120 protein-coding genes and 4 riboswitches are annotated in these 115,343 nt (G+C 36.3%); of the genes, 36 read left to right on the top strand and 84 right to left on the bottom strand.

What is annotated here, in order from left to right; genetic code table 11:
- Positions 1-22 precede the first annotated feature (22 nt).
- The 3 genes from LC095_RS16240 (at position 23) to LC095_RS16230 (ending at position 2,799) form a co-directional block, all read left to right on the top strand.
- Positions 23-1,255 (top strand): PucR family transcriptional regulator, encoded by a 1,233-nt coding sequence (locus tag LC095_RS16240; RefSeq protein WP_226529133.1) that lies wholly within the window; start codon positions 23-25, stop codon positions 1,253-1,255.
- Between the two features lie 126 nt (positions 1,256-1,381).
- Positions 1,382-2,515, top strand: a complete 1,134-nt coding sequence (gene ald / locus LC095_RS16235) for an alanine dehydrogenase (protein ID WP_226529132.1) — start codon at positions 1,382-1,384, stop codon at positions 2,513-2,515.
- 110 nt (positions 2,516-2,625) lie between these two features.
- Entirely contained in the window at positions 2,626-2,799 is a 174-nt protein-coding gene (locus tag LC095_RS16230; RefSeq protein ID WP_226529131.1) for a YjfB family protein, read from the top strand.
- 410 nt (positions 2,800-3,209) lie between these two features.
- Here LC095_RS16230 and LC095_RS16225 read toward each other — a convergent pair whose 3' ends face one another.
- Positions 3,210-3,809, bottom strand: coding sequence for a sulfite oxidase-like oxidoreductase (locus tag LC095_RS16225; RefSeq protein WP_226529130.1), 600 nt, complete (start codon positions 3,807-3,809; stop codon positions 3,210-3,212).
- A 111-nt stretch (positions 3,810-3,920) separates the two neighbouring features.
- Between LC095_RS16225 and LC095_RS16220 the strand changes: the two genes are divergently transcribed.
- Complete coding sequence (locus tag LC095_RS16220) at positions 3,921-4,508, top strand: biotin transporter BioY (protein WP_226529129.1); 588 nt, start codon at positions 3,921-3,923, stop codon at positions 4,506-4,508.
- A gap of 177 nt (positions 4,509-4,685) precedes the next feature.
- Here the strand turns inward: LC095_RS16220 and LC095_RS27120 are convergent, their stop codons facing one another.
- Positions 4,686-5,231, bottom strand: coding sequence for a DUF6241 domain-containing protein (locus tag LC095_RS27120; protein ID WP_226529128.1), 546 nt, complete (start codon positions 5,229-5,231; stop codon positions 4,686-4,688).
- A 246-nt stretch (positions 5,232-5,477) separates the two neighbouring features.
- On the opposite strand from LC095_RS27120, the gene LC095_RS16210 reads away from it, so the two are divergent.
- Positions 5,478-5,645: a hypothetical protein gene (locus LC095_RS16210; RefSeq protein WP_226529127.1), complete on the top strand. Its 168-nt coding sequence runs from the start codon at positions 5,478-5,480 to the stop codon at positions 5,643-5,645.
- Between the two features lie 25 nt (positions 5,646-5,670).
- Here LC095_RS16210 and LC095_RS16205 read toward each other — a convergent pair whose 3' ends face one another.
- Positions 5,671-7,005, bottom strand: coding sequence for a Na+/H+ antiporter family protein (locus LC095_RS16205; RefSeq protein ID WP_226529126.1), 1,335 nt, complete (start codon positions 7,003-7,005; stop codon positions 5,671-5,673).
- 257 nt (positions 7,006-7,262) lie between these two features.
- A riboswitch (cyclic di-GMP riboswitch) is annotated at positions 7,263-7,345 on the top strand.
- A gap of 65 nt (positions 7,346-7,410) precedes the next feature.
- Here LC095_RS16205 and LC095_RS16200 point away from each other — a divergent pair.
- The gene (locus LC095_RS16200; protein WP_226529125.1) at positions 7,411-7,758 is read left to right on the top strand and encodes a hypothetical protein; all 348 of its coding nucleotides are present in this window, start codon (positions 7,411-7,413) and stop codon (positions 7,756-7,758) included.
- A gap of 77 nt (positions 7,759-7,835) precedes the next feature.
- Complete coding sequence (locus LC095_RS16195) at positions 7,836-8,822, top strand: ketoacyl-ACP synthase III (protein WP_226529124.1); 987 nt, start codon at positions 7,836-7,838, stop codon at positions 8,820-8,822.
- 90 nt (positions 8,823-8,912) lie between these two features.
- Here LC095_RS16195 and LC095_RS16190 read toward each other — a convergent pair whose 3' ends face one another.
- A complete protein-coding gene (locus LC095_RS16190; RefSeq protein ID WP_413467497.1) occupies positions 8,913-10,418 on the bottom strand; it encodes a leucyl aminopeptidase in 1,506 nt (501 codons plus the stop codon).
- A gap of 305 nt (positions 10,419-10,723) precedes the next feature.
- On the opposite strand from LC095_RS16190, the gene LC095_RS16185 reads away from it, so the two are divergent.
- Positions 10,724-11,203: a divergent PAP2 family protein gene (locus LC095_RS16185; protein WP_216776432.1), complete on the top strand. Its 480-nt coding sequence runs from the start codon at positions 10,724-10,726 to the stop codon at positions 11,201-11,203.
- 56 nt (positions 11,204-11,259) lie between these two features.
- Here LC095_RS16185 and LC095_RS16180 read toward each other — a convergent pair whose 3' ends face one another.
- From LC095_RS16180 to LC095_RS16160, 5 genes are all read right to left on the bottom strand, one after another.
- Entirely contained in the window at positions 11,260-11,958 is a 699-nt protein-coding gene (locus tag LC095_RS16180; protein WP_226529181.1) for a 3D domain-containing protein, read from the bottom strand.
- A gap of 176 nt (positions 11,959-12,134) precedes the next feature.
- Complete coding sequence (locus LC095_RS16175; RefSeq protein ID WP_078431289.1) at positions 12,135-12,455, bottom strand: YuiB family protein; 321 nt, start codon at positions 12,453-12,455, stop codon at positions 12,135-12,137.
- A 75-nt stretch (positions 12,456-12,530) separates the two neighbouring features.
- On the bottom strand, positions 12,531-12,656 hold the full coding sequence (locus LC095_RS16170; protein WP_169908055.1) for a YuiA family protein: 126 nt from the start codon (positions 12,654-12,656) through the stop codon (positions 12,531-12,533).
- A 153-nt stretch (positions 12,657-12,809) separates the two neighbouring features.
- Positions 12,810-13,295 (bottom strand): NUDIX domain-containing protein, encoded by a 486-nt coding sequence (locus tag LC095_RS16165; RefSeq protein ID WP_226529122.1) that lies wholly within the window; start codon positions 13,293-13,295, stop codon positions 12,810-12,812.
- A 59-nt stretch (positions 13,296-13,354) separates the two neighbouring features.
- On the bottom strand, positions 13,355-14,569 hold the full coding sequence (locus LC095_RS16160; protein ID WP_226529121.1) for an NAD(P)/FAD-dependent oxidoreductase: 1,215 nt from the start codon (positions 14,567-14,569) through the stop codon (positions 13,355-13,357).
- Between the two features lie 378 nt (positions 14,570-14,947).
- Here LC095_RS16160 and yumC point away from each other — a divergent pair, with 378 nt between their 5' ends.
- Positions 14,948-15,940, top strand: coding sequence for a ferredoxin--NADP reductase 2 (yumC, locus tag LC095_RS16155; RefSeq protein WP_226529120.1), 993 nt, complete (start codon positions 14,948-14,950; stop codon positions 15,938-15,940).
- 49 nt (positions 15,941-15,989) lie between these two features.
- Here yumC and LC095_RS16150 read toward each other — a convergent pair whose 3' ends face one another.
- Together LC095_RS16150 and dapF are read right to left on the bottom strand one after the other, a co-directional pair.
- A complete protein-coding gene (locus LC095_RS16150) occupies positions 15,990-16,352 on the bottom strand; it encodes a HesB/IscA family protein (protein WP_026559023.1) in 363 nt (120 codons plus the stop codon).
- A gap of 96 nt (positions 16,353-16,448) precedes the next feature.
- On the bottom strand, positions 16,449-17,309 hold the full coding sequence (gene dapF, locus LC095_RS16145; RefSeq protein WP_226529119.1) for a diaminopimelate epimerase: 861 nt from the start codon (positions 17,307-17,309) through the stop codon (positions 16,449-16,451).
- A gap of 226 nt (positions 17,310-17,535) precedes the next feature.
- Between dapF and LC095_RS16140 the strand changes: the two genes are divergently transcribed.
- The gene (locus LC095_RS16140) at positions 17,536-18,231 is read left to right on the top strand and encodes a DUF2225 domain-containing protein (protein ID WP_226529118.1); all 696 of its coding nucleotides are present in this window, start codon (positions 17,536-17,538) and stop codon (positions 18,229-18,231) included.
- Between the two features lie 20 nt (positions 18,232-18,251).
- Here LC095_RS16140 and LC095_RS16135 read toward each other — a convergent pair whose 3' ends face one another.
- Entirely contained in the window at positions 18,252-18,488 is a 237-nt protein-coding gene (locus tag LC095_RS16135) for a YuzB family protein (protein WP_226529117.1), read from the bottom strand.
- Between the two features lie 417 nt (positions 18,489-18,905).
- On the opposite strand from LC095_RS16135, the gene LC095_RS16130 reads away from it, so the two are divergent.
- A complete protein-coding gene (locus LC095_RS16130) occupies positions 18,906-19,973 on the top strand; it encodes an NAD(P)/FAD-dependent oxidoreductase (protein ID WP_226529116.1) in 1,068 nt (355 codons plus the stop codon).
- A gap of 42 nt (positions 19,974-20,015) precedes the next feature.
- Here LC095_RS16130 and LC095_RS16125 read toward each other — a convergent pair whose 3' ends face one another.
- Positions 20,016-20,336 carry a YuzD family protein gene (locus LC095_RS16125; protein WP_226529115.1) on the bottom strand — a complete coding sequence of 107 codons (321 nt, stop codon included), beginning with the start codon at positions 20,334-20,336 and terminating at the stop codon, positions 20,016-20,018.
- Positions 20,337-20,558: 222 nt separating this feature from the next.
- On the opposite strand from LC095_RS16125, the gene LC095_RS16120 reads away from it, so the two are divergent.
- A complete protein-coding gene (locus tag LC095_RS16120; RefSeq protein WP_026559029.1) occupies positions 20,559-20,798 on the top strand; it encodes a NifU family protein in 240 nt (79 codons plus the stop codon).
- 362 nt (positions 20,799-21,160) lie between these two features.
- Here LC095_RS16120 and thrB read toward each other — a convergent pair whose 3' ends face one another.
- From thrB to yutH, 5 genes are all read right to left on the bottom strand, one after another.
- Positions 21,161-22,081 (bottom strand): homoserine kinase, encoded by a 921-nt coding sequence (gene thrB, locus LC095_RS16115; protein WP_226529114.1) that lies wholly within the window; start codon positions 22,079-22,081, stop codon positions 21,161-21,163.
- Positions 22,078-23,136, bottom strand: a complete 1,059-nt coding sequence (gene thrC / locus LC095_RS16110; RefSeq protein ID WP_226529113.1) for a threonine synthase — start codon at positions 23,134-23,136, stop codon at positions 22,078-22,080. Before thrC ends, thrB begins: the two co-directional genes overlap by 4 nt.
- A complete protein-coding gene (locus tag LC095_RS16105) occupies positions 23,136-24,434 on the bottom strand; it encodes a homoserine dehydrogenase (RefSeq protein ID WP_078431300.1) in 1,299 nt (432 codons plus the stop codon). The genes thrC and LC095_RS16105 overlap by 1 nt, the downstream gene beginning before the upstream one ends.
- 173 nt (positions 24,435-24,607) lie before the next feature.
- Complete coding sequence (locus tag LC095_RS16100) at positions 24,608-25,576, bottom strand: 2-hydroxyacid dehydrogenase (RefSeq protein WP_226529112.1); 969 nt, start codon at positions 25,574-25,576, stop codon at positions 24,608-24,610.
- A 91-nt stretch (positions 25,577-25,667) separates the two neighbouring features.
- Positions 25,668-26,678 carry a spore coat putative kinase YutH gene (gene yutH / locus LC095_RS16095; protein ID WP_226529111.1) on the bottom strand — a complete coding sequence of 337 codons (1,011 nt, stop codon included), beginning with the start codon at positions 26,676-26,678 and terminating at the stop codon, positions 25,668-25,670.
- 268 nt (positions 26,679-26,946) lie between these two features.
- Between yutH and LC095_RS16090 the strand changes: the two genes are divergently transcribed.
- Positions 26,947-27,447 carry a phosphatidylglycerophosphatase A gene (locus LC095_RS16090; RefSeq protein ID WP_026559035.1) on the top strand — a complete coding sequence of 167 codons (501 nt, stop codon included), beginning with the start codon at positions 26,947-26,949 and terminating at the stop codon, positions 27,445-27,447.
- An 81-nt stretch (positions 27,448-27,528) separates the two neighbouring features.
- Here the strand turns inward: LC095_RS16090 and LC095_RS16085 are convergent, their stop codons facing one another.
- The 3 genes from LC095_RS16085 to LC095_RS16075 form a co-directional block, all read right to left on the bottom strand.
- Positions 27,529-28,305 carry a TIGR01457 family HAD-type hydrolase gene (locus LC095_RS16085; RefSeq protein WP_226529110.1) on the bottom strand — a complete coding sequence of 259 codons (777 nt, stop codon included), beginning with the start codon at positions 28,303-28,305 and terminating at the stop codon, positions 27,529-27,531.
- A 69-nt stretch (positions 28,306-28,374) separates the two neighbouring features.
- Positions 28,375-28,818: a DUF86 domain-containing protein gene (locus tag LC095_RS16080; protein WP_226529109.1), complete on the bottom strand. Its 444-nt coding sequence runs from the start codon at positions 28,816-28,818 to the stop codon at positions 28,375-28,377.
- 12 nt (positions 28,819-28,830) lie between these two features.
- Complete coding sequence (locus tag LC095_RS16075; protein ID WP_226529108.1) at positions 28,831-30,003, bottom strand: EAL domain-containing protein; 1,173 nt, start codon at positions 30,001-30,003, stop codon at positions 28,831-28,833.
- Positions 30,004-30,308: 305 nt separating this feature from the next.
- Between LC095_RS16075 and LC095_RS16070 the strand changes: the two genes are divergently transcribed.
- On the top strand, positions 30,309-30,575 hold the full coding sequence (locus tag LC095_RS16070; protein WP_226529107.1) for a DUF3055 domain-containing protein: 267 nt from the start codon (positions 30,309-30,311) through the stop codon (positions 30,573-30,575).
- 69 nt (positions 30,576-30,644) lie between these two features.
- Here the strand turns inward: LC095_RS16070 and LC095_RS16065 are convergent, their stop codons facing one another.
- Positions 30,645-30,920: a YutD family protein gene (locus LC095_RS16065; RefSeq protein ID WP_226529180.1), complete on the bottom strand. Its 276-nt coding sequence runs from the start codon at positions 30,918-30,920 to the stop codon at positions 30,645-30,647.
- Between the two features lie 119 nt (positions 30,921-31,039).
- On the opposite strand from LC095_RS16065, the gene LC095_RS16060 reads away from it, so the two are divergent.
- A complete protein-coding gene (locus tag LC095_RS16060; protein ID WP_413467496.1) occupies positions 31,040-31,723 on the top strand; it encodes a YhcN/YlaJ family sporulation lipoprotein in 684 nt (227 codons plus the stop codon).
- 147 nt (positions 31,724-31,870) lie between these two features.
- Here the strand turns inward: LC095_RS16060 and lipA are convergent, their stop codons facing one another.
- On the bottom strand, positions 31,871-32,767 hold the full coding sequence (lipA, locus tag LC095_RS16055) for a lipoyl synthase (RefSeq protein ID WP_026559041.1): 897 nt from the start codon (positions 32,765-32,767) through the stop codon (positions 31,871-31,873).
- A gap of 278 nt (positions 32,768-33,045) precedes the next feature.
- Between lipA and LC095_RS16050 the strand changes: the two genes are divergently transcribed.
- The gene (locus tag LC095_RS16050; RefSeq protein WP_226529105.1) at positions 33,046-34,047 is read left to right on the top strand and encodes a M23 family metallopeptidase; all 1,002 of its coding nucleotides are present in this window, start codon (positions 33,046-33,048) and stop codon (positions 34,045-34,047) included.
- A 34-nt stretch (positions 34,048-34,081) separates the two neighbouring features.
- Here the strand turns inward: LC095_RS16050 and LC095_RS16045 are convergent, their stop codons facing one another.
- The 28 genes from LC095_RS16045 to LC095_RS15915 all read right to left on the bottom strand — a co-directional run bounded on the left by LC095_RS16045 (position 34,082) and on the right by LC095_RS15915 (position 60,919).
- Positions 34,082-34,186 (bottom strand): methionine/alanine import family NSS transporter small subunit, encoded by a 105-nt coding sequence (locus LC095_RS16045; protein WP_216776414.1) that lies wholly within the window; start codon positions 34,184-34,186, stop codon positions 34,082-34,084.
- Positions 34,187-34,191: 5 nt separating this feature from the next.
- Entirely contained in the window at positions 34,192-35,706 is a 1,515-nt protein-coding gene (locus LC095_RS16040; protein WP_226529104.1) for a sodium-dependent transporter, read from the bottom strand.
- 385 nt (positions 35,707-36,091) lie between these two features.
- Positions 36,092-37,645 (bottom strand): Na+/H+ antiporter NhaC family protein, encoded by a 1,554-nt coding sequence (locus tag LC095_RS16035; protein ID WP_226529103.1) that lies wholly within the window; start codon positions 37,643-37,645, stop codon positions 36,092-36,094.
- 125 nt (positions 37,646-37,770) lie between these two features.
- Positions 37,771-37,949, bottom strand: a riboswitch (Lysine riboswitch).
- A gap of 72 nt (positions 37,950-38,021) precedes the next feature.
- Positions 38,022-38,759 (bottom strand): sporulation protein YunB, encoded by a 738-nt coding sequence (gene yunB / locus LC095_RS16030; RefSeq protein ID WP_226529102.1) that lies wholly within the window; start codon positions 38,757-38,759, stop codon positions 38,022-38,024.
- 87 nt (positions 38,760-38,846) lie between these two features.
- Positions 38,847-39,149: a YunC family protein gene (locus tag LC095_RS16025; protein WP_026559046.1), complete on the bottom strand. Its 303-nt coding sequence runs from the start codon at positions 39,147-39,149 to the stop codon at positions 38,847-38,849.
- Between the two features lie 66 nt (positions 39,150-39,215).
- Positions 39,216-40,619 (bottom strand): bifunctional metallophosphatase/5'-nucleotidase, encoded by a 1,404-nt coding sequence (locus LC095_RS16020; protein WP_226529101.1) that lies wholly within the window; start codon positions 40,617-40,619, stop codon positions 39,216-39,218.
- A gap of 53 nt (positions 40,620-40,672) precedes the next feature.
- Positions 40,673-41,536 (bottom strand): DUF72 domain-containing protein, encoded by an 864-nt coding sequence (locus LC095_RS16015; protein WP_226529100.1) that lies wholly within the window; start codon positions 41,534-41,536, stop codon positions 40,673-40,675.
- Positions 41,537-41,655: 119 nt separating this feature from the next.
- Positions 41,656-43,053 (bottom strand): Fe-S cluster assembly protein SufB, encoded by a 1,398-nt coding sequence (gene sufB, locus LC095_RS16010; RefSeq protein ID WP_226529099.1) that lies wholly within the window; start codon positions 43,051-43,053, stop codon positions 41,656-41,658.
- Positions 43,054-43,092: 39 nt separating this feature from the next.
- Positions 43,093-43,530, bottom strand: a complete 438-nt coding sequence (gene sufU, locus LC095_RS16005) for a Fe-S cluster assembly sulfur transfer protein SufU (protein WP_226529098.1) — start codon at positions 43,528-43,530, stop codon at positions 43,093-43,095.
- The gene (locus LC095_RS16000) at positions 43,523-44,740 is read right to left on the bottom strand and encodes a cysteine desulfurase (protein ID WP_226529097.1); all 1,218 of its coding nucleotides are present in this window, start codon (positions 44,738-44,740) and stop codon (positions 43,523-43,525) included. The genes sufU and LC095_RS16000 overlap by 8 nt, the downstream gene beginning before the upstream one ends.
- Positions 44,740-46,050: a Fe-S cluster assembly protein SufD gene (gene sufD / locus LC095_RS15995; RefSeq protein ID WP_226529096.1), complete on the bottom strand. Its 1,311-nt coding sequence runs from the start codon at positions 46,048-46,050 to the stop codon at positions 44,740-44,742. The genes LC095_RS16000 and sufD overlap by 1 nt, the downstream gene beginning before the upstream one ends.
- Positions 46,051-46,064: 14 nt before the next feature.
- Positions 46,065-46,850 carry a Fe-S cluster assembly ATPase SufC gene (gene sufC / locus LC095_RS15990; RefSeq protein WP_026559053.1) on the bottom strand — a complete coding sequence of 262 codons (786 nt, stop codon included), beginning with the start codon at positions 46,848-46,850 and terminating at the stop codon, positions 46,065-46,067.
- A gap of 544 nt (positions 46,851-47,394) precedes the next feature.
- Complete coding sequence (locus LC095_RS26860) at positions 47,395-47,517, bottom strand: hypothetical protein (RefSeq protein ID WP_264196077.1); 123 nt, start codon at positions 47,515-47,517, stop codon at positions 47,395-47,397.
- A gap of 250 nt (positions 47,518-47,767) precedes the next feature.
- A complete protein-coding gene (locus tag LC095_RS15985) occupies positions 47,768-48,139 on the bottom strand; it encodes a carboxymuconolactone decarboxylase family protein (RefSeq protein WP_226529095.1) in 372 nt (123 codons plus the stop codon).
- Between the two features lie 117 nt (positions 48,140-48,256).
- A complete protein-coding gene (locus LC095_RS15980) occupies positions 48,257-49,111 on the bottom strand; it encodes a MetQ/NlpA family ABC transporter substrate-binding protein (protein ID WP_226529094.1) in 855 nt (284 codons plus the stop codon).
- Positions 49,112-49,123: 12 nt separating this feature from the next.
- Positions 49,124-49,792 carry a methionine ABC transporter permease gene (locus LC095_RS15975; protein WP_226529093.1) on the bottom strand — a complete coding sequence of 223 codons (669 nt, stop codon included), beginning with the start codon at positions 49,790-49,792 and terminating at the stop codon, positions 49,124-49,126.
- A complete protein-coding gene (locus LC095_RS15970; protein WP_226529092.1) occupies positions 49,785-50,810 on the bottom strand; it encodes a methionine ABC transporter ATP-binding protein in 1,026 nt (341 codons plus the stop codon). Before LC095_RS15970 ends, LC095_RS15975 begins: the two co-directional genes overlap by 8 nt.
- Positions 50,811-50,904: 94 nt before the next feature.
- Positions 50,905-51,011: riboswitch (SAM riboswitch) on the bottom strand.
- A gap of 195 nt (positions 51,012-51,206) precedes the next feature.
- Positions 51,207-52,520 (bottom strand): O-acetylhomoserine aminocarboxypropyltransferase/cysteine synthase family protein, encoded by a 1,314-nt coding sequence (locus LC095_RS15965; RefSeq protein WP_226529091.1) that lies wholly within the window; start codon positions 52,518-52,520, stop codon positions 51,207-51,209.
- A 135-nt stretch (positions 52,521-52,655) separates the two neighbouring features.
- Positions 52,656-52,973, bottom strand: coding sequence for an SCP2 sterol-binding domain-containing protein (locus tag LC095_RS15960; RefSeq protein WP_226529090.1), 318 nt, complete (start codon positions 52,971-52,973; stop codon positions 52,656-52,658).
- Between the two features lie 107 nt (positions 52,974-53,080).
- Positions 53,081-53,410, bottom strand: coding sequence for a thioredoxin family protein (locus LC095_RS15955; RefSeq protein WP_226529089.1), 330 nt, complete (start codon positions 53,408-53,410; stop codon positions 53,081-53,083).
- Between the two features lie 23 nt (positions 53,411-53,433).
- A complete protein-coding gene (locus tag LC095_RS15950) occupies positions 53,434-53,781 on the bottom strand; it encodes a toprim domain-containing protein (RefSeq protein ID WP_026559061.1) in 348 nt (115 codons plus the stop codon).
- 150 nt (positions 53,782-53,931) lie between these two features.
- Positions 53,932-54,081 (bottom strand): hypothetical protein, encoded by a 150-nt coding sequence (locus tag LC095_RS15945; RefSeq protein ID WP_226529088.1) that lies wholly within the window; start codon positions 54,079-54,081, stop codon positions 53,932-53,934.
- On the bottom strand, positions 54,062-54,298 hold the full coding sequence (locus LC095_RS15940; RefSeq protein ID WP_026559062.1) for a YusG family protein: 237 nt from the start codon (positions 54,296-54,298) through the stop codon (positions 54,062-54,064). Before LC095_RS15940 ends, LC095_RS15945 begins: the two co-directional genes overlap by 20 nt.
- A 58-nt stretch (positions 54,299-54,356) precedes the next feature.
- The gene (gcvH, locus tag LC095_RS15935) at positions 54,357-54,740 is read right to left on the bottom strand and encodes a glycine cleavage system protein GcvH (protein ID WP_078431325.1); all 384 of its coding nucleotides are present in this window, start codon (positions 54,738-54,740) and stop codon (positions 54,357-54,359) included.
- Positions 54,741-54,863: 123 nt separating this feature from the next.
- Positions 54,864-55,223: an arsenate reductase family protein gene (locus LC095_RS15930; protein ID WP_226529087.1), complete on the bottom strand. Its 360-nt coding sequence runs from the start codon at positions 55,221-55,223 to the stop codon at positions 54,864-54,866.
- Positions 55,224-55,491: 268 nt separating this feature from the next.
- Entirely contained in the window at positions 55,492-57,276 is a 1,785-nt protein-coding gene (locus LC095_RS15925) for an acyl-CoA dehydrogenase family protein (RefSeq protein WP_226529086.1), read from the bottom strand.
- 62 nt (positions 57,277-57,338) lie between these two features.
- Positions 57,339-58,514 carry an acetyl-CoA C-acetyltransferase gene (locus LC095_RS15920; RefSeq protein WP_078431328.1) on the bottom strand — a complete coding sequence of 392 codons (1,176 nt, stop codon included), beginning with the start codon at positions 58,512-58,514 and terminating at the stop codon, positions 57,339-57,341.
- A 20-nt stretch (positions 58,515-58,534) separates the two neighbouring features.
- A complete protein-coding gene (locus tag LC095_RS15915; protein WP_226529085.1) occupies positions 58,535-60,919 on the bottom strand; it encodes a 3-hydroxyacyl-CoA dehydrogenase/enoyl-CoA hydratase family protein in 2,385 nt (794 codons plus the stop codon).
- Between the two features lie 187 nt (positions 60,920-61,106).
- On the opposite strand from LC095_RS15915, the gene LC095_RS15910 reads away from it, so the two are divergent.
- On the top strand, positions 61,107-61,262 hold the full coding sequence (locus tag LC095_RS15910; RefSeq protein ID WP_078431330.1) for a YuzL family protein: 156 nt from the start codon (positions 61,107-61,109) through the stop codon (positions 61,260-61,262).
- A gap of 134 nt (positions 61,263-61,396) precedes the next feature.
- Here the strand turns inward: LC095_RS15910 and LC095_RS15905 are convergent, their stop codons facing one another.
- Positions 61,397-62,314, bottom strand: coding sequence for a proline dehydrogenase family protein (locus LC095_RS15905; RefSeq protein WP_226529084.1), 918 nt, complete (start codon positions 62,312-62,314; stop codon positions 61,397-61,399).
- A gap of 205 nt (positions 62,315-62,519) precedes the next feature.
- Between LC095_RS15905 and LC095_RS15900 the strand changes: the two genes are divergently transcribed.
- Positions 62,520-62,795 (top strand): hypothetical protein, encoded by a 276-nt coding sequence (locus tag LC095_RS15900; RefSeq protein ID WP_078431332.1) that lies wholly within the window; start codon positions 62,520-62,522, stop codon positions 62,793-62,795.
- Positions 62,796-62,810: 15 nt separating this feature from the next.
- Positions 62,811-63,140, top strand: a complete 330-nt coding sequence (locus tag LC095_RS15895) for a spore coat protein (RefSeq protein WP_226529083.1) — start codon at positions 62,811-62,813, stop codon at positions 63,138-63,140.
- A 37-nt stretch (positions 63,141-63,177) separates the two neighbouring features.
- Here LC095_RS15895 and LC095_RS15890 read toward each other — a convergent pair whose 3' ends face one another.
- The 5 genes from LC095_RS15890 to LC095_RS15870 are packed head-to-tail and all read right to left on the bottom strand — an operon-like array spanning position 63,178 to position 67,092.
- The gene (locus LC095_RS15890) at positions 63,178-63,429 is read right to left on the bottom strand and encodes a YusU family protein (RefSeq protein ID WP_226529082.1); all 252 of its coding nucleotides are present in this window, start codon (positions 63,427-63,429) and stop codon (positions 63,178-63,180) included.
- Between the two features lie 13 nt (positions 63,430-63,442).
- The gene (locus LC095_RS15885; RefSeq protein WP_226529081.1) at positions 63,443-64,192 is read right to left on the bottom strand and encodes a (2Fe-2S)-binding protein; all 750 of its coding nucleotides are present in this window, start codon (positions 64,190-64,192) and stop codon (positions 63,443-63,445) included.
- Positions 64,185-65,003, bottom strand: coding sequence for an ABC transporter ATP-binding protein (locus LC095_RS15880; RefSeq protein WP_226529080.1), 819 nt, complete (start codon positions 65,001-65,003; stop codon positions 64,185-64,187). Before LC095_RS15880 ends, LC095_RS15885 begins: the two co-directional genes overlap by 8 nt.
- Before the next feature lie 32 nt (positions 65,004-65,035).
- Positions 65,036-66,091, bottom strand: coding sequence for a FecCD family ABC transporter permease (locus LC095_RS15875; RefSeq protein ID WP_226529079.1), 1,056 nt, complete (start codon positions 66,089-66,091; stop codon positions 65,036-65,038).
- Entirely contained in the window at positions 66,088-67,092 is a 1,005-nt protein-coding gene (locus tag LC095_RS15870) for a FecCD family ABC transporter permease (protein ID WP_226529078.1), read from the bottom strand. Before LC095_RS15870 ends, LC095_RS15875 begins: the two co-directional genes overlap by 4 nt.
- 153 nt (positions 67,093-67,245) lie before the next feature.
- Here LC095_RS15870 and LC095_RS15865 point away from each other — a divergent pair, with 153 nt between their 5' ends.
- Together LC095_RS15865 and LC095_RS15860 are read left to right on the top strand one after the other, a co-directional pair.
- Positions 67,246-68,253, top strand: coding sequence for an ABC transporter substrate-binding protein (locus LC095_RS15865; RefSeq protein ID WP_226529077.1), 1,008 nt, complete (start codon positions 67,246-67,248; stop codon positions 68,251-68,253).
- Positions 68,254-68,371: 118 nt separating this feature from the next.
- Positions 68,372-69,097 carry a ZIP family metal transporter gene (locus tag LC095_RS15860; RefSeq protein WP_226529076.1) on the top strand — a complete coding sequence of 242 codons (726 nt, stop codon included), beginning with the start codon at positions 68,372-68,374 and terminating at the stop codon, positions 69,095-69,097.
- 44 nt (positions 69,098-69,141) lie between these two features.
- Here LC095_RS15860 and LC095_RS15855 read toward each other — a convergent pair whose 3' ends face one another.
- The 4 genes from LC095_RS15855 to LC095_RS15840 form a co-directional block, all read right to left on the bottom strand.
- Complete coding sequence (locus LC095_RS15855; protein ID WP_413467492.1) at positions 69,142-70,482, bottom strand: TrkH family potassium uptake protein; 1,341 nt, start codon at positions 70,480-70,482, stop codon at positions 69,142-69,144.
- Positions 70,463-71,119 (bottom strand): potassium channel family protein, encoded by a 657-nt coding sequence (locus LC095_RS15850; protein ID WP_226529075.1) that lies wholly within the window; start codon positions 71,117-71,119, stop codon positions 70,463-70,465. The genes LC095_RS15855 and LC095_RS15850 overlap by 20 nt, the downstream gene beginning before the upstream one ends.
- A gap of 133 nt (positions 71,120-71,252) precedes the next feature.
- Positions 71,253-71,410, bottom strand: a riboswitch (cyclic di-AMP (ydaO/yuaA leader).
- Between the two features lie 273 nt (positions 71,411-71,683).
- Entirely contained in the window at positions 71,684-71,860 is a 177-nt protein-coding gene (gene tatA, locus LC095_RS15845; protein WP_078431342.1) for a twin-arginine translocase TatA/TatE family subunit, read from the bottom strand.
- An 81-nt stretch (positions 71,861-71,941) separates the two neighbouring features.
- A complete protein-coding gene (locus tag LC095_RS15840; RefSeq protein WP_226529074.1) occupies positions 71,942-73,138 on the bottom strand; it encodes a D-alanyl-D-alanine carboxypeptidase family protein in 1,197 nt (398 codons plus the stop codon).
- 184 nt (positions 73,139-73,322) lie between these two features.
- Between LC095_RS15840 and LC095_RS15835 the strand changes: the two genes are divergently transcribed.
- The 3 genes from LC095_RS15835 to LC095_RS15825 are packed head-to-tail and all read left to right on the top strand — an operon-like array spanning position 73,323 to position 74,572.
- Complete coding sequence (locus LC095_RS15835; protein WP_226529073.1) at positions 73,323-73,916, top strand: TetR/AcrR family transcriptional regulator; 594 nt, start codon at positions 73,323-73,325, stop codon at positions 73,914-73,916.
- A complete protein-coding gene (locus LC095_RS15830; protein ID WP_226529072.1) occupies positions 73,909-74,253 on the top strand; it encodes a DMT family transporter in 345 nt (114 codons plus the stop codon). Before LC095_RS15835 ends, LC095_RS15830 begins: the two co-directional genes overlap by 8 nt.
- 1 nt (position 74,254) lies before the next feature.
- Entirely contained in the window at positions 74,255-74,572 is a 318-nt protein-coding gene (locus LC095_RS15825) for a DMT family transporter (RefSeq protein WP_226529071.1), read from the top strand.
- Between the two features lie 60 nt (positions 74,573-74,632).
- Here the strand turns inward: LC095_RS15825 and LC095_RS15820 are convergent, their stop codons facing one another.
- The gene (locus LC095_RS15820) at positions 74,633-75,424 is read right to left on the bottom strand and encodes a DUF2935 domain-containing protein (protein ID WP_226529070.1); all 792 of its coding nucleotides are present in this window, start codon (positions 75,422-75,424) and stop codon (positions 74,633-74,635) included.
- Positions 75,425-75,569: 145 nt separating this feature from the next.
- Between LC095_RS15820 and LC095_RS15815 the strand changes: the two genes are divergently transcribed.
- Positions 75,570-76,394: a manganese catalase family protein gene (locus LC095_RS15815; RefSeq protein WP_226529069.1), complete on the top strand. Its 825-nt coding sequence runs from the start codon at positions 75,570-75,572 to the stop codon at positions 76,392-76,394.
- 46 nt (positions 76,395-76,440) lie between these two features.
- On the opposite strand, the gene LC095_RS15810 is transcribed toward LC095_RS15815, so the two are convergent.
- The 3 genes from LC095_RS15810 to LC095_RS15800 form a co-directional block, all read right to left on the bottom strand.
- Positions 76,441-76,881: a GNAT family N-acetyltransferase gene (locus LC095_RS15810; protein ID WP_226529068.1), complete on the bottom strand. Its 441-nt coding sequence runs from the start codon at positions 76,879-76,881 to the stop codon at positions 76,441-76,443.
- A gap of 24 nt (positions 76,882-76,905) precedes the next feature.
- Positions 76,906-78,366 (bottom strand): PAS domain S-box protein, encoded by a 1,461-nt coding sequence (locus LC095_RS15805; protein ID WP_226529067.1) that lies wholly within the window; start codon positions 78,364-78,366, stop codon positions 76,906-76,908.
- A 250-nt stretch (positions 78,367-78,616) separates the two neighbouring features.
- Entirely contained in the window at positions 78,617-79,849 is a 1,233-nt protein-coding gene (locus LC095_RS15800) for a S1C family serine protease (RefSeq protein WP_226529066.1), read from the bottom strand.
- Positions 79,850-80,136: 287 nt separating this feature from the next.
- On the opposite strand from LC095_RS15800, the gene LC095_RS15795 reads away from it, so the two are divergent.
- Both LC095_RS15795 and LC095_RS15790 read left to right on the top strand, forming a co-directional pair.
- A complete protein-coding gene (locus tag LC095_RS15795; RefSeq protein WP_226529065.1) occupies positions 80,137-80,811 on the top strand; it encodes a response regulator transcription factor in 675 nt (224 codons plus the stop codon).
- A complete protein-coding gene (locus tag LC095_RS15790; protein WP_226529064.1) occupies positions 80,808-82,142 on the top strand; it encodes a sensor histidine kinase in 1,335 nt (444 codons plus the stop codon). Before LC095_RS15795 ends, LC095_RS15790 begins: the two co-directional genes overlap by 4 nt.
- Positions 82,143-82,170: 28 nt before the next feature.
- On the opposite strand, the gene fumC is transcribed toward LC095_RS15790, so the two are convergent.
- The 5 genes from fumC to LC095_RS15765 all read right to left on the bottom strand — a co-directional run bounded on the left by fumC (position 82,171) and on the right by LC095_RS15765 (position 89,380).
- Positions 82,171-83,556, bottom strand: coding sequence for a class II fumarate hydratase (gene fumC, locus LC095_RS15785; protein WP_226529063.1), 1,386 nt, complete (start codon positions 83,554-83,556; stop codon positions 82,171-82,173).
- 306 nt (positions 83,557-83,862) lie between these two features.
- The gene (locus LC095_RS15780) at positions 83,863-84,369 is read right to left on the bottom strand and encodes a hypothetical protein (protein ID WP_226529062.1); all 507 of its coding nucleotides are present in this window, start codon (positions 84,367-84,369) and stop codon (positions 83,863-83,865) included.
- Positions 84,370-84,537: 168 nt separating this feature from the next.
- Positions 84,538-85,866 (bottom strand): FAD-dependent oxidoreductase, encoded by a 1,329-nt coding sequence (locus LC095_RS15775; RefSeq protein WP_226529061.1) that lies wholly within the window; start codon positions 85,864-85,866, stop codon positions 84,538-84,540.
- A 187-nt stretch (positions 85,867-86,053) separates the two neighbouring features.
- Positions 86,054-87,952 carry an endonuclease MutS2 gene (locus tag LC095_RS15770; RefSeq protein WP_226529060.1) on the bottom strand — a complete coding sequence of 633 codons (1,899 nt, stop codon included), beginning with the start codon at positions 87,950-87,952 and terminating at the stop codon, positions 86,054-86,056.
- A gap of 645 nt (positions 87,953-88,597) precedes the next feature.
- Complete coding sequence (locus LC095_RS15765; RefSeq protein ID WP_226529059.1) at positions 88,598-89,380, bottom strand: GNAT family N-acetyltransferase; 783 nt, start codon at positions 89,378-89,380, stop codon at positions 88,598-88,600.
- Between the two features lie 180 nt (positions 89,381-89,560).
- Here LC095_RS15765 and LC095_RS15760 point away from each other — a divergent pair, with 180 nt between their 5' ends.
- From LC095_RS15760 to LC095_RS15740, 5 genes are all read left to right on the top strand, one after another.
- On the top strand, positions 89,561-90,235 hold the full coding sequence (locus LC095_RS15760; RefSeq protein WP_226529058.1) for a response regulator transcription factor: 675 nt from the start codon (positions 89,561-89,563) through the stop codon (positions 90,233-90,235).
- Entirely contained in the window at positions 90,225-91,586 is a 1,362-nt protein-coding gene (locus LC095_RS15755; protein ID WP_226529057.1) for a sensor histidine kinase, read from the top strand. Before LC095_RS15760 ends, LC095_RS15755 begins: the two co-directional genes overlap by 11 nt.
- A 417-nt stretch (positions 91,587-92,003) precedes the next feature.
- Positions 92,004-92,333, top strand: coding sequence for a hypothetical protein (locus LC095_RS15750; protein WP_226529056.1), 330 nt, complete (start codon positions 92,004-92,006; stop codon positions 92,331-92,333).
- Positions 92,333-93,040 carry a PspA/IM30 family protein gene (locus tag LC095_RS15745; protein WP_226529055.1) on the top strand — a complete coding sequence of 236 codons (708 nt, stop codon included), beginning with the start codon at positions 92,333-92,335 and terminating at the stop codon, positions 93,038-93,040. Before LC095_RS15750 ends, LC095_RS15745 begins: the two co-directional genes overlap by 1 nt.
- A gap of 27 nt (positions 93,041-93,067) precedes the next feature.
- A complete protein-coding gene (locus tag LC095_RS15740) occupies positions 93,068-93,382 on the top strand; it encodes a hypothetical protein (protein WP_226529054.1) in 315 nt (104 codons plus the stop codon).
- 47 nt (positions 93,383-93,429) lie between these two features.
- Here LC095_RS15740 and LC095_RS15735 read toward each other — a convergent pair whose 3' ends face one another.
- Positions 93,430-93,720: a DUF3817 domain-containing protein gene (locus tag LC095_RS15735; protein WP_226529053.1), complete on the bottom strand. Its 291-nt coding sequence runs from the start codon at positions 93,718-93,720 to the stop codon at positions 93,430-93,432.
- 136 nt (positions 93,721-93,856) lie between these two features.
- Here LC095_RS15735 and LC095_RS15730 point away from each other — a divergent pair, with 136 nt between their 5' ends.
- Positions 93,857-94,096 carry a hypothetical protein gene (locus LC095_RS15730; protein WP_226529052.1) on the top strand — a complete coding sequence of 80 codons (240 nt, stop codon included), beginning with the start codon at positions 93,857-93,859 and terminating at the stop codon, positions 94,094-94,096.
- Between the two features lie 20 nt (positions 94,097-94,116).
- Here LC095_RS15730 and LC095_RS15725 read toward each other — a convergent pair whose 3' ends face one another.
- Positions 94,117-94,254, bottom strand: coding sequence for a YjcZ family sporulation protein (locus tag LC095_RS15725; protein ID WP_226529051.1), 138 nt, complete (start codon positions 94,252-94,254; stop codon positions 94,117-94,119).
- Positions 94,255-94,336: 82 nt separating this feature from the next.
- Positions 94,337-96,373 carry a methyl-accepting chemotaxis protein gene (locus LC095_RS15720; RefSeq protein ID WP_226529050.1) on the bottom strand — a complete coding sequence of 679 codons (2,037 nt, stop codon included), beginning with the start codon at positions 96,371-96,373 and terminating at the stop codon, positions 94,337-94,339.
- Positions 96,374-96,656: 283 nt separating this feature from the next.
- On the opposite strand from LC095_RS15720, the gene LC095_RS15715 reads away from it, so the two are divergent.
- Both LC095_RS15715 and LC095_RS15710 read left to right on the top strand, forming a co-directional pair.
- Positions 96,657-98,366 (top strand): methyl-accepting chemotaxis protein, encoded by a 1,710-nt coding sequence (locus LC095_RS15715; protein ID WP_226529049.1) that lies wholly within the window; start codon positions 96,657-96,659, stop codon positions 98,364-98,366.
- Positions 98,367-98,415: 49 nt separating this feature from the next.
- A complete protein-coding gene (locus tag LC095_RS15710; protein WP_264196068.1) occupies positions 98,416-99,456 on the top strand; it encodes a substrate-binding domain-containing protein in 1,041 nt (346 codons plus the stop codon).
- Positions 99,457-99,535: 79 nt separating this feature from the next.
- On the opposite strand, the gene LC095_RS15705 is transcribed toward LC095_RS15710, so the two are convergent.
- Positions 99,536-100,993 carry a vWA domain-containing protein gene (locus LC095_RS15705; protein ID WP_226529047.1) on the bottom strand — a complete coding sequence of 486 codons (1,458 nt, stop codon included), beginning with the start codon at positions 100,991-100,993 and terminating at the stop codon, positions 99,536-99,538.
- A 159-nt stretch (positions 100,994-101,152) separates the two neighbouring features.
- Here LC095_RS15705 and LC095_RS15700 point away from each other — a divergent pair, with 159 nt between their 5' ends.
- A complete protein-coding gene (locus LC095_RS15700) occupies positions 101,153-101,944 on the top strand; it encodes an SDR family oxidoreductase (protein ID WP_226529046.1) in 792 nt (263 codons plus the stop codon).
- 93 nt (positions 101,945-102,037) lie between these two features.
- Here LC095_RS15700 and LC095_RS15695 read toward each other — a convergent pair whose 3' ends face one another.
- From LC095_RS15695 to LC095_RS15650, 10 genes are all read right to left on the bottom strand, one after another.
- A complete protein-coding gene (locus tag LC095_RS15695; protein WP_226529045.1) occupies positions 102,038-105,067 on the bottom strand; it encodes an efflux RND transporter permease subunit in 3,030 nt (1,009 codons plus the stop codon).
- 331 nt (positions 105,068-105,398) lie between these two features.
- On the bottom strand, positions 105,399-105,797 hold the full coding sequence (locus LC095_RS15690) for a GNAT family N-acetyltransferase (protein WP_226529044.1): 399 nt from the start codon (positions 105,795-105,797) through the stop codon (positions 105,399-105,401).
- Between the two features lie 88 nt (positions 105,798-105,885).
- Positions 105,886-106,410, bottom strand: a complete 525-nt coding sequence (locus LC095_RS15685) for a type 1 glutamine amidotransferase domain-containing protein (RefSeq protein WP_226529043.1) — start codon at positions 106,408-106,410, stop codon at positions 105,886-105,888.
- Positions 106,411-106,460: 50 nt separating this feature from the next.
- Positions 106,461-107,405, bottom strand: coding sequence for a sugar-binding transcriptional regulator (locus LC095_RS15680; protein WP_078431372.1), 945 nt, complete (start codon positions 107,403-107,405; stop codon positions 106,461-106,463).
- A gap of 158 nt (positions 107,406-107,563) precedes the next feature.
- Positions 107,564-109,576, bottom strand: a complete 2,013-nt coding sequence (gene tkt, locus LC095_RS15675; protein WP_226529042.1) for a transketolase — start codon at positions 109,574-109,576, stop codon at positions 107,564-107,566.
- Entirely contained in the window at positions 109,576-110,454 is an 879-nt protein-coding gene (locus LC095_RS15670) for a 6-phosphofructokinase (RefSeq protein WP_226529041.1), read from the bottom strand. Before LC095_RS15670 ends, tkt begins: the two co-directional genes overlap by 1 nt.
- Positions 110,455-110,627: 173 nt before the next feature.
- Positions 110,628-111,764 (bottom strand): histidine kinase N-terminal domain-containing protein, encoded by a 1,137-nt coding sequence (locus tag LC095_RS27115; protein WP_226529040.1) that lies wholly within the window; start codon positions 111,762-111,764, stop codon positions 110,628-110,630.
- Positions 111,765-112,059: 295 nt separating this feature from the next.
- Positions 112,060-112,209: a 50S ribosomal protein L33 gene (gene rpmG, locus LC095_RS15660; RefSeq protein ID WP_026559107.1), complete on the bottom strand. Its 150-nt coding sequence runs from the start codon at positions 112,207-112,209 to the stop codon at positions 112,060-112,062.
- Positions 112,210-112,227: 18 nt separating this feature from the next.
- Positions 112,228-113,418 (bottom strand): GTP-binding protein, encoded by a 1,191-nt coding sequence (locus LC095_RS15655; protein ID WP_226529039.1) that lies wholly within the window; start codon positions 113,416-113,418, stop codon positions 112,228-112,230.
- Positions 113,419-113,674: 256 nt separating this feature from the next.
- Complete coding sequence (locus LC095_RS15650) at positions 113,675-114,889, bottom strand: coiled-coil domain-containing protein (protein ID WP_226529038.1); 1,215 nt, start codon at positions 114,887-114,889, stop codon at positions 113,675-113,677.
- Positions 114,890-115,343: the final 454 nt, after the last annotated feature.

Below are 115,343 nucleotides of genomic sequence, written 5' to 3'. Positions count from 1 at the left end.
TGCTAAATAAAGTAGGGATAACATGACAGGATTTTCCAAGGATCCATTTAACTATCATTTTGAACGCCTTGAGGATGTAGCAGAAAAGATTAGTGAAGTCCTTCAATGTCCAATTACAATAGAAGATGTAAATCATCGACTATTAGCATACAGCACCCATGATGACAGAACCGATCCTGCCCGAATCTCCACTATAATAGGTCGAAGAGTTCCTGAAAAAGTCATTAACAGCTTATGGAAAGATGGAACCATTCCAAAACTCCTTCATACAGATGAGCCTATACGAGTTAAAAATATTGATGAGGTTGGTCTTGGAAATCGCATCGCCATTTCTATTTGGAAAAATGATGAGGTACTGGGTTTTATCTGGGCTTTGGAAATTGAAAAGCAGCTCGAGCAATCAGACTTGCTTCTTTTGAAAAAAGCGGCAAGAGCAGTAAAAAATAAAATGCTGAAATTACAAGTTCGTAAAACCAAGAAAGAAGAAAGGAATCAAGAATTTTTTTGGAAGCTCCTCACTGGTCATGTCTCATCAGAGCATGAAATTACTCAAAGTTTCCATGAACTAAATTTACATGTCCCCTCTCCGTTTTCAGTAGTCATTTTTAAGTTTCCTCAGGAAATAAATGAAGAAGCAGAAAAGAAACTTTCTTACCTGCTCCAAACCACTCAGCAGGTAACAATTCTTTTATATACATTTGATTTTGATGAACTCATCATTTTATTATCGGCAAAGAGTTCTGCACCTCTAACGGATATCAAACATTTTACTTATTCTACTATTCGTCAGCTTAACGAAAGATATCAATTAAAAAATGTAACGGCAGGTATGGGTGGCATTTTTTCATCACCGGTCTTTATTGAAAAAAGCTATAAAGAAGCGGTAGCTGTACATTCACTAAAAAAAAGATTTCCTAAAGAAACAACGGAATTAACGAGTTTTTCCGAACTTGGCTTTTATCAGTATTTGGATATTTTATACAAACAACGAAAAGAATCAGGTCATCAGCACTATTCCCTGACAAAATTAAAAGAATACGATCAACGGCATAGTACAAATCTTGTTCACACACTAGAGGTGTTTCTTGACCATGACAGCAACGTCCACGATGCTTCAAAAGCACTTAACATTCATATTAATACACTAAATTATCGACTAAAGAGAATTTCAGAAATCGGTGAACTAAATCTTAAAAATATGAACCAAAAGATCACCATCTACTTACATTTAAAGCTCGATCATATGCCTTTGTGATTTTTCACAAAAGAATTCAAAACCTTTCTCGTTTTTAAACAAAGATATTTATATAATTTTTATTTATACTTGCTTTATTAATTAGAAATTATATAAATATTGCGTTCAAAGGAGGAAGGTTTATTTATGATTATCGGGGTTCCAAAGGAAATAAAAAATAATGAAAACCGGGTAGCCTTAACACCTGGAGGGGTAACACAGTTAGTTACGTTTGGTCATCGAGTCTTAATTGAAGATCAGGCAGGTGTTGGAAGCGGTTTTGAGAATGAGGATTACAAACAAGCAGGTGCTGAAATTGTAGATAACGCTGAAAAAGTATGGGGAAATTCCGAAATGGTTATGAAAGTAAAAGAACCTCTGCCGTCAGAATATGCATACTTTCGAAAGGGATTAATTTTATTCACATATCTACATCTTGCAGCAGAGCCTGAATTAGCCCAAGCATTAAAAGATCGTGGTGTAACAGCAATTGCTTATGAAACAGTTACCGTAAATCATGCATTGCCATTGCTTACCCCAATGAGTGAGGTTGCCGGACGGATGGCAGCACAAATTGGAGCGCAATTTCTTGAAAAACCTAAAGGCGGAAAAGGAATTTTATTAGCAGGTGTTCCCGGAGTGAGTCGTGGGAAAGTTACGATTATCGGGGGTGGTGTAGTCGGTACAAATGCAGCGAAAATGGCGATTGGCTTAGGTGCTGATGTGACGATTATTGATTTAAGTGCAGACCGTTTACGTAAATTGGACGATATATTTGGTACACAAATTAAAACATTAATGTCAAACCCAATGAACATTGCAACATCTGTAGCTGAAGCTGATTTACTTATTTGTGCGGTATTAATTCCAGGGGCTAAGGCACCAACTCTCGTTACGGAAGAAATGGTCCAAGCAATGAAACCGGGTTCGGTCATTGTTGATGTTGCGATCGATCAAGGCGGAATCGTTGAAACCGTAGACCATATTACAACACATGATAACCCAACATATGAAAAACACGGTGTCTTACATTATGCGGTTGCTAATATGCCTGGAGCTGTTCCACGTACCTCAACAATTGCTCTTACAAATGTTACAGTACCATACGCATTACAAATGGCCAATACAGGGGCATACCGGGCGATTAGTGAAAGTCCTGCACTTCAAGCCGGAGTGAATGTTATGGACGGGGAAATCACATATAAAGCTGTTGCTGATGATCTTGGATTTATATATAAGTCAGTTACTGAAGTTTTAAAAAGAGAACATTTAATGAAGTAAATAATAGATCAATTTTAAAAACTGTTAAAAACAGGTTTAATTAGATTTCACTTCACTTTTCCTTCATCATCTGTGTTGTTTGCCGATACAAATGATAAGGGGGTGAAACCTTGGATATTGCAGCCTTATCAATCGGATTAAATCAAGCATCTCTAAATCAAAATGTGAGCATTGCATTAGCTAAAAAAGTAATGGAAACTTCACAGCAAAGTAATGAACAACTGTTGAAAGCTATGGAAGCCCCACACCCCAATTTAGGGAAAAGCATTGACGCAAAAGGTTAAATCAGAAGTCCCTGTATGAATATGGGGACTTTTGAAATCCTATTAATCCTCATTGGAGACAAAAACCTTCCCTAAATGTCGAAATTCCACTAACAATTCCCCTTATAATCCATCCATTCTTTGGAAAAGCTGATGTTATCAGGTAAGACTAGACACAATCATCATCTCAGCATAGTTGCTCTACTATTCATCCACGTCTTGCCTGTAAGTGACTTTTTATCCTACTTCCCCTACTCTTTTTAATAATGATATCGTATATTTTATAAAAGCATTTTTATCATTTCTTGAAAATCAATGAACAATTAATAGAAAAATTAATAGTATAGTACAACCTCCGAATTATTTTTTGACAGTTATCCTTCGATAACTGTCTTTTTTACATCATATATTAACTTCCTTTGCCCTATCCCTCAATCAAAACTGTACCTTTGCTCAAGCCAAGGGTCTCCCTCCATATGATAGCCGTTTCTTTCCCAAAATCCGGGATGATTATGCTCTGTAAACTGTATTCCTCTTATCCATTTTGCGCTCTTCCAAAAATAGAGATGAGGAATAACGGCTCGAAGCGGAAAACCATGCTCCTTAGTTAACAGTTCATTGTTAAAGCTATGAGCTAGTAAAGTTGTTTCTCTCATAAAGTCATCAATTGATAGATTAGTCGTCCATCCTTCTTCTGCATAGAGAATAACGTATCTGGCATGTGAGTGAACAGTAATTCCTTCTAATAAATCTACCGTTTTAACGCCCTGCCAACATGCATCTAATTTCGACCACCCCGTAACACAATGAATATCATTTATTTGTTCTGACTGAGGGTATTCCTCTTTTAGCTCCTTTAACGTAAGAAGCTTAGGATAATCGACTAATCCATAAATTTGTAAATTCCACTTACTAATATCATCATAGTAAGGAACATTTCCCGTATGTAAAACTGGAAATGTCGTTGTAACATTTTGATTTGGTGGAACCCTTCCGGAAGGATGTGTTTTTTTCTGTTTTCCAAAATACATGACAATACCTCCATCACTCCATTATGTTAACTTTCGTTAAAAATAAGTTGACAATCTTTTCTGGATTATATTATTCTTTTTTTAAGGATTTGTTTAGAAGGGGGAAATACAATGACACGAAAATTAACTACATACGATATTTCATTAGTCGGTATGTTTGCAGCACTAATGGCTATTGGTGCTAATATTACTTCTTGGGCGCCATTTCTTCAAGTAGCAGGTGTTCCATTATCAATGCAGCCTTTTTTCTGTATATTAGCAGGGCTTTTATTAGGAAGCAGGCTTGGTGCATTGTCAATGATTATTTACGCATTAGTTGGAATTGCAGGCGCGCCTGTTTTCGCTCAGTTTAGCGGTGGAATTAGTGTGATTTTCCAAAGCACCGGCGGATTTATTTTATCTTATATTATTGCCGCTTATGCAGCCGGTAAAATTCTGGAGGTTAGTAAAGAAAAGAAACTGACTGTTTTCATGGCTGCCTCATTTGTAGGAATTGTTCTTATTTATATTGTCGGGACAACGTATATGTGGCTTGCCTTAAATGTATGGTTGAATGTTCCGATGTCATACGGTGCTGCTTGGGGAGTTATGGCATGGTTTATTGTGAAAGATGTTGCTTTTACAGTTTTAGGCGCACTGCTTGCTCCCCGTATTTATTATGCTGTGACGAAGGCTGTTAATAAAAGAATTGCTGCTTAATTTATAAAAAGCCTTTGTCAATGACGAAGGCTTTTTATAAAACCTTGTGTTTTTAATGCAGTAAAGGTGAAAATTAGTTCGTTCCATTGCGCTCCACTATAGAGTTAAATTATTATTCAAATGCAACAATCTTTATAGAAATCCTTAAGAAAAACAATATAAAGTGCATTGCTCTATTTATTTAATACTTTCATCATATCTTTCTAAGTATTGTTGCTCTTGTTCTTCGGACATGATACCGGTAGCTTTTCCGATTGTTCCTCCTTGAATGTTCCAGATGACATTGTGATCTTCATCAGCTTGTGAGAAATCGCCTTCCTTCCAGCGGGTTAATATGTCCATCATTACTTCCTCATGTTCATATTGACCATTTTCTACAACATTGAATAGAAACAAGATTCGCTCATCTGTCATTTCGTAATGTAGCCACTTTTCATCTGCAATTACCTTTTGATGAGACATTCCGTGCATATAATTAAGAATATCACCTTCAGATAAAGATGCCTGCTCACTTCCAAACGGGTTTTTACTCAATACTACTTCTTCAGATACAACCTCCTCTGGAGTTTTCGCGCTTTCTTCAACGTCTTCTACCTTCTGTGCAGTTGTTGGAGTTGTTTTTTGATTCAACATATCATAAAGAATATACCCTAAAAATCCGAAACAAACAGCAACAACTACTACACTAGCTATTATCCACTTATGCTTTTTTATCCAAGACACGATAACACCCTCCTAAGAAGTACTTTACTTGTTAGCTTAATCAATAGCTTATCTATCAAAAGAATATTGATTCTATAAGATACAGATAGTCTAGTATCATCATACAATGGATAAATTAGGTTAAACAAGAAAAGACTTTGTCGAAATAAATCAGATTCATATTTTTTACTATTCTGTTCTATTATATGTATAATGTTTACTAGTTTTGGTTATAAAAATAGTAGAGTATATGAAAGAGGTGTGAATATGAAAACATTAGTTGTAAAAAAATATTTCTTAGACATAAAAGATAGAGAAGCATTCGAGAGAGAGATACTGGAGCACCATCCCGAATTGATGGAGTCGATACTTGGATGGGATGACGAAGAATTGGTGGAACATTTACATATATTAAAAAAAAACTTGGTAAAGTAAAACCAAGTTTTTTCTTTATGTTCTTCTATAGTATGATAGCTGCGATCCAACCGAAAATAATAAGTGGAATATTATAGTGAACAAAGGTCGGCACACATGTATCCCAAATATGATGATGATTTCCATCTGCAGCTAAACCAGATGTTGGGCCAAGTGTACTGTCAGATGCAGGTGAGCCTGCATCTCCAAGGGCTGCGGCTGTTCCTACTATTGCAATTGTTGCCATTGGGCTAAATCCTAACTCCAGACATAGTGGAACGAAAATAGTCGTGATAATAGGAATTGTTGAAAAGGATGAACCAATCCCCATTGTGATGAGAAGACCAACAATTAACATTAACAATGCACCAAGTGCCTGATTACCATTAATTAGCCCGGCAGCATCTTCTACAAGCTTTTCAACATGTCCAGTTTCTTTTAGCACACTAGCAAATCCTGATGCTGTAATCATAACGAAGCCAATAAAGGCCATCATCTTCATTCCGTTTGTCATCATTGCATCTGCTTCATGACGCTTTAGTACACCACCAATATATAATATACTTAAGCCGGCTAACGCACCAAAAATCATCCCTTCAACCTCAAGCTTTTGAGATAAAAAGAGTTGAACAGAGAGTGATACTAATATGGCGAGAACAGCAATAGTAATACTTCTTTTTGTATACACTTGTGTCACTTGTTGCCCTGATATTTCACGGGTTTCATATTGTCTTTTTTTACGATAAGTAATGAACACTGCAATAAGCAGGCCACACACCATGCCAATAGCCGGGATGGCCATTGCTGTTGGAATAGAAGATAAGGAAACAGTTAATCCACTCTCCTGCATATTCGTTTGCATGATCCCGTGAAAGATGGCTCCAAACCCAACAGGTAAAAACATATATGGCGTAATTAATCCAAATGTCATAACTGCTGCAATTAATCGGCGATCTACTTCAAGCTGATTCAAAACTTTCAAAAGGGGTGGGATAAGCACCGGGATAAATGCAATATGTACCGGTACCAGATTTTGAGAAAAGATTGCCATCATTAAGATTAAAAATACAATAAGTGCCTTAGACAACGTTTTTCTTCTCGTTTCTCCCTCACGACCAACAATTTTTATCACACTAGAAACCATCGCATCAGGTAATCCTGTTTTCGTTAGTGCAACAGCAAATGCTCCTAGTAAGGCATAACTAAGCGCTACAGTAGCATTTCCACCTAATCCGTTTGTAAATGTCTCAATCGTTGCGGATAACCCTAAACCACCTGTTAGACCACCTATTAAAGCTCCAATCACAAGAGCAAAAACAACATTTATTCTTAATAAACTTAAAATCAGCATAACAATTACTGCTATTATGACTGCATTCACCGTCAATACCCCCAAAATCCTTTAGTTTGCTAATATAGTAGAGAAATAAAACATCGGAATTAAACTTAACATATTTGGTTGAAATCTGTCAATTAGTATATCAAGATATTAATTTTAAACCATACAAGTCTCCGGCACCTAATTAAAATAAAAACCCTTACATCTTCTTTATTTAATAAATCTTTACCTTTTTATATTAAAATCCTTCCAGTTTGTCCGATATAAACACTGGTCAAGTTTAACATTAGTAATTTTTGGCTATAAAACGGCAAACTTATTGAAAAATAAGGACGCAAAACTATGGGTCTAAGGCAAACGCTATGACTGCCAAGTTGCAAATGCTAATTTTATTCCCTTCTTGGTTGTTCATCTTAGATCCTCGCTACAAAAGAGAGGAGACATACAATGTCAAAAGGTAGTTATGAAATTAAAGTAAATCATGGTGCAAAAATTGTGGAAATGTATATTGGCGGTACATTTACTCCAACAGATGTGCAAAATTTTGTCAGAGATTATCAAAAAGAGGTTTCAGCTATTAACGCTCCTGTTTTTACTCTAGAGATCGATTGTTCTTATATGGACCTTCTTAAACAAGAAATGATTCCAAGCTTAGAAAATTCCTACAAGATGTATAAGGAAGCCGGATTCAAAAAAGTTATTTTTAAAATTAAACAAAATCCAGTTTTAAAACTTCAATTAAATCGCCTTGCAAAAAATACAGGATTAACCAATGCTGAAATATTAGAGGGTTAATAACTTTCAGGATGAATCAACGTACTATACCTTGACTCATCCTCTTTTTTATTTCACACATATAGGGGGAATACACTTTGCAATACGTAAAAATACATTCTGTTGATATTTATCACCCAACAAAAGTGGTTGATAACACATATTTTATCAATCATTTTCAACAGAGAGAAAAAGATATTACACGGTTTCTTGATCATATGGGAAGAAAAAAACGTTATTTCATTGATAATCCAGATGAGAATAGTTTAACGATGGCAATTGAAGCAGCCAAACGGGTTCTTACTAGAGCTAAAATGAGTGGAAAAGATATTGATTTAATTATGTTCTCATCACAAATTCCTGAATACACATTTCCTACAAATGCAACATATTTACACGATGCTATTGGGGCTGGTTCACAAACCATTCTATTAGATTCAAATGCCAATTGCGCCGGTATGACTGTCGCTGTCGATTATACATCAAGGTATATGTTAACAAGTAAGAATATCAAAACTGCCTTAATAGTTGGGTCAGATTATAACTCTATCATTAGCGATCCTGAAGATGAAATAACATTTTCAAATTATGGTGATGCAGCGGCTGCTGTTATATTAGAAAAAACGGATGTTGAAACAGGGTTTATTGACTCCATTTATTTTACAGACTCGATTAATAAGGATAAAATTTTATATCCCGCAAAAGGCTTAACCAATGTTCTCAAAAACAAGGAACCAGGAAAGTATATCAAGTGGCTCCCTTTTGATGGTAATATCGCCCTGCCTCCTACTTATGAAATGATCCAAAAACTATTGGATCGTCATAATTTACAAGCAAGTGATATCAGTTGTTATTGCTTTTCTCAATTTTCTTTAGCTAATATTTTAAAAATACAAGAGAAATTTGACATACATGATAAACAAATTGTTTATGTTGGTGATCGGTTCGGATATACGGGTACCTCCAGCCCGTTTTTGGCCTTACACGAAGCAATAAATAGGGGAACTGTTAAAAGAGGGGATTATATTTTATTTTGGACAATCGGTTCCGGATACCAATTAGTATCCATGTTATTCAAATATTAATAGACGTGTAAAAATATCACGAGTGACAGATACATCTTGTAAGTAACTGCCACTCGTGTTCGCCACCAAATTATCTATACTTAAATACTGTTATTGACCAACTTCAAACCTCTCAACAAATGTTGCTAATGTTCTCGCCATTACACCTGTTGCCCCTGATGGACCAAGTTCGCTTTCTTTTGACGTTGTTGCTGTCCCCGCAATATCAAGATGTACCCATGGTGTATGTTCAGCAAATTCACCAATAAAAGTTCCTGCCATTATTGCATGCCCTTCTCGACCGGGTGAATTATTCAGATCAGCCATTTTACTATTTCGAACTCTTTTTTTATCGTTTTCCGAAATCGGCAAACGCCAAACAGGCTCATCACATTCATGTGATGCTTGAAGAACTTGTTCAAACATCTCTTCATTATTTGTCATAGCACCAGTCGTTTCAGTTCCTAAAGCAATGATGACTCCCCCTGTTAATGTGGCTACATCAACTAAGTAATTCGCTCCATGGAATTTAGCATATGTAATGCCGTCTGCTAGAGCCAAACGACCTTCTGCATCTGTATTTAGGACCTCAATCGTTTTACCGCTTAAAGAAACAATGACATCATCGGGCTTAAATGCTCCTCCACTAATCATATTGTCTGTTGATGGAATAACAGCTACAACATTTTGCTCAGGCCTTGTTTCACCAATAATCTCCATTGCTCCAAGTACTGCTGCGGCACCACCCATATCTGTTTTCATGCCAACAATTCCATCCTTAGGTTTGATAGAGTAACCACCCGTATCATAAGTAATTCCTTTTCCAACAAGTCCAATAACATCTTTCCATTCTTCTTTTCCTTGATACTTTAACACAATCATTTTTGGAAGCTCTTCTGATCCTTTGTTGACAGCTAACAGAGCCCCCATCCCAAGACGCTCCATATCTTCCTTTTCAAGAATCTCATACTCAAAATTGTATCTCTTCGCAAGCTCTACAGAATACGAGGCTAATTCTGTCGCTGTTAACAGATTAGGTGGCATATTCGTCAGTGTTCTTGCACTGTTTGTACCTGTCCCAAATGCATAGCCAACCTCGAGACTTGATTTTATTTCATCCAGTTTTCCATTCTCTGAAAAGATATAAACCGTTTCAATCTTTTTTTCAGGTTCATTAGATTTTAGCTTATAATCTAAAATTTTATATGTCGCGAGGACAGAAGCCTCTGAAAGAGCGTGGGCAATATCATTTGTGTCATTTTCTTCATTACGAAAAGAATCCAGTGCAATGGCAATACTTTGATGTTTTGCCTTTTGAAGAGTTTGAAATAACTCTCCAAATGCTCTCTTTAATCGATCAAAGGTTAGGTTCTCCTCTTTTCCCAATCCAACAAAGTAAATACGTTTAAAAGAATGCTTCCCCAGGGTATGTAGCTTAGTAATTAATTTGTATTTTGTTTGCAGGTCTCCGTCTTTTAATAACTGAGATAGATCACCTTGGAGTTGTTCATCGATCTCACCAGCTAACCCTATTAGTTTGCTTGTTTTTTGATATAGTCCAATAACAAGTGTTTCTTGATCTTTGATTTGCTCTAATTGATGATGTACTTTAAATATCATCTCTGCACCTCCATATATGTATACAGTTTCATTTTAAAGCACAAAGTTTAAAAAGTATAATAAGGTGTAAAAGAATAAGTGAAAAAGGTTTTCTAAACAAATTCTTTTCATGAGTAGAAGATGCAGGATGGTTATATGCTATAATGAAGAAAATCTTTTTATCCCATTTTTCTATCTATTTACAGTTTAGAGAGGTTTTATGATGTTGAATCTAGGGCATTAGATCAAGGTGAAATGACTCCAATCACTCTGTTTAAATAGATAAATACCTCGTTAGAATGCAGAATGAAAGGAGCATAACATTGGAATTACTATATAATTTTCCCTTACTCGCTTCTCTGGCGGCTATTTTCTTTGCACAATTCGTTAAAGTTCCGATCTACTTTATTGTTTCCAAAAAATTGGATTGGTCTTTAATCACGAGTACAGGAGGAATGCCGAGTTCGCATTCAGCAGCTGTTACTGCCCTTTCAACAGGTGTTGCACTTGATCATGGCCTGGATTCCTCCATCTTTGCTATTTCGGCTGTATTCGCCATTATTACCATGTTTGATGCAACCGGAGTCAGAAGACATGCTGGTGAGCAAGCGACTGTACTTAATCAGCTTGTATTAGATTTCAATAAATTCGTTGAAGAAGCAAAGGTTTGGCCTAAAAAGGCTGAGCAGGATAAACAAAAAAAATTAAAAGAACTGCTTGGTCATCAACCAATTGAAGTATTTTTTGGGGGATTAACAGGTATATTACTTGCATTATTATTACATTATCTTTTTATGATGTAGATTCAGGGCTAAAACGAAATGATTTATACATAAAAAAAGCTAGTGGCTGCGTGCCATTAGCTTTTTGTTTTACTTTTTATATATTTTTGCCTAAATACCTGCATAGATTCTTCTTCATTTAAATTTTTCAATTGTTCTTCTGTTAATGTTCCCTCACCCATTTGTACAACATAAACATCCAATTGTTTTTTTCCCCAGCTATTATATACGTCTTTTACTGTTTCATAATAGAGATCCAATCGGTTCCCTTTAATTGCTCCACCTTTATCAGCTACAACTCCATAGCCATATCCAGGAATGAAGATGATTGTCCCTAAAGGGAATACGTCTAAATCAGCTGCAACCGTTGAATATAGGTCACGTTTTACTTTAACACCTGAATATGTAATTCCATAGCTTGGATGATTAGGGCTTTTACCTGTTGATTCTACACCCGCTGTATATCCTGTAGCCACTACTTTTTTCACCGGGTATTGTGACCAATCAATAGCCTCTTCTAATGACATATCTTGATTTACCGCCTCAACACGTGAAGATATCTTTGTTTGGACAGTTGGTTCACTATTCATTGTCTTAAATGTGAGACCTAAAACACGAAATGTACCACTTTCTTCACCAACTGCATGATCTTTAGCATACCATTTGACCACATCTTTTGCTTCTACTCCGGATATAACTTCAAAAGTTGTAGTTAGTGCACAAAGAAATAATATCGACATGAAAAGCCTTCTACACACTCTTTTTATACTGATCATATCTTCCCTATTCACTCCTCTCACAAATCTATTCGTTCCCAATTTGTTGAGGAAATATTCATTTTTAACAGGAAACATACTTTACCAGTTTGAAAGCCCCTCCCTTATTTTTTTAAAAAAACGCAACAAAAGGGCTGATCTTCACATTGTTGATGATCAGCCCTTTTGTTATGTTATTAAAACATTTGGTAACCTCTTTTTCGAAGCATTTTAATGATTATGCCTGAAAGAATTGCTCCAATTAGTCCTGAAGATAAAATCAGTATGTCAGCTAAAGCTAATGACAGAATTTTATTTCCTAAAGCTGAAAATGAGGCACCGGGTTTTTGAAAATATTCTATAAATCTTACATTATCTATAATAAAAATACAGACAATCGGGTACACAATTGCCATAATCCAAGACATGCGTAAGAGCATATTTAATAAAAATCCAATACCGAAAAATAAAACTAAAAATAATAGCATTGATATAAGTAAAACAGGTAAGCTTAACATGTCTATCACCTCCATTACACCATTTTTAGTGTACTGAACAAAAGATAGACAGTCAATCATAACTAAGTGAACGTTTTATGACTTCTTCCCTGTTCCCTCACAGCTATTACAAGTTTCGGAGCCACCTAAGATCAATTGAAAATATCCTTTTCCATCACAGTACGGACATTCCTTCGTCTCTACCTTAGTTGTTGTACTCATATACTGTCTCTCCTTTAGAAAATAAATGGTTATAATACAATATACCAATTATTCTGACAATAATAAAGGAAGAAAATCTAACACAGATGTTTATGTAAGCGAATACAACATATATTTCCTTTGAATTTCTTTACCTTGCTTATTTTTAGAAAATTACAAAAATAAAGTGTAAGAACTATATCCAAATTGATTCCCCGGATGGAAGTGATCATATTTAATTAATTCCGGCTTTATATTTCTATTTGCCAAATCTTTAATCAAATTCGATGAATCACGATTAAGGACTAATTCTTCTGGTAGCATGAAGATTACTTCCTCCAGCTCTTTATCTTGAATAATAATATCCTTTGTTATGGCAGTTAAAGAAAAAATAATCATGTTATCACTTATGCGGTCTTCAATTACACCTGACCTAATCCCAGCTACTCCATTAACGGTAGCTGTAATTCCTGTCTCTTCTTTAATTTCTCTTAATACTGCTTCATCAATCGTTTCACCCTGCTCGACAAATCCGGCAGGAAGAGACCAAAGTCCTTTTAGTCCACCATACTTTTTTTTAACAACAAGCCACTCACCATTCTCATTCTCCACAATACCTGAAACAGCTAGCCAGACATTTCCCCTTTTAGAGTGACCCACCTTTCACCACTTCTCCTTTTTAAAAAGGACAAGAGCAAAAGCTCTTGTCCCCAACTAAATTATAAAATATTAAATTTACCTTTTTTCAGCACTAATGAAGGTCCACCAACCATATATAATGCACGGTTATCGATCATTTTCTTCATAAATGATGCTTTTGTTCCAACAAGTTTTTTACCAAACACAACACCAACTGCATCATCTTCACCAAGGGAAGCTACAGATCCTTTAATGTCTGGTGTAAAAGTACTCATTTCTCCGCGTCCACGAATGGCAACTGCCAAGTTTTTCGCACAAGTTTCACCTTGTTGCATCGCAATTTGAGCTGTTGGAGGATATGGACGATTAATTTCTTCGTTGATAATTAATGAACAATCTCCGATGATGAATACTTCATCATGTCCTGGAGCACGTAAGTATCCATCAACTTTTACACGGCCACGCATGTTTTCAAATCCGGCTTCTTCCACAACGCTGTTACCACGTACACCTGCAGCCCATACAACCGTACCTGCTTTAATTGTTTCAAGCTCCTCACCTTTTGCAACGATGATTCCATCTTCGATACATTCTTTAATAGCTGTACCGATCATGAATTCTACACCTTTCTTTTGAAGGTGATTTACAGCATAATCAACCAACTCAGGATCAAATCCAGGGAGTGCTGTTGGTGCTGCTTCAACACAAAGGATACGCACTTTCTTGAAATCAATATCATATTCTTTGCAAAGCTCAGGAATTCTGTTTCCAAGTTCACCTAAGAACTCGATACCCGTGAATCCAGCTCCACCTACAACGATAGTTAAACGCTCATCTTTCTTCTCTGCTTCCATATTGTATGTTGCAAATTGGTATTCAAGATGCTCACGTAATTGTCTAGCTGAGTCAATGCTTGTAATTCCAAATGCAAATTCTTTTAATCCTTTAATACCAAATGTTTCAGGATGTGCACCTAATGAGATTACTAAATAGTCATACTCAACCTCACCGTTTTCCAACACAACTTTTTTCGCTTCTTTATCAATAGAAACAACTGTGTCTTTCACAAACTTCACACGATTATTGTCAATAATATCTTTAATTTGATAGCGAGCTCGATCGTGATGTAGCGTACCTGCTGAAGCTTCATGTAACCATGTTGTTTCATAGTGATAATCATTTTTATTCACTAACGTAATTTCTGCTTCATCAATACTGATTTGTTTTTGTAAACGAGTAATTGTAATTAATCCACCATAACCTGCACCTAAAATAACGACTCTTGGCTTTCTCACCGATACATCCACCTTTTCCTTAGAATTGTTGTCAAATTCGAATAATGTTTATTACTATAATCCACCGAATCACAACATTTTATTTAGTTTAAGAGATAAAACTTTGTGAAATGATTCACTTACCAAAACACACGTTGGTTATTTTCTCTTAGAAATACATATAAATATATATAATTACGCCTATACTCCATATTATCTATACTATCATTTTTTTTCAAGTAGTTTTTTCTTACAAGGTAGTATATTTTTTTTTGAAAATATACTATAATTTAGAATATTTCGCCATTTTTAAATTATAAGTGCAAAGTTTGTAGGACATGAAATAACAGAGCTGGATATGATAAGATTCTTGCATAGATAAATAAAGGAGGATGTTTTGTGAAAGAAGATACGAAAGTTTATGATATAACCATTATCGGGGGAGGTCCTGTAGGATTATTTACAGCTTTCTATGGTGGAATGCGACAAGCAAGTGTCAAAATTATTGAGAGCCTTCCACAATTAGGCGGACAGCTTTCTACATTATATCCTGAAAAATACATATATGATGTTGCAGGCTTTCCAAAAGTAAGAGCTCAGGAACTTGTAGACAATTTAAAAGAGCAAATGGGGCAGTTTTCCCCTACAATCGTTCTGGAACAAGCAGTAGAACAACTTGATAAACAAGCAGACGGTGTATTTAAGCTTACCACTAACAGTGAGGTTCATTATACAAAAACAATTATTATTACGGCTGGAAACGGTGCGTTTCAACCTAGAAAACTAGAGCTTGAGCATGCTGAAAAATATGAAAGTGAAAACTTACATTATTTTGTAGATGATTTAAATAAATTTGCTGGTCGAAATGTAGCAATCCTTGGCGGAGGTGATTCTGCTGTTGATTGGGCACTAATGCTAGAACCTATTGCTAAAAATGTAAAATTAATTCATCGACGCGATAAATTCAGAGCTCATGAACATAGTGTTGAGCTTTTAAAAAAATCAAACGTTGATATTGTTACACCATTTGTCCCATCAGAGGTTATCGGTGAAACAGCCATTACCCAACTAGTTTTAGAAGAGGTAAAAGGTGACCGTAAAGAAGTGATTGAAATTGATGACCTTATCGTAAATTACGGCTTTGTTTCTTCGCTTGGTCCAATTAAAAATTGGAGTTTAACTATCGAAAAAAATTCTATTGTGGTTAATTCGAAAATGGAAACAAATATTGAAGGAATTTATGCTGCCGGAGATATTTGTACGTATGACGGTAAAGTGAAGCTAATTGCGAGTGGATTCGGAGAAGCACCAACGGCTGTAAATAATGCAAAAGCCTTTTTGGATCCAAAAGCACGTGTTCAACCTTTACACAGTACCAGCCTTTTTAATTAACTATAAGAAAAAAACGACTACTGAATTTTCAGCTAGTCGTTTTTTGATGTTAACATTCTTCAGGTGTACCAGTATTCGTTGCTGTTCTGAAAGATGAACCACATCCGCATGAAGCAATCGCATTTGGGTTATCGATGGTGAAGCCCCCGCCCATCATGGACTGCTTGAAATCAATAATCGTACCATTTAAAATTGGGGCATCTTCTTTTTTGATAAGTACTGTCATTCCATGCTGTTCTAGAACTTGATCTTCTTCACTAATCTCATGCTCAAAGCCCATACCATAGGAAAGGCCACTGCAGCCTCCACCCTTGACTCCCACACGAAGATAAGCATTTTCTTCCTCATGTTCTTTCATCATATCTTTTATCTGAAAAGCAGCTGCTTCTGTAATTTTTACAATATCGCTCATTTAATATACCTCCTTGCTCTTTATGAAAGGATCTATTTATAGTATACATCTAATAGCACTCATCACTCAAATAATTCACTCAAGAGGTAACAGACATTATCGTCTCAAGAAAAAAGTACCTGTACACACAACTTCTGCAGGACCAGTCATTAAAACTGTACCTGTTTTTGTCCAGTTGATTAGCAGATCTCCTCCCGCAAGATGGACAGTCGTTTCTTCTCCTTGGGAAGTATGTCCATTAAGTACCGACGAAACTACTGCAGCACATGCTCCTGTTCCACACGCTTGTGTAACACCGGAACCTCTTTCCCATACTCTAAAATGAAGCTCATTTTTTGATACAACTTCTACAAACTCTACGTTTACTCCCTCAGGGAAACGTTCATCTTTTTCTACAATAGGACCTAGACTTGTAACAGGGGCTTGATTAATATTATCTACATAAAAGATAAGATGTGGATTTCCCATTGAGACTGCTGTCGCCTGGTAAACTTCACCTGCAAATTCCATCGGTTCATTGATCATTTTTTCTTGATTCTCGCCTGCCATTGGTAGATCTGCCTTAAGTAATCTTGGTTCCCCCATATCAACTGTCACTAATTCGACTAAGTCATTGTTAACATGCACTTTTGCTTCAACAAGCCCTGATAATGTTTCGATTTTGAATGTTTCATTTGTTACTAATTTATGTTCGAATGCATATTTAGCAACACATCTTAAGCCGTTTCCACAATTTTTCCCTTCAGATCCATCATTATTAAAAATCCTCATTTTTACTTCCGCTCGGTCGGAAGGGCAAATGAGAATTAGCCCGTCTGATCCAATACCTGTATAAACACTTGATACTTGCCTTGCAATCTCTGGTAAAGATTCTTCCTTAAGCTGTTCCTCAAAAAGATTCACATATATATAGCTATTACCCAAACCGTGCATTTTTGTAAATTGAAAAGAACTCATCATGCGCCTCCAAAACTCTTTATTTTTACTAGTATAAGACGATAAAAGTATGAAAACAATAAAAATATCCCCCATTTATTAAGTAAAAGCTTCCTGTATAGCGCAGGAAGCTTTTACTCAATGACTTTTTACCTACAAAAACTAAAAAAACTAGTCCGTTTTTCATATGAATCTGATATAATTAGATCGTATATAATCGTTTACAAACCTATTAGGAGTGATTCCTATGAATAAAGAACCAGAATACTTATATGCTCGAAAAGTTGAGTGTCAAATTTGTAAAAATACATATGTGACAAAAAAAGTAAGATCACGTTTTATACGTGCTCATCGACATGATACTGATTTTTGTTCATTCTATACTTCAACAAATATTAACCCTCTGTTGTATTACGTTTCTGTTTGCCCAGTGTGTGGCTTTTCATCTTCAGAAGAATGTACAGACTATTTTCCACCAATGTCAAAGGATCTCATTAAACAGAAGATATGTCATAATTGGAATAGAAAAGATTATGGTCAAGAACGCACATTAGACATGGCCATTAACTCCTACAAATTAGCAATATACTGCGCAACCATAAAAAAGGAAAAACATATTGCACTTGGTGGTCTTTATATACGACTTGCCTGGTTATATAGAACCGAACAGGTAAATCCTCAAGAAGAACAGCGTTTTTTAAGGCTCGCCCTTGATGAGTATATTCTATCCTATTCTGTAGGTGATTTTACCGATACACCTTTCTCTGAGACCAAGCTGCTTTACTTAATTGGAGATTTAAGTAGACGAGTTGGATTAGACGGACAAGCAACACGCTATTTTTCACGTGTCATTGAAAAACAAAAAGAAACGATTGAGAAAGGAATCGTTCAAATGGCGAAGGATCGTTGGAGTGAAATGCGGGAAGCAAAAAAATCAGGGTAAAAAGCCACATAAGTGGCTTTTTAAAACATTGGGTTTTCTTCTAAAAATGTATACACATTCTCGACTAACTCATCTGGCGTGTCACCCATGACCATTTCCCCATTTACTAACGCATATAATGAATGGCCACATTTGCCACAATAGCTTAAACACCCATATTCTATAATATCTAAGTTAGGGTCCCTCTCCAGCTTCTCTAACGCTGCTTGTCCCCCATTAGCTAAATTACTAATACAAAATTCAATAATTGGCTTCATTTATTCCCACCTCTCCACTGTTTATCCTAATAGGATAAGCATCAGTACGTCAAATTTTATTATACTCTATGTTTTCTATCGAAATAAATTATTTCATTTCATAGACTATTATACATCTGGAAACTTTTTTGTATAAAGTATAGAAATAGGATTGTAAACACTATCTAAATAATTCATAATTGTGTTGTACTGTATCTTAGAATAGTTCATTTTACCAAAAAAGAAAACGTTCTTTCAGCATTTATATTGTGAAAAAATGCGAATTTCGTTATACTTTTTATGGCTTTTTTAATCATCTGTAAGAAAAAATATTTATTTTAAGATATAGGGGTATCTCTTTCTTATTCATTCATTTATGTAATACAACATTATTTTCAAAGAATTTTAAAAAAAGTGGGGAAAAAGGAGTATTAAAAAATGAAGAACCTAGTTATCCTTGGTGGCGGGTACGGCGGAATGAGAATTTTACTTCGCTTACTTCCGAATCAGCTACCTGACGATGTGCAAATTACTCTTATTGATAAAAACCCTTATCACTGTCTGAAAACTGAATATTATGCTCTGGCAGCAGGGACTATTTCCGATCATCATATTCGTGTATCCTTTCCGGAGCACCCTAGACTTCAAACTGAATTTGGCACAATTACAAAAGTTGATCCTAACAAAAAGGAAGTTATTCTAAACGAGGATCGTGCTATATCATATGATGATCTTATTATCGGTTTAGGCTGTGAAGATAAATACCACAATGTTCCTGGTGCTGATGAGTATACATATAGCATCCAATCAATCGACCAATCTCGTGAAACATACCAAAAATTAAATAATTTACAAGCTGATGCAACTGTTGCCATAGTTGGGGCAGGATTAAGCGGTGTTGAGCTTGCTAGTGAACTTAGAGAAAGCCGCAAAGATTTAAAAATAAAGTTATTTGACCGAAGCAAACACATTCTTTCCAGCTTCCCGGAAAGATTAAGCACATATGTAGCGAATTGGTTTACTGAACATGGTGTTGAAATTATAAGTGAAGCCAATATTACTAAGGTAGAACCAAATATCGTATTTAATCATGATCAACCATTTGAATGTGATGCGATTGTTTGGACAGCCGGTATACAGCCGAATAAAGTTGTTAGGGATCTTGATGTTGAAAAAGATAATCAAGGAAGAGTTAAATTAACAACCCAGCATTTCATCCCTCAATATGAAGATATATTTGTCGTAGGTGACTGTGCAAGTCTTCCACATGCTCCTAGTGCTCAGCTAGCTGAAGCACAAGCTGAACAAATAGTTCAAGTTTTACTTAAAAAATGGAATAACGAGCCTCTTCCAGAGAATTTCCCACCATTTAAATTAAAGGGAGTTTTGGGATCATTAGGAAAGAAACAAGGCTTCGGACTTGTTAATGACAGACCTTTAATGGGCCGTGTACCGCGATTATTAAAATCCGGAGTTCTTTGGATGTATAAATATCATAACGGATAATAAAAACACACACACTCGTCGAGTGTGTGTGTTTTCTGTTCATCACTGACCTATATACCCGTACCTTTCCATTTCTTCGTAAATGGTCTTCAGTCGCGGGCTTCCTTCACCAACAACCTTGCCTTCAATCACAACTAGTGGATAAAAATATTCATCATCTAAAATCTTTTGAACAAATTCCTGTTTTTCTTCATCTTGTTGAGGTTTATCAATATCAATATAAGTGATATGAAAAGGCTGATTATTAAATTTTCGTTTCAGTGCTGCATCAAGCCATTCATATGTTTCCTTAGCTGATGGCAAATTGACACAGCTTGGACAAAGGACCTCTGCACCATATACACTAATTTCAACTTTTTTCACTCTAACACCACCGCTTTTTTCTACATTGTATTCTATTTCTTACAATCTTTCCATCTTCATCATTTGGGTATACTTACTAATGTAAACAGGTGGTTATCTCTTACGTTTATAAATGAAATATGATAAAATATACTCGATTACTTAATGAAAAAATAAATCATACGATTAGATTTTTCTCGCCATTTCAAATATAATATGGAATAAGGAAAGGAGTCGATAATAATGACAACTGAAACTGCAATGTTTGAACAAGTTCAAGAAGTTCTAGATAAATTACGTCCATTTTTACTTCGTGACGGAGGAGATTGTGAACTTGTAGATGTAGAAGATGGTATTGTAAAACTTCGCCTTTTAGGTGCTTGTGGAAGCTGCCCAAGCTCAACAATCACATTAAAAGCTGGTATAGAACGTGCATTATTAGAAGAAGTACCAGGAGTTGTAGAAGTAGAGCAAGTGTTTTAATATGTGAAAAAACTCGGTAGGCCATTTTGGTATATCGAGTTTTTTTATTGTCATTTTCATTGTTATTACTTGTATAGTATTTATTATTATGCAGGACTTTTCAATTCTTATTTAACTTTAGTTTGTCTTTCATTTGTCGTATGAAAGACTTTTTCTTTCTTTATTTCCTTTGATTTGTTCTTCATCCCACCTATGAAGGACTTTCCTTTCTTTTTTTGTTCTATTTGTCCTTCATCTCCTATGTTTAATGCACTTCCTATACCCAAAAACATTGTAAAAAATAAAAGGCATGCCTCAGATATGAGTACATGCCTAAAAAGCTAATTAGTATTAAATAAGACCCGCTTGTGAGCGTCTTCTCATTATAAACTCTTTATCTCCTGTACTTGCTCTACTCGACAGCCAACTACATCAATTTCCAAGCTTTCAACATTACAATTTACAAAATCTTTTGCAAGTGTTTGAGCAAGTTCTTGTCCCTTTCCTTTTGCTGTGAAACAAATGATAGTTGGACCTGCCCCGCTTAAGGCTGAACCGTAGGCACCAAGATGTTGAATTTTCTCTTGAACAGCTTGGATCTCCGGAATCAGCTTACCGCGATATGGTTGATGAAATAGGTCTTTAACCATCATCTCTCCAACAAGGTTCCAATTATTTGTAAGAAGTCCAGCTACAAGCATATTGCTAATTGCACTAGCTTCTACAGCATTTTTATAGGATAGTTCTTGTGGCAAAACATTTCTTGCGTCACTTGTGAACACTTCGTATTTCGGAATCACAACAACCGTATCTACATCGATATCCTTCACACAAACCAAGTCTGTTTTTTCAGCCTGGTGTAAACCAATAACCAAACCTCCGTATAATGACGCCCCGACATTGTCAGGGTGGCCTTCTTCAAGACTTGCCATTCGAAGTTTTTCATCATCACTCATTTGCAACTGACAAAGCTGATTAGCAAGCTCAATCCCGGCAATAATAGCAGCGGCACTGCTTCCAATTCCTCTTGCCATAGGAATGTCACTCCACACCTTTACCTCACAAGGAGGAAGGGTCTTGTTGTACGTTTCTGCAACTTGTATAGCAACCTTAGCAATTAAATTATCTTCATTTGTAGGTAGGTCCTTTACATGCTCTGTCATCGGCAAAAAAAGCAATTTGTCTGCTTTTTTCACCTCAAGTGTTAAGTACTTACCAAGAGCAAGACCGACAGAATCAAAGCCAGGCCCCAAATTAGCTGTACTTCCAGGAACGATAATTCTTAACATGTCCCCTTCAATCATTGTACCGGCACTCCACTTAATTGCTGTAAGAATGCTTCTTCATCATTAGGAAGAACGATCGGCTTAATTTCAGAAACATCAATCGCTGTGTTAGGATCTTTTAAACCATTACCAGTTAAAACAGCTACAACCTTGCTTCCCTCTGCAATAAGACCTAATTTGCGATGTTTGATAAGACCTGCAATTGAAGCACATGAACCAGGCTCAGCAAATACACCTTCCTCACGGGCAATCAATTGATAAGCCTCTAGAATTTCTTCGTCAGTTACAGAGTCAATTCGACCGTTGGATTCTTCTTTCGCTTTAACTGCTGTTTCCCAGCTGGCTGGATTTCCGATACGGATCGCAGTTGCTACTGTTTCCGGATTCTCAATTGGCTCACCGCGAACAATTGCTGCAGCACCTTCTGCTTGGAAACCGTGAATTTTCGGTAAACCAGTTTGTTTTTTCGCATTGTATTCCTTGAAGCCTTTCCAGTACGCAGTAATATTCCCTGCATTACCTACAGGAATAGCTAAATAATCCGGAGCACTTCCCAATTGCTCACAAACTTCAAATGCCGCTGTTTTTTGACCTTCAATACGGTAAGGATTAACTGAGTTAACCAGTGTAATCGGTAGCTTTTTACTTATATTACGAACCATTGTTAACGCATGATCAAAGTTTCCTTGAATAGCGTAAATATCAGCACCATACATAACTGCTTGAGCTAATTTTCCGAAGGCAATTTTTCCGTCAGGAATAAGAACGATACACTTCATATTCGCTCTGGCTGCATAAGCTGCTGCAGCTGCCGATGTGTTTCCTGTAGAAGCACAGATAACTGTATCACTGCCTTCTTCTTTTGCTTTCGCAACCGCCATAACCATTCCACGGTCTTTAAATGATCCGGTAGGGTTTGTTCCCTCTGTTTTCACATAAAGCTCCACACCCAGCTTTTCAGAAAGCTTTGGAAGATGGATAAGTGGTGTATTTCCTTCTTGAAGCGTTAATTTAGGTGTTTTTTCTGAAACAGGTAAAAACTCTGCAAATTCTTGAATTAAGCCTTTCCACATCATACTAATTCGTTCCCTTCTACACGGTAAGTACTTTTCACTTCTTCTACTACATCTAAATCATTCAGGAGTTGTAATATTTCTTCAAAGTCACTTTGTGCAGCTTTATGTGTGACAATGACAATTTCAGCAAGGTTGCTATTTTTTATTGGTAACTGCAGGATTTTCTCAAAGCTTACGCCTCTCTCAGAGAAAAGTGATGTAATATTTGCAAAAGCTCCAACTTGATCTTTCGCACTAATTCTTAAAAAGTGTTGAGCGTAAATATGCTCAGGACTTTTTAATTGTTTTTCAAATTGAGGTGCTACCGCACTTCTTCCGTTAACATCAAGTCTCATATTTTTCATTACACCAACTAAATCGGACACAACAGCTGTTGCAGTCGGTAAACTTCCTGCTCCGGGACCATAAAACATTGTTTCTCCTACAGCTTCACCATACACATAAACCGCATTATACTCATCATTAACCGATGCTAGCGGATGTGTTTCAGGTAATAATGTTGGCTCAACTGATACTTCGATTTTTCCGTTTTCACGTTCAGCGATTCCGATTAGTTTCATAGTGTAACCTAGACGCTTACTATAACTAATATCATCATCTGTTACACTTGAAATCCCATTTACATTTACATCATCTAAGTCAACATGCATCGAGAAACCAAGTCTAGCAAGGATTGCCATTTTTCTTGCCGCATCCAAGCCTTCTACATCTGATGTAGGATCCGCTTCCGCATAGCCTAAGTCCTGTGCTTCTTTTAGCACTTCATCATAGGCACTACCGAATTTGGACATCTTTGTGAGAATAAAGTTTGTTGTTCCATTCACAATTCCCATCATTTTTGTAATCCGATCAGATGCTAATCCATCTACTAAACTACGTAAAATTGGAATACCTCCTGCAACACTTGCTTCATAAAATAAATCACAGCCGTTTTCTGTCGCAATCGATAATAATTCTGTTCCGTACACTGCCATTAAATCCTTGTTTGCTGTTACAACATGTTTTTTTGCTTTTAACGCTTCAATCAATTGCTTACGTGTTTCTTCGACGCCACCCATTACTTCAATGACAACGTCAATATCAGGGTTATGAATAACGTCTTCTACATTAGTTGTAAGCATTTCTTTATCGATATGAACTTGACGCTCTTTTTCTAAATTTTTCACGACAACTTTCTTTACTTTTACCGGGCATCCTACTTGATGCATAAGTTTATCTTGATGGTCTTCAATAATTTTCACAACACCACTACCAACCGTACCGAGACCTAAAAGTCCAACATGAATTGCCTCCACACTACTCCACTCCTTCTTGTATATCTATAAAGTACAACTGTACTCTCATAAAAGACACTAATAATATACTTGTCATTATAAGATGCTTAGAACTGTTTTACAAGGGTGAATTTTCAGTTTTTTAAATTAAAACGTTTTCACACTAAAAAAAGTATAAATGAACACTTTTTAAATTAAATAACCACCCTTGTTCTTGGCTCATTTCCATTTAGAACTGCTGCTATATTCATTGCGCAAAGCTTCATCATCGCGTACCTGGTTTCATAGCTTGCACTTCCTATGTGCGGGAGAGCCACAACATTATGTAATCCAACAAGAGGATGTTCAGCACCAATCGGTTCATTTAAAAAGACGTCAAGCCCTGCCCCTGATATCTCACCATTTACAAGAGCATCATACAAGTCTTCTTCATTTACAACAGCTCCCCGACTCGCATTGATAAATATGCTAGAGTTTTTCATTTTTTGAAAGGTATCTTTATTAAAAAGTTCTCTTGTTTCCGGAGTTAAAGGTGCGAGACATACAATAAAATCTGAAGCAGTAACCAATTCATCAAATGATCGATAAGTTGCACCTAATGTTTTTTCAGCATTTTCATTTCTTGAACGATTATGATAAAGAATTTCCATCCCAAAACCTGTTGCACGCTTTGCGACAGCCTGCCCTATTTTACCCATCCCGACAATCCCAATCGTTTTATGGTGAACATCATGTCCTGCTAACAATAATGGTCCCCAGCTTTTCCATTGATTTTGTTTAACATATTCAGAAGCTTCCATTAAACGCCTTGCTGTTGAGAGCAATAATCCAAATGTCAGGTCGGCAGTTGTGTCAGTTAGTATATCAGGGGTATTACACACAACAATACCTTTTGAGTTGGCATATTGAACATCAATATTATCAAATCCTACCGCAAGATTAGCAATCACTTTCAATTGACCTGCCTTATCGAGTAATTCCTTATCGATAGAATCTGAAAGCATGGTTAATAAACCATCTGCCTTTTCAGCTTTTTCAAGTAAGATTTCACGGGGACAAGGTATTTCCTCTTCCTTCCACATGTCAACATCAGCCACTTCATATAACGGTTTTAACTGTTCTTCTGAGCATTTTCTCGTAATATAGATGTAAGGTCTTTTCATCTTTTTCACCTCTTCTATTAAATGAACTACCTTTATTTTATCATAATAAAAAAGAATCCTGCCTATAAGTATTGGAGGATTCTTAATCATATTATGAATATGTTGTTAACCACTCTATGTTTGGAAGCATGATTCTTTTTGTCTTCATGGATAACATGCTCGCATAGGCTCGTAAGAAAGCTTCATAGTGTGCAGAATCATTTAGAATACGGTTTAATTCTTCTTCAAATAATGGTTTTACATCTTCTGGTGATAAATAGTAATCTTCCACACATTCAAAGTAATGGATAGGAAATAACAATCGGCTGTAAATTAATCTCCAGGAAAATGGAGATAATGGCGATGCTCTATCATACTCTTCCAGAAATCGAAAGCCTTCCAGCTTTAGCTGTTCTTGTTTTTCAAAGTAAAGATGTCTCATATATTCCGCTAAGTCCCTACTAGCATGGTCAAACACCCAATCAACAGGCGATTTTATCATCAATGCAGGATTCCAAGTTGTTGAATGAAATCTTTGGTGGCAAATGGTTCCTGAGTCATTTGGATGTGGTTCCTCATCTAGTTCTGTGTCAACTAAATATTGAATCGCATTTTCCGCCAGCCCTAAATAATATGGAAATGATTCAACAAACATTTTTTCAAATTGAGTGAGTGGTTGTGTTTGGACTTTTCCTCTCCAAAACATTTCTAATTGATCTAACCGTTTCTCCCATAAGACTTTCCACTGGCCGATACGCTGAGTCTTCGTAACTTGATAAGGATAGACCCTTGCTTTTGCATGGAAACGAGCAAGATCTCTTCCAGGATATGTTGAGCGCCCTTCTGTATAGGCTGAGCATTTCATTACGACATACCTTACTTGATTTTCTTCAAAATAAAGATGATTTTTTTTGGTTAAGACAAAACTTGCAACATATGGTTCTCTTTTTTCAATCATAAATTGACTTAATTGATATAGTTCAAATAATTCCTCTTCTTCTATATGCGAAACTGGTACAATTACAAATTGGGTTTGATGCAAACGAAATGAATCATATCGTCCAACCTTCTCAAACTCTGTTACCTTAACACCATACTCATCATATATTGTTTTTTTCACCACATTTCCCCCCTGCAATGCATTCCCTATTCTATCGTAATCATTTATTGTGAAGTTTATGATTAAATGAGGAAGGGAGAAATCTTTTTTTGGAGAAATATACTATAAGGGTCGGTTTTAATTAACAGCATATACATACGATTACCAATCCTTGATTTCGTTAAGAATGGTAAAAGTTCATTGTTTTTAAAGTTTACATGCATATATCCAAGCACGGCATCATACAATGAATGAATACACCATATGCAAAATAAAAGAATGGGTGATCAAGATGAAAAGCAATGAAAAAATGGATTTTGTGGAAAAAACAGCTAGAGATTGGTTAGTCAAAAGAGGAGTCAAAATAGAAGATATAGCAGACCTCGTTTATTTTCTTCAAGAAAAATATCATCCAAATTTATCAATGGACGATTGCATTGAAAATGTAGACAGAGTCCTGACTAAAAGAGAAGTTCAAAATGCCATTCTTACTGGAATACAGTTTGACATACTTTCTGAAAAAGGCCAATTAGAGGAACCATTACAATCGATCATAGCGACTGATGAGAGCTTGTATGGTGTAGACGAAATTTTAGCCTTTTCGATTGTCAATATATATGGATCAATCGGTTTCACAAATTATGGATATATCGATAAAATGAAACCAGGTATATTACAAGCCCTAAATGATAAGTCATCAGGACAATGCCATACCTTTTTAGATGATATTGTTGGAGCTATTGCAGCTGCTGCTTCAAGTAGACTTGCTCATAGAGCTAAAAATGTGGAATAAGTTTTAGATGTTGAAAAACAGGAAAAGCCATCGGACAGGTTAGAAGATGCTAATCGATGTCCATATGGCTTTTTCTTATGTTTATGATTGAAGCAAGTTTAAATAATCTGTTAATGAATCAACTGAATATGTTGGTTTTTGTTCATATCGCTCTAAATGCACCTTTGTCGTAACCCCTGTATGAACAAGTAATGTATCCAATCCACAGTTCATTCCAGCTTTTATATCTGTATCATAATTATCCCCTACCATGATCACCTTGTCCGGATCCATCCCAAGAACTTGTATTGCCTGTTCAACAATAATTTTTTCCGGCTTCCCAATGAAAATTGGTTTTGTATTGGTCGAAACAGAAACAACTGAGGTTAAAGCTCCATTTCCAGGTAAAAGACCTCTTTCTGTCGGAATCGCAATATCTGCATTTGTTGAGATAAAGGTCGCTCCATTACGTACCGCAATACATGCCTTCGCAAGCTTTTCATAGGTAAGTTCTCTATCAATCCCAGTGACTACAAAATCGGGATTTTCTTCTACGATCTGCAGTCCGCTTGATTGAAGAGCTTGTTTTAACCCTTCTTCTCCTATCATATATACAGAAGCATTTGCCTTTTTTTGAGCTATAAAGTTGGCTGTTGCCTGACTTGTTGTGAACACACGGTCTTCTGTTGCCAAAATATCAAATTCATTTAGCTTCTTCGCAACAAGTTCAGGTGGCTGTGAGGAATTATTTGTAACAAACAAATAAGGAATGTTTTTCTCTGCTAAATAGTGAACAAATCGACTAGCATCTTCAATTCTCTCCGTCCCTCTATACATTGTCCCATCTAAATCTATAAGGTAACCACCATAGGTTTTCATTCTAAATTCCTCCTGTTTCCTCAATAGAAAGAGGATGACTTCATCGTCACCCTTTTGCTCTATTTTTAATTATGTTAATGGTTTAAATGCAGAAACCGGGCCAAGCTCATTTTCTAGATAATTTCTAACGTCGTATGAAAAACTAACTAAACCTTGTTTATGAGAAGAAATAGTCGTCAAAAGTTCCTGATGATCGATCTCAATATAATCTTGTACAAGTTTTTTTCTGAGCATAATAACCTGCTTTAAATCATGGCCATTTCCTTCATTCACTACTTTTTCATCCAGCAGGATGTCAATGATATCCTCATAGCTTCCAGGGTCTCTCATAATAAAGCCATCAATCATCGCATTACCAACATCAATGATCGTTTCAATAAACATATGACAAATACGCTCAAGTGCTGCTTTTTCCAAGTCACTGTCCCATGTGGATTGATGTTCAAACTGGTTAATCTTTTCATTTAAGAAGTCTAGCTTTGCTTCAATTTGTCCCCGATCAACAAAATACAAAATATCACCTTCCTATAATAAAGCAACACGTTCTTTTTCCATATTACCAGGCTTTGCATAGAAATAGCCTTGTGCCAAATCTACCTGGTTCCTCTTCAGAACATCTGCTTCTTCCTTCTTTTCAATTCCTTCTGCTACTACAAGCGAACCTGTTTCTCGAGCAATTAATATAAGGCCTTTTAACATTGATTCCTTTACCTTGCTCGTGTCAATGTCTTGGATAACTGAGCGGTCAATCTTGATAATATCAGGAAGAATTTCACTTATTGTATGTAAGCTGGAATAACCAGCACCTGTATCATCAACCGCAATTCGAAACCCCTTTTTACGCAATTGCTTAATATTATCATGGAAAAAATTTAACCCTTCAATGGAATCTCTTTCTGTTACTTCAAAAATCATCTTATTGGGATCAATATCAGGATGACGTGTTAGCAATTTGTCAAGGCCTGCTATGAATCGTTTATTCCCAAGAGTGATAGGAGTAAAGTTAAGGAATACATCATCCACACATCCAACAGCATCAATTAATTGAAATGATTTTTCCAAAACTAATAACTCAAGGTCATAAATTAAATTGGACTGTCTGGCAAGGGAAAATAGCTGGAGTGGATTTTCAAGTGCGGTCCCTTTAGGACCTCTTGTTAAAAACTCCCATGCTTTAATTTGATTGCTGGATAAATCAATGATGGGCTGAGCCAACAACGATATATCCCGTTTTTGAATAATCTCCCGCATTTCCAGTAGTGTTTCAATATATCGGGATTGTATTCGTTTTTCCGCCATGGCAACTGCTTGTTGCTGGGCTGTATATAAAGCTTCTTGTGTAGTGGAATAAGTTCTTTCGATAAACATATATCCAACTTCAAAGGATTGCTTAAAATATGGATATTTAGTAAACATATACTTTTCTAATTTCGGAAGAAGAATTCTAATTAATTTCTCAATATGTACAACACTTTGTTTGTCATCGTTAATTTTAAAAAAGATCGTAAGACCTTCACTATAATAATCATGCACAACTAGAAGATCCTCACGGAAAGGAGAATGCTCAACTACTTTCCTAAATCCTTCCCTAAGCACGCTTTTATATTCTTTAAGCTGCACTGGTTCAAATTGTTGGGAAAATTCACGTAGGTTTGAAATGGTGATCACAACAACAGCAACCTGATTTTTTTGTGTCATTGCTTGATAGACACCTTCTAAGATTGGGTCCCTTAGTACAAATTTCGGTGGATAATACTTTAATTTATTTTGACGTACAAAAAGTTTACTCCACTTTTTCAACCTGCTTATATGCTTATCACAAGACCCACTCATCATATGTACTCAACCCTTCTGGCATTAACCTATACATACGTCATATTTTATCATATTTTTCTATCCTTCGACTGATTTCCCGGAAAAATTTATTACCTCAGACATTTATCAAAGGAAAAGGATTTGTTATGATAACAATAGTCTTAGCTTAAGATTAAAGGAGTGATACCATGTCTGAACGCTTTTTTTTATATGATGATACTGTTGAAACTAAAACACGTTTCGTCAGTTTTATGGGAGATAACCAGCGATTTGATTTAGCAGTTATTCAAAGTGACCGATATTATGGAAAACAACTTGTATTGGATATACAGAGTAACCGTTTTGCCATTATTGGAGAAGATGATTTAAAGGAACCAGGTTATATAGAACATGCCTTTAACTTAAATGAAGAAAATGCAGAGGAGCTTCGTGAATTCTTATTTGAAATCATTTAATGTATGAATAATTTTATAATGAGAACCCCCCAATTAAACCTTAAAAGGGGGTTTTCATGTCAAGTATACTTATTTCTTTACTTTTTTCAAAACAAAATATGCACAGCCAAAGTTACAATACTCAAAAATGTATTCTTCAAGGGTGCTGATTTTTGTGTCGTATGTAGCTTTTTGGTTTTGATCATCGAAAAAGCCTCTTAGCCTTAACTGATTATATCCCCAATCTCCCACAATAAAATCATATTTATTTAAAATTTCACTATATCTTTCTTTAAATGCTTCTTCATTAAATCCATCTTTTTCTTCTTTGACTAATTCAAAAATTTGATTCTGAACAGTTATCATGATTTTCACCTCATCCATATTCACTATTCTTATCATAATCGAAACAACCTCAACCATCAATTGCTATGCAATTTTCCTCTTCCTTTGGAAACGATAAAGACGAGGAGGTGCTACTGTTGATAAAAACAAAATTAACAGCCACTGTTTTAGGCTTATCATTATTAACTGCTTGTCAATATGGCGCAGAAGAAGATACATCTTTCATGCATGAAAATGGAAACACCATAAACGTTAGTGACCGCACTGACTTGTACAATGAAGAGGGAGTTCCGAACGCAAATGACAAAGGTGCAAGCTTTGGATTTGTTCGTCACCAAAAAAGTGGAATTCCTCAAGATGTTGCCTACACACCAACTCCTGGAATGAACCGTGAGCAGGTGGCTAATACAATTAGTAGTCTAAGCGTTCAGCTTCCGAATGTAAATGATGTTGCGACATTGGTGACTGATGAAGAGGTATTAGTCGCTTATGACACGGACTCGAAGGATCGAAATGAAACAGCCGATCAAGTCAAAAAGACAGCATTATCTGTCGTTCCACGATATTATCACGTGTATGTGTCAGATAATCCCAATATGATTCAACAAATACAAGCATATAGTCCACTCGATTCAACAAGTCGTGACATTGATGAAATCCTGAGCGATACAATTCACAAAATGCTTGAGTCTCCACAAGGCCGTGCTCTTAACAAAGGGGAAAATGCAAACGGTGAGGGTTATGGAGAAATGAATGAGGATATTGATGACGATATGAAAGATGATTACGAAAGAGTCCGATATGAAAAGGATAAAATGCAATAGTATCAATTGGTGAACTGGAACTGCCCTTTGGGTAGTTCATTTTTTCCGCTGAAGATCTTAGTATTCGCTGATAAATTTAGTGTTCTCACCAGGGAAACGAAAAAAGGAGAGAGAAACCAAAATCAGGTTTCACTCCCCTTTTTTCAATTAAGCATGAGCTTGTTTTTGTTTAGCTGCTGAGTTTACTTGCTCATCAGCATGATAGGAAGACCGAACAAGCGGACCTGCTTCACAATGGCTGAATCCCTTACTTAGCGCAATTTCACGTAGTTCTGCAAATTCATCCGGATGGTAGTACTTTTGGACTTTTAAGTGCTTTTTCGTTGGTTGTAAATATTGACCAATTGTCATAATATCAACATCGTGTGCTCTTAAATCATCCATTGTTTCAATAATTTGTTCTTTCGTTTCACCTAACCCGATCATGATACTCGATTTTGTAGGAATGTCCGGTTGCATTTCTTTCGCACGCTTTAAAAATTCCAATGAGCGGTCATATTTTGCACGAGCACGGACCCTTGGAGTAAGTTCACGAACTGTTTCAATATTGTGGTTTAAAATGTCGGGCTTGGCGTCCATTAAAATTTTCAGGTTTTCATATACGCCACCCATATCCGAAGGTAATACCTCAATAGAAGTGAATGGGCTTTTGCGTCTAATGGCACGAACTGTTTCAGCAAACACATTTGCTCCACCGTCTTTTAAATCATCACGGGCAACAGCTGTCACAACTGCATGCTTCAAATTCATAAGTGCCACAGAATCTGCCACGCGTTCTGGTTCTGCTAAATCAAGCTCTGTTGGAAGACCCGTTTTAACCGCACAGAATCTGCAGGCACGTGTACAAACAGCACCTAATATCATAAATGTTGCCGTACGACGAACTGCCCAACATTCATGGATATTCGGGCATTTTGCTTCCTCACAAACGGTGTGAAGATTTTTTTCTCTCATTAGTTTCTTTAGATCTGTATAATTTTCGTTAGTATTTAGTTTTATTTTCAACCATTCTGGCTTACGTAAATATTCTTCCTTCTTCGCCATCTGATTCATCTCCAATATGTATTCTATATTGATTTATTCCTCAAAACATTACCATATACGTTTACCACTTTATCATAAGGTCATGTGTTGGACAAGGAAAAGGAACGTATGTAATTTCTAACATTTTCTATTAATGAAATAGAAAATGAAAACCAAACTATAAAAAGAAACTTAGATATGGGTATTCCTTATACCAGTATTACCTCTCATTTTCCTACTTAACCAATAACAGGATATCGAGCTGTCACCAGAGAATTTAAAGAAAGGAGCTCATTACTGTGAAAAAAGTGGTATCACTCATCATCATCTTTATGGTGATTCAACTTTCAGTCCAGACGAGTGTCTTAGGAGCTGAAAAGACAGATCAACAAAAAGAAAACGAAAAGCTAATGAGCTTATATAGAAAAGTTGAGACAATTACATCTATTCCTTGGTATGTATTAGCTGCTGTTGATCAATATGAAAGAAATGTCCGTCACTCAAGAAAGGATATACCTAAAGCTGATGGATCAATTGAGATATATATTAAACCTGAGGTATGGGCTGGTCCATTGAACCCAAATCCAAATGATAAAAATCCAGCAAGTATAGGGCTTTTTGGTGGAATTGGGGAAGATGGTGATGGTGACAAAATAGCCGATCCAAAAAATGATGAAGATGTTTTGTATTCATTTGCTCACTATCTGCAAACATATGGGTCTGATTTAGAAAATCTAAAGATTGGCTTGTGGGATTATTACCATCGCGATAAGTCTGTGGGACTTATTTTAGGTCATATGAAATTGTATAAACATTATGGCCGCTTAGATTTAGGCAAACACACCTTTCCAGTTCCGCTAGGTCATAATTTTAGCTATAAGAACACCTGGGGTGATGCACGTGGTTGGGGAGGGCGAAGGATCCATGAAGGAACTGATATCTTTGCAAACTATGGTGTGCCTGTTAAGTCAACATGTTATGGAGTCATCGAAATGAAAGGTTGGAACCGTTTTGGTGGATGGAGAGTTGGAATTAGGGACATTGACAACACCTATCATTATTTTGCCCACCTAAATGGTTTTGCAGATGGCCTTAAGATGGGACAGATTGTTGAACCCGGTCAATTAATCGGATCAGTTGGAAGCTCCGGCTATGGTCCTCCAGGAACAGCAGGGAAATTCCCACCACATTTACATTATGGATTATACAAAGATAACGGGCGAACTGAATGGTCATTTGACCCTTTTCCACATCTTAAGTCATGGGAAAGAGCAGATCGAGCGGAAAGAAGAAAAAAATAAGAGGCTGATATCAAGAATATCAGCCTCTTCCTTACTACTTTCGTTTAGCTTTTACAACAGCATTCGCAATACTTGCTGCCATTCCGCCCCAAATAATAACCATACCTATAATCATCATGGCAATTGCGCTTCCACTCATGACGGTTAGACCCCCTTACTCTTACTCTTTGACATTGAAAGTGAATTGTCAGCTGAGTTGCGCTTAATTGTGAATAACACACCCACAAGCATTGCTCCAATTGCTACTGTCCATCCCCAATTAAATAAGAAGCCTAAAGGATAGTCACCGTAAGGAGCAGTTAGGTTATTTCGTAGGTTATCAAACATCATATAACCTAAGACTGCTGGTGTAATAAATCCTAAGCAAATTCTCCACCATGCTCCTACTCGAATATCAGACATTGAATTTGCGTGTGATTGAAGATTCTTAAGCTCTTTTGCAAACCACGCAATAGCAATTACTTCAAATAAACCTGCCATCGCTACTCCGAACTGATTAATAAAGTAATCTACAGAGTCAAGGAAATATAAACCGCCTTTTGTAGCATAAATTAAGGAGATTAATGCAGAAAGTCCACCACCAAATGCAACTGCTTTCGTTCTTGATACATTGAATTTTTCTTGCACACCTGCTACAAATGTTTCAACGATTGAAATTAAAGATGATAAACCTGCCAGCACTAGCGATCCAAAGAATAAGAAACCAAATAATCCATTAAGCGCTGGAAATTCGTTGATAATCTGCGGGAAAACAACGAATGCTAGACCTACTCCCGCTTCTACTACTTCACTAACCGGAACACCTTGTTGTGCTGCCATAAATCCTAATGCACTAAACACTCCAATACCTGCTAACAATTCAAAACCAGAGTTACTAAAGCCTGTAATAAATGCATTGTTTGTAATATCAGATTTCTTCGGTAGGTAGCTTGAATAAGTAATCATAATAGCAAAAGCAATTGATAAACTGAAGAAAATTTGACCATAAGCTGCTACCCATACTTTACCATCAGCAATTTTACTCCAATCAGGTTTAAAGAAAGCATCCAAACCTGCTGCAGCTCCTTCTAGCGTTAATGCACGAATAACGATAATACCGAATAATATAACTAGCGCAGGAATAAAGATCTTGTTCGCCACTTCAATTCCCTTTTTAACACCTGCGAAAAGAACACCTAGAGCTAAAACCCAAACAAGAACTAATGGTATTAATACACCTGGAACTAATCCTCCAAACTGACCTGGTGTTTCAGCCAGTTTTAAGTAATCACCGAATAAGAAATCACCTGGTTCTGATCCCCAAGTTAAGTTAAATGAGAACACCGAATAAGACATTGCCCAAGCAATAATAACTGCGTAATAAGTGGAAATGACAAATGAAATTGCAACTTGCCACCACCCGATCCACTCAGAACCCTTGCTCATTCGTCCCAATGACATAGGAGCCGATCCACGATATTTATGACCTATAGTAAACTCCATAACAAGTAATGGAATACCAGCTGTTAAAAGTGCGAATAAATATGGAATGAAGAAAGCCCCACCTCCATTTTCATACGCTGTTGCTGGAAACCTCCAAATATTACCTAAACCTACTGCAGAACCAATGGCTGCTAGTATAAATCCTGCCCTTGTCCCCCACTGTGGGCGATTATCCATCGTTTTTCCTCCTCTTATGTTTCTCTTTTTAAAAAGTGGAAACAATTAGAAATTATATAATTTTCTGATTATTTATTATAATCTATACATAGTATAAATGGACTTTATTCCTATGTCTATAAAAAATTTCGAAAAAATACTATTTCAAAATGATATTTTCAGAAATATCAAATAGTTAACAAAACATATGGAAATAATTTATACATTCTTTCATTTTTTATTATTTCTTTATTTATTTAGTCCATAAAAGCGAGAAAGAAAAATACGCCAAAAAAATATTATTACAATTTATAATCATTTCATGCTCATTAAATTTTTATTATGAATAAATATTATTTATTCATAATAAATCACAACAAAGAGAGGGATAATAACACCCTCTCCTTTACTCATTCGTTTTGAATTTTTTTGAGAAAACCACAATAAATGCAGCTAATAAAACAATAATACTAACAAAACCAATAATACTGTTTCCTGTTAAACCTAAAACTAAGTAACCAATTGCTGCAATTCCCCCACCTATTAATGCGTAAGGGAGTTGTGTCATAACGTGATCAATATGATGACTTCCTGCACCTGTTGAAGATAGAATTGTTGTATCAGAAATAGGTGAACAATGGTCTCCTAAAACTGAACCTGCTAGGACAGCAGCCATAGCTGGAAGTAACATACTAATATCTGTTGCAGCTGTAATTTCAGCAGCTATTGGTAACATAATACCAAACGTTCCCCATGATGTTCCTGTCGCAAACGCCATAAATGCGCCTAAAACAAACATAACTACAGGTAAATAAGATAAATTAAGATTAGATTTTTCTACTATTCCTGCCAAATATTCACCCGTACTCAATTGGCCGATCAAATCAACAATAACCCATGCAAATAAAAGTATATAAATGGCCGGTAGCATGGATTTAATTCCTTCTTTCAATGCTAAAGGCAAATAACTAACCTTTATTCCTTTTGCTAAAAATAGGATGATGGTAATAGCTAATCCAAAAAGCCCGCCATATAATAGGGATGCAGAAACATCCGTGTTTTCAAAAATCGTAAAAATTGTTACATCCGCTTTATCTTCAATCGCACTATATCCTGTGTACAACATCGATGATACAGTTCCAATAATTAGGGAGATGATTGGCCAAACAAGATTTCCTATTGTGCCTTTGTCACTAGTTGGCAAGTCTTCTTTCACTTCACCAAGTACCTCTTTATTTGGATCAACAACTTGACCTGTCTCAATTGCTCGATTTTCATGGATTTTCATCGGACCGATATTAATATTGAATACAGCAACGGCAAAAACTAAAGCTAATGCTGCGATAACATAATAATTCATCGGTACCATCGCCATAAAAGCACCTAGTGGCGTATACTCTGATACTCCGTGCGTTGTTAGAATTGTTGCAATCATCGCTATAATATAAGCACCCCAGCTTGATACAGGTGAAACAACACAAACTGGTGCTGAAGTGGAATCAATAATATAAGCAAGCTTAGCTCTGGATACTTTTTGGCGATCTGTAATCGGGCGACTAACCTGCCCAACTGCAAGTGCATTAAAATAATCATCGATAAAAATTAAGATTCCGAGCAATGCTGCTGTTAACTGTGCACCAGCACGGGTTTTTACACGTTTTTTTGCCCATTCACCAAAAGCACGGCTTCCTCCTGAAATAGAGATAAGTGCTGTGACAATTCCTAAAATTAGCAGAAATAAAATAATATAAACATTCCAAGTATTCACTTCTCCGTCAGAATAAAAAACACCTTGAATTGCCTTTAATATGACCATTCCTGTACCCGTGATTGAAAATTCTTCAATCAATAACGCCGCTGATATTATCCCTACTCCAAGAGATAATAAAACTCTTCTTGTCAAAATCACCATTAAAATGGCGATAATTGGTGGAATAATAGAAAAAATTGTTCCTGCCATAATGTTAAAAAGCCTCCCATTCGTTAATAATGGAAGGCTCTGAATTGATCATAGGATAATTTGTCTTTTTATTACATCCTAAAGAATAGAAAATAACAATTTTTCATACTATGTTATCCTCCATCTCGATCAGTAGCCCTCCATTATAGATTTCTATAATGACAGTATTACCTTTATTTAAAGTAATACCAGCAAATGTAACCTGACTAGCAAACATTTACTTCGGCAAAAAACCCTTTCCAACATGATCTTCGATGTCATACTCACATATTGTACTTTTGTTTTCTGCGCCTCTACCTCATCATGAGATAAGGTGATGTAGGTCAATATTTAGTATTATAAAAATTATTCTACCAAAATAGTTGAATAAGAACAACTATGGTTTTTTTGGTAATTCAATAGAATGGTCTGCATCTTCCCCACTGTTATAATATTCAGGGACTTCTCCTTGTTCTGTTTGGATGACAACCGGAATAGTATTTACCGCTTTTACTACATCTGTAGCAAACGGAATCACTACCTGTACACTTACTTCTACGAATATAGCAATTTCATGTACAGCATTATTAATTCCATATTCCTCTGTTGTTCTTTTAATATCTGTAAATACATCTCCTATTAGATAGTACTCGATTGGTATTCCCGGTCCGAGTGTACTCAATATTGAGTTGCCTGTAATTTTCCCTAAAGGAATTTCATAAATAATGCCAGTATTACTCCCCTCTTCATTAAGCGTCATTCCATGGAAATTGTTTCTTTCTATTTCCCCAAGCTTTTTTGTTACATTATCAGTCACTCTTTTCTTTGCCATTGTTACAGCTCGTTGATTAAATGTAAATGAATTTACATTTCCATCAGAATCCTTATCAATTGTAACTAAATTCTCTTGTTCTTCATTTGTTAAGATTTCTTCTTCAACTGCATCATGAATGATCGTGGTTGCGACTTTATTGGCTTCTAACCTCGCAATCTTCATCATGGTGGATTCGATCTGAACGTTTACAATCCAAAAGCTTATGGAAGTGATCAATATAAAAATAACACTTGTTAGTAATACAACATAACGAAAAGGTAAAGGCCCTCTACGCGGGCGTCGTCCGCGAAATTTAGCCAAAACAAATCCCTCCTTTACAAGCTATGTTTATGCATGTAAGGAGGGATGTACGCTAATTTTTTATGATATTTTTCTCTCGAAGATGCGCTACATCATTTTAAGTAAAGCATCTCTTCCTTTTGTACCAACCGTAATTCCACGCTTTTCAGCCTCATAAGTGACTGATTCTAAAGGGGCCTCGAGAAGTTGTTCAATGGTGCGGACTCCTACCGCACGCCCTGCAATAATTCCCCTATCTTTAAGCTTTTCATTTAATAATGCGACATCAAGCGCACCGCACATAATATATCCCTTTTCGTTTGTGATTGCCATAAAATTTGTCTTAGGCAACGCAACCGTTATAGCAGTAAATTGGTTTCCATCAATGACGATTGGTGTCATAGTAACCATTATTTCTCTACACTCCTTTCTTGTTATATTTTTATGAACAAAGAAAGGATACGTGTAGATCAATGCCTATAGCTTCGTGGATTTCTTGCCTAATTTCCAGGCTAAAAGATCTCGAAGCAGCTCTGGCATATAGAAGATTTTTTTCTCTGCATGCCCGATTTCCGGATATAATGGGCCAAGTGTAAACATATCAATTGTTGCCACAGCATAAATGCGATCCGCTTGAATCTTTTCACCATTTATAAAGATGTCTGTTACATGCTCCTTACCATCCTGAAAAACTTTCATACGAACATCAATTCCATCAAATACCATTCGTCCCATTACTTTTCCTCTAAATCCTAATCCCTTTAATTTTAATTGTTCCATGTTTTCATCTCTTGACTGGACGATCACTTCTTTTAAAACATCACCTTTTAAGAAAACTTTACATGGATTAATAGGATGAGGGCATATTCGGTGGAGATCCTTTCTCGTAACAGGGCCTTTTTGTAAGGGCTCTAAAATAATTCCGGAATTCACCATTGCTACTTCACCATCACACCACTCTTTAATAGCCTGAACAAGGAGCTTTGGAAAAGTAGAGTCTTGAAACCAATCAAGGGATAAATTTTCTTCTGACGTACCTATAACTTCTGAAAGAATTTGATCACTTTCCAAACTCGTTTGCTGCAACCATTGAATCGTTTCTTCACAAACCTCTTTTTCATCGTCCATCGGATAAACGGTTGCTTTATGAGTCATGATCTTTTTTTCTTCTGTATCGATGGTTAAGGAAATACGACCGATGTAACGCCCATATTTTCCTGCTCCTGCTATGAGAGTTTGGTTGATCTCTTTTCCTTCTGGTAGTACGTGATGGGTATGCCCCCCTATAATAACATCAATTTCTGGAAATTCATTTGCAATGATTTCATCATCACTAATTCCTAAATGGGACATAAGAACAATAATATCAACCTGCTCCTTAACCTGCTGAATGGTTTCTGTTAAGCTTTGAAAAGGATCTTTAACTTTCCAACCTAATAATTCATAAAATTTCTCATAAAAAACAGTTACACCTAATAAGGCGATTTTCGTTCCGTTATGTAATGTTATAATATGAAATGGCACAACCCATTTAGGTCTCTCGCCTAATTCTGTATACAGGTTTGAAAGAATGACCGGAAACTTCGCATCCTCATAAAGCATATCAAGATCATCATGTGAAAACGTAATACCTTCGTTATTTCCAATGGTCACTGCATCATACTGCAAATGATTTAATAAATGAACATTTGCTTTCCCTTTTGTTGCCTCCGTAATTGGATGAAAGCGATCAGCATGGTCACCAATATCGAGTAAAATCATTTGTTCCTGTTGTTCGGCATGATATGTCTTTTTTGTCTTTAGAAACTGAACAATGGATGGCCAGTTTTCGAAATGACTATGTAAATCGTTCGTATGATATAGATGAACCTTCTCTAACATATTCCTCTCTCCTTATTTACTGTGCCAACTACATGAGACCATACAAAAATGACCTAGTCTTCATCTGAAAACAGGCTTAACTGTTTTTCAGCAAGTCCGGAATATTGTATTCCTAATAATGATATCATCATCTTTGCATTATCTGCTGCATCACCACCAGAGTTATTATTAAAAAGCATATAAATTGTTTCTGTGCAGCTTTTAATTTTTGATAGATGTTCTTGCCATTCTTGCAATTCCTGCTCATTATATCTGTATAAATATCGTACATCCCGCCAATTATCACCGTTCGCAGGCTTGCTCCATCCATATACATTACGGCCATGAAGTCGAATCAAGGTTTTATCGGGATTTGTAGGATGCAATACAGTAGGTACCGATCTCTCACCAGCCTGCGGTTCATCAACGATACTATGAATCCACCCCTCAGACTCCATAAAACTTAATGTTTTTTCATAGTAAGTTGGTGAAAACCAGGAACGATTACGAAATTCAAGGGCAACCTCTGTATCTCCCATTATTTCTCGACACCATTTTAAATAAGCGACATTCTCCTTCGTACAAGAAAACCATGGTGGAAATTGAAACAGCACCATTGCAAGTTTATTGGATGCCTTTAACGGTTCGAGTGACTTGAGGTAAGCATTGAACATATCAATTTTATTGTCAAAAGGAATTTCCCCCCGAAGATGGCCTGTCATTCCTTGATAGGCTTTTGCAATAAATTGAAAGGTTTCAGGTGTTTCTCTGACCCACTTCTCCATATTACGCTCTGGTTGAATGGCATAAAATGAAGAATCAATTTCGACCGTTGGAAAATGAGCAGAGTATTCCTGTAATTTACTTTTTGTATTTGAGTTCACGTAGAGAGAATCATGATCTCCCCAACCGGTTAATCCTAATTGAATGGTTGACATTCAGAATCACCCTGGAATATAGTTTTAGATTTTTTCTACCCATACTATACCACGTTCATAGATAGAAAGTTAAAAAAAAGGAACCGACATAATTGTCAGTCCCGTTTTGTTTCATTATATTACCCGATAGAACCTTCCATCTCGAACTTGATTAGACGGTTCATTTCTACTGCATATTCCATTGGAAGCTCTTTTGTAAATGGCTCGATAAAGCCCATTACGATCATTTCAGTTGCTTCTTCTTCGGAAATACCACGGCTCATGAGATAGAATAATTGCTCTTCTGATACTTTTGATACTTTTGCTTCGTGCTCCAGTGAGATATTGTCGTTTAAAATCTCATTGTATGGAATTGTATCAGATGTTGATTGGTTATCCATAATTAGTGTATCACATTCAATATTTGATCTTGCTCCTTCAGCTTTACGTCCAAAGTGAACAATACCACGGTATGTTACTTTACCACCTTGTTTTGAGATGGATTTAGACACGATGGTTGATGATGTGTTTGGAGCAAGGTGAATCATTTTTGCCCCTGCATCCTGGTGTTGTCCTTTACCAGCTAAAGCAATTGATAATGTCATACCTCTTGCACCTTCACCTCTAAGGATAACTGCAGGATATTTCATTGTTAATTTCGAACCAATGTTACCATCAATCCATTCCATTGTTGCATTCGCATCACAAACCGCACGCTTTGTTACAAGGTTAAATACGTTGTTCGCCCAGTTTTGGATTGTTGTATAACGGCAGTATCCGCCATCTTTTACAATGATTTCAACAACAGCACTGTGAAGTGAGTTTGTTGTATAAACTGGAGCTGTACACCCTTCAACATAATGTACATGTGCGCCTTCATCAACAATGATTAATGTACGCTCGAATTGACCCATGTTTTCAGAGTTAATACGGAAGTATGCTTGTAATGGAGTATCTACTTTTACACCTTTTGGTACATAAATAAATGATCCACCAGACCATACAGCTGAGTTAAGGGCAGAGAACTTATTGTCCGCGGCCGGAATAACCTTACCAAAGTGCTCACGGAAAATATCTTCGTTTTCTTTTAACGCTGTATCTGTATCTTTGAAGACAATTCCAAGCTCTTCAAGGTCTTCTTTCATGTTATGGTAAACAACCTCTGATTCATACTGAGCTGATACACCAGCCAAATACTTTTGTTCTGCTTCAGGAATACCTAATTTATCAAATGTAGCTTTGATCTCCTCAGGTACCTCATCCCATGAACGTTCTGATTTCTCAGATGGTTTTACATAATACGTAATTTCATCGAAATTAAGTGAAGCCAAATCTCCACCCCATTGTGGCATTGGCATATTATAAAAATGCTCTAAAGATTTCAAACGGAAATCAAGCATCCATTGTGGCTCATCTTTCATACGAGAGATTTCTTCCACTATCTCTTTCGTTAATCCTCGTTTAGAACGGAAGATGGAAACATCCTTGTCAGCAAAGCCATACTTGTAATCGCCGATTTCAGGTGCTTTTTTTGCCATCTACATTCACTCCAATCCAGTTAGATTTATAAGCGTAAATTATTCGTTGCCTTCTTTCACGCCTTTTTCCATTGCCTTCCAAGCAAGTGTCGCACATTTAATACGTGCAGGGAACTTTGCAACACCCTGTAATGCTTCAATATCACCTAAGTCGATATCATCATCATATTCTTTACCAAGCATCATATTCGAAAAGATTTCAGAAAGCTTTAATGCTTCCTCTAATTTTTTTCCTTTAATTGCTTGTGTCATCATAGAAGCTGATGACATAGAGATGGAACATCCTTCTCCTTCGAATTTTGCATCCTTTACCACATCATCCTTAAGATCAAGTGTTAAACGAATGCGATCTCCACAAGTAGGGTTGTTCATATCGACCGTTAGGCTATTATCAAGAACCCCTTTATTACGCGGGTTTTTATAATGATCCATAATTACCTGACGATAAAGTGTATCAAGGTTTACATGATTAGACATTACTGAAGTACTCCTTTGTCTTTTTAATACCTGCAACTAACTTATCTACTTCTTCTTCTTTGTTGTACAGGTAAAAACTAGCTCTTGCTGTTGCAGATACCTTAAGCCATTTCATTAACGGCTGTGCACAATGGTGTCCTGCACGGACAGCAATTCCCTCAGCATCTAAAACTGTTGCAACATCATGTGGATGAACATCATCGATATTAAATGTTACTAATCCGGCACGATGTTTAGGTCCGTAGATGGTCATTCCATCAATCTGACTTAATTGGTCTAAAGCATACTGAGCAAGTTTATGCTCATGTGCTTCAATTGCTTCTAAGCCAATATCCTCAAGAAAATCAATCGCAGCACCGAGTCCGATAGCTCCGGCAATAATAGGTGTACCAGCTTCAAACTTCCAAGGAAGCTCTTTCCATGTTGATTCTTGCAGTCCAACAAAATCAATCATTTCTCCACCAAATTCGACTGGTTCCATGTTTTCTAATAACTGCTTTTTCCCATAGAGTACACCGATTCCTGTCGGTCCACACATTTTATGTCCAGAAAATGCATAGAAATCACAATCTAAATCCCGTACATCAATTTTCATATGAGGGGTACTTTGAGCACCATCCACAACCATAATAGCTCCATTTTTATGAGCAATTTCAGTTATTTCCTTAATGGGATTTATTGTTCCAAGCACATTTGAAACAAGCATAACTGAAACGATTTTTGTATTTGAAGTGACTGTTTCTTCAACATCCTTAAGAGCAATCGTTCCATCTTCCTGTAAAGGAATGTATTTTAATGTTGCACCCGTAATCTTAGCTACTTGCTGCCAAGGAATGACATTTGCATGGTGCTCCATATACGTAATGACGATTTCGTCGCCTTCTTTTACATTGGTAAGACCGTAGCTTTGGGCAACAATGTTTAACGCTGTTGTCGCACCACGAGTAAAGATGATCTCCTGCATTGATTTTGCATTTATGAATCGTCTTACCTTTTCACGAGCTCCTTCATATCCGTCAGTTGCCTTTGTTCCTAACGTATGAACTCCACGGTGAACATTTGAATTGTATTCCTTATAATAAGTCGATAAAGCCTCAATAACAGCTAATGGTTTCTGGGATGTTGCGGCGCTATCTAAATAAACGAGATCATTGCCGTTTACTTGTTGATTTAGGATCGGAAAGTGGGCACGAATATCCTGGATATTCATTACTTAACTTTCCTTTCAATAACCTCAACTAACTGCTTCTTTACGCCTTCAATAGGAAGCTCTTTAACAACCGGAGCCAAGAATCCATGAATAACTAAGCGCTCAGCTTCAACTTGAGGAATACCTCGACTCATTAAGTAATAAAGCTGAATTGGATCTACACGTCCAACAGAAGCAGCATGACCTGCTGTTACATCATCTTCATCAATTAATAATATTGGGTTTGCATCTCCACGTGCTTTTTCACTCAACATAAGAACACGTGATTCTTGTTCTGCATTTGATTTTGTCGCACCATGTTCGATTTTACCGATACCATTAAAGATAGAAGAAGCACTGTCTTTCATAACACCGTGTTTTAAGATATATCCTTCAGAGTGCTTTCCAAAGTGAACAACCTTTGTAGTAAAGTTTTGCTTTTGCTCTCCACGACCTACGACAACTGTTTTTGTATCACCGAAAGATCCGTCACCCATTAGATTTGTTACATTCTCAGAGATTGTATCTCCATCGTTCATTAAACCTAATGCCCACTCTATACGTGAATCACGGCCAGCAACTCCTCGACGGTTAACATAAGTTGTCACACCATTAGCTATTGTATCAACTGCACCGTAAGTTACACGGGCATTTGTATTAGCAAATACCTCTGAAATAATATTGAAAACACCTTCAACCTTTTCAACAGTAGAAATATAGTTTTCTACATAAGTAACAGAACTGTTATCATCAGCTACAACAATAACGTGGTTGAATAATGTTGTATTCGGGTTATCATGTACAAACACCGCTTGAATTGGTTCTGCGACTTCTACATTTTTAGGAACATAGACAAACACTCCACCATTAACAAGAGCAGCATGCAAGGCTGTTAGACGATGCTCGTCAACTTTTACGCCATCTGACATAAAGTATTTTTGAAGTAATTCAGAATGTTCTTTAGCTGCTGTGTGAATATCCGTTAAGATCACACCTTGATCTTTTAATTCACTAGATACTGAAGTAAAGGCAGCTGTGTTGTTTATTTGAACATACAGATTTTTGTTTGTTGATTCAAGATCGATTAAAGATTTCACATCTTCATGTAATTCATTAAGAGAAGATAACTTTTGACTCTCAACAATATGTTCTTTAAAGTTTGTAAAATTCCATTTATCAATTTTCGTTTTATCTGGTTTTGGCATCGGAAGATCCTCTAGTTTTGCAAGAGCTTGTAAGCGAAGATCTTTTAGCCAATCCGGTTCACCAAGCTTACTAGAAAAGCTTGCGACATAATCCTGATTGATCGTTAATGTTTCCATACGTCTCATAATCCCCCTTACAATTATGCTTCTTGTCCAACAGTTTCGTCTTCAATACCTAATTCTTGCTTAATCCAGTCATATCCTTCTGCTTCCAGACGTTGAGCTAATTCAGGACCACCTGACTTTACTACACGTCCTTGCATCATAACATGTACTTTATCTGGAGTAATATAGTTTAATAAGCGTTGGTAGTGAGTAATCATTAAGCAGCCGAATTCCTCACTGCGCATTTTGTTGATTCCTTTTGCTACAACTTTTAATGCATCGATATCAAGACCAGAATCGATTTCATCTAAGATCGCAATTTTTGGTTCAATCATCATTAACTGAAGAATTTCGTTACGTTTCTTCTCTCCACCAGAAAATCCTTCATTTAAATAACGTTGAGCCATATCTTGATCCATTTCAAGCTCTTCCATATTCGCATCCATTTTGCGGATAAATTTCATTAATGAAATCTCGTCTCCTTCTTCGCGACGAGCATTAATTGAAGAACGTAAGAAGTCAGCATTTGTAACCCCGCTGATTTCACTTGGGTATTGCATTGCTAAGAATAGACCTGCACGAGCACGCTCGTCAACTTCCATTTCAAGTACATCTTCACCATCCAATGTGATACTGCCTTTTGTCACTTCATATTTAGGGTGACCCATAATTGCTGAAGACAAAGTTGATTTACCCGTTCCATTTGGTCCCATGATTGCGTGGAACTCTCCGCCTTTTATTTCAAGATTTACACCTTTAAGAATTTCTTTTCCATCAATTTCTACGTGTAAATCCTTAATGATTAATGTAGAACCTGCCATATTGAAAACCCTCCATGTTATATAAAGTTTACTAATTCTCATTTTATTCTCATTCTAATATTATAACAAATGAAAAGTGAACACAACCTTTATGAGTTCTGGTCGAAAATTGTCGTGTGATAAAATCCAGTCTTTCATACATTTACACTACAATGATATGTAGATAGAGAAATTAGCCAGTTTCTACTATATAACACATTTCTCTGTGAATCTACCCTTTAGGTACCTTGATTATTTTCGTCCTTTCTCCTAGAAAACATTCTCTCGGGGATGAAATTTATTCTGCTTATATTATATTGTTCATAAGAAAAGCGCAAGCACATTGATCAGCCTTATGACCTCGAAGGCTAAGCGCTGGAGCTAGACACCACACTAAGTACAAACATGTATACTTACTTGTTTAGAAAAACACGACTTACCGCCAAGAATGGCGGAAGTCGATGTCTTTTCTTATACTTTAATCTTTTAGTATAGTTAAACTTTCTAAAAGTAAAATAAAAGAAGAATCAGTGTCTCCCACTGATTCCCCGCTCATCTATAAATCCTACTTTTTCATTTTTCGTTCAAGATCTGCATAAATCAACTGACTTTTTCGGTATTCTTCTTCCCGACTCATTTCAACATCCATGCGTTTATCATGCTTTCTAGCATACTCTGCATATCCCATTCCGTGAGACTGATGCATCGCCTTTTCCATTTCCGGAGTAAATTTCAGGTCGAGTGAAGCTTGATTCGAGTGAATAATGAATCAATCCTTTCAGCTTATTATTTATTACATAATAAGCATAGCAAGAATTTTCACTCAACTCAAAGTTCGTAAGATAATCTCACAAACCATACTGTCTGATTACGAATCATTCTGTCAGTTTAGATACATTATCTGTTGTTTTTCTTCATGATTCTCTATTTTACTCAACTTATTGCTTTAATTGATTCAATTCTTGAATACATTCCTGAACAAGTGTAACAGCTTGGCTCATCGCAGCTCCTCCACCAAAAGCTGCTGTAACACCAACCGCTTCCAGGATTTCCTCTTCACTTGCCCCGTTATCAAGACATCCTTTTGCATGGTAGATAATACAGTATTCGTCTTGAGTATTAATCGCAATTCCTAAAGCAATTAAATGCTTTTCCTTCTTAGAAAGATTTCCTTCCTTAAAACACGCCTCTGTAAATGCATTATAATGTGTTGCAATGTCCGGCATTTTTTGAGTGAACATTCCTAAACCCATTTTATATTCATGTAAAGCAGCTTCAGTAGAGGTCATAAGTTCTTCATTCTGTTCCATTTTACACAGCTCCATTCTAATTTCATCATCAGGTTTAGTATGCATATTTCCTTTAATTGTATTCAAAAGAAGCACGAAAAAAGAGACCTGCTGTTAGACAGATCTCCCGTTCTTTGATTAATCATTCACTGGTAAAACAGAACCAGGATATTTTGTGTTGATGAATTCTTTAATCTCTTCAGATTTTAATACTTCTACTAGAGTTTTAATTTCTTCTTTATCTTTGTCTTCGCTTCGGATAGCGATGATATTTGCATAAGGATTATTTTCTCCTGCTTCTAGAGCAACTGCATCTTCCGCCGGATTCAGCCCAGCTGCTAATGCATAGTTTCCATTAATAATAACAGCAGCACCCTCATCATTTTCATAAGCACTTGCCAACATTTCAGGTGCAACACTATCATCAATTTCTAGATTTTTTTCATTTTCTACAATATCATCTTTTGTTGCGTTAATTTTTTCAACATCCGGATTAAGCTTAATTAACCCTTTTTCTTCAAGTAGAGCTAATACGCGACCCATTTCCGCAACGTTATTGCTCATGATAATTTTTGCACCTTCCGGTAAGTCCTCAAGATCTTTATATTCTTTTGAGTAAATACCAAATGGCTCAATATGGATTGCTCCGGCATTTTCAATTTCAAAACCATTCTCTTTCACAGCATTATCTAGATACGGAACATGTTGGAAGTAGTTTGCATCAAGATCACCATTGGCTAGCGCAGGGTTAATTAATGGATAATCAGAAAACTCTTCAATTTTTAATTCAATCCCTTTTTCTTCTAATAGCGGCTTTGCTTCTTCCAGGATTTCAGCATGCGGAACTGTAGTAGCTCCAACTGTTAGAACTTTTGTTTCTTGTTCTGTGTTTCCTTCAGTTGATTCTTGTGATCCATTATCTTCCCCGCCGCCGCAAGCAACTAAAAGAATGGCAAAGATCGTAAATACAATAGATAGTAAGTACTTTTTCACTTTGTTTTCCTCCTAACGTTTATCAATAGCTTTAACTAATATATCTCCAATAAATTGGATAATAAACACAATAATTAAGATAAAGATTGTCGCAACAATTGTTACTTCAAAATTATTTCTCTGGAAACCTTCACGGTATGCCAGGTCACCTAATCCTCCTGCCCCAACAACACCTGCCATTGCCGTATAGCCTACTAAAGCAATAGCTGTAACAGTTATTCCTGAAACTAGTGCCGGAAGTGATTCAGGTAAAAGGACTTTCCACATGATCGTGGACGTTTTTGCCCCCATAGATTTAGCAGCTTCAATAACTCCTTTATCCACTTCTCTTAAAGCAAGCTCTACCATTCTTGCATAAAAAGGAGCTGCTCCGATAATTAAAGCGGGGAGTGCCGCATTTGCACCAAGGATAGTGCCAACAATCACTTTTGTCATCGGTAAAAGCAAAATAACTAAAATAATAAACGGTATTGAACGAAAGATGTTTACAATTCCGGAAAGAACGGTGTTAAAAACACTGTTACCCCATATGTTGCCCTTTGATGTTAAAAATAATAGAAGCCCAAGGATGATTCCGATGAATAAGGTTGCCACAACTGAAACACCTGTCATATAAGTTGTCTCATATGTTGCTTCCCATACCTTTTCCCAATTCACATTTGGAAGAAACTGTTCAAGCATTCACCAGCACCTCCACTTCAACTTGTTGTTCTTTAATAAATGCGACAGCACGATCGATTTCTTCTTGTTTTCCATCTACATGTAAAAATAACGAACCATATGATCCATTTTGAGTTTGCGAGATTTTACCTTGAAGAATATTTACTTCAATCTGAAAATTTCTAATGATATTCGTAATTAATGGCCTCTCTGCTCCCTCACCTACAAATGTTAGCTGCAGTACTTTCCCAGAATCATAGTTCTTTAACAAATGCTCCACTGCTTCCTTCGTATCGTCCGGTTCAGAAATTTGTTTTACAAATGTTCTTGTAATTGGTTTTTGCGGGTTTTTAAATACATCTAAAACATTTCCTTGTTCCACTACCTCACCATTTTCCATCACTGCAACACGATGACAAATCTTACGGATAACATGCATCTCATGTGTGATAAGAACAATGGTTAAACCTAAACGTTTATTAATATCGACTAATAACTCCAAAATCGAGTCAGTTGTTTGAGGATCCAGCGCTGACGTTGCTTCATCACATAATAAAACTTTTGGATTATTTGCTAGTGCTCTGGCAATCCCCACACGTTGCTTTTGTCCACCACTTAATTGAGAAGGGTAAGCATTTTCACGACCTTCCAAGCCGACAAGCTTGATTAATTCATCTACACGTCTTAGTCGTTCAGCTTTTTTCACTCCGGCAATTTCTAATGGAAAGGCAATATTTTCACGGACCGTTCTTGACCATAACAAATTAAAATGTTGAAAGATCATGCTTATTTCTAAACGGGCTTTTCGGAGCTTTGCGCCTGAAGCAGAATCAATTCTACTATCAGCTACTGTTACTTCCCCGCTTGTTGGCTTTTCCAACCCATTTAATAGACGAATTAAAGAACTTTTACCTGCACCACTATAACCAATGATTCCGAAGATCTCACCTTTCTCGATCTCAAGATTTACATTATTTACAGCTTTAACTTGACCTGATTTTGTTTCATATATTTTACTGACATTTGATAATGTAATCATGCTGTCACCTTCTTTCTAACGATCTTATTATTTAATAAATACAAAATAAAAAACCTTTCTACTAAATGAGCAGAAAGGCACTTATAAATCCTTTCTCTCATCTCTCAAAGCGATAGCTTTGCGTGAATTGGCACCATTTCAACATATGTTGTTGGTTGCCGGGCTTCGTCGGGCACTTCCCTCCACCTCTCTTGATAAGAGTTTCTTATATTAAATTAAGTAAATGTCGGTTTTTAAATACGAGTGTGATTGTATCATGTGTTAAAAAATCATGTCAATCAAAAACCTTTTGTTATAAAATTTAAAAAATTCTGGTTAATCACTGATTATCTATAAAAACGCTCTAAGACAAAAGAAAATAGGATGACATAAGCGATCATCCTACTTCTTTTTATTTTATATCTTCACTTGTTCTAAACTTCTTATCCCTGTAGCCTTTTCAATAGCTTGTTCAAGGTCCTCAATCAAATCATCAATATGTTCTATCCCCACTGAAAGGCGAATTAAGTCTTCTTTAACTCCTGATTTCTTTAAATCCTCATCATTTAGTTGTTGATGTGTTGTACTTGCCGGGTGGATAATTAGGCTTTTGGCATCACCTACATTTGCCACATGTGACCACAATTCAACAGAGTTTATTAAGGAGGCTCCTGCTTCTCTTCCACCTTTAATACCAAAAACGATGACTGACCCTGCACCCTTAGGAAGATATTTATCAGCCAAATCTTTTGCTGGATGATTCGGGCTATCAGGGTATAGAACCCATTCTACAGCGGGATGGTTCTCAAGGTAATCAACCATTTTCCGCGCATTTGATACATGCTCTTTCATTCGTACATGCAGAGTTTCTAAACCAAGTGTAAATTGAAATGCATTGTATGGGCTAATGGCAGGTCCCATATCTCGTAACAATTGCACTCTAGCTTTTATGATATAAGCCTGTGAACCTAGGGCCTCAGAATATACGAGGTCATGATAGCTTGGGTCCGGTGTTGTAAATCCGGGGAATTTGGGGCTATTCCAGTCAAACTTTCCACCATCTACAATCACTCCTCCCATTGTTGTTCCATTTCCTAATAACCATTTTGTCGCAGAGTGAACAACTATATCAGCACCATGTTCAATCGGTTTACACAGATATGGAGTTGCAAATGTATTATCAACAATTAACGGAATACCAGCTTCATGTGCAACTTCTGCAACAGCTTCAATATCAAGAATATCTAAACTTGGATTACCAATTGTTTCTGCAAAAATTGCTTTCGTTTTTGGAGTAATAGCTGCACGGAAATTCTCAGGGTTCTTCGGATCAACAAAAGTTGTGTTAATTCCATATTTCGGCAAGGTTGTGGCAAACAAATTATAAGTTCCACCATATAAGGTAGATGCTGATACAATTTCATCGCCAGCGCCGGCGATATTCAATACCGATAATGTAATCGCTGCCATCCCACTTGCTACTGCTAAACTACCAATACCGCCCTCAAGTTGGGCAATTCTTTCCTCAAATACGGTTGCTGTTGGATTATGTATTCTTGTATAAATATATCCCGGCTCTTTCAGACCAAATAAATTAGCTGCATGTTCAGTATTATCAAACACATAAGCGTTTGACTGATAGATAGGTACAGATCTTGCACCTGTCATTTCATCTTTTTTTAATCCACCGTGAATCGTTAATGTTTCTTGTCGATATTGTTTTTCTTTCATTTTGATTCCTCCCCTATTGTATTACTGCCTTGTCTACAAATAGGTGCAAATACTTGGTGAAAAAACTCTGTTTTTAGACCCTTTTATTGTAATCGTCCAAGCATATATTCGGCAAGTCTTCAAGGAGGTTTTACCCTATGTTAATTTGATCAGTGCATCAAGCTTTAAAAAATCACGATAAGACCCTTTTATGGATATACTGCCAAAAGATATTAACTGTTTCATGCTAATGTTATTTTTGATCATATCCTCTAAATCTTTCTTTCCACCTTCAATAAAAAAATCAACCTTTTGTGGGCAAGAAGGCAAAATACTTGATCTTTTTGCTGAAAGTTCAAGATAATAACTCTCACTACTTTTGGGCCTAACTTCAACAATGAGTTTACGATTCATTAATATAGGCTTTATAAAATCAGCTTTATTTAGGCTGGAAATAAAATCAGTCAAGAACATAAAAAATCCTCCCGAACATCAATTAGTTTATTAACTAATTACATGAATGATCGGAAGAATCCTTTAAATAAATCTCGACAGTTTCTGCTCTTCTTGTGAAAACAGCACTATTTCCCAAGAAATATGTCATCTTTTCCATTATATTGTTTTAAAAGGTCATAAAGGTATCCAACTGACTGAAATGCATATACCTTTTCCTTTAATTTCCCATCTACGAATAAAAGCAAACACGGTACACTTTCAATCCCTAATTCTTTCGCTTCTTCAGGATAATAATTTAAATTAACTGAATAAATGTCTAATTCTGGAAGTAACTCATCGACTACATTTAGCATTTTCTTAGCAACCTGACATGTACCACACATTGGTGTAAATAAATACATCACATGAAGGCCTTTATTCAGTATCGTAAGCTGCTTTTCATTCCAATCAATCATAGTCCTAACTTTTTTACACCCTTCTAAAGAAATTTTGCATTCACATCTATATTAGCAGTAAGCAGGACTGACGCAACATGGTGATCAGGTGCTGTTGCAACCTCACGATAAGCCCTGTCAATATAGAGGTGGGAGGCCTCTGGAAACTCCCTCTTAAATTGTTTTCGCAAACGATCTCCGGCATCATCTGAATCAACTAAAATATACACATCTTTTAGAAATAACTCTTCAATTAATTCATCCATTTTTGTTAAACTGATCGTTCCATTTGTACAGATGATTTCTATTGGTTCACATATTACATTTAGAACTTTCTTTTTATCTGATTTCCCCTCAACAATTAATACTTTTTCAACCTCAACTAACGACATAACCATCACCTAATTTTAAATGTAAAAGTCTTTTCTATAACGTATTCGATTTGTCGAGGTTGTTTCCCTTTAATTTCATGTTTTTTCTATTTCATATAGAAAAAACATATAAAGAAACAGACCATTTAGTATATTAAAAAGGTAAAAGTGTTAGAACACTTGGCTTGTCGCCCAAGTCCTGATGGCGATAGCCTTAGTTTTTCTTATACTATCATCCATAACATTTTTTATACTTTCTGATAGTACAAAAAAAGCAGTGGTGTTAGCCACTGCTTTTCCATTAACACCAGCCATTTTCATCGTCACAGTCGACATATTTTTGATCTGGTCCAGATAACACATCTGCAATTTGGTAAAAGTGGCTATTATTAAATTCATAACCAGCTTTCAAGTTATAATTGTTTTCTGAGACCATCTGGCCAATTTTTTCATTTTCCAGATAAAGATTTAATTGCCCATCTCCAAATTTCCCGACAACTCGATCAGTGATATCTAATCGTTGTTTTTGAATAGACATATGGACACCCTCCTTTACCTTACTTATAGAATGTCCATATTTTTTCCCATCATGCTTATTAGTCTTGATTTGTCTTTTCTTCGTATTGTTCTGCAGTCATTAATTTTTCAACATCTGCAATATCTGAAGGCTCAATAACAATCATCCACGCCTTTTCATATGGTGATTCATTTACAAATTCAGGGCTATCATCAAGATCTTCATTGATTTCAATAATCTTCCCACTAATTGGTGCATAAAGCTCAGAAACAGTCTTTACAGATTCAACACTTCCAAATGGCTCGTCTGCTTTTATTTCATCACCAACTTCTGGTAGTTCAACGAAAACGATATCACCTAGTTCTGATTGAGCGAAATCAGTAATGCCAATTCGAACTTTTTCTCCTTCAACTTTTACCCATTCGTGCTCTTCTGAATAACGAAGTTCTTTTGGTGTGTTCATGTTCTCATACCTCCAGGATTTTTATCATTATGAATGTCATTGGATCCACTTATTACCTTTATTTTCTAACATAGTAATTACTATTGTTTTAGCAGTTTTTTGGCACTGTTGCAAGAGCTTCAGTTAATTTCCCCATGCTTCAACAAATTGGTCTTCTTTAAAGCCTATTGTTACCTTTTGATTTCCAACAGTAAGTGGACGCTTCACTAACATTCCATTAGACGATAGTAGGTCAAGCATTTCATCCTCTGACATTGATGCTAATTTATCTTTAAGACCAAGCTCTCTATATTTTTGTCCGCTTGTATTAAAGAATTTTTTCAGTTCTACTCCACTCTTTTGATAAATGCTCGATAGTTCTTCTTTGGAAGGAGGATTTTCCACAATATGTATTTCATTAAATTCAATGTTATGTTCTTCTAACCATTTTTTCGCTTTTCGACATGTTCCACATTTAGGGTACCAGTAAAAATCTAATGCCATTTGTATCACCTCCAACATCACATAATCAATAAAGTACTATTCCATTTTGAGAGGAATATTTTTCTTTATCTTATCATAGATTTTTGACGGCGCCTAATTAGGAATGTCATATTTTTAAGAAAAGCGTAAGCGCCTTGTTCAGCCTCGACCTTATGACTTTGAGGGGTTCAGCGCTGGAGCTTGACACCAGCACTAAGTACATGAGTTTATGCTCTCTTATCTTATAAATAAAAAGAGACAATCCAACATGATTGCCTCTTCCCTTAACTTATGCCAAATAGGCGTTTTTATCAATAATAGCTGCCGCGATTTCTCTTTTCTTGCCGATGACGTTGATTGGTGTGTGTCTTGTGAATTTTCTTAATGCTGATAACATCATGCGGAGGGAATCACCTGATTCGACTGCTATTAATGATTCTTTAGCATGGGACTCAATTTCATTAAACGCTTCCTGACAGTATACCTGTGTGTAAAGAAGCTTTTGCTTATTTTTTTCTTTACCTGTTTTTGCGATCGCCTTTTCTGTTCGAAGAATCGCTGATTCCATTGCATATACATTGCTCACGATATCTGCAATATTCACTAATACTTCCTGTTCTTTTTGTAGTTCTTTTCCGTATTTTTGTGCAGCAAGACCTGCAATTAATACGCCGATTTTCTTCGCATTTTTCAATAGATATTTCTCTTGCTCCAATGTTCCATCTCCAACTTCCTCAGGCATAAGCATCATCAACTCTTCTTGTAAGCTTTGTGCTTTTTGGAATAAAGGCAATTCTCCTTTAAGCGCTTTTCGCAAATAAGTTCCCGGTACTAATAGGCGATTAATTTCATTTGTTCCTTCAAAAATACGATTAATACGGGAATCACGATAAACACGCTCTACTTCATATTCAGCCATAAAGCCATAGCCGCCATGGATTTGGACAGCTTCATCAACAACATAATCTAGTGTTTCCGAACCAAAAACTTTATTCAATGAGCACTCAATTGCATATTCAGCAATAGATTGGGCTACTGCTTTACCATCTTTGATTTCCTCATCTGTTAGTCTGCTCATACGGTCTTCAAAAAGGCCGACTGTCCGATAAACAGAACTTTCCATTGCATATGTTTTCACAGCCATATTGGCAAGTTTTTCTTGAATAAGTGAGAAGCTAGAAATTGGGGTTTTAAATTGTTGACGTTGATTTGCATATTGAACAGCAACATCGATCAACCTTTTTGAACCGCCAATTGTTCCAACAGCAAGTTTGTAACGGCCAATATTTAATATGTTGAAAGCAATGACATGACCTTTTCCAAGCTCGCCTAATAAGTTTTCTTTAGGGACAAGTGCATCGTCTAAAATAACCGTTCTTGTTGAGGAACCTTTTATCCCCATCTTCTTTTCTTCAGGTCCGGTCGACACTCCCGGAAAGTCCCTTTCCACAATAAAGGCTGAAAAGTGTTCTCCATCTACTTTCGCATATACGATAATGACATCAGCAAAACCGGAGTTTGTGATCCATTGCTTTTCACCATTTAACACATAATGTGTACCTTCTGCATTTAATCTTGCCGTTGTTTTTGCTCCTAATGCATCAGATCCTGAGCTTGGCTCTGTTAATGCGTAGGCAGCAATTTTTTCACCTGTTGCAAGTTCAGGTAAGTACTTCTTTTTTTGCTCCTCATTTCCAAACAGAACGATCGGCAATGAACCAATTCCAACGTGAGCACCAAAGGAAAGCGAAAAGCTTCCTGCCCTCGAGATTTTCTCGGTAATAAGTGCCGAGCTTATTTTATCTAAACCGAATCCACCGTATTCTTCAGGAACATCTGCACCTAATAAACCAAGTTCCCCTGCTTGTTTCAACAGTTTCACAGATTTTTCAAACTGATGATTTTCAATGTCTTCTAAATGCGGTAAAACTTCATTTACAGTAAAATCTTCTGTTGTTTTTGCAATCAGCTTCTGCTCATCTGTAAAGTCTTCCGGGGTAAACATGCGGTCGTACGAAATATCCTCAATTAAGAAGCTGCCACCTTTGATCACCGAATTCGTTGTTTTTGCCATGAAAAATTCCCCCACTCTTTTATTGTCAATTCACGATCTATTCATCTAACAATGGTCCATGTTTACACTAATTCAAATACTCCTGCAGCACCCATTCCTCCGCCGATACACATTGTGACAACACCAAACTGTTGGTTTCTTCGCTTCATTTCATGAATAAGTGAAAGGGTAAGCTTTGCACCTGAGCAGCCTAACGGGTGACCCAGAGCAATAGCTCCACCATTCACATTAACTTTTTCTTCATCAAGTCCTAGTTCCCTTATAACCTGAATCGATTGAGATGCAAAGGCTTCATTTAATTCAAATAGTCCAATATCTGAAAGCTCCAGTCCTGCATATTTTAATGCCAATGGAACAGCAGCTACTGGACCAATCCCCATTACCTCGGGTGGTACACCTGCAACCGCAAAAGATTTGAATTTTGCCATAGGTTCGTATCCAAGAGATTCAGCTTTTTCCCGATCCATTAACATAACAGCTGCAGCACCATCACTCGTTTGTGAAGAATTTCCAGCTGTAACAGACCCTTTTATTGAAAAAGCCGGCTTTAAGGTAGCTAGTATATCTGATGTTGTATTCGCGCGAACTCCTTCATCTTGACTGAATTGAACCACTCTCTCCTGAAGCTTGTGATCAGCTCCCACTGTTCGAACATTTACTTCAACAGGAACAATTTCATCATCAAACTTTCCTTCTTGAATCGCCTTCGCTGCCCGCTTATGACTTCTTACAGCAAAAGCATCTTGTTCCTCTCGAGAAATTCCATATTTTGTTGCTACCTGCTCAGCGGTATGCCCCATTCCCATATAATACTCCGGTGCTTCCTCTGCTAGTTTTACATTAGGCCGAACCACATGCCCCATCATCGGCACAAGGCTCATAGATTCAGCTCCTCCGGCTATTGCAGTATCTGAATGACCAAGCATGATCTTCTCCGCTCCATAAGCTATGCTTTGTAGGCCGGAAGAGCAATATCGATTAATCGTAATGGCAGGAACTGTATAAGGAAGTCCAGCTAAGGCTCCTATGTTTCTCGCCATATTTAAGCCCTGCTCTGCTTCCGGCATCGCACATCCGATAATTAAATCATCGATGTTACCTTCATAATCCCCGGCTCTTTTCAACGTCTCCCTTACAACTAAAGCACCTAAATCGTCCGGACGCATATTAGCTAAAGTCCCCTTTTTTGCTCTACCAACCGGTGTTCTGGCACCAGCAACAATGACTGCTTCCTTCATTCAATCCTACCTCCCTTTTATTAGTTTCTAAGCGGCTTCCCTTTTACGAGCATATGCTGCATTCTTGCTTGAGATTTTCTTTCCGCTACTAAACTTAAGAACGCTTCTTTTTCTAAATTTAATAAGTATTGTTCATCAACCTCTGTTCCAAATGGAACTTTTCCCCCTGCTATCACAAAAGCCAGCTTTTTAGCGATTTTCAGATCATGTTCTGAAATATAGCCTGAAAGGTACATAGACTGTGCACCGAGTAATAACGTAGCATATCCTGTTTCACCTACTACAGGAATTTTCTTTCTAATTGGCGGTTGGTATCCTGCGTCATATAGGTCAATGACACGTTTTTTAGCATCATGAATGAGATGGTCACTGTTTATACTTATATGATCATTTTCATTTAAGAATTGATTTTGTTTCGCTTCTGCTGCAGAAGATGATACTTTTGCCATTGCAATTGTTTCAAACACTTTATTTGCAACAGTCTGTAAATCAAAATCAGCACCTTTAGGCATATTGTTTAGCTGTTTAATATAAAGCTCTTTATTTCCTCCTCCTCCAGGAATTAATCCAACTCCAACTTCCACTAGCCCCATGTATGTTTCACTTGAAGCTTGGATGCTGCTTGCTGGGAGACATATTTCAGCCCCTCCCCCTAATGTCATTCCAAACGGTGCTGCAACAATAGGTTTTTGGCTATATTTTATTTTCATCATGGCTTGCTGAAATTGGTTAATGACCATATCAATTTCAAACAAGTTATCGTCTTGTGCTTCCATTAAAATCATCCCAAGATTTGCACCAACACAAAAGTTCTTCCCTTGATTCCCAATCACAAGTCCTTTGTAATTTTTCTCGACTTCTGCGATTGAGAAATTAATCATTTGAATAATATCAAATCCAATGGCATTACTTGGTGAATGAAACTCTAATAAAGCAACACCATCACCTAAATCAATTAAGCTTGCACCACTGTTTTTCTTTATTACCCCATGAATTTCTTTATATTGTTTAAGATCTATCACCTTTGGATTTCGTCTTACTTGTCGGTATTCACCATCAGAATAGTAAAATAGTACACCATTTTCTTTTCGATAAAATGTTCCGTAGCCTTTGTCAAGCATATCCTTAACCCAGACTGGTACCTTAGAACCCTGCTGTTCCATTAGCTCAACCGACTTTTCAATCCCTATAGCATCCCATAATTCAAACGGACCTAATTCCCAACCAAAGCCCCATTTCATCGCCTGATCAATCGCTACAATATCATCAGCAATATCACCTAGAAGTTCGGCTGAATATATGAGCGTCGGAATTGTAATTGCTCTTAATAAAGCTCCTGCACGGTCTTCTGCATATATAAGCGCTTTCAATTTATTTTGTAGTCCCTTTGCTTGCTTCGCCTGTTCAACAGATGGTGCCAGCAATTTTTTCCGTTCTTCATATTGGAATGTTTCGGGATTTAATTCAAGAATGTCTTTTCCTGCCTTTTTATAAAAACCTTGGCCGCTTTTACTGCCAAGCCACTTATTATCAAGCATTTTTTGCATAAATACAGGAATATCAAATACTTCTTTTTCTTCTCCATCTACGAGTTCATATACATTTTTTGCGACGTGTGCAAAAGTATCAAGACCTACGACATCAAGGGTTCGGAATGTTGCACTCTTCGGTCTGCCGATAAGGGGACCTGTTATAGAATCGACTTCACCAACACGATATCCGCCCTTCATCATTTCCTGCACGGTTACTAATAACCCGTAAGTACCAATTCTGTTTGCAATAAAGTTTGGTGTGTCTTTTGCTTCAACAACACCTTTACCAAGGACATCTTCGCCGAATGATTTTATGAATGCCAGGACTTCCTGATCAGTGTCTTTTGTTGGAATCACTTCTAAAAGCTTTAAGTATCTAGGGGGGTTGAAAAAATGCGTACCTAAAAAGTGCTTTCGGAAGTCCTCTGAACGTCCTTCTGCCATAGCCTCTACAGAAATACCTGATGTATTTGAACTGATGATACTTCCGGGTTTTCTATATTGGTCTACAAGAGCAAAGACCTTTTTCTTTACAGTTAAATTTTCGACAACAACCTCAATAATCCAATCTGCCTCATTAAGAAGATGCATGTCATCTTCAAAGTTACCTACCTCAATACGGTCCAGATTACTCTTATCTGTAAGTGGTGCCGGCTTTTGTTTAAGAAGCTTTTGTACAGCTGTTTGTACAAGACGATTTCGAACAGCTTTATCTTCAAGTGTGAGACCTTTTTTTATTTCTTCTTCATTTAATTCTCGAGGCACAATATCTAACAGTAAAACAGGGATGCCGATATTTGCTAAATGTGCTGCGATTCCAGAGCCCATTACCCCTGATCCTAAGACTGCCGCTCTTTTTATACGCTTGACCATATATTCTCCCCCTTTATTTGAATGAATACTCATTCATTTTCTTTTCAAAAAAAATGACCCCTTACGAATGAGTTTCTTTATTATAAATATAAAAGATTTACATCATGACTTCAATAGATTTATCACAATTTTTCCTAAATAATCAAATCAATCATTGGACAAGTTAATCTCTAGGAGGTGATATAAAATGGCAAGATTAAAAAAGTCTCCTTCAAAAGCCGGTGTTAGTGCTGCAAGCGTAAAGGGGAATGCGGGTCCTACTAACGAAAAAGCTGGCGGCGGGAAACGCACTAGTCAAAATCAACAATACAAACAGCATAATATGGGTAGCGACGATATGTAATATTAGAAAAGCGTAAGCGCCTTGATCAGCCTAGGGCAAATAAGACGCAAAGGAATAGAAGACGTTCTTTGTCTTCAATTCCTTTGTGGCTAGACCCTAGAGGCAGTCAATCCCTTTTTTCAACTTTGTCATCTTTATCGCTTGATCATTCCTTTTATCACAAAAGCAACATTTGCAGGTCTTTCCGCCATTCTTCTCATGAAATATCCGTACCAATCTGTCCCATAAGGAACATATACCCTCATCTTATATTCTTCATTAACAATTTCCAATTGTTTTTCAGGCCGAATTCCATAGAGCATTTGAAATTCAAATTGAGTCTTTGGAATACTATATTTGTTTACTATTTGTTTGGTATATTCAATTATCTGGTCGTCATGTGTTGCAATAGCAGTATAGTGGCCATTAAGTAGATGCATTTTAATGATCTTTTTAAAATTCATATCTACATCTTTTTTATCTGGAAATGCAACATCTGCCGATTCCTTATATGCACCCTTTACAAGTCTCAAGTTTGCCTGATAAGTACCTAAATCTTCAACATCTTCTACCGTTCGATACAAATAAGCTTGAAGGACTGTGCCAACATTGTCATATTCAGATCTAAGTTTTTTAAAAATCTTCAATGTTTTTTCACACCTTGAATAATCTTCCATATCAATGGTAATAAAAACACCATGTTTTTTCGCTTTTGCCAAGATGCGGCACATATTCGATAAGACGACCTCTTCAGAAATATCTAAGCCCATCGATGTTAATTTTATGGAAACTTGTGATTTTAATCGCTCATTACCAATGATCTCAATCGCTTTTATACAATGATTGGCTGTTTCCTCAGCTTCGTTTTCATCAATAATAAATTCACCTAAATAATCTAATGTTACGTCAAGACCTTTATTATTTAATTGTTTAATCACATCTTTTGCAACATCAATCGTATTACCGGCAACAAATCTAGCTGCTCCAAAACGCAAGCCGTATTTTTTGGCTAACTTCGTCATCATCTTATTTCTGGATAAAAACATAAAAGAGTTCCGTAAAAGTTTTTCCATCTTAAACCGCCTCCCTTTCATCCTTATACCGAAGAAAAGCACAATGAAAGAAAACGCATTCAATTCTGTATCTTTATCAAATCTGTATTCGTCTTATTCCTACTATATGTTTGATGAATAAAACTGTTCAAAACCACAAGTGTCTTGTATAGGGCTACTGGGAATGTGTAATCATAGACAAGAAAGAATTGTGAGGAGGATTAACATGCAACAGCAAAATTTTCAACAACAAACTCAACCTGGTATGATGCAACAACCACCAAATGTTGTGACGACAAAGGATCAGCTTTACCTTACAGATATGCTTTCCTGGAACCTTTTAGCAATGAAAAAAGCTCATTTTTTTGCTTCTCAATGCCAAAATCAACAAGTAAAAACGCAATTGGAAAAAGTCGGTCAAATGCATGAACAACACTATCAGAAAATCTTAGGGCACTTACAAACCCAACAGCAATCTTCACAGAGTTCACAACTTCAATAGGAGGTAGCACACAAGATGGATCAAATAAAAAGTGCTTCAATGACACCGGTTCAACAGGGGCCACAAATGAATGATCGTGACTTTGCAAATGATCTTTTAGCAACTGAAAAATATTTAACGACCGCATATTCAACTGCTTTAAATGAAGCAAGTCATCAAAATCTTTATCAAGACGTGCAATCAATTCTAACTGAAACACAGCAAGCTCAAAGAGATCTATATAACTTCATGTTTCAAAACGGATGGTATACTCTTGAAGCAGCTGATACACAAAAGCTTCAGCAGTCTTATCAAAAATTTTCTTCGTCTATTCAACAAGAATCGCCTTACGGAAAGATCCAATAAAAGTAAAGGGACTGTTCAAAAAACAGTCCCTTTACTTTTATTGATTTTTTGTTTCCCTATGTTTTTCATTTAAAACCTTTATCTCATTGATAATGACTTTCAGATTCTCTTTTGCATCTGGATATGATGCATTCCAATGTTTGGTGAGTGGTGGCATTGACTTTGATATATGTGAATAAAGAGCCCACATTATTACTTTTTCCTTCAATTCATCAGAAGAATCTCCTAACAGCAATTCGGTATACTTCTTTAAGAGCGCTTCAAATTGATCTTTTAACTTTTGATCCATTCATGAACACCTCCTAATTCGGACTTATGCATTCAATTGGACACGTATTACATCGATCATTATTTTTTGATGTAAGATAAAATAAACAGCAAGTTGATCTTTTTCGTACATCATTATGTTTTTCATGGAAAAATGGGGCAAGTGGGTTTTTCGCTTTTACTCCAAAAAGATAAGGAGCTGCCTCCATTACAACATATGAAAAATCATCACGTATTCTCGCTTTAGTTTCTTCCGTTAAGTCCTTGTCTTCTAATGTAGACTCGTACATCCAAAAAATATAGAGTGCTACATTCTCCCATAAAATAACCTTTGCAACACGCGATACTTTCGAAATAGTTGTAATCATAAGGGCAATATTTTGATTAAATAAAACCTCTAAAACTTCATCACGCCATTCATTTCGATTCGAAGCCGGAGTGGTGACTTCCGAGTTTACAAAATGGAAACTCGGTAACCAAAATGGATCCTCTTCCTCTGTGTATAAAAAAAGGTTGTCAATGGAACTATTTATTCCTTTATTAAATACACTCATACTATATAAAACAAGTGCAGCTAAAAAGGCATAACTCTTTACAAGCATTGAACCTAATACCTGCTGTTTATCTGTGTTGTATTTTATTTGTAAATTATCAGTGAATAATCTTATCAACCGGTCTTCATTTAATAAGTCAGAACCTCTGACCATATCCTTTGGTGAAGTCTCTTTTAAAGATAATCGATATTTTTCTAATATTTTTTTTTCTACTTTGGATAATTCATCCATTTAATGAGCCAACTTCCTTTACAATACATCGCCCTTTTCCGTGAGGGATACAAAGCGGAGTTCCAAAAATGGGATCAACTGTGACCTCACAGTTCATCTCAAAAACATTTTGCACTAAACTACAATTGATCACTTCTTCAGGTTTTCCTTGTGCAAAAACCTTTTTATCTTTTAATGCTACTAAATTATGAGCATAACGACAGGCTAAATTCAGATCATGAAGCACCATAACAATTGTACGATTTTCCCGCTCATTTAATTCAAAAAGCAGATCTAGTATTTCAATTTGATGTGTCATATCTAAATAAGTTGTCGGTTCATCCAACAAAATAATATCTGTTTTTTGTGCCAAAGTCATAGCAATCCATGCACGCTGTCGTTGCCCACCTGATAATGAATCAACCGGTCTCTCGGCTAGCTCCTGTAAACCAGTTGCTTCTAAAGCACTGTTAACTGCTTCTTCGTCTTCTTCAGACCATTGCTTCAACCAGCTTTGATATGGATAGCGTCCTTGTTTTACGAGCTGCAGGACTGTTAATCCCTCTGGTGCTGTTGGACCTTGAGGAAGAATAGCAAGCTGCTTGGCTACTTCTTTTGTTGATAATTTTGCTATTGCATTACCTTCCAGTAAAACAGTTCCTTCCTTTGGCTTTAACAGTCTCGCAATAGACCTAAGCAAAGTTGATTTTCCACAACCATTACTACCGATAAAAACGGTAATTTCACCTTTAGGAATTTTCACATCAAGCTCATTTATAATAATCGTATCTCCGTATGAAAGTGTTAGAGCACTTGTTTCTATGGCTGTCATTTTAAAATCACTCCTTTTTGTATGGTCTATTGTTAATTGTTTCTAGTTTTGTATAACAAATAAATAAAATACGGTGCTCCAATTGCTGCAGTAAATACTCCTGCCGGAACCTCTAAAGGAGAAAATAATATTCTTCCTAATAGATCAGCCAACATAACAAGAATCGCTCCGATTAATGCAGATACTGGAAGGAGGGCTCCGAATGATGATCCAACAAGTCTTCTTCCTATATGGGGAGCCATTAATCCCACAAAACCAATAACACCTGCAAAGGCAACTGCGCTACCTGTTAGAGCTGTACTTAACAGTAATAATAAAAAACGATTTCGTTGAACAGCACTTCCTACCCCTGTTGCCAGCTCATCTCCAAGCTCTTGAATATTAACATTCCGAATTGAAATGATGGTTATTATTAGTAAGATAACAACAACGGGTGACAGAATTCGAACATGCTCCCATGTTGCGCCATATACCGTTCCAGTAATCCATACGTTTGCTTGTGAGGCTTGATAAATCGGACCTTTTACCATAAATAATGTTGTCAAAGATTGAGCAAGCATTGATAAACCAATCCCAATTAACACAAGCCTAATAGAAGAGGCTCCATTTTTCCATGATAACAAATAAACAAGAATCCCGACGATTGCGGCACCTATGAATGCTGCTACAGGCATCCATTTAATACTTACAATAAGCGAATTATTTTGATCACTGAACAGCATAAGAAATAAGACAACCCCAACAGATCCTCCCCCTGTTATTCCGATAATATCAGGCGAAGCTAGAGGGTTCCGAATTAATCCTTGTAAAATAGCTCCTGCAACCGCTAAACTAATTCCTACTAGTAAAGCAACCATAATTCTGGGCAGCCGAAACGAAAAGATAAATAAATTTTCCATATCGTCCCCATATCCAATTAAGGTCTTTAGCACATTAAGTGGATGAATGAGTACTTCACCAACCCCTGTACTCGTCAAAAATACAATACATGTAACGGCAAGGAGAATAACAGAAACAGCAAAAGCTTTTTTATCAATTAAGAATGAGAATTGATTTAAACCAAAGCGAAGCTTATAATATTTTTTCATGATTGATTAAACCCCCTGCGAGCAATGTAAATAAAAAAGGGAGTTCCTATAAAAGCAGTCATGACACCAACTGGAATCTCTTCCGGCATAACAATATATCTAGCTAGAATATCAGCAAACACAAGTAAAGAGCCTCCGAGAACAACACAATATGGAAATATCCAGCGATAATCATTTCCTGCTATATACCTTGCAAAATGGGGAATCACGATCCCAATAAACGCAATTGGACCAGCTACTGCTACAGCCCCTCCCCCTAAAATAATCACAAGTAAAGCACCTGTTAACTTTACAAAGCCGGTTCTTTGCCCCAAACCTTTTGCTACATCTTCCCCCATTGTTAATACATTTATCTTTTGAGAAAGAATCAAGCTAATCATGATGGCAGGTAAAATATATGGAAGAACGGTAAATAAGCTTTCTAGCTTTCTCCCTTGTATAGAGCCTGCTAACCAAAAAAGAACTTGATCTAATGCAGCTTCATTAACAACTAATAACCCTTGTGTTAAAGATGAAAAGAGTGCAGCCATTGCTGCTCCTGCTAATGTTAGCTTCATAGGTGTTAGACCTTCCCGTCCAAAAGAACCTACAAAATAAACAATAAACGCTGAAAAGGCAGCTCCTGCAAATGCAATAAGTGTAAATCCCTGGTAAGAGTTAACATAAAAGAAAGTAACCGCAACAACGATAAAAAATCCAGCTCCGGCGTTAATGCCAAACACACTTGGTGATGCCAGAGGATTCTTTGTTAGTGCCTGCATAATGGCCCCTGCCAAAGCTAAACTGGCTCCTACCGTAGCACCTATTAAAGCTCTTGGCAACCGTACCTCGTAGACAATAATATGTTCATTTGTGCCATTAAAGCTTGTAAATGCGTCATAAACAGTCTTTAAATTCGTATCTGCATATCCAAATACAAGACTTCCACACATTAATAGCAAGAGTAATAATAAACCTAAAATAAGACCAATTGATTTTTGATAATTTGATTTTAATTTCATATTTTCTCCTTGCAACTATCCATACTTCCTTTTTATATTATCAAATATAGATGATTTTGAAAATCATTTTCATTTAACTATTGACAACACTTTAACTTCACCTTATCATTCAGTATGTAAATGAAAATCATTATCAACAATGGAGGTCAAAACATGAGCAATACATACAAAAAATCATGGTTATCATTATTTTTACTAAGCTTCACTCTTCTTATTCTTGCTGCATGTGGGAATAACAATGAAGAAACAACTGATTCTGAAGGTGCTAAAGATGCAAGTGATACACCTGCAGAAGAAACATATACAGTTGAACATGCTATGGGTACTACTGAAATTACTGGTACTCCAGAAAAAGTAGTCATCTTAACGAATGAAGGTACAGAAGCCCTTCTGGCAATGGGAGTAACTCCTGTTGGGGCTGTTCAATCTTGGCTTGGTGAGCCTTGGTATGATCATATTTCAGATCAGATGACTGATGTTGAAGTGGTTGGTACTGAGAGTGAAGTAAACGTGGAAGCCATTGCTGCACTAAAACCTGATTTAATTATCGGCAACAAAATGCGTCAAGAAAAAGTATACGAACAACTAAAGGCTATTGCACCAACTGTTTTCTCTGAGACACTAAGAGGTGACTGGCAGGAAAACTTTAATTTATATGCCAAAGCACTAAATCGTGAAGAAGAAGGCAAAAATGTCATTACTGATTTTGAATCAAGAATTACATCTTTGAAGGATTCACTTGGCGATAAAGTAAATCAGGAAGTTTCTGTTGTACGCTTTATGGCAGGTATGACAAGAGTTTATTATACTGATACATTTTCTGGAGTCATTTTTGACAAGCTTGGATTAAAACATTCAAGTTCGGTTCAAGAGTTATTTAAGGATAATCCAGATGATTTATTTGTGCGTGAAGTTGGCAAAGAAATTATTCCTCAATTAGATGCTGATATTCTATTCTACTTCACTTACGCACCACCTGGTGATACTGAAGCAACTAAAACGGAAGAAGAATGGACAAACGATTCTCTATGGAAAAACCTAGAAGTAGTGAAAGCGGAAAAAGCATATAAAGTTGATGATGCAATTTGGAATACTGCTGGTGGGGTTATTGCAGCTAACTTACTTTTAGATGATATTGAAAACAAATTGATTGCTGAATAAGTTAAAAAGGCGGCTAACAATGTTGGCCGTCTTTTTATTTGTTTAACTTTTTGTTTTTTCTTAATTAAAAAAGGGGAAAATAGCTATATCTTAAAACATAAATGGGAGATGAGCTATCTTGCTTCAGGCAGCTTTTTGGGGTGCTTTTGCCGGATCACCTATCTTCTTTGGCGCATTGGTAGGGCTTTACACCAATCTTCCTAAGAAGATAACCGGATTGATTATGTCATTTGGAACAGGTGTATTAATAGGAGCTGCTTCATTTGAATTGTTGACAGAAGCGGTAAATGAAGGTGGTTTATGGGCAACATCACTTGGATTTCTTTCAGGAGCCTTAGTTTTCACTTTTTCTGAGGCCATTATTTCAAAAAAAGGAGGAAGTGAACGAAAGCGATCAAAAAAGCGATCTGAAAATCATTCCGGTTTATCAATCTTTATCGGGACAATTATTGACGCCGTTCCGGAGTCGATAATTATTGGAGTAAGTTTACTTGAACAGGGAACGGTTAGCTACTTAATGGTTATTGCCGTTTTAATTAGTAATTTTCCTGAGGGTCTTTCAAGTACTGTTGGACTGAAACAAGATGGCTATAAACGTAAGAAAATATTGCTCATGTGGCTAATCGTTGTGTGTCTTTCATCCATTAGCTCTTTATTAGGCTTTGCACTTCTTCAACATGCACCAAGTCACATTGTTTCAATCATTTCTGCTTTTGCAGCTGGCGGAATTTTTGCGATGGTTTCTTCAACAATGATGCCTGAAGCATTTGAGGAAGGTGGTGCAGTTGTAGGCTTCGTTGCTTCCTTAGGACTTTTAGCTTCATTGCTTTTAGCGAGCATATAAACGTTATAAAGGGGCTCTCCGAATTGGAGACCCCTTTATTTTATTTATCCAGTTAAAATATCTTCTTCCGGATAACGAATTTTTTCTTTTGATGGTGTTGCTAATGAAAACATTAAGGTTAATGGACCAAGTTTGCCCAAGATCATAATGAAGATAATAAGCTGTTTTCCAACAGATGATAATGTCACTGTGAGCCCTGCAGAAAGACCGACCGTACCAAAGGCTGATACCACTTCAAACATAATATCAATAAATGAAGCATCTCTTTCTGTTAAATTTAATAGCAAAATACCAAGAATAACAAATACGATACTTATCATTGAAATTGCGAGAGCTTTCAAGAGAAAGGATGTATTTATTGTTCTTTTTAATATAACAATATCATTTTTCCCTCTTAAAAAGCTTATAGTCGCTAGGGCTATGATTAGGGCTGTTGTTAATTTTATTCCTCCGCCGGTAGACCCGCTCCCTGCTCCTATAAACATTAAAATAATGATAAAAAACAATGTTGTTTCATCCATGCTTCCAATATCAATTGTATTAAATCCGGCCGTTCTAGGTGAAACAGCTTGGAAATAAGATGCCCATAGCTTGTCTTTTAATGCGAAATGACCAAGTGTTTCAGGGTTACTATATTCCAAACAAAAGATAAACAGCATTGCAACAATATTAATAATAAGAGTGCCAATAATCATCAATTTAGTATGAAGAGATAGTTTTTTGAACTTTCTCTTTTTCCACACATCGACTAAAACAGTAAAACCAATCCCTCCAATGATAAATAATATTGATATAACAATATTCACTAAAGGATCTCCTACATATTGCATTAGATTATCCGACCAAAGTGCAAAACCGGCATTGTTAAAAGCCGAGATTGAATGAAAAAAGCTAAAAAACAACCCCTTAGTCCATCCGAATTGCGGGACCCACCGAATAGAAAGGAAGATCATCGCAATCATTTCAATCGTAATTGAAAATACAAACAAGTATTTCACTAGCTTAATAATTCCACCAACTGAAGTTTGGTTTAAAGCATGTTGCATAACCAATCTTTCTTTAAGCCCTATCTTCTTTCCTACCATCATGTAAATTAACACGGCAAATGACATGATTCCAAGGCCGCCAACTTGAATAAGTACGGCAATGATAAACTGACCAAAAGTTGTAAAGGTTGTAGCCGGATCTACTGTTGCAAGACCTGTTACCGTCATCGCTGACGTACTAATGAATAATGCATCTACCCATTTAATCTCCTCATGAGTAGAAAACGGTAACTTTAAAACACATGTTCCTACTGATATCGACACAACAAAAACAAGTACCAGCAACTGTGAGGGATTCATTTTAATGAATTTTTTCACTTTACATACCTGACTCTTCAAAATTAATAATATCTTTATTTTTACCAATTATCAGTAAAACATCACCTACTGTAATCCGTTCATCATCTGAAGGTGATACACAAATGTCTTCTCCTCTTTGAATACCAACAATATTGCAACCATATTTTGAAGGGATATTTAAATCATAAATTGTCTTATTACATAGTTTTTTTGTCGCAACGACTTCTACAAGACTGTACTCCCTTGATAACTCAATATAATCAATCATTTTTTCAGATATAATATGATGGGCAATTCGCTTTGCCATATCCCGCTCAGGATGAATCACTCGGTTTACACCAATTTTATCTAATACCTTCTGATGGTAGTCATTTTGAGCTTTTGCCCATACTTGCGGAATACCGAGATCTTTTAGAATGAGAGATGTTAAAATACTTGCTTCAATATCATCACCAAATGATACGAATGCATGGTCCACATTTCGAACCCCCAGCTGCTTTAAGATGGTTTCATCTATGGCATTTGCTCTTACTGCATGTGTCGCATAAGCAGCATACTGTTGGACCTTTTCCTCACTCTTATCAATCGCAAGAACCTCAATTCCAAGCTCATGAAACTCCTTTACAAGACTTCCACCAAAACGACCTAAGCCAAATACTGCAAATTGCTTCTTCACAAAAATTCCTTCTTTCAATGCATAATGTAGTCATTTACTAATGTCTTCTTTAAAACAATGCGTACACATATGTTTCAAAACAACCCAAAAAGACACAAGGGTAGTGAGTCCCTGTGTCTTTTCATTAAGCACATGGTCATCCCTTTAACGCTTGCGGAGTTAGCTGTCGGATTCGGGCAAAAGAGTAGCCCTACAAACCATCTATAAAGATGTTTGATTCACCCCAAGTCTGTTAAGACACTTTCATGGGTCCCCCGCTCCTATTTTTATAGGATTAAGCGATCTTTGATCATCTATTCTTTTTTTATTTGAAAACGTGCTTTTCTTAATAAGTAGTCAACTAACTTAATGATTCATATTATTTATGAATGTAATCTTACTCCCCTCACCAATCAATCGTAAAGCATGAAAAAGTTCATTTTTTGATAATATTTGTTCAAAATCACGCAATTAATCGTTTACATCTATTGTTTTCTTATTCAATCTTCTTATTTTATTCTTTTCCTAGGATATATTTTTACAAAACAAAAAAGACACAAGCATCGTCTGCTGTGTCCATATCATTTAGTGATTACTTTTTTTATTTGCTGGCTCTTCATCATCCATGAGGCCCTTTGTTGCATTTTTAAATTCTCTAAGTGTTTTACCGGCAGCCTTTCCCAATTCCGGTAATTTTTTAGGTCCAAATAATAATAATGCGACAAACAAGATAAGTAAGATTTCTCCGAATCCCAAATTCATGTGTTCACACTTCTTTCTTAACGAGTGATAGACTTTCCTTACCATTATAGATAAATCTTGATATAGAATCAAAATAAGTTTTTAGATTTTTCGAATTTGAAAATAAAAAAGAAGTGAAATAAATAAACCGATGGTGACTGCTGTTGGAACAATGATAGATAAATGGAGTTCCTCTTTGTTCTGATCTACCACCTCTTCATTTGTCACGATCTCACTTTTCATTTGTTCATTTTTCTCTTTATTTTCAACTTGATCAAGTTCTACTTCTGTTATAATCCTGTGATCCTCACCCTTGACGATAAGTTCGCCAGATGGACTTACCTCTTTTTCAATCGTTTCTCCCTTTCGTTTTGTAAACGATGTATCTTGTGTAACCAGGAAGGAATGATCAAATCCATCTGTAAATTTTTCATTTTTTAGTACAAGATCTGTTTCAAAGTGTTCAAAACCATAATCCAATAAGGAGATCGTGTCATCGTAGGATTGCTGACTGTACATTGAATTTAGCGTTACAGCAATCAAACTTATATTCTCTCGTTCAGCTGTTGTGACAAGAGTAAATCCCGCTTCCTGGACAAACCCATTTTTTCCACCTGTGATTCCTTCATATTCCTTGTCTCGTACCATTTCATGATGATTAATAAGAGTTGTATCCCAGCTCTCTCCATCCCACTTCAATTCACTCGTTTGAAAGATGTCTCTAAATGTTTGATTTTGTATAGCATATTGCGTAATTTTGGCCATATCCTCTGCTGTTGTTAAATGATCTGGTTCATGAAGTCCATGCGGGTTTGAGAAATGGGTATTTTCTACCCCCACTTCTTGTTGTAAAAATTGATTAAAATCTTCGGTAAATTGTTCAACAGAACCACTAAGATGTTCTGCAATCGCAACTCCTGCATCATTCCCAGAATTAATAACTAAGCCTTGGATTAACTTTTTTAATGGAACCTGTTCACCCGCTTCCAGATATACTCTCGTTCCATCCACATTTCTTGCATTCTCACTAACAGTCACAAGATCATTTATATTCCCTTTTTCAATTGCATAAATGGCTGTAGCAATTTTCGTTATACTTGCCGGCGGAAGCTTCTCTTTACTATTTTTTTCGTAAAGGACCTTTCCTGAATCAGCATCAATCAGAACAACAGCTTCACTATAAAGCTGTAAATTCTTACTCTCCATGTTTGCGGCAGCATCCACTTCCATGGTTTTTGGCAATATAAATGAGCATATGACGAAAGCAATCAGAACATACTTAAGGTAGAATTTTTTCATGATGCTACTCCTATACTTTATCGTTCTTATTCTTTCTTGAATAGAATAACAAGCCCTAATTGAAAAAAGCAATGTCAGTATTTTGAAACTAACCCTACTTATTTACCACTAGTAATTGAAGGATTGACTCTCACAGAAAGAGGATATATACTGTAAACTGACGAACGTAAGGAAGGTTGATAACATGTCTGCTTCAAAAATTAAAAAGGCTGCTTTAATTCAATTTGCACAAAATGGGTATGATGGTACTTCTCTAGCAACTATTGCCAAAGATGTCGGAATAAAAAAACAATCCATCTATGCACATTTTGCTGGTAAAGACGAATTATATTTAACGATACTTGAAGAAGTAATCATAGATGAAAAACAATATTTACAAGATTATTTTGCAAGTTATCACACATTATCATTGTATGACAAGCTTTTTCAGTTTTTATCTGACTATGGCAAACGCTATGAGACACATCCATCCACCATGTTTTTGTTGCGAAACGCTTTTCTTCCTCCTTCCCATTTGTATGAGCAAATGATGGAGAAGGTGTATCAATATTTAGATGGTATTGAGCATCTTTTGCTTCAGTATTTAGAGTCGCAACGAACGGCTTTTCAAGTATCGGCGGAAGAAGTAGCCATTTCCTATATCGCTCTTATTGATTCACTTCAAATTGAGCTTCTTTATAGTGGAAGAGATCGATTTCAAAGAAGACTTCTTGCTTCCTGGAACATTTTTTGGAGAGGAATTACGGTTCAAAAGGAGGAAGAACACAAAAATGAATAAATATTGGCTTCTTGTCTATATATCAACATTTTTTGAGGTTAGTTGGGTAACAGGGTTAAAGCATGCAACAACTGGCTTGGAGTGGGCTGGTACCGTCATATGTATTTTCGTTAGTTTTTATTTATTAATTACTGCAACTAAAAAACTTCCGATTAGTACTGTATATGCAGTGTTTACAGGGTTAGGAGCTGCTGGTACTGTCATTGTCGAGCTTGTCCTCTTTTCAAATGAGGTAAACTGGTTAAAGCTTATTTTATGTGCTGTCCTTATAACAGGAGTTGTCGGCCTGAAAATGGTAACTACTGAACCTGGTCAGCCTGTGAAAGGAGAGAACTAAGATGGATTGGTTTTTCTTAATTTTAGCCGGTCTATGTGAAGTAGCAGGTGTTGCTGCAATTGCCCGTTTCAATGAAAAAAAGAATCTATTAAATGGACTATTTCTAATCTTAGGGTTTGGTACAAGCTTTTTGTTGTTAACGTTTGCGTTAGAAACGATTTCAATGGGAACCGCTTATGCTGTTTGGACTGGAATCGGAACAGCTGGTAGTGCACTGTTTGGTATTTTATTTTTACAAGAACCTGCAGAATGGAAACGCGTTTTGTTTATTGCTTTGATCATATCCGCGACTGTTGGGTTAAAGTTTTTGCCATCTTAAATTTTGTTTAAGAATTCAAGAGTAGGAAGACAGCTTTTAAACAACTGTCCTCCTACTCTTCTATATTCTAGGTTTTGTTGGATCACAAGATGGCATTTTAGTTTGAGCAGATTCTGCCACCTTCATTAAGTAATAACATTCCTCTCTCATCATATGATCTGCCATCAAAGGTGAAAACGTGCTGAGCATTTCCTTATTCAGCTCCATTTCTTCAACTTCGGCCAAGAATCCTCTAAACAACTCAATTTCAAGCTGAACTTCTTTGTTCATTCTTGTTAACGCAGGAAATGAATCGATATTAGTTCGTAAGTAACCCGATAACTCGACTGCTTTTATATAAAACTCTTCAAATTCTTTTATATATTTATCACTTTTCCGTTTTAATTTTTTTTCAGTTGCATCTAATTCATCGGAAATAGCCCCTGCATGACCTGCTGCATCTAATAACCACAATAAATGATGGTGAAGCTCGTGAAAGATCGGTGGTGCTTCCTTTCTTTTTAAATAAGAGAGAACAAGTAAATATTCTTCGAGCTCATTCACCATATGATTAATAAAAGTAGGTGTTAGATGAATCTTTATTTCCCCTGAAATATGTCTTTTTATGATTGAAAGCTTAAACTCACGAAACTCTTTAGCATATTCCTCAGCTTCTAATGTTAAGGCTGTTAGATTAGATTGTTCTCTTGATTTTTTTAATAAAGTATCAAATATTTCTCTAAATCTCTTTGCTTTTTCAATATCCTGTGTTTCCATGACAACCAATGATTCTAGAATAAATCTTGCATGGTCACCGAGTACCTGTAGCCAAAATTGATGTTCAAAAGCTGCAGCTTCCTCAAAAGTTTTCATTTTCTTCCTCCTCTCAACAATCTTCATTTATATGTATGTTTGTTGAGCTAGGATTAGTAAAAGGAGAATGAGTGAGGAATAGGACAATTTCATCAAGGAATATATATATCCATGTTCACACAATACAAGCAAGGAGGGTTTCTTCATGTTTTTTCACATCAAGGAACTTCAATATAACGCGAAACCCGATCGTCCGGATGCTGTTTATGCCAAAAAGCTTCAGGAAATCTTAGGTGGTCAATTTGGTGAAATATCAGTTGCCTTACAATACTTATTTCAAGGCTGGGCAACAAGATGTCCAGGAAAGTACAAGGATATGTTATTAGATATAGGAACAGAGGAACTTGCACATATAGAAATGCTGGCAACGATGATTGGCAGATTACTTGATAACGCACCTCTAAAAGATCAAGAAGAGGCTGCCAAAAATCCTGTCATTGAGTCAGTTCTGGGTGGTATGAATCCACAGCATGCTATTGTTTCAGGACTCGGTGCACTCCCTGTAAATAGTACCGGTGTGCCATGGATGGGAAGTTATATTATTGCAAGTGGTAATTTATTGGCTGACTTTAGGGCAAATTTAAATGCTGAGTCACAAGGTCGATTACAAGCTGTTCGTTTATATGAAGCAACAGATGACCGCGGAGTTAAAGATATGCTGTCATTCTTAATCGCAAGAGATCGTATGCATCAAAATCAATGGTTAGCAGCTATTGCAGAGCTTGAAGCCAAGGAAGGGCGAACCGTACCAAGTACATTCCCAATACATTTGGAAGCACAGGCATTTTCATATAAATTTATGAATTTATCGAGAGGTGAAGAAAGTGCACAGGGCCGTTGGGCAAGTGGACCAAGTATGGATGGGCAAGGTGTATTTGAATATGTCCAACACCCACAACCACACGCACCAAAACCAGTCCCACGACCAGCGCCGCCAGTGTACCATGATACACCACCAAGTAGTTGTTAAGACCAGAAAAGGTCCTCACATCATCAATATGAGGACCTCCATTTACTTAATGAAAAATATGTTTTTCCCAATATATCATATGTTCGTCCTGTTCCACTTTAGTCATGAACAGTTTTTCTAATACACGTATAGATGCCTCGTTTGTTTTTAAGCATTCCGCCACGATTTTATTTACTTTACCTGTTTGAAAAGCCCAGTTTACTAATGCTTCAACTGCCTCGGTAGCATACCCTTTGTTTTGTTCGTCATGAGTAATTCCGTATCCAACCTCTACAACACCATCAACAGGCTTTCCTTTAAAACCTATATCCCCAATTAATTGTTGATCCGTTTGAGAGAATACAAGCCACACTCCCCACCCAAAAAGATCTTGATCAGATTCGAGTTCTTCCAAATAGAGTTGGATATGAGGCTTTACTTCCTCGTCGCTTTCATATAAATCTCTTGTACAAGGTTTGATATTTAATCGTTTCGTCTTAATCTCCATAGATTCTCCTCACTCTTTTACTATTCATTCACAAGACTTGGTCATTGGAAGGTGAATCGAGATAGTTGATCCATTTGAATTACTATCAATACTAATAGATCCATTATGATGTTTCACAATTTCAAAACTAACCAATACTCCGAGACCTGTACCATTTTCTTTTGTTGTAAAAAAAGGTTCGCCTATTTTACCAAGGATCTCTTTCGGTATTCCCGGTCCTTGATCTTGAATGTTTATCACAACAAAATAATCATCGTGTTGGTCAATAGTTAGTGTAATCGTCCCTTCATTTTCCATTGCTTCTATTGCATTTTTTATAAAATTAATAAACACCTGTTTGAGTTTATTTTCATCGCATAATACAAATAAAGGGTCTGAATGGAACTTAGTTGTTATATGGATATTATGTAAAATTGCTTGAGATTTGGTAAGGGCAACAACATGTTTTAAAATACTTTGAATTTCTATATGACGATACCGTTCTAATTGTGGCTTGGCCAATGCCAATAGTTCACTCAGGATAAGTTCCATGCGATTAATTTCAGCAGAAATCACTGAAAAAAATTCTTGATTATAGTTTTTTCCGCTATCCATTAACTGCAAAAATCCTTTTATTGCTGTTATCGGATTACGAATTTCATGAGCAATACCCGCTGCCAATTGTCCGGCAACTGTTAATTTTTCCGAGTTAATCATCATTTCGTGTGCCAGTTTTCTTTCTGTAATATCTCTAATAATGAAATAAACTGCTTGCTCCTCTAAGAATATTGTAGGAATAGTCTTAACCTCAACATCTATTTCTTCATTGTTCAGTTGTACCATTTTTACTTCGTGTAAATCTGATGCCTTCCCTTTTTCAGCCATACTTAAATTTTTGATAAGCCTGCTTGAATATTCCCGGAAAAATCCGCTTACATCTTTTCCTAAAATATCTTTAACATCATTTCCACCGAGTAACTCCGAAGCTTTTTTGTTAGCAAAAACAACTCGTTGCTCCTGGACTATGATCACTCCATCAGGAGAATGCTCTATTAGACTGCGATGGAGCTGTTCACTTTCCTTTAGCTTCTTTTTTTGTTCATTCGAATTAGTGATATTCTTTGCTATTCCATATACACCGATAATCTCATTATCCACAATGACAGGAGAATTTGTCACTTCCAAATCCACTTTGTTGTTATTCTTTGATAGAATCGTACATTCGTATTTTTGAATAGCTCCTGTTATCGAGTACTGGAACTTTGTATCTACATCATCAAGATGCTTATTAATGATAAGCTCTTTATAAGAGAAACGAATTAATTCATCCTGAGTATATCCCGATATCTTTTCACATGCTTTATTTGCTTTTACATAATTCCCTTCTAGATCCATAGCATAATAAGCTTCGGACTTTGACTCGTCAAACAGTTGTTTAATTAACACACTATCTCTTATAAAGATTTCCAGTTTCTCTCTCTTTTTCTCTATTTTTATGCTATTCATGGTGTTCCCCTTCCTAGTTTTCATAAGAATCTAGTTAAATAGATATGTATGCATGAACTAGTACCCATTTTTCATTTTACACTATCTAGTTTTCAAACTCTTCCCTTTTTTCATCATGATTCATTCACATGTTGAAAAAAGCGAAAAAGCTAACAATCAGGAAATGATCCGAAGGGGGATAGATCATTCCATCATGTCAGCTTTATTATATATAAAGAGTAATGGCTTTTCCTATTGCAAGATGTGAGTATTATGCGTTTGTTGCTTCACTAGTTGTTAGCTTGATCTTAACAGTAACTTTTTTACCTGCACGGTATAGCGTTACATCTATTTCATCACCTATTTCCGTCTCGGTATATAGAAACTTTCTTAGGTCACTTGCATTCGTAATGGCCTGATCATTCATAGAAACAATCACATCTTGTTGTTGTAATCCTGCCTCATCAGCCGGAGAGTTTGGTGAGACAGTTCCAACGACCACGCCTTCTTTTACATCCGATGGCAGATTCATTTGTTCTTGCAAATAATACTGAGGTATTTCACTCATTTCTACCAAACCTACTCCTAGAAATGGCCGTTGAATTTTACCATTATTCATTAACTCTTCAGCAATAGGTAGCACATCATTACTCGGAATAGCAAATCCTAAACCCTCGACACCACTTTCAGTAATCTTTAAGCTATTGATCCCAATAACCTGTCCGCTCATATTGATAAGAGGACCCCCGCTATTACCAGGGTTTATCGCTGCATCTGTTTGCAGAACATCCAGCGCCCAATTTCCTTCAGAAGTTGTGACATCAATAGTTCGATCAACTCCACTTATAATCCCTTGTGTGACAGTTCTTGTAAACTCTTCACCTAATGGATTTCCGATTGCAATTACATCTTCTCCTGTACGAAGCTCTGTAGAGTCACCCATTTCAGCGACGACTGTCACATGTTCAGCGTTTATTTTTAGAACAGCAATGTCTGTTAATGCATCTGTTCCTACTAATTCGGCTTCAACTTTATCTCCACTATAAAGTGTGACTTCGATTGACTGAGCTCCTTCTATAACATGGTTATTTGTAATAATATAACCTGCGTCTCCCTCTTTCTTAAAGATCACTCCTGAACCTGTTCCACTTTCAACACTTTCACCTGAAGAGTTTTGAAAGATGTCTCCAGTTTTTTGTGTTTGTAAATTTGTAATACCTACAATTGCCGGTGAAAGGCTGTCTACTATATCAGCAATCGAATTTGAGCCTGTTGATAGTGTTTGCGTATTAGCCGTAGAGGTTGAACTTTCATTTTGTGCAGCTGTTTCGACAGCTGGGTTATTTTCTGTGACACTTGATTGTTGATCGTTAGTAAGTGTCGTTACACCCAGTACAAGTGCTCCACCAACGACACCGCTAATGATGGAAGAAAGAACTGGTTTAAAGCTTCTTCGTGGTTTATTTTGTTCGCGTGTTATTTCAGTTTCATCATAATATCCCATGTTAACATCCTCCTGTTTTCTTTTTTAAATTTTATATTTAAGCACCTTGTGAACTTACAAATCCACCAATGACGATTAAAAGTAAGAGTAGAGAAATTCCTGTAAATATTATAGCTCTCATTGTTTTCAGATCTCCTTTTTGGAATCAACTTTATTTACTTGCTATTTGATTAGCTTAAGTATATGAAAAGAGTTTGGGATAATAATGAGAGAATTATGGGAAATTGTGAAAATAGTGAACGAGAAAGAGTGAAGATTGTATAATAGCGTTGAGAGGAAGTGAAACAATGAGTTACAACGTCTATCTAGTCGAAGATGAACAAAATTTAAATGAATTACTGACAATGTACTTAAAAAAAGAAAGTTGGTCTGTTACGTCGTGCCTGACAGGCTCTGAAGCCAGAAAATTAATAAACACTCCACCACAATTATGGATTTTAGATATCATGCTGCCTGATGTTGATGGTTATCAATTAATTAGAGAAATTAAGGCTGCTACACCTGATGTTCCTGTTATTTTTATTTCAGCAAGGGATGCAGATATTGACCGTGTTTTAGGGTTAGAGCTGGGAAGTGATGATTACATTTCAAAACCATTTCTTCCAAGAGAACTAGTGATTCGTGCTCAAAAACTGCTTTCAAGAACCTATGTAGAGGAAACAAGTACTCAAAGCCACTTAATACAACTCGATCCATATGAAATAGATGAACAAGTCCGTATCGTTTATTTTAATGGAGAAGAAGTTAATCTTACTTCAAAGGAATTTGATCTTCTTCAGCTTTTCCTTCATAACAAAGGGCAGGCTTTTTCCAGAGAACAAATATTAACAAATCTGTGGGGAGAAGATTACTTTGGAACAGATCGGGTCGTTGATGATTTGGTAAGGAGATTACGGAAAAAAATGCCGGAACTTAAATTAGAAACGATCTACGGCTTTGGATACAGGATGTTAAAGGGATGAGAAACAAACCGTTAACCTTTCAAATCTGGATTGTTTTCTCAGGCATTCTGCTTGTGATATCACTATTATTAGTTATATTATTTCCCACTACATTAAGAGGATTTTTCACAAAAGAAATTTATAAAACGATTGAAAATGAACAGCTTGTGGTAATGGAGTACGGAAATCTTGATAATACTCTTGGAATTGAAAAACAAAACGATCGTTCTGTTACCCACTTATTCCTTCCGATTCAACGATCTTTTTACTTTTATAAAAATGAAATTGACCTGCCAGTTGATTTTCTTAGACAAACACAAGAATTAGCAGCTAATCAAAAAACATCAGTTTATCAGTACGAGAAAAACTTAAAAAACCAAACACTGTTTTATGTTATACGCAAAATTTCTGTAAATGGGGAACCTAGCTACCTCCTTTCTTACTCTTGGGATTCCTATCGAAATGATCTTGTCTTTACTCTATATAAGAGATTAATGATTGTAATGGGGATCGTCTTTTTATTTAGCTGGATTCCCTCAATATGGTTAGCACGCTATTTATCAAAACCGATTGTGAAGCTTGAAAAACACGTAAAAAATATCGCTGATCAAGAATGGCATGAGCCTGTTGAAGTTGACCGCAAAGATGAAATTGGGAAGTTGGGACAAACCATTGAAAAAATGCGTCAGCATTTAGTGAGAAAGGATGAAGCACAGCAGACTCTGCTCCAAAATATCTCTCATGATTTAAAAACACCTGTCATGGTTATCAGAGGGTATGCAAGGTCTGTGAATGACGGAATCTTTCCAAAGGGTGATCTTTCAAGTACGATGGATGTCATTGAAGATGAGTCAGAAAAGCTTGAGAAGAAAATAAAGGATTTGCTTTATTTAACAAAGCTTGACTTTTTATCTACCAGGAAGCCAAGAAAAAGTGAATTTCGCATTGATACTCTTATTCGCGAAGAAGTTGAACGAATAAAGTGGGCAAAGCCAGAATTAAATTGGAAGCTCTCATTAGAAGAAGAGATGATTGTTGGTGATTCGGAACAATGGGAAAAGCTTTTGGAAAACCTTTTTGAAAATTCGTTAAGGTATGCAGATCAAGTCATTTCCATTTCAATAAAGAAAGATCACTCTAACCTCCGTTTATCAATATGGAACGATGGACCTCAGATTGATGACGATATGTTGGAACAGCTTTTTGAGCCTTTTCAAAAAGGGAAAAGAGGGGAATTTGGAATTGGACTTAGCATTGTAAAACGGATTGCGGATTTACATGATGCCAAGGTTTGGGCAGTTAATGAACGAAATGGCGCTGCATTTTATATAGAGATTCCTAACAGGAAATAGCCTGGCAAACTCATTGCCAGGCTATTTATTATTTAGGATAGGTCATTTCTTCCGGTTTTACATACTGCTCAAACTGCTCTGCTGTAAGTAATTGAAGCTTCAGAGCAGCTTCTTTTAAAGTTAACCCTTCTTTATGTGCGAGCTTTGCAATTTTCGCAGCATTTTCATAGCCAATATGAGGATTAAGGGCTGTTACAAGCATTAATGAATCTTTCACATACTTTTCAATGACTGATAGATTAGCTTCAATTCCTACAGCGCAATTGTCATGGAAAGAATTCATACCATCTGATAAAAGTTGAACTGACTGCAGAAAATTATAAATAATGACTGGCTTAAACACATTTAATTCAAAGTTTCCTTGACTTGCAGCAAAGCCAATTGTTGCGTCATTCCCCATCACTTGAACAGCAACCATTGTTAGGGCTTCACTTTGAGTTGGATTGACTTTACCCGGCATAATCGAGCTTCCCGGCTCATTTTCAGGTATCGTAATTTCACCAATTCCACATCGCGGTCCACTTGCAAGCCATCTTACATCATTTGCAATTTTCATTAAATTGGCAGCTAGTGCCTTCAATGCTCCGTGAGCATAAACGGTTTCATCATGGCTTGTTAGTGCATGGAATTTATTGCTTGACGAGTGAAATTCCTTTTTCGTGAATTTACTAATTTCTACGGCAACTCGATCACCAAACTCAGGATGTGCATTAATCCCGGTTCCAACGGCAGTCCCGCCAATTGCTAAGTTTTTCATATAGTGAAGAGCCTGCTCAATCATTTCCTTCGTTTGCGAAAGCATGTGAGTCCATCCACTGATTTCCTGACCCAAGGTTAATGGTGTAGCATCTTGTAAATGTGTTCGACCAATTTTCACCACATTATTAAATTGCTCTACTTTCTTATTTAACGTAGTAGATAGCTTTTCGATAGCCGGTATTAGTTTTGTTTCTACAGCTAACACACCTGCAATATGCATGGCTGTTGGAAACGTATCATTTGAGCTTTGGCTCATATTTACATCATCATTCGGATGGATGACTTCATCGCTCCCCGCTTCCTTTAAAAGCTCATTTCCCCTTCTTGCAATAACCTCATTTACATTCATATTACTTTGTGTACCGCTTCCTGTTTGCCATACAACAAGCGGAAAATGGTCATTTAATTTTCCCTCAATAATCTCACCACATGCCTTAACAATTGCAGCCGCTTTTGATGTATGTAACTTTCCTAGTGAATCATTAACAATCGCAGCACTTCGTTTTAAGATGGCAAAGCCGATAATCACCTCATTCGGCATTTTCTCTCCACCGATTTTAAAATTCTGCTTGCTTCGTTGTGTCTGTGCTCCCCAATACTTTTCAGCTGGTACTTGAATTTCACCCATTGTGTCTTTCTCTACACGATAATTCAACTTGCACACCTCCGGAATTGAATGATTTCACTTCTTTAGTGTATATTTTTTCCTTTCTTTTTAAAAGGGATGCGATTTGATGGTAGAAACAAGTGTAATAATTAAATGGAATAAGCGCTACCTAATGGAAGCGCCTTTCTTTCACAATGTTTAGATCATTTTTAGCAGTTTAAAAAAGATTGTGATTTAAGAATATAATTTTAACCTATAGTGAAATAGGGAGGACCACACAAGCAGCGAAGCCCATGAGATTCGGCTTGTGGATTCCTCCTACTAATTTTCGCGTCCGAAGAGTACTGGAATGAACTAATTTTTAACCTTAAAGATATCCGGGACACGGAACCTCCGTCCCCATCTGTTTCTATTTTCAAAAAGATATTGAAATCCATATAATAAAAATGCTTTGGAGAAGAAATAGAGGAAGAATTGAATATTATTAAAGCGAACTAATGTATAATATCGTATTTTTTCAGCTATGAATGTGTATGGAAATGCAAAAAAACCATGTACTAATGCATTGAGTAAAATAAACTTTTTAAAATTTCCGTATGCTACTTTCAGAGTCCACATTGAGATAAAAACAAAGGGACCTGTATTAAAAGGCAACTCATCAAATAAATAATTATTTGGCTTATTATAAAACACCCAGTACTTGCGCTTTTTCCCAATTCGTGCATGCAGTATTTCTATTATTCCAATTAGAAGTGTAGATGGAATGAATCTTTTTATATGACGGATTCCTAGAAGAGGTATTGATGACCATGATAACAGACCCATTAGAATATTAAGCACCCATTGATTTTTTACTGACATAGTAAAGAACCCCCGCTTTTTTTATTAGGATTCATTTTTAGTTTTAACAATATTCATGTTTCACACCTATTTTATCTAGTCATCTATTTTTTTATTTGCTGTGTATTTTATGATGACAATTAAAGCACTAAAAAAGCGTTGGAATACCAACGCTTCTTTTCACCTTTACTAAATAGTTTGTAACCCTGCCTGATTTAAGAAATTCCATGGCTTATTGTAATGTGGCTGGAAGAAGAAATCTACAAACCCAAGCTCATCCATTGTCATCTTATTTTGTATACATACAGACAGTGTATTAATAGATTGGGTAACGTCGACCTTAGACATGACTTGAGCGCCGACAATTCGTTTTGTGCTTTCTTCATAGACTACTTTTAAATTGATATCATCAAAAGTCGGCATGAATTCAGGTCGGTCATGCTCCAAGATTGTGATACTTTTCACATTCATACCCATACGAAGTGCTGAAGTTTCTGTTAATCCAGTTGTCGCAATATTTTGGTCATAGATTTTTATACCAGATGTACCTTGTGTTCCCATATAGCGAATGGTAGGTTTAACTAAGTTTTTCGCTACTAATGTGCCCATTCTTACCGCATTTGTTGCTAGTGGAATGTAGGCATACTCACCGGTTGGATTGTAGCGAATAGCACAGCTGTCACCTGCAGCAAATACATCCTTGTTACTTGTTCTCATATAATCATCGACTATAATTGCCCCATTATTAAGCATCTCAATTTGACCTTTTACTAATAGAGTATTCGGTTGAAAACCAATGCAAAGGATAACGAGTTCTGCCTCATACGTTCCTTTCGTTGTTTCCACACCACTTACATGACCATTCTGCCCTACAAAACGAGTGACTGTTTCTCCTAAAGCCAATTTTACGTCTCTAGCTTGAAAATCTTGTTCAATCACATCAGTAAATGCTTGATCTAAATACTTGCTCAATATTCTTTCTTCTCCATCAATAAGTGTCACATTCTTACCGCTCATTTCAAATGCTTCTACTAATTCAATCCCTATATAGCCTGCTCCAACAACAACGATATTTTGTACATCTTTTGCTTTTTCAATAATTGTATTAGCATGATGGAAGTTTTTACATAGTAGTACATTTTCCATTTCAATGCCCTCAATTTTGGGGATAACCGGCCAAGAGCCTGTTGTTAAAACAAGTTTATCAAATGTATCATGTACAATTGAATTTGTTGTTAAATTTTTTGCCGTAATCGTTTTTTCATCAATATTAATATCATTTACTTCATGTTCCATTCGCATGTTAACACCAAGATTTATTAATTCTTGAGGAGTACAATAAAATAAACCATTTGGATCCTCCACAACTCCACTTACATGTAAAGCAATGCCGCAAGATAAAAAGGATATATTATCATTTTTTTCGTACACCGTGATTTCTGCCTCCGGATATAGTTTTATCATATTTGAAACAGCAGCAGTTCCTGCATGTGTACATCCAATAACAGCAATTTTCATTTAAATTCCTCCTAAGAATATATTGTGAAGTCCTTCACATAAAATTGTGAAATACTTCACATTCCCTTGATGACTTTATTATAATCCACCCTTTTTAAAAATACAATACTTTTTGTGAAGTTTTTCACAATGTATGAAAAAAGATGTGTGAGCCCCTCATGATAGCAGCTCACACCTACTGATTTTTCTATTTTTCTTCGTCCATAAATTCAATGACCACACCATCTACATGCTTGCGATTCATTAACTTTTTCTTTTTCCGTACATCTTTTGCATCAAAAACCTGATCCATGTCATATTGATCGGGATATAATTCTTCTGCCTTGATAAAAGGTTGCACTCGTTTATGATTGATTGTCACTTTTTCTCCTTTTACAACCAGCTTCAGTTCTCCCATAGCATTCATTGTTTTTTCAACTATTCCTTTTGTTTGAAGGTGTGGAATCCAAACTGAGTCTCCTATTTGGTAGGATTGAATTTGTTGTTTTTCTTTATGTGCAACCTTTTCATGTAATCTTTCTCTTTCTTTTGTAGTAGGAATAATCGTTAAATCTTCAATAGATTGGCGGCTGGATATTTCCTTTGCTCTTTGGATAATACCCATTGGCATACCTAATTTTTGAGCAATAGAGAACGCTTGACTGTCCCCTCCTTTTCCAACAATTAATTGATATAAAGGTTGCAGGGTTTCAATATCAAACCCCATAGATCCGTTTTGGAAACCAGCTGCCTTTTCAGCAAAGTCTTTTATTTCACTATAATGTGTTGTTGCAACAAGCATCGCCCCTGAATGATAAAGTGCTTCAAGGATTGAAATCGCTAATCCCATTCCTTCTCTCGGATCTGTCCCTGAACCAATTTCATCAAGAATAACAAGTGTGTCTTTGCGTGACTTATTTAAAATCTCGATGACATTGGTAATATGTGATGAAAATGTGCTTAAGGAATGCTCAATGCTTTGCTGATCACCAATGTCTACATAAATATCTTTTACGATACTAAAGTTGCTGTTAGGATCTGCCGGAATATGCAGTCCTGATTGAACCATCATCGCAAGTATTCCTATCGTTTTAATCGTGACAGTTTTACCACCTGTATTAGGCCCGGTTATAACTAAGGCCATGTAATCTTTCCCTAATGTCACTGACAGCGGAACAGCGTTTACTCCAAGTAATGGGTGCCTGGCATTCAGAATGTTAAATCCTTCACCTGGCAGAATGTTTACCTCGTGTCCGTTCATATATTTACTCAGCTTAGCCTTCGCAAATATGAAGTCATATGAAACCATTCCTTCAATATTAATCAACAATTCCTGTTTATAAGCTGCAGTCATATCTGTTAATTGACCTATAATCTTTTGAATTTCTATTTCTTCTTCTACTTTTAAATACGTGAGCTCGTCTTGTAACTTATTTAAATCATGAGGTTCCATAAAAACGGTTTGCCCACTTGAGGATTGATCAACAATCACTCCTGAAAATTTCCGTTTATATTCGCTTTTAACTGGTACAACATAACGTCCATTACGAATGCTGATCACTTGCTCCTGAAGGAAAGAAGAAGAACCCTTCATGATTTGTGCAAGTTTTGATTTAATTTTTTCCTCAATAGCTACAAGTTTGCTTCTAATTTTCGTTAATGCTCTGCTTGCATAATCATCGACTTGATTATTCCGAATGCACCTTGCTATTTCTTCTGCAAGATCGGTTAGTTCATAAAGAGAATATGCATAAGAACTCACTGTAGGAGCATGATATTCTTGTTTCATCATGAACCGCTTTATTTTCTTTACACTGTCTAGGAAAGCTCCTAAAAACTCAAATTGATCAGGAGTAGGCAAGTAGCCTTTATCGACTAGTGTAACAATTTGCTCTACTCCATGTAACGAGTGAACAGGGATACTGGAAGATTTCTCAATGATGTTACATGCCTCAGTTGTTTCATTTAGCCATCTTTTGATTTTTCTTTCCTCATCCATTGGCAAAAGATCTAATGCTCTTTGTTTTGCAGCATCACTCATAGCGTAATCACTTAGTAATGCTAATACTTTATCAAATTCTAGACTTTCAATTGTTTTCTTGTTCAATGGTTGAACCTCCTGTGGTTTTGATAAAAGGCTATTTTCGCAAACTTTGTTGCATTGTAATTAGTGTTAGGCATGGTTGAATTCCACTCCAGGATGCTCATCTTAAGTGGGGCCGGCGGTGAGCATTTTCGACGCGCAGCGTCTGCGGGTTCTCACCTGTCCCGCAACTCCCACAGGAGTCTCGCACCTTCTGTTCCAATCAACCTAAAAACAGTTTTTTCAAAGAACCCGGTTTATAGAAAATAGCCATAAAAAAGAGGTGCTGAACAATGGTTGTTCAGCACCTCTTTAGATCATGATTGCATAGGCTAGTTGTGCACAAAGAGACAAATCCCCCCTTTTACAGGTCATTTGTTTTCATTGTGTAGATAAAAAAAATCCGTACTTAAACAAGCACGGATTTTTTCACGGGCACTATGCAAGAAGATCGCAAATTGTGTACGATAACCGTTTTTGTTCTTAACCGTCCACATGTACATGCGTAAATAAACCTTCGATAAGGAAAAGTTTTTTTGCATATTCATGTAGATGAAGTATTTACTTCGTTAGTTAAGAACAGAAACCCTCACAAAACACATCTCCTAAACTGTAATTACCTTTAAAATACCAGAGTCTTGAATACAATGTCAAGATGGAACTGAAGTGTTAAAGCCCATTTCGAACATCCATTACACTTTTCCCTCCAAGAAACGCATGACCTGTCTTCACATTTAAAACAGTATCAAATCCCGACTTTTGGTATACCCTCTCCACTTGTTCATTAATTGGCAACACCCATAAGCGTTCAACTTCCTTTTTCAGCATATCCTTTTGGATATAATGGATAAGATGACCGATTAATCCTTTCCCTCTATATCCCTTAATTGTTGCTACACTTTCTAACCTTGCATCTTGTTCATAAAAAAATATACAAGCGGTAGAGCAAGGAATTCCATTATATTTTAATAAATAATGGATATAACAATCTTGCGAAAATTCTTCTTTAAAGGCCTGTTCACGAATCGAACCGCCAAGCTCCGGAATTTGACACTCTATATGAATTGCATCTTGCATATTTTCAGATGTTACCTTTTCAATCGTTATAAGCGAATTGGGTTCTATCTCTATTTCCCTTCTCCATAATTGAACAGGACTATCAAATTCTTCAAATCCAAAACCTTTATTCTTTAACATTTCAATAAACTCAGCTTGTCCTTCGTAGTTTGAAAGATAAAAACGCGGAATAAGATTTTTCTCTTGATAAAATGCAATCACTTCATTAATGATCTCTTCAAAATGACCATTGTATGTAGAGATGTGTGCATGATTTGCATCATAGTAATTTGGTTGATTTTCATTATAAAAAAGATATCCCCAACTTCTTTCTATTTTTGTAGCAAAGGATGAAACATAGGCAATATCTAAAGCTTCAATATAGTTCTCAATCATGATCGTTTTCCCCGCGTTCATTAAAAATTTTCCCTATCCCCATCATACAAGGTTCCTGCATTGGAATCTACTGAATATAGGATCTTATTTTGACAGGCACCTCATTTGGATTTTCTCTATTTTTTCACTTACACATGGTAAAATACGATAAAATACGTGTATGAAAGGAAGTTTCCCCCCGTGAATATCTTATTAGCTGAAGATGATATAAAGCTTGGTGAGCTTATCTCATATATGCTGAAAAAAAAGGCAAAATATCATGTAGACTGGGTACAAACCGGTGAAGATGCTTATGAATATGCGATTGTATCTCATTATGATGTGATTATTATGGATTGGATGATGCCTGATGGAGACGGAATCCAAACTTGTAAAAAATTACGAAGCGAACGCTATGGCGGGGCAATCTTAATGCTGACGGCTAAGGATGCAATTGAAGACAGGGTTATTGGACTTGATTCCGGTGCAGATGATTATCTAGTAAAGCCATTTGAAATTGATGAACTTTTAGCACGATTAAGAGCACTGGGACGACGAAATTTTTCTCCTATTCGTGAAGATATTCTTAAAATAGAGGACATAACCATTAACTGTACAAGTCAAACCATTGAAAAGGATCATCAACATATCCAATTAACCCCAAGAGAATATCAACTACTTGATTTACTTGTACAAAATAAGGGTCAGGTACTGACAAGGGACATTATTTATGATCGAATCTGGGGAACGGAAACCGATGTGTCTTATAAAACAATTGATGCTACAGTAAAGCTTCTTCGCAAAAAGCTGGCGATTTTCGATAAAGAGAATTGGCTTCACAGCATTAGGGGAGTGGGTTACAAACTTGAAACGTAAAAAGAAATCAGATCTTTTTATAAAAACACAACACACTTTAACAATTAAATACAGCTTATTGATTCTCCTGTTTTTATTTCTATTTATTATACTTCTTTATGCGATCGCTTATTTCTGGTTTACAGCTGCAGAGAAAAATGAACTAAGAGAAATGGCGTTAAACGAGGTAGAATCTGTTGAACAGCTTTTAGACAAGCCCAATGATCGCATGCGTGAGCCACAGTTTTTAACAGTGAACAGTAATCAATTATTTTATTACGTGTTCAACACTGAGGGTGAACTGGTCATACAAAATGAACAATTGTCGCTCTTTAAAAGTAATTTTTTAAATCTAGTTGATGATTGGACTCCGGATAGAGAACAAATTCAAACAGAAGATATAAAAATCAATCATGATGCTATTTCTAAACATAAAAAAGGAGATCAATTCTCCACCTACGTTCCTAAGAATGAAAAAATAAAGGTGATGATGATTGCAGAACCAATATATGAGAGAAATCAGATTATCGGCTATCTCTATTTAGGAAGGGATATTACAGATTTAGCAGAGCTCTTACAAGGACTTTTTATTATCCTACTTGTATTGATCGTTCTATTTTCATGTATTGCTTATTACTTCAGCTTTGTCATGTCAAAGCGTGCAATGGTTCCGATTCGCCATGCTTTTAAACGACAGCAGGACTTTGTCGCAGATGCATCACATGAACTAAGAACTCCTTTAAGTGTGATGCTGTCATCCATCGAAATTCTAGAGATGGAAAAAGACCAATTGAGCCATATGCCAGCAAGAATGGTTGATAACGTAAAAGAAGAAGTAAAGCGTATGACCGGGTTAGTTGGAGATTTGCTGACTCTCGCAAGGTCTGATACAGATGATCCAAAACAAATGAGTTTTGAAAGGTTTGACCTGCAATCTGTTGCAGAAAAGGCCATACTCTCGTTTGAACCACATGCATTAGAAAAGAACATACAGCTTAACCTGGATGTTCAGTCTTCTATTACTGTATTTGGTCAAAAAGAGCGATTAACCCAGCTGCTGTACATACTTCTTGATAATGCAATCAAGTACTCACCAGAAAATGGTTCTGTTAAATTACATGTATGGAAAGAAAAGGAAAATGTCTATATTTCTGTATCTGATACTGGAATTGGTATCGCTCAAAAAGACCTTCCATATATATTTGAACGATTTTACCGGGTGGATCGGGCGCGTACCCGACAAAATGGAGGACATGGTCTTGGACTTTCCATAGCAAAATGGATTGTGGATCTTCATGGAGGGCAAATCAATGTGGAAAGCAAATTAAATAAGGGGACTACATTTATTGTAAAACTCCCTCCGAAAGGATGACTTGTAGGGCAATCGGCTCTACAAGTTTTTTATTTAGCTGATTGTTCATTTATTTACGGTTTTTCAGATTTTCGATTCGTAGATTTTATTTTCGATTTTTAAAATATATCTTCGATTCGATAAAATCCGCCATGATTCACCACCCTTTCTCCTCTCCATCAACTTACCTATATATTTTTCGTTCTCCTCCTGTTTTTCACCATCTTTTCACCAAACTCTATTAAATTACTATTCATAGAAACGCAAATCACCAAGGAGGAGGTGAAGAAAATGAAGAAAAGTCCTTTATTTTGGATTATTGCTGCGATTTAAGGGCTTGTTGCATTTACAGTCGTTTTAAATATAGTCGGACACTTGTTCATTCAACCATATATATTCTATAGCCGTGCTGGTGGGTTCTCCCATCATGATCTGAGAGTGATCAACATTTCTTTCCTGCCATTCTTATTTCATCTGGGATTAATCATCTTAGGTTGGTGGGTTTTGAAAAAGGCAAATGGAGAGTTTATTAAAAAGTGGGTTGGAATGATTCTCCTATCTATTGGAGCATTTTCAATCTTACCGGTTATCATTGCCATCCCCGTTGCTCTCATTGCCCTCTATGTCATCTCAAAAAGCAAAAAACAATCAAAAAGTGAGTTAATAATCAATGAACCGATCATTGTATCAACTCCGTTTTATAACCAACACACACATCACATCCTAGACGAATGGGAACGTAAAACATTGAAGGAGGAAACAAAATAATGGGTATTTTTAAACGAGTTAAAACCATTTCATTAGCAAATATGAATCATTCCTTAGACTACTATGAGGATCCAATCAAAATGGCCAAGCAATACATTAGAGATCTTGAATTCGAAATTGAAAAAGCACAATCAGCATTAGCTAATCAGATCTATTTCGAGCAAAAGCATGAAGGACTCATGCATCAAGTAAAGATGACAATTGAAGATAGAAAAAGACAACAGCAGTTAGCTCTGGATAAAAAGAAAGATGAGATGGCAAAGCTCGCGATTCAAGAACGACTTGATCACGAAAAACAACTCACTCTCTTAGAAGAACAATACACTGTCATCCAGAACCAAACTAGAGCATTAAAAGACCAATTGGCAAAACTAAAAGATATTCATGCAGACTTACAAAATCACAAATCACTTCTTGTCTCAAGAGCAAATGTAGCAGGAACAACAAATACAATGAACAACACCTTATTTTCCACACAATCGGAAAGTATTAAAAATGGTTTTACCAGGATGGAAGATAAAGTATTGCGGCTTGAAGCACAAGCAACTGCTCATGAATACTTCAATGAAAAAGCATATCAAAAGGACAAAACATATTCTATTGATGTAGAAGAAGAATTTTTAAAAGCTAAAGGGCCTTCCACTAGAAAGGCCCTTTTCTGCATTTACAGGCATGTCTCTCTCTTCTGTTGCTTATACATGAAGTAAGACCGATATTTATAGGAGAGTGAGAGAATGCGAACTTTTATACCTTATCTTTCTATTTTGTTCTTTTTATTCGTTTTAATGGGGTGTGCCAGCACTGGAGTTCACGAAAACACTGCATCAGCAAAAGAGGATTCTATAAAAGTGAACGCCATTTATATTGGATTAATAGATTCACATTCAATTGAAGTCATCATTGACCAAACACCAACGGCACTACAAATATCTGAAGAACAATACAAAACATTGGAATCAATCCCGACAAACACACCCGTTACCATCACATACACCTTTCAAAAAAGCACCTCACAGAACATTTTAGAATATATTGAAATACCTGAATAAAAAAAAGAGGGCCGTTTTCATACGAATGAAACGGTCCTCTTTTCACTTTACCTCTTTGTTTTCAACTGTTTGTCCAGATAAAAGGTTCCAAATGGAATAAATGCTAAAAACACCGCCCATATCGCCCATAGAAAAGAATAACGTTTTCTAAAAAGGACAAAAGCAACCATGATCACGTAAGCCACAAAAAGAAATCCATGCATTGCCCCAGTCAGGGAAACAGCTGAAGGAACATCCCACAAATACTTTAATGGCATCGCAATCAGCAACAGAACCAGATATGAAATCCCTTCTAAGTTTCCTGTGAACCGAAGTATTCCAACCGATGTATTGAACATCTTCTCACTCCATTTTCAATATCAATACATCTATTATACTAGCTGTTCCTCATCGTTGAAAACGATTTCTATAATAATTACTTTTTGGATAAGTGAATTATTTATTTTCCATACTATAAACGGAGGTGTGTTTTCTATGGAATTTTTACATAAATATGGTGTTGAACGTCAAAAAGATGGAGTCATTCTTACTCTATATGTATCTGATTTTGATACTGAATTTGCCAACGAATTGGGAACAGAAATAACATCTACTCAACAAGATTCTGTCTGTGAATATGCTGCTAAGAGATTTCCACATTTAAAGGTTAAAGCGGTACAAATTGTATGCGGAGGTATTTCCATGGGAATATGCAAATCAAAAAAGGGGCGATAAAACGCCCCTTTCATAAAAAATTAGTACCAGCCATATCCAGAACCATAGCCATAACCACCTGAGAAAGCACCTGCTCCTACAATAATTAATAGGATAAATAATACGACTATTAAAGCAAAGCCGCTACCGTACCCTGCTCCACCGCAATTTTCACTCATTACTTTCACCTCCAAGATCAACTACCTTATTAATGTATGTAAATCTTGAAAAAGTGATATAGGCCTTTTATTTATACATGGTTTATTCCTTTATTTTAAATTTATTTATTGTCTTCTCTAATTCAATAATTGTTTGTGAAAGAGAAGAAGCCAAGTCACCTAGCTCTTCAGCAGCTGCTGCTTGCTCCTCTGTTGTCGCCGTTACTTCCTGAGTAGTAGCTGAAGACACTTCTGCAACATCCACCATCTCATTAATTGCATGTTCGACTTTTTCTTTATTCAAATTAATCTTACCGATTGAGGCTTCAATATAATCGATTTCATGAATAATCGAGTTTGTTCCTTCTAGAATATTTTCAAATGCTTGTTGAGTATCGTGGATAGAAGATGATTGATCTTTAAAAAGAGCGATCGTTGTTTTAACAAGCTCAACTGATTTTTTTGTTTGTGATAAGATGCTGGCAATGACCGTCTCAATTCTCAGCGATGAGCTCTTTGTTTGGTCAGCAAGCTTGCGTATTTCTTTTGCTACGACAGCAAAACCTCTGCCTGCAGCTCCTGCTCTTGCCGCTTCAATGCTTGCATTTAGTGATAACAAATTCGTTTCTTCACTAACACCTTTTATTATGTTTACGATATCTTTTATTTGCTCAATTTCTACATTTAATTGGTCCATTGTTGAATCAACTTGACCAATGTTTGTACCCATCTCTTTGTTCTTTTCTGTTAATTCCTTGATTGTCTCGATTGATTGACTACTTAACTTCTTCGAGGTCTCCGTTATAGCTGATACCTTGACCATATTACCGGCTACTTCATTAATTTCACTTGACAGCTCCTTCATTTCACGGTTCGTTCTTTCAGAATAATCAACCTGACTAACAGCACCTTTTGCCACCTCATCGATAGCGCTCGCAATTTGATCTGTTGCACTAGCGGATTCAGCCGATATTCTCTTAAGATCATTAGCACTGTTCACGGCATATGTAGAAGCCTTCTTATTTTCCCGAATCATCAAGGTCATATTATCAATCATATGATTAAAGCTGTTTCCCAGCTGCCCTACTTCATTCTTATAAAGATAATTAGCTCTGTGGGTCAAATCCCCTTTTTCTGCTTCTTTCATAATGGCGACAATTTTATTAATTGGTTTCGTCATACTTCTCGCCAAGAACATACTTACAACCACTGACAGCAAAACAAAGCCCAGAATAATTAAATAAACGAGGTAAATAACGTTTTGAATTTCCTTCATTAAATAGGACTTTGAGGTCGAAACAGCCACCTTCCACCCATTCTCAGTTTCTTTTTCAGAAACAAGGTTATCTGCTGTATTTTTATGCTCTTCAAACTTTGACCCGACTAATTCCGGTTTATTACTAGAGATGATGACTCCATCTTCATTGTAGATCGAAATTTCTCTTGCTGTATTGTCTTGTCCATTTTCATAAACTTCTTGAAAAACCTCTCCGTTTGCTACAAGAATAATGGTGCCAATTCGGTCAAATTTCCGGAACAAATAGATATTTTCATAATTGTTTTCAATAGCTGTCTTCCATGTAGTCACACTTTTTGAATCTTCAACTTCCTTTGCATAAGGGGAAGAATTGAAATTCCCTAAGGAAAAATCCTCCAGATTCTGTTCCCCATATACAGTATCCTCTCTATTTACAAAAAACATCGCTTTTGCATTTTTATTTGAAAAAGTAATGCTAGAGAAGAATTCTGAAGCTGTTCGCTCCTTTGTTATCTTTTCAAATTCTGATAACCCCTCATTGGTTCTTAATGTGTCCATCAGTTCCATATTTGAAAAAGGTACTAACGATAGATTATCAAGCTCCCTTAATGCATTGTTTACATTTTTTGTTACTTGAACATTAATATCTTCATTCATTGTTGATACTTTATTTTCAATTGTATTCGTTGACACAAAATACACGACATTACCAATGATAATACTCGGAATAAGCGTAAATAATAGCAAAAACAGAATAATTTTTGACTTAAGTGTCATTGCTTCAACATATCTTGGTACTTTTACCTTTACCTTTCTCCTTTTCTTTTGAGATTCCACAGTATTTGGAACTCTTTTTTTTCGTTCTTTCAAACGTTTCTTCATCGTCCCATCCCCCTCTTTAAAAATAACAATAAGTTGTTTACTCTATCTATCCCTACTTAGTTGTTTTGTACTTTTAATGTATTCGCTTTCAATTATACTATATTTTCGACCAAATTCTTCATAATATTTTAAATTTTTCTAAGAAACTAGGAAATTATTCACTTATTATTTTCATAAAATTACCAACACCATTAGTTCATAAATCCTATGAATTCTATTAAGAATCATCGACATTTGTCGATATTAAAAGAAATATGGTAGTTATTTTTGGAGGGATCTCTCGTTGTTAAATCATTTACGATGGAAAAACACAAAAATTGGTGGTAAATACTTCTATGTCTTTCTCGTTGTGACCATTACATTTTTAGTTTCCGTTCTTATTACGTATAGCTTACTCATGCAAACAAATCAAACAATTAAACACTCATTAGTAAAAAATGAAGTGGCACTTTATAGTGCAGACTTAGTTTCCTTATATCATGAAAAGTACAATCAAATTCCAGAATACCTTTTATTGGCTGAAGATGAAAAACTTCTTGAGTATTTAGAAGATAGTCGTAAATTTATCGAAATTGCTAAAAATTTGAAAAGTCAATTAGAAAACGAAGATCAAATTCAGATATTTAATAAAATCATTGAAAACAACCATAAACTAGATGAGTATTTCTTCAGTACAATTGTTCCAAATGTTCAACAAATTAATACAGAAGAGTTTAAAAGATTACAAGAAGAAGCCAGTGCATTAAAGTGGGAAACAAGTCAATTAAGTGAAAAACTGAAATCAATGGCTACAGATTCAAATCGAGCAGCGTTATCAGAATCACAAAATAATATTGGACAAACGATCAATCTACTTATTATTTCTGTGGTTGTTGCACTTATTGTCTCAACGGTTCTTCTTATTATAATCAGCAGAAGGATTTCCGCAAATTTAAACAAGCTAGTGTCAACAAGTGAGGAAATCGCAAATGGAAATCTTAATTTCGACTCTCTAAAAAGCAATGGAAATGATGAGATAGGACAATTATCAAAATCTATTAATCATATGGGAGCTCGTTTACGAGAAATGATCGTGGAAGTTTCACACATTGCAACAGATGTTGATCAGCAAAGTTCTGCATTTGCAGTATCTGCTTCAGAACTAAAACAAGGAAGCTCACAGGTCGCCAATACTATTGAAGAATTATCTTCAGGCGTGAATAGCCAGGCTGATGAAGTATCAGATATCTCTGAACATATCAAGGAATTTAGTCAAAAATTAATTGATGCAAATCAGGACGGTCAGAAATTAGTTCAATTTTCCGATGAAGTCCTTGCTGTATCTATAAATGGTGACAACCAAATGAAAAATTCTTTGGAACAGATGGACATGATCTATGAAATTGTTGAACTCTCTGTTGAAAAAGTAAAAAGTCTTGAAACAAAAACACAATCAATTACTGAACTTATCACTGTTATTAAATCGATCGCAGAACAAACGAATCTTCTTGCATTAAATGCCTCCATAGAAGCGGCAAGAGCCGGAGAAAGCGGGAAAGGCTTTGCGGTTGTGGCATCGGAAGTGAAGAAACTAGCAAATGAAGTGACAGCTTCCATCGAAAACATTACAAATATTGTAACAAGCATTAGAGAAGAAACAAGCTCCATGTCAAATGAGCTAAATAATGGCTTCCAAAAAGTAAATGAAGGAACAAAGCAGATCCAATTATCCGGTCAGTATTTTTCTGATATTAAAGATAATGTAACAGATATGGCAAACCGGGTAAAAAACATCTCAACTGCCTTCCAATATTTTGAACATACAAGCCAGGAAATTAATCAATCAGTTGAGCAAATTGCTGCTATTTCAGAAGAATCAGCTGCTGGCTCTGAAGAAATCTCTGCTGCAGTATATGAGCAAACTCAATCGATTGACTCGATTTCAACAAGCGCAAATACTCTTTCTCAAATGGTTGAGCGCATGAACGGGATGATCGGGAAATTTAAAGTGTAAGACATAAAGTAGGAGGGAAAAACTAGTGACTGTATTTTACAAAAAAGCGATGATAGGTTTATTGCTTTCTATAGTAGCTCTTGTTGGCACCGCTTGTTCAACGACAGAAACGAGCAGCAAACAAGCATCAGTAAAATTAATTCAAGATGAATCTGTTCCATACATTGGTTTTTTATTGGATACACTTGAAGAAGAAAGATGGTACAAAGACAAGCAACTGTTTGAAGATCATGTAAAATCGTTAGGCGGACAAGTCAAAACGTTAGCAGCCAACGGCTCGGATGCTGTTCAGCTCGTGCAAGCACAATTATTAATCGAAGAAGGTGTGGACGTCCTTGTTGTTGTTCCACATAATGCTGAAGAAGGAGCAAAGATTGTAGAATTAGCTCATAAACATAAGGTCAAAGTCATCTCCTATGACCGCCTTATCACAAAAAGTGATCTAGATTACTATATTTCATTTGATAATAAAAAGGTCGGTGTCCAGCAGGCAACTGAAATTGTTAAACACATACCTAAAGGAAACTTTGTTTATATTGGTGGAGCAGAAACGGATCATAATGCGGTACTGTTTAGAGAAGGTGCATTAAGTGTTCTTCAACCACTGATTGACAAAGGTGACATAACCTTATTGGCAGATCAATATACAGATGAATGGAACCCTAAGAACGCCGAAAATAATATGAAAACAATTTTAACAAAAGCGAATAACAAAGTCGATGCAGTCATTGCAGCCAATGATGGTACTGCAGGTGGAGTGATCAATGCCCTGTCTGACGTCGGATTAGCTGGTAAAGTTCCTGTTTCCGGTCAAGACGCCGAGCTCGACGGAGTGAAAAGACTTGTTGCAGGAACCCAAACCATGACTGTCTATAAACCGATTCCTGTAATTGCAACACAAGCAGCAGAAATGGCTTACCAGATAGCAAAAGATAAAACAATTACCACTGATACTGATACAACGATTAATAATCAAAAAACTGATGTACCCACCATCCTTCTCGAACCTATGCCTGTCACAAAGGAAACGATTAAATCAACAATTGTGAAGGATGGGTATTTAACAGAGAAAGAAATTTATAGGAAATAAGTTAATAAAGGAGAAACACCTTGTCATTTCCATAAAAAGATGAACTCTAACCAATCCAGAGTTCATCTTTTTTGTTTGCCTATTGAGTCTGTTCCTTTAATTTTTTCATTTCTTCAACCCATTTATCTACTTTTTCTTTTATCTCGTTTACTTTCGAATCAATTTCCTTCTTATTTCGTTCTTGTAACTCATCTTTAAGACGCGTTAATTCCTCTTCTCGAACTGCCACTAATTCTTCAATTTTAGTTAATGTCTCCTCTGTTAAAATCCCTTGTTCTTCCCAAATCTTTAACCCTTCTTGAAATCGTTGTTTTTCTCTTGTCATTGAGGCAGTCCATCCATTTGTTAAGTCCGTAATCCGCTCAGTTTCGCGAAAAATCTCCCATCCATCTGGAACATAATTAACTGGAGCCCAAGTGAGCTCTAGCATGGAAGGAAGCCATTCATACTCAATGGTGGATAATAACTCTTCTTCACCATTCGCCGCAAAATATTCTCCCTTCCCTGCATTTGCAACAGCTTTTAACTGGTTTTCCGCTCCATTATCCACCTGAAAACCAATTATATTGACAGAAACATTGTGTGCACCTTTCTCCTTAACAAATTGCTCTGCTGCTTTAGTAGGATTTCCATCACATGTTTCCACACCATCGCTGACAATATAAATGGTGATTTGACCATTAAGATCCTTACTGAATTCTCTCGTCTTTTCAATTGCTGTTGCTAAAGGGGTCCACCCTTTCGCTTCAACCGTAGAAAGAGATTGATTGAAACGCTCAGCATCAAAAACTCCCATCTTATAAACTTCTTCTATTTTCGAACATGACTCTTCCTTACCACTATCAGACTCATCACCTCGATGACCAAATGCTACAAGTGAAACCTGACTTGTATCACCAATAGCTTTTGCAAAGCTTTCAACAGCCTCTTTTGCGATATCCATGCGCAGCTTTCCTTCTGAGTCTAGTAACATACTTGAACTAGCATCAAGTAAAATAAAAGAATAGTTTTCCTTCTTAGCACCTTCACTTTTCGAAACCTGTTCAGGGCGAGGAAGAAGCGGCTCATTAAATCCCGGAGTAAACGAATCTAAATCCCGGACAATTTCATCATAGCTCGGGCTCCCTGTATAATACACTAATGCTTTCATCAGTTTTTCCGGATTGTCCGTTTCCTCCGCTAATGGCTCCAATACTTCTTTCATGTTATTTATGTATTGAGGGTCAAGTTCTTCGAGTCCCCATAGGACTTGCTCTGTATCTTCTTCATAGGTAATATTATTAGTTAATTCTCCTGCTTGAAATTTCATTAAAGACTCTACTGTTACAGAAGTGGAAAGCTCATTTATATCTGATAGATCCCCTTTGTTCATATCTTCCTGTTTTGCTACTGCTTTTTCATCTTTCTTCTCATTTGATGATGTTGCTAATTTTTCACCTTCATTCGTACAACCTGCACAAATAAGTAGAATTAAGAATAAAGAGATAAACCAATATTTATTAATCATATCATCACCCTTATTTTGTCTATTTATCATTATTTTCCCATTCCTTTTACTCCCTCTCATATTACGAAAAGATAGAATAAAAGTTTCATCTTTCCTTCTCATCTTATAATCCAATGGTTATTTAGTTTACGATATCTGATTCCTGTTAAATATATAAGAAATATAAAAATAGGAAAGGACTTCAAAATCATGGTAAATAATCATAATTTAAAAGGAAGAGTAGCTGTTATCACTGGTGCCGGTTCCGGGTTAGGGCGTGCAACAGCCTTTCGCTTAGTAAGTGAAGGAGCAAAAGTGTGTTTGCTAGATATTAATATTGAGCATGCGAATAACGTAAAGAAACAAATTGAACATGTTGGTGGTAAAGCCATTGCTAAAAAGTGTGATATCAATTCATCACAGGAAATACTAGAGGGAATAAAAGCAGCAAAGGCTGAGTGGAAAAGGGTAGATATTTTATTTGCTAATGCGGGTATAGCTGGAGAAATGGCCCCGATTGAAACGATGAATGAGGAAGATTGGGAGCGTACTATAAATACTAATTTAACAGGAACTTTTTTAACAGTTAAATATGCAATTCCTTTTATGAAAGATAGCGGAGGCAGTATTATTATTACAAGCTCTGTTAGTGGTAACCGCATTTTCTCACAAACCGGCTTTACCGCTTATAGTACTTCAAAAGCTGGACAGATTGCATTTATGAAAATGGCTGCATTAGAACTTGCCCGATATAAAATCCGGGTTAATGCGATTTGTCCTGGTGCCATTGAAACAAATATTCAAGAGTCAATCCATCAATCTTCTGACCTAAAAAAGATTGAAATCCCTATCGTTTTCCCTGAGGGAGACCAACCTCTCGACCATAAACCGGGGAATGCGGAACAGGTTGCTGATTTGGTTACATTTTTAGCTTCTGACTTATCTTCCCATATAACTGGAACAGAAATCTTTATTGATGGTGCAGAATCATTATTGAAATAAACAGTAACTGCTTTTGTTGTCCCGAACTTTTTCAAAATTAATAGAGGCCGAGTATACATTTACCCGGCGCTCTATTCTTAAATACTCTCTCTATCAAACAGCCATTGTCTTCTCTTGTTTTTCTGCTAATTTACGTTGCCTTTTTGACTTCCTAAAGTATAACAATTCATACACAGCAGGAATTACAACAAGCGTTAACAATGTTGCAACACTTAATCCGCCAATAACAACAACTGCTAGACTTGCAGAAACTAAGTTGCCTGCCTCCGCTTCTTTAAATAACAGAGGAAGCATAGCTGAAATTGTTGCAACAGCTGTCATAATGATCGGTCTCATTCGAATGGTTGCCGCTTCAACAATGGCATCACGAATTATCATCGTTTCTTCATTTTGTTTTACTCGATCTAATAACACAATGGCATTCGTCACGACAATTCCAATAAGCATGAGTGCTCCCAATAATGAGGTTATATCAACTGTTATTCCACTAATGATAATCCCAAGGATCGCTCCAATTGCTGCAAGTGGCAGTGAAAAGAGAATAGCAATCGGTGCACGAATGGTTTTAAACGTAATGACCATGATGAGAAAGACAATTCCGATGGATGCTAACATCGTCATAAACAAATCATTAAAATCACTCGCTTGATCTGCACTTGCACCACCAACAAACACTTCAACATCTTCCGGTAGGTCAATTCCCTCGATATCTTCACTTCCGAAAATTTCAGTGTTTACTTCTGTTGAAATGATTGAAAGCTTTTCGGGTTCAACATTCGCCGTTACTCTTATATATTGTTTTCCATCTTTATGGAATGAGGTGGTTGGTTCTTCGTTCTCTCTTAATTCTGCAACCTCTGAAATCGTTGTTATCCCTGCCTGTGTCATAATTGGAACCTCTGATAGATCTTTTTTCGTTTCCGGTGTATACACAGGTTCCAGCATAACCATTGTTTGTTGATCATTTACTTCAATTGAACCAAGTGGTGTTTGATTCAGCATTACAGCAGCTTGTTGGGCAATTTGATCAGCCTTCGCCATACTCGGATTAACAACAAATGAATAGACTTTTTTTGTTTCTTCCTGGTTTGTTGTGACCTCTTCAACTCCATCAATATCCTTTACTTTCTGTTGTATATTCTCTGAAACAGTCACCAGGTCATTAAGGTTATCCCCAATAATATCAATTGTAATTGACGTACTTCCACCACCCATCATTGAAGCTTCTGCAGCCTCTAAGGTAGCATCGCTATATTCATCCTTCTGAGCAAGGACTTTTTCAATAAATTCACTCATATCTGCATCTTCTTTTAAGATCGCCATAATCTGAGTTTCTGTCGGGTTTCCAACAGCACCATATTTCGCTGCATCAGCAGAATTTCCAAGCTGAAGATACATATTTTCCAATTCTTTTTGTTCCAGTATATAGTTTTCAAGCTTCACAGACTCTTCTTTTACTTTTTCAATAGGTGTATCATTCGGATATGCTAATGATACAAAAACATAATCAGCTTGCGTTTTATTCACAGAACCTTTAGGAAGAACAAAATATGCTCCTATTGATCCTGCAAAAAGGATGATCGCTGTTAAAAAGACGACCCACTTATGATTTAAGGACCATGTCAAAAATGCTGAAAAACGTACGGATGGCTTATGCTCTTTTATTTTGGCGTTTTTAAGTAATCCTGCACTCATAACAGGGACAATTGTTAACGCCACAATTAAAGAAGCTAACAATGAGTACGTAATGGTTAATGCAAATGGTAAGAGAAAATCCTGCAGACCGCCATTAAGTAATCCCATCGGTAAGAAAACGGCAACTGTCGTTAATGTCGATGAAGTAATGGCAGAGCCTACTTCTTTTGTTGCCTCAATGACCATGCTAACTGAAAATTTCTCTGTTTGTGCTCTTCTAAAGATATTTTCAATAACAACAATACTATCATCAACAAGTCGGCCAACTGCCACAGCCACTCCACCAAGTGTTAAAATATTTAATGTCACACCGGATTGAGCTAATAAAAATAGAGTAAAGCCTAATGACAATGGAATGGAGACGATTGTAATCAATGTTGAACGTAAATTTCTTAAAAATAACATAATGACAATTGTTGCAAACAAAGCACCAAGTAATACTTCTTTTATCATACTGTGGACGGAAGATTCGACCATATCGGCAGATGCTAAAATGACGGTTGTTTCTAAATCATCATAATTTTCGTTTATTTCTTTTGATACGTTTTCCACCTCTTTACTAATCGTAACTGCATTTGATTGACTGTCCTTTGTGACAACAAATGTAAGAGCATCAGCACCATTTACTTTGGTTAAATTGCCTTCCTGCTTTTCCATTGAGATGGATGCGACTTCATGCAGCGGAACATTTGGAGCCACTTCTGTATCTTCAAGATCTTCTATCGTTTTTAAATTACCAATCACTTTTATATTTGCCGATTTACCATCAACTGTCGTTTCCGAAACAGCCGCAGCGGTATTTTGGCCCTGAAGCATTGTCATAATATGTTCAATTGAAACATTTTTTTCAGCCATCTTTTTTTCATTAAGTTTGACAGAAACAAAAGAAGGAATAATACCGTTTGTTTGAATTTCTGCTACACCTTTAATATCTTGAAATTGCGGCACAATTTCATCCTGTGCATACTGAACAGTTTCCGGACTGATTCCTTTATCAAACGTAAGAGCAATATAGGAAACAGGAATCATTGAGGTATTTAACTGTACGATGTTTGGCTTCATAACATTTTCCGGGAGTGTTAGATTTGAGAGGGCCTCTTCAATCTCCCGTTTTGCTTCTTTCTTATCCACACTAGATTCAAGGTGAATATCAACAGAGGAATATCCATCACCTGTAGTCGAAAACACATTTAGCTTTCCATTCATACTCTCTACTGCTTCTTCAATCGGGGTTGTCACCTGCTCTTCCATCGTGCTCGCATCAACCCCGTTCCCCATCGTCACAACCGAAATAAACGGCTGGTCTGCAGAAGGTAAAAACTCCATTGGAAGTCGGAAATAACTAAGAACACCCATAACAAGAATAATCGCAGACATTAAGAAAACAGCTGCTTTGTTTTTAAATGACCATTTCGTAAACCATGACATTTGCTAATTTCTCCTTTCAAGTTCCATTTATTTTTAATAAAACGCTGTGCTCCTTTCATACCTGAGTCAAAAGAAGTATGATCCATTCATTACTACAGACCTTATTTTAATAACAAAATGTGGAAACGATAATTGCCTTGAGGTGTAAAATGATCTAAGGCTTGAGACGTATATTTGATTGGAAGGTGATGAAGTGCTGTAAATCTGCTGGTAGAATGCGTCTTATGTAAAAACGTTGAACCTTTTTGCTGCTATTGCACCATTTTAAGCATATATGGGTGTAAAAATAAAAAAAAAAAGACAGACTCATTGTCTGCCTTTGTATCAATATTCATCGTTTACGACGAATTAAAAATCCATTATCGATTACTGTAAAACCAATTTTCGGGTAATATTCCATCGCTTCCTGCGAAGCGAGTAATAAGAGGGATACTTCCTCACCTATCTCTTCTTGAAGCAATCGAACAAGTTCTTTACCGATTCCTTGTTTTTGATGTTCGTTATCAATGGCTAAGTCTGATAAATAACAGCAATAGTTAAAATCAGTTATTGCACGGGCTACCCCTATGACTTTCCCGCGAAATCTTGCAGTAATGGTAATATCCGCTTTATCAAGCATACGCTGTAACCGAGGTAAATCATCTACGGGTCTTTTGATTCCTGATGCTTTAAACACTTGAGATAATTCTAATGCACTGATTTGATCATGGACTTTATATGTATATTCCATTTTCGACCGTCTCCTCTTCCTACTTTTTCACAGTATAAACGAATAAACCCGATTTCTACAAGACATAAAAATCGGGCTTCATAAAAACTTATTTGTTTTCTACTACTTTAATAAATTCTCTCATGTAATCAGGTAAATCTGGTGGGCGTCGACTTGAGACAAGATGTCCATCAACTACAACTGCTTCATCTAACCAGGTTGCACCGGCATTTTCCATATCGTCGCGAATTCCCGGTGTACTCGTTACTTTTTTCCCTTGCAAAATCTTCGCTGATATTAGCACCCAGCCTGCATGACAGATCTGTCCGATCGGCTTTTTCTGCTCCTCCATATGCTGAGTGATCTCAATAACTTCCTTAAAACGGCGAAGCTTGTCCGGGGCCCAGCCACCTGGAACTAATAAGGCATCATAGTCGTTAGGATTGACTTGTTTAAAGTCAACATCTGATGTTGCCGGTACACCATATTTTCCTTTATACGTAAAATTTGCTTCTTCACCAGCAAGGTGAACAGTAGCTCCTTCCTCACGCAAGCGATGAATGGGATACCACAGCTCCAAATCTTCAAAATCTTCATGGACAAAGCTTAAAATCTTTTTACCAGATAATCTCATATCGTTCCCTCCTTATAAATGACGATAACGTAATTTTCAAGTCTAGACAACTATGATCCCATATCTGCTAGAATATTTGCCGTCTGTTGATCTGTGATCAATACATTTGCATACTTGCCTTTAAGTGCACCATATATAGCCTCTACTTTTTTCGGACCACCGGCAACTAATATCGATTTTTCCTTTTTGGCCAGTTCATTCAGCTCAATTCCAATCGTACGGTTATTTAAGCTCTCCACACAAATTTCTCCATTTTTATCGAAAAAGCGAGAGCAAATTTCACCAGCTGCTTTGGATTGTATAAGATGCTGATCTTCTCTGGACAAATACTCTGCCTGTAATAATACTGAGTCAACAACAGGTGTTCCTACACTAAAGATTGCAATATTCGCTTTTTTACCAAGATCAAGGATTTTATGAATATGGCGATCTGCTTCAATCGCTTGTTTCACAACAATGTGATCCACGATAGCTGGCAGCGGTAACAAAAACGTTTGCGTGTGGAAGGCCTCACCAAATAAATGAATAATTTCAGATGCATAGGTTTTTGTTTCCGAATGACTTACACCGCCATTTAGTTGAACGATGGTTGTATGACTTAATGGTCTTTGCTTTAACCTCATTGCTACTTCATAAACTGTCGTACCCCAAGATGTCGCAATAACATCATGATCCTTAACAATTTTATGAAGATAGTTTGCGGCTACTTCTCCAAGCTGTTGTTTGATATAACGATTGTCATACTCTGATAAAGATACAACGACAACTTCCTTTAGTCCAAATTTTTCTTTTATACGCTCAGTTAATAATTCGTCTGCTTCCGTGGGATTATTGATTTTAATTTCAACAATTCCCAAGTCTTTTGCTTGTTTAAGCAATCGGGAAACAGTTGGTCTTGAAACATCCAATTTTTTCGCAATTTCCTGCTGACTATAGTCTAATTGATAATAAAGTCTGGCCGCTTCAACAATTTTATTAAGTTTATCTTTTTCCATTTACAGCACCTAATTATCTTTTTTATAGGCTATTTCTTCAAACTTTGTTGCTTTGTAATAAGTGTTGGGAAAAACAACAATCTTAAAGGAAAGAGCCTTTTCCTATGACAAATGAGAGGCTGACATTATACATACGTCAGCCTCTGTTGTTTGATCTATTATTCAGCAATTAATTTTTTCACACGAGCTACTACGTTTTCAACAGTGAAGCCATATTCAGCTAGAATACGATTTGCCGGAGCAGATGCACCAAATGTATTGATAGCTAAAATATCACCTTCATCTCCTGAATAACGATCCCATCCTAGTGGAGATCCCATTTCAATTGCAAGACGCTTTTTCACTTCTTTAGGAAGGACAGAACGCTTGTATTCAACAGATTGCTTTTCGAAGCGATCCCATGCAGGCATACTTACAACAGCTGCCTCAATGCCTTCTTGAGCAAGAGCTTGTTGTGCTTCTACTGCTAATCCTACTTCAGAACCTGATGCTAGTAAAAGAACATCTGCTGTTTCTTTTCCAGCAGGTGAAACGACATAAGCACCTTTTTGAACACCTTCATAAGCCGTATCTTTTGTTCCTTTAATTGTAGGTAAGTTTTGACGAGTTAAAACAAGTGCAGTTGGAGTTGATTTAGACTCGATAGCTGTTTTCCATGCTGCAGCTGTTTCATTACCGTCTGCAGGGCGAACCACTGAAAGATTCGGCATTGCACGTAATGATGCAAGTTGTTCTACCGGCTCATGTGTTGGACCGTCTTCACCAACAGCAATACTGTCATGTGTGAATACATATGTTACTGGTAAATTCATAAGTGCCGCTAGGCGGATTGCAGGGCGTAAGTAATCAGAGAATACAAAGAATGTTCCACCGAATACATGTAAGCCACCGTGAAGTGCCATACCGTTTAATGCTGCACCCATTGCGAATTCGCGAACACCAAACCAAATGTTACGGCCGCTGTAATCTTCGCTTGTGAAATCACCGCTACCGCTAATTGTTGTTTTATTAGAACCAGCTAAATCTGCTGAACCACCAAAGAATGATGGAAGGTTTTTCGCAATTCCATTTAATACTTCTCCTGAAGAAGCACGTGATGCAAGGCTTGATCCTTCTTCGTATACTGGAATGTCTTTATCCCAACCTTCTGGAAGCTCGCCGCTGATAGCATCTTTGAATTGTTTTGCAAGCTCCGGATACTCATTTTCATATCCTGCTACTAATTCATTCCATTCATTTTCTTTTGCACTTCCAGCTTCTTTCACTGTTTTGTTAAAGTGGTCGTATACTTCATTTGGAACATGGAAATCTTGTTCAAAAGTCCACTCATAAGCCTCTTTTGTTAATTTAATTTCATCTGCACCTAGTGGAGAACCGTGTGAAGCAGATTTACCAGATTTATTCGGAGAACCAAATCCGATTGTTGTTTTTACTTCAATTAACGTAGGACGGTTTAAATCTTGTTTCGCTTGTTCAATTGCATTTGAAATTTCGTTCAAATCATTTCCGTCTTCAACACGAATTACTTGCCAACCTTGTGCTGTGAAACGTTGTTCAACATTTTCAGAGAATGAACGATCAAGATCACCATCTAAAGAAATATCGTTTGAATCATAAAGTACAACTAAACGTCCAAGTTTTAAATGTGCTGCTAATGATGCTGCCTCAGAAGAAATACCTTCCATTAGGTCTCCATCACCACAGATTGCATATGTGAAATGATCTACAACGTTGAAAGATGGTTTGTTGTATGTTTCAGCTAAATGACGCTCAGCCATTGCCATCCCAACTGCCATCGCAATTCCTTGTCCAAGTGGACCAGTTGTTGCATCTACCCCTGGTGTATGCCCGAATTCAGGGTGTCCTGGAGTTTTACTTCCCCATTGTCTGAATGATTTTAAATCATCCATTGATACATCATAACCTGTAAGGTGAAGAAGGCTGTATAAAAGCATAGAACCATGTCCAGCTGATAATACAAAACGATCTCTATTAAACCATTCAGGATTAGAAGGGTTAACATTCATGAATTTTGTCCATAACGTATACGCCATAGGTGCTGTACCCATTGGCATCCCCGGGTGACCTGAGTTTGCTTTTTCAATTGCATCAATTGATAATGTACGGATCGTTTCAATTGATAATTTTTCTACTTTTGTTAATTCGCTCATTATATTCCCTCCGAATATGATATTTCTTTTAATACTGCTTTTTTATCTTTTATAATTAATTGACCTGATGGTTGATCTGATGTAGACCATTCAACAATTGCTTTTTTCAATTGATTTGTGAGAAGTCGATCTAATGCAGTCGGATATGGACCACTGCATTGTGATTCATCGATCACAACGACTTTCCAATCAAGGTCAAATTCTCCAAATTGTTCTTCTAATGCAACAGGATCAACATCTTGATCCATCATGAAAAAGGTGTATCCTTCATTGTTCACTTCTTTTTGTTTAATATGTTGTTTCAAAAGAGCAATCAGTGTTGAATCAACTCGCTCCACTACTTCAGCTTCAACAGCCAGTGCTGTGTCATGTAATAACCTCGAATTCTCTGCACCAGGAATTTGCACGTTAAAAACTCGTACCTTCCCGTAAGATAAAGAACTGGCTGTATCTCTTACTCTTTCAATATTTTCCACAATCGAATTTAGCGCAGTATCATAACCCAAAGTGAGTTCTGAATCGTCAATGTTATTAAAGATACTAACAGGTACTTGCAGTAATTTTCCTGCAAAATCGGTTACATTAACTTTTGTATCCCCTAATAAAATAACCTGATCAAGCTCTGTTAATTCACTAGCAAGTACGGATATTTGATCGTTCCATATAGTAATTGGAAAAGCATTCAATACATAGGAATTTGCACCAAAAGAACCATATGTATTCTCATTAAGTGCCTTTAGATTTAGCTTTTTTGCTGTATCGTCCCATTCAATCCCAATAACATTGTAACTTTGACTGGAAAGTTCTTCTACTAGGGTACGAACGATCTGTGCTGTGCCTGCTGAAGCACAACCAAAATGAACTACACCTATTTTCATTATCGTAACCCCTTTATGCGAAATTTCGTTCATAATTAAATGAACATATGTTACGTTGTTTAGTATAACATGAAGTACTTAAAAAGATAAATAGGCAAAAACTGAAATTTTGAGAAATTTCTTATTTCAATAAAAACCTAAAAAAACCGATCTCAATAACAATTAAGATCGGTTCATTCTACTTTTTCAGGTAATCTAATCACAAAAGAGGTTTGATGCTGATCTGATTCGCAAAAAATGGTTCCATGATGTTTTTCTATGATTGATTTACAAACATATAATCCAATTCCCGTTCCAAAGCTCTTAGTTGTGTAAAAAGGTTCAAAAATCGTTTCCCTTATTTCTTCGGGGATTTTAGGGCCATTATTTGTTATCTTAAAGAAGATTGTATGTTCAGTTTTTTCACAGGTAATCCATAGATTACGCTCCATAGAATTTTTTTGTTTTAAAGCATCAATGGAATTTAAAATGATATTAACCAACACTTGTTTTATTTCATCCTTTGCAGCTATTATCTTGCAATTAGGATCAATAGAGGTTGATACATTTACATCCCCATCTACTATACTCGGGTATAAAAAAGAAATAATATCAGAAAAGAGGTTGTCTACTTGAATCTCTTTGTGCGTTTTTTCTCCGGAATCTAACCTGGAAGCATGTAAGAATTGAGTAATTCTAAACTTTAACTGATCCAACTCATGTTCAATCGTATCCATATATTTTAAATTGGGATGCTCATTTTTTAGCAACTTCATAAATCCCATCACAGATGTTAATGGATTTCTAAATTCATGCACAAAACTTGAAGACATTTGACCTAGTAGTGATAATCGATCTTTATGTGACTGATTCACAAAAAGCATTTTTTCATTTATCTCAATATCTTTTAACTCTGTATATCTTGTAACAGCATGAAAACAATACCTGTCGAAATGATCGTTAATTCTGTCAATGATTGGCTGAAGTTCCTGGATAGAAACACCTGACTTGTTGACATATTTAATAAGCGTGCTTCTTCCTATATTCATATTGAAAACAAACTCTCCGATATTGCTTTTACTTAGTACGCGTTCCTTTGCTACTTTATAAGCAAGCTCTTTCAGTTCATCATCACTTGTTGTCTGCAACAAAGATTTTTTGACCAATTGATACATTTCGTATCCATTATGCCCTACCCGATCTTTGAAGATATCATTTTCAGTTACAATAACATTTTCTAGCCACATTCCTAAAAACTCACTCTGTACTTTCTCCAAAAACTTAATTACCTTCTCTTCAACCGAACAACCTGATCCAGATATCGAGTTCACTTTTTCACCACTTTCATTGTGTGAATGCCTTAATGATATTAGACAAAAACTGATAAATATCCTTCTTTTTTATCACTTTATTCAAATTTCTATAAAATATGTTACATTTTGAAAAATAAACTCATTAATTTGTACAATCTGTCATGACAACGATTCCTTTTCATGTTAGAAAATTTGCTTCATTGCAAAGTCCTTAAAGGTAGTCAATCATTTTTATACTACTCTCCATATAATCTTCCGAACGAATAAAAAAGACTGTCTTAGGTGACAGTCTTTTTCATTCTTACCTAATTTTTTATTTAGTTTCACGATGTAAAGTATATCTTTTTAATCGCGGGCAATACTTTTTCAATTCAATTCGATCTGGATTGTTTCGTTTATTTTTTGTTGTAATATAATTACGGTCTCCTGTTTCTGTGCATGCTAATGTAATATTTACTCTCATTATTTTTCCTCCTAATTTTTAGTTTGCTACGTCAAATGCTGGAAGTGGATCATTAAACTGAGACCAGTTTTGTTGCATTTCAGCATCTGTTAATAAACATAGATTAAGACTTGCTTCAATTTCATCACGGTTCATATCAATTCCAATCATCACTAATTCCGTTATGCGATCACCATAACGTTTATCCCATTTTTTAAGCAACTCTGGTTCCTCTTTCAAAATGACCTCTTGTTCTTCCACTGGATATGTTGCAATCCATTCACCTGCACCTTGAATGGTGATAGAGGGGCCAGCCTGAGAGAGAAGACCTGTTATTTCGTTTCTCGATGCGAGCCAAAAAAATCCTTTTGCTCTAACAACGTCAACTGGCCAGTTTTCTAACCAGGTCATAAATCTTTCTGGATGAAATGGACGCTTTTGTTTGTAAACAAATGACGAAATACCATACTCTTCTGTTTCAGGTATATGTTCATTAACAAGCTCCTGAATCCATCCAGCGGCTTGACTAGCCTCCTCAAAATCAAATAACTCTGTATCTAAAATTTCAGCCAATGAAACCTTTGAAAAACTGGTTTCAATAATCTTGGCTTTAGGATTTAACTTATGGATTACTCCACTTAATTCCTTAGCATCCTCTTCATTTACCAAGTCTGTTTTATTTAATAGTAGAATGTTGGCGAATTCGATTTGATCTATAAGTAAATCAACTACTTCTCTCGTATCAGATAGATCTGTCGCTTCTTTTCGATCAAGTAATGTTTCCCCTGAAGCAAAATCATGCCAAAACCTGTTCGCATCAACCACAGTAATCATCGCATCAAGAACACAACTATCAGTTAAATTAATTCCGAGTTCCTCATCTATATATGAAAAAGTTTGTGCCACAGGTATCGGCTCAGAAATACCGGTAGATTCAATAACTAAATAATCAATATCCCCTTGTTCCACAAGCTTTTTCACTTCAACAATTAGATCTTCTCGAAGTGTACAACAAATACATCCATTTTGAAGTTGAACAAGCTTTTCATCTGTCCTCGTAAAACCTCCTTGTTTAATAAGTGAGGCATCAATATTGACTTCACTCATATCATTGACTATTACAGCAATCCTCCTATTTTCTTTGTTCATTAAAATATGATTTAATAATGTTGTTTTGCCCGCACCTAAATATCCACTTAACACTGTTACAGGAATTTTTCTTTTGGCCATTCATCTTTCTCCTTTTACAAATCGATATTATTACGATTTATATTTTATACCCACAGAATAATTTTAACTAAAAATTAGTATAAAACGTAATTATTACGATTTATATTCTATTATATAGGCTCTTGAATTGCAAGTTTCTTCTTCATAATTTTTATCAAAAACATGTTTAGATATATTGGAATTGGGAATTTATTAAGTACATAAGTATTTTTTCAAAACAAAAAGCTGACAATTATGTGTCAGCTTTTAAAAAGTATTACATGCTTACGCGTACTACACGTCCGTTAAATTTTTGAGCCCAATAACCGCTGGACATATCAGCAATAGCTACACCAGTTGAGCTTTGTGATCCGATAAATTTACCTCCACCTACATAGATGCCAACATGTCCATCTGTTTTGTAAGTGTTAAAGAATACTAAGTCTCCAGGTTGCATATTGCTTGTAGAAACCTGTTTACCTGCATATTTAAGAGAGTCAGTGCTTGCACCTACGCTTACTCCTATTGTAGAGAATGCCCAATGCACAAATCCAGAACAATCAAAGCGACCATTTGCTACATCATAGGAATTTCTTCCGCCACCAAAGACATAAACTGAGTTTCCGATATACTTATACCCAGCACGAATTAAATCATTCACTGTTCCATTCGGATTTACAGGTGTAGATTCAACAGTTGTCGTTTTAGAAGAAGTTCCTTTTGCTAGTTTTACTGAACTTGATGAATCACTAGAAGAATCATTTGATGAATTTGATGAATTTGATGAACCCTGAGCGATTGCAGCAGCCGCAGCTTCTTGAGCAGCTAAATTCGCTTCTTTTTGCTTAAGGCTATTTACTGCAGCTAGTTTTGCAGTTTCTTCATCTTTTAGTTGTCCTATTAAAGTATCATTTTCCTTTTTTTGAGTTAGGATTTGTTCCTGCATACCCTCTAACTCTGATTTCATACCTTCTAAATCTGAAAGCGCTTCAACTTTTGAAACTTTCTTTTCATTTAATTCTTGTTCGTCTGCTTCTTGTTGTTGAATCATTGCACGGTCAGCTTCAACAATCTTACCCACTGCAACAGCACGATTGACAAAATCACTAAAACTATTAGAACCTAATAACACATCTATATACTCTACATTACCACCACTATGTTGGTAAGAAATTGCACGTTGTTTTAAAATATCTGTTCTCTCTTTAATTGCTTTTTCCAGCTTTGCAATCTCTGATTCCATTGTTGAGATTTCAGTTTGAGCTGTTTCTATTTTTGATTCAGTTTCTTCAATTTTCTTTGTGTTATCATTAATTGCTGCTTCAACACGTTCGCTTTGCTTTTTTAATTCAGCCAACTCTTGTTGTATTTTCTCTACATCTTGAGTTGCATCTTTTATATTTTCCTGAATTTCTGTACGCTCTGCCGTTTCAGCGTTAGCCGAAGGAATAGCAAATGAACTTCCTAATCCGATCATGACTGCTAAATTCATGATAACTAGTTTCTTTTTCGACATTCTCTTCCCTACTTTCGTTTCTCTCGTACAATCAGTATTTTTTCCTATGTATCTATTAAAAATATTACTTTATACTCAGATTTGCCACAATTAGTAGTATATCATCAAAAAATGACAAAACAATGTATATAATATTACAATTATATTTCAAATATAACAAAAGACCTTTTTATTCTACCAAATGACACATGTTCCACTCTACCATAGAAAAAGTTTTAACACTAGCATCAATCTATTTATGGAATTATTTGAGCAGCTTTCTTACTATTTTTCAGATTGATTGTACTTTACAAATAAAAAACCCCCCACAAATTTGAACTGCACCCCAAAAGTTAGAGTAAAGAATCTAACTTTTGGGGTGTTTTATTAATGTCTAGATATGATGAAAAATTTAAGCTTATGGTAGTGAAAGAATATCAAGAAGGACAAC

Source organism: Metabacillus niabensis (assembly GCF_020524345.1).
GTDB classification, from domain to species: Bacteria; Bacillota; Bacilli; order Bacillales; family Bacillaceae; genus Metabacillus; species Metabacillus niabensis_B.
Note: the sequence above shows the minus strand (reverse complement) of the source record. Positions and strands in the feature narration are given on the sequence as shown.

What these genes read in the sequence shown, in the direction of transcription:
- LC095_RS15805 (WP_226529067.1), bottom strand. Translation starts at nt 78,366, where the DNA reads ATGAATAGCATAAAAATAGAGAAAAAGAGAGAGAAACTGGAAATCTTT.
- LC095_RS16220 (WP_226529129.1), top strand. Translation starts at nt 3,921, where the DNA reads ATGACACGAAAATTAACTACATACGATATTTCATTAGTCGGTATGTTT.
- ald (WP_226529132.1), top strand. Translation starts at nt 1,382, where the DNA reads ATGATTATCGGGGTTCCAAAGGAAATAAAAAATAATGAAAACCGGGTA.
- LC095_RS15745 (WP_226529055.1), top strand. Translation starts at nt 92,333, where the DNA reads ATGGGTATTTTTAAACGAGTTAAAACCATTTCATTAGCAAATATGAAT.
- LC095_RS15960 (WP_226529090.1), bottom strand. Translation starts at nt 52,973, where the DNA reads ATGTTCTTGACTGATTTTATTTCCAGCCTAAATAAAGCTGATTTTATA.
- LC095_RS15875 (WP_226529079.1), bottom strand. Translation starts at nt 66,091, where the DNA reads ATGAAAAAATATTATAAGCTTCGCTTTGGTTTAAATCAATTCTCATTC.
- LC095_RS16170 (WP_169908055.1), bottom strand. Translation starts at nt 12,656, where the DNA reads ATGAGTACAACAACTAAGGTAGAGACGAAGGAATGTCCGTACTGTGAT.
- LC095_RS16015 (WP_226529100.1), bottom strand. Translation starts at nt 41,536, where the DNA reads ATGTCAACCATTCAATTAGGATTAACCGGTTGGGGAGATCATGATTCT.
- LC095_RS15885 (WP_226529081.1), bottom strand. Translation starts at nt 64,192, where the DNA reads ATGGATGAATTATCCAAAGTAGAAAAAAAAATATTAGAAAAATATCGA.
- LC095_RS15705 (WP_226529047.1), bottom strand. Translation starts at nt 100,993, where the DNA reads ATGATAAATAGACAAAATAAGGGTGATGATATGATTAATAAATATTGG.
- LC095_RS15965 (WP_226529091.1), bottom strand. Translation starts at nt 52,520, where the DNA reads ATGAAAGAAAAACAATATCGACAAGAAACATTAACGATTCACGGTGGA.
- sufB (WP_226529099.1), bottom strand. Translation starts at nt 43,053, where the DNA reads ATGGCAAAAAAAGCACCTGAAATCGGCGATTACAAGTATGGCTTTGCT.
- LC095_RS16210 (WP_226529127.1), top strand. Translation starts at nt 5,478, where the DNA reads ATGAAAACATTAGTTGTAAAAAAATATTTCTTAGACATAAAAGATAGA.
- LC095_RS15835 (WP_226529073.1), top strand. Translation starts at nt 73,323, where the DNA reads ATGTCTGCTTCAAAAATTAAAAAGGCTGCTTTAATTCAATTTGCACAA.
- LC095_RS15710 (WP_264196068.1), top strand. Translation starts at nt 98,416, where the DNA reads ATGATAGGTTTATTGCTTTCTATAGTAGCTCTTGTTGGCACCGCTTGT.
- LC095_RS15970 (WP_226529092.1), bottom strand. Translation starts at nt 50,810, where the DNA reads ATGATTACATTATCAAATGTCAGTAAAATATATGAAACAAAATCAGGT.
- LC095_RS16100 (WP_226529112.1), bottom strand. Translation starts at nt 25,576, where the DNA reads ATGAAAAGACCTTACATCTATATTACGAGAAAATGCTCAGAAGAACAG.
- LC095_RS15900 (WP_078431332.1), top strand. Translation starts at nt 62,520, where the DNA reads ATGCAACAGCAAAATTTTCAACAACAAACTCAACCTGGTATGATGCAA.
- LC095_RS15735 (WP_226529053.1), bottom strand. Translation starts at nt 93,720, where the DNA reads ATGTTCAATACATCGGTTGGAATACTTCGGTTCACAGGAAACTTAGAA.
- LC095_RS15800 (WP_226529066.1), bottom strand. Translation starts at nt 79,849, where the DNA reads ATGGGATATTATGATGAAACTGAAATAACACGCGAACAAAATAAACCA.
- LC095_RS15840 (WP_226529074.1), bottom strand. Translation starts at nt 73,138, where the DNA reads ATGAAAAAATTCTACCTTAAGTATGTTCTGATTGCTTTCGTCATATGC.
- LC095_RS16070 (WP_226529107.1), top strand. Translation starts at nt 30,309, where the DNA reads ATGTCTGAACGCTTTTTTTTATATGATGATACTGTTGAAACTAAAACA.
- LC095_RS15820 (WP_226529070.1), bottom strand. Translation starts at nt 75,424, where the DNA reads ATGAAAACTTTTGAGGAAGCTGCAGCTTTTGAACATCAATTTTGGCTA.
- tatA (WP_078431342.1), bottom strand. Translation starts at nt 71,860, where the DNA reads ATGAATTTGGGATTCGGAGAAATCTTACTTATCTTGTTTGTCGCATTA.
- LC095_RS15950 (WP_026559061.1), bottom strand. Translation starts at nt 53,781, where the DNA reads ATGTCGTTAGTTGAGGTTGAAAAAGTATTAATTGTTGAGGGGAAATCA.
- LC095_RS16225 (WP_226529130.1), bottom strand. Translation starts at nt 3,809, where the DNA reads ATGTATTTTGGAAAACAGAAAAAAACACATCCTTCCGGAAGGGTTCCA.
- LC095_RS16045 (WP_216776414.1), bottom strand. Translation starts at nt 34,186, where the DNA reads ATGAGTGGAAGCGCAATTGCCATGATGATTATAGGTATGGTTATTATT.
- LC095_RS15725 (WP_226529051.1), bottom strand. Translation starts at nt 94,254, where the DNA reads ATGAGTGAAAATTGCGGTGGAGCAGGGTACGGTAGCGGCTTTGCTTTA.
- LC095_RS15685 (WP_226529043.1), bottom strand. Translation starts at nt 106,410, where the DNA reads ATGAGATTATCTGGTAAAAAGATTTTAAGCTTTGTCCATGAAGATTTT.
- gcvH (WP_078431325.1), bottom strand. Translation starts at nt 54,740, where the DNA reads ATGAACACACCAAAAGAACTTCGTTATTCAGAAGAGCACGAATGGGTA.
- LC095_RS15905 (WP_226529084.1), bottom strand. Translation starts at nt 62,314, where the DNA reads ATGGAAAAACTTTTACGGAACTCTTTTATGTTTTTATCCAGAAATAAG.
- sufD (WP_226529096.1), bottom strand. Translation starts at nt 46,050, where the DNA reads ATGAGACGTATGGAAACATTAACGATCAATCAGGATTATGTCGCAAGC.
- LC095_RS15775 (WP_226529061.1), bottom strand. Translation starts at nt 85,866, where the DNA reads ATGAAAATTGCTGTTATTGGATGTACACATGCAGGAACTGCTGCTGTT.
- LC095_RS15720 (WP_226529050.1), bottom strand. Translation starts at nt 96,373, where the DNA reads ATGAAGAAACGTTTGAAAGAACGAAAAAAAAGAGTTCCAAATACTGTG.
- LC095_RS15650 (WP_226529038.1), bottom strand. Translation starts at nt 114,889, where the DNA reads ATGAATTTAGCAGTCATGATCGGATTAGGAAGTTCATTTGCTATTCCT.
- LC095_RS15920 (WP_078431328.1), bottom strand. Translation starts at nt 58,514, where the DNA reads ATGAAGGAAGCAGTCATTGTTGCTGGTGCCAGAACACCGGTTGGTAGA.
- LC095_RS16035 (WP_226529103.1), bottom strand. Translation starts at nt 37,645, where the DNA reads ATGGCAGGAACAATTTTTTCTATTATTCCACCAATTATCGCCATTTTA.
- sufC (WP_026559053.1), bottom strand. Translation starts at nt 46,850, where the DNA reads ATGGCAGGTTCTACATTAATCATTAAGGATTTACACGTAGAAATTGAT.
- LC095_RS15915 (WP_226529085.1), bottom strand. Translation starts at nt 60,919, where the DNA reads ATGGTCAAGCGTATAAAAAGAGCGGCAGTCTTAGGATCAGGGGTAATG.
- LC095_RS16150 (WP_026559023.1), bottom strand. Translation starts at nt 16,352, where the DNA reads ATGAGCGATATTGTAAAAATTACAGAAGCAGCTGCTTTTCAGATAAAA.
- LC095_RS16020 (WP_226529101.1), bottom strand. Translation starts at nt 40,619, where the DNA reads ATGTTAGAGAAGGTTCATCTATATCATACGAACGATTTACATAGTCAT.
- LC095_RS16140 (WP_226529118.1), top strand. Translation starts at nt 17,536, where the DNA reads ATGAATAAAGAACCAGAATACTTATATGCTCGAAAAGTTGAGTGTCAA.
- LC095_RS16075 (WP_226529108.1), bottom strand. Translation starts at nt 30,003, where the DNA reads ATGACACAAAAAAATCAGGTTGCTGTTGTTGTGATCACCATTTCAAAC.
- LC095_RS15985 (WP_226529095.1), bottom strand. Translation starts at nt 48,139, where the DNA reads ATGGAACAGAATGAAGAACTTATGACCTCTACTGAAGCTGCTTTACAT.
- LC095_RS15940 (WP_026559062.1), bottom strand. Translation starts at nt 54,298, where the DNA reads ATGTCTATTCAAAAACAACGATTAGATATCACTGATCGAGTTGTCGGG.
- LC095_RS15655 (WP_226529039.1), bottom strand. Translation starts at nt 113,418, where the DNA reads ATGGCCAAAAGAAAAATTCCTGTAACAGTGTTAAGTGGATATTTAGGT.
- LC095_RS15865 (WP_226529077.1), top strand. Translation starts at nt 67,246, where the DNA reads ATGAGCAATACATACAAAAAATCATGGTTATCATTATTTTTACTAAGC.
- LC095_RS15730 (WP_226529052.1), top strand. Translation starts at nt 93,857, where the DNA reads ATGGAATTTTTACATAAATATGGTGTTGAACGTCAAAAAGATGGAGTC.
- LC095_RS15975 (WP_226529093.1), bottom strand. Translation starts at nt 49,792, where the DNA reads ATGCTTGAACAGTTTCTTCCAAATGTGAATTGGGAAAAGGTATGGGAA.
- LC095_RS15910 (WP_078431330.1), top strand. Translation starts at nt 61,107, where the DNA reads ATGGCAAGATTAAAAAAGTCTCCTTCAAAAGCCGGTGTTAGTGCTGCA.
- LC095_RS16040 (WP_226529104.1), bottom strand. Translation starts at nt 35,706, where the DNA reads ATGGATAATCGCCCACAGTGGGGGACAAGGGCAGGATTTATACTAGCA.
- LC095_RS15880 (WP_226529080.1), bottom strand. Translation starts at nt 65,003, where the DNA reads ATGACAGCCATAGAAACAAGTGCTCTAACACTTTCATACGGAGATACG.
- thrC (WP_226529113.1), bottom strand. Translation starts at nt 23,136, where the DNA reads ATGTGGAAAGGCTTAATTCAAGAATTTGCAGAGTTTTTACCTGTTTCA.
- LC095_RS15765 (WP_226529059.1), bottom strand. Translation starts at nt 89,380, where the DNA reads ATGATTGAGAACTATATTGAAGCTTTAGATATTGCCTATGTTTCATCC.
- LC095_RS15825 (WP_226529071.1), top strand. Translation starts at nt 74,255, where the DNA reads ATGGATTGGTTTTTCTTAATTTTAGCCGGTCTATGTGAAGTAGCAGGT.
- LC095_RS16090 (WP_026559035.1), top strand. Translation starts at nt 26,947, where the DNA reads ATGAAAAGCAATGAAAAAATGGATTTTGTGGAAAAAACAGCTAGAGAT.
- LC095_RS15780 (WP_226529062.1), bottom strand. Translation starts at nt 84,369, where the DNA reads ATGTCAGTAAAAAATCAATGGGTGCTTAATATTCTAATGGGTCTGTTA.
- LC095_RS16025 (WP_026559046.1), bottom strand. Translation starts at nt 39,149, where the DNA reads ATGGTTACTATGACACCAATCGTCATTGATGGAAACCAATTTACTGCT.
- rpmG (WP_026559107.1), bottom strand. Translation starts at nt 112,209, where the DNA reads ATGAGAGTAAATATTACATTAGCATGCACAGAAACAGGAGACCGTAAT.
- LC095_RS16175 (WP_078431289.1), bottom strand. Translation starts at nt 12,455, where the DNA reads ATGTTAAGCTTACCTGTTTTACTTATATCAATGCTATTATTTTTAGTT.
- LC095_RS15870 (WP_226529078.1), bottom strand. Translation starts at nt 67,092, where the DNA reads ATGAAATTAAAATCAAATTATCAAAAATCAATTGGTCTTATTTTAGGT.
- LC095_RS16200 (WP_226529125.1), top strand. Translation starts at nt 7,411, where the DNA reads ATGTCAAAAGGTAGTTATGAAATTAAAGTAAATCATGGTGCAAAAATT.
- LC095_RS15695 (WP_226529045.1), bottom strand. Translation starts at nt 105,067, where the DNA reads ATGTCATGGTTTACGAAATGGTCATTTAAAAACAAAGCAGCTGTTTTC.
- LC095_RS15680 (WP_078431372.1), bottom strand. Translation starts at nt 107,405, where the DNA reads ATGGAAAAAGATAAACTTAATAAAATTGTTGAAGCGGCCAGACTTTAT.
- LC095_RS15690 (WP_226529044.1), bottom strand. Translation starts at nt 105,797, where the DNA reads ATGGAATATACATATAAAGTCCATGATCAAATCAGTGCATTAGAATTA.
- LC095_RS15925 (WP_226529086.1), bottom strand. Translation starts at nt 57,276, where the DNA reads ATGGCAAAAACAACGAATTCGGTGATCAAAGGTGGCAGCTTCTTAATT.
- LC095_RS16240 (WP_226529133.1), top strand. Translation starts at nt 23, where the DNA reads ATGACAGGATTTTCCAAGGATCCATTTAACTATCATTTTGAACGCCTT.
- LC095_RS15810 (WP_226529068.1), bottom strand. Translation starts at nt 76,881, where the DNA reads ATGGAGATTAAGACGAAACGATTAAATATCAAACCTTGTACAAGAGAT.
- LC095_RS26860 (WP_264196077.1), bottom strand. Translation starts at nt 47,517, where the DNA reads ATGGGATATGCAGAGTATGCTAGAAAGCATGATAAACGCATGGATGTT.
- LC095_RS15930 (WP_226529087.1), bottom strand. Translation starts at nt 55,223, where the DNA reads ATGGCATTAGATTTTTACTGGTACCCTAAATGTGGAACATGTCGAAAA.
- LC095_RS15790 (WP_226529064.1), top strand. Translation starts at nt 80,808, where the DNA reads ATGAGAAACAAACCGTTAACCTTTCAAATCTGGATTGTTTTCTCAGGC.
- LC095_RS15740 (WP_226529054.1), top strand. Translation starts at nt 93,068, where the DNA reads ATGCGAACTTTTATACCTTATCTTTCTATTTTGTTCTTTTTATTCGTT.
- LC095_RS15890 (WP_226529082.1), bottom strand. Translation starts at nt 63,429, where the DNA reads ATGGATCAAAAGTTAAAAGATCAATTTGAAGCGCTCTTAAAGAAGTAT.
- lipA (WP_026559041.1), bottom strand. Translation starts at nt 32,767, where the DNA reads ATGGCGAAGAAGGAAGAATATTTACGTAAGCCAGAATGGTTGAAAATA.
- LC095_RS15830 (WP_226529072.1), top strand. Translation starts at nt 73,909, where the DNA reads ATGAATAAATATTGGCTTCTTGTCTATATATCAACATTTTTTGAGGTT.
- tkt (WP_226529042.1), bottom strand. Translation starts at nt 109,576, where the DNA reads ATGAGCGAATTAACAAAAGTAGAAAAATTATCAATTGAAACGATCCGT.
- thrB (WP_226529114.1), bottom strand. Translation starts at nt 22,081, where the DNA reads ATGATTGAAGGGGACATGTTAAGAATTATCGTTCCTGGAAGTACAGCT.
- LC095_RS16120 (WP_026559029.1), top strand. Translation starts at nt 20,559, where the DNA reads ATGACAACTGAAACTGCAATGTTTGAACAAGTTCAAGAAGTTCTAGAT.
- LC095_RS16085 (WP_226529110.1), bottom strand. Translation starts at nt 28,305, where the DNA reads ATGAAAACCTATGGTGGTTACCTTATAGATTTAGATGGGACAATGTAT.
- LC095_RS15700 (WP_226529046.1), top strand. Translation starts at nt 101,153, where the DNA reads ATGGTAAATAATCATAATTTAAAAGGAAGAGTAGCTGTTATCACTGGT.
- LC095_RS16130 (WP_226529116.1), top strand. Translation starts at nt 18,906, where the DNA reads ATGAAGAACCTAGTTATCCTTGGTGGCGGGTACGGCGGAATGAGAATT.
- LC095_RS16135 (WP_226529117.1), bottom strand. Translation starts at nt 18,488, where the DNA reads ATGAAGCCAATTATTGAATTTTGTATTAGTAATTTAGCTAATGGGGGA.
- LC095_RS15670 (WP_226529041.1), bottom strand. Translation starts at nt 110,454, where the DNA reads ATGAAAATAGGTGTAGTTCATTTTGGTTGTGCTTCAGCAGGCACAGCA.
- LC095_RS15955 (WP_226529089.1), bottom strand. Translation starts at nt 53,410, where the DNA reads ATGATTGATTGGAATGAAAAGCAGCTTACGATACTGAATAAAGGCCTT.
- LC095_RS15795 (WP_226529065.1), top strand. Translation starts at nt 80,137, where the DNA reads ATGAGTTACAACGTCTATCTAGTCGAAGATGAACAAAATTTAAATGAA.
- LC095_RS16180 (WP_226529181.1), bottom strand. Translation starts at nt 11,958, where the DNA reads ATGATCAGTATAAAAAGAGTGTGTAGAAGGCTTTTCATGTCGATATTA.
- LC095_RS15815 (WP_226529069.1), top strand. Translation starts at nt 75,570, where the DNA reads ATGTTTTTTCACATCAAGGAACTTCAATATAACGCGAAACCCGATCGT.
- LC095_RS16065 (WP_226529180.1), bottom strand. Translation starts at nt 30,920, where the DNA reads ATGATAACTGTTCAGAATCAAATTTTTGAATTAGTCAAAGAAGAAAAA.
- LC095_RS16000 (WP_226529097.1), bottom strand. Translation starts at nt 44,740, where the DNA reads ATGAATATCCAGGATATTCGTGCCCACTTTCCGATCCTAAATCAACAA.
- sufU (WP_226529098.1), bottom strand. Translation starts at nt 43,530, where the DNA reads ATGTCTAATCATGTAAACCTTGATACACTTTATCGTCAGGTAATTATG.
- LC095_RS15945 (WP_226529088.1), bottom strand. Translation starts at nt 54,081, where the DNA reads ATGAAAATGGCTGGTGTTAATGGAAAAGCAGTGGCTAACACCACTGCT.
- LC095_RS15895 (WP_226529083.1), top strand. Translation starts at nt 62,811, where the DNA reads ATGGATCAAATAAAAAGTGCTTCAATGACACCGGTTCAACAGGGGCCA.
- dapF (WP_226529119.1), bottom strand. Translation starts at nt 17,309, where the DNA reads ATGAGTTCTTTTCAATTTACAAAAATGCACGGTTTGGGTAATAGCTAT.